This is a genomic window from Maricaulis sp., assembly GCF_048268525.1.
Taxonomy (GTDB): Bacteria; Pseudomonadota; Alphaproteobacteria; order Caulobacterales; family Maricaulaceae; genus Maricaulis.
Genome location: NZ_JBLWVH010000010.1, coordinates 1 through 91,870 on the forward strand (window position 1 = coordinate 1; position 91,870 = coordinate 91,870).

The window sequence follows — 91,870 nt, forward strand, 5'->3', positions numbered from 1 at the left end:
CTTTCGCGCTGACGCTCGATCCGGCGCAGCTCGCGTTCGGACCGTGCGATTTCCCGCATGGCCTCATTGGCCTGTATCGCGTCGCGGCGGGCGTCTTCAATGATCCGGCGACGTTCTTCGCTGACCGCTTCGCGCCGGCTTTCGCGCTGACGCTCGATCCGGCGCAGCTCGCGTTCGGACCGTGCGATTTCCCGCATGGCCTCATTGGCAGCGGACCGGATCGCATCGCGGTCGAGTTCGGTCGCATGCAGCTGAAGTGCGGCACCGATCTCCGACAGGATTTCGATACGGGCATTCTCCAGCGCCTGCAGCTCGACCATCCGCTCGACCCGTTCCGGGCCGGTCAAGCGAAGCGCATACTCCATCTGGATGTCACCGTGCGCGTGCTCCGGCTGGCTGTCGCAGCCGGGCAGGGCAATGATATCGCCCAGCTCGGTATCTGAATCGCCGCAGGCACCGGCCAGAGTGGATTTGTCCAGGCCGGCGGGGTCGCGAATCTCGGCACCCGAGAAATTGGCGCCGGCCAGGATCGCGCCGGTGAAATCGACATCGTGCAGGTCGGCATTGCGGAAATTGGCGCCAGTCAGGTCAGCGTCCTGGAAATTGACATCGCGGCCATTCACCTCGGCGAAATTGGCCCGGCGCAGCTCGGCGCTGCGGAAATTGGTATCGTTCAACTCGGCCCGCAGGAAGTTGACCTGACGCAAGCGGGCGTCGGCGAACAGCGTGTCATTCAGGGACGAGCCGATGAAGGTCACGAACACCATTTGCGAACCGGTGAAATCGGTCTCGGACAGGTCGGCGGACGAAAAATTGACCCGTTCGATGACCGAATTGGACAATGTCGCGCCGGACAGGTCGGCCCGCGAAAACGTGACCCCGGTCAGCCGCGCATTGACCATGATGGTGTTGTTGAAGTCGGTGTCATTGAACCGGCTCTCGATCATCGACACCGATGGCAGTTCCGAGCGGGCGAAATCGGTACCTTCGAAATTGGCACCGATGAAGACGGCATTGGCCATGTTCTTGTCGGAAAAGTCGCAGCCTTCGCATTCGCCGCCAATCGCCAGACCACGACGCGGATGGTCGTCACCCCCGGCGAGGGCGGGCGATGCCACCATGGCCAAGAGCGCGGCAGCAGAGGCGAATGTCATCAAACTGTTCCGCATGTCCCCACGGATAGGCCACAGACCCCGGCAAAGCGACTTAAATCACGGTAACCCGTCAGCATATCCTATGAGGTGCCAGTCGGGCTGACCAGCGCGCAAGGCGGCGGACTATTGGCAGTCAGGGAGACTCAACCCGGCAGGCAGGCTTGTCGTGCGATCGCCACATGCGGTGGAAAGCTGGGTCTGTGTGAGACCGCGCGCCCCGGCCAGCTCAGCCCCCGAGAGCGTCGCGCCGGTCAGGTTCGCGCCGGTCAGGTCGGCGCTGCCGAAGTGGGCGCCCACCAGATTGGCGCGGCTGAGATCGGCATTGCGAAAACTGGCGCCGGTGAAACGGCCACCAAAGAGGTTGGCGACTGACAGGTTGGCGTCGCTGAAATTGGCGCGGTTCATCGTGACCAGGGCCAGATTGGCCTGTCTCAACCGGGCGCCGGAAACGTCGATCCCGGGCAGGTCCAGATAGGCGAGCTCGGCTTGGAACAGGTTGCACCCGGGGCAGGACTGACCTGCCTGAACCCGCGCAATCTGGCCGGCGTCCTGGGCAAGGGCCAGTCCGGATGTGGCAAGCAGGGCGGTCAGAACAAGTACAAGCCGTACCATTGTGGAGCACTCCAAGCGTTGATGCACCTTGTGCTGCAAGGCCTGCGCCGCTGCGCCCAGGGGAGCCTCAGGCGCCGGTCCAGCTGCAGGCGTCGCAGGTCTGTTCACCGTTTTCATCCTGCACCACGGTGAAATGCCCGCATTCGGGACAGGGCGCACCGGAATAGACCGAGATGTCACGCGAGGCCGGTCGGCTGATGCCCTGGTCCTCAATCTCGTAATGGCCGGACGTGGCGTCACCGCCTGTTGCGGCTTTCTTGGGGGCGTTGGCGAACATCAGGATATTGTCTGGTACCTGACCGCGGGAGAAGCCGCGGGAAATGAATTTTGCGGCATCTTCCTGCGCCAGTTTTTCTTCCTCGACGCCGCGTCCCAGACCGCCGGGATCGGCCTTGTCCGGTGAGATTTCGGCGAGGTCATCGCGGCCCAGATAGGAGACGCCCAGTTCGCGGAACAGATAATCCAGGATCGAGGTCGCATGCTGGATCGAGTCATTGCCCTGCACGGCACCGGCGGGTTCGAAGCGAGTGTAGACGAAGGCGTCGACGAACTCCTCCAGCGGCACGCCGTATTGCAGGCCGATGGAAATGGCGATAGCGAAATTGTTCATCAATGACCGGAAGGCGGCGCCCTCCTTGTGCATATCGATGAAGATCTCACCCAGCTCACCATCATCGAATTCACCGGTGTGCAGGTAGACCTTGTGCCCGCCAACGGTCGCTTTCTGGATATAGCCCTTTCGGCGATCCGGCAATTTGCGGCGGCTGGCCGGCTTCTCGATCACACGCTCGACCGTGCGTTCGACGATCCGTTCGGCGGCGGGTGCTTCGGCGGCGTAGTCGCCCTTGTCGAAGTCTATGGAGGGTAGCATGTCGAACAGACCTGAAGCGGTCCGGCGGACCGACAAGTCGCGAAGGCCCAGCTCTCCTCCGAGATCAATCAGGGCTGCGACATCATCGATGGTGGCCTCACCGTCGAGGGCCAGCTCAACGGCGCAGCACCCTTCGATCTGGGCCTCTATGGCGGCCGCCATCATCATCCGGTCCTGTTGGGACGGGGGGGCAAACACCGCGCGGATGGCGGCCGGCAGATCCGGAGCCTGGGACAGGTCACCGGTGCCATGGGCGTGGGCATCGGCCGCCCGGATATCCTCTTCGGTGTAGCCAATGGCGCCGCAGAGGGCATTGCCGTGCCGCTCGATAACATCACTGGTCAGGCCAAGCGCATCCCGGCAGGTGCGGTCGCCCAGCGTCCAGCGATTGAGGGCATGGCGGACAGAGGCGCCTTCGGCGATCGAATCTTCCAACCGTTCAAGGGCGGCGGACGGAACGCCGCGTTCCATCAGGTCTTCGAGCGAAATCCCCGGCGCACCGCGCAAGGTGCCATGGCCGGCCGCGTGATCCTCGGCGCGTTCCACATCGGTCACGCTGCAACCGAGCGCGAGCAGGCCGGTCCGCGCGCAGTTCCGCAGTCGCTGACCGCCAGCCAGGCTGGCGTCCGAGGTGGTGGCAGACTGTACCGGTGCGGCACCGGCACTGTCGGCGTCCAGCAGGCCCGCGATGTCCGGGGCCGGAGCGCGGCAGGTGAGTGTCGGGCCGGGGCGGGCAAGGGCAGCCTTGGGCAAGAATGGTGAGGCGGCCTTGCCGACTCGTTCGGCGACCTGGGCAAAGCCGTCGGGCAGATCGTCAAGGACCGGCGGTTCGCCAAGTCCCGGAGCGGCAGCGCCGGTTTCCATGGCAATCTCGCGCAGGGTGCGGGTTGCCAGATGGGCGAGGGCGGCGGCTGTATGGCGGGCGCTTTCGCTGCCATAGGCCTGTCCGCTGGCCATCAACAAGGCGCCCAATCCGGTCAGGGCAATCGAGCCGGCGGAGCTGGCCCCCTTCGGCGCGCTCATGGTCAGGGCGATTGCCCAGTAGCGCAGGGTGTCGCACAGGATTTCGGCTTGGAACTCACCGGCCCCATCGAGGAAGGCCGGCAGGTTGATATGGATGGTCGGGCCGGACTCGGTCGGGCTGGCATTGAAGGCCAGCGACGGGGTTCCGAAGCTCCACACGGTGCGCGCGATGCCGGTCCGGAAATCGCGGGCCCTGACCGCACCGCCATCCTGTTCAAAGGTCCAGGCCTCATCATCGGCAACGGCCTTGCCAAAAGCCCGCGGGACGTGAAGCACAGCCGGCCGAGCTGGCACCGTGTCGGGGATCAGGGCGGACAGGGCGTCATCGTCGGTACCCTGGCGGGCCAGCGCCAGGGCGCGCTCGACGGCTTCTTCGGCGACGCCATCTTTCAGTGCCCGGCGCATGGCGCGGGCCAGTGCCGCATTGCGACGGGGATCGAAACAATCCTCGATGTCGCCGGAGCAGCGACGGACCGCTTCTCCGCTCGCTTCCAGACGGCCCCGGGTAACCCGGGCGCCCACGTCGAGAACCGATGCACGCAATGCCGTTTCGGCAACCCGTCGCAGCTGTTCGGGGGCCTGTTGCGAATTCACGCGAATTGTCAGCGGCACGGCTCGAGCGCTCGTGTCACTCGCCGTATCACCATAGGCCCAGTCAACTCCGCCATGGCGCATCAGGTCGGCGTCGGCGATCACCAGCCGACCCCTCAGGCTGGCGGCCAGCTCGTCCGCGAACAGGTCGGCGTCAGTGTCATCGGTGAAGGCGCCCTGGCGGGCGGCGGACCAGGCCAGCGAGCCGGCCAGGCGCCGCGTGACGGTGGGCAGGCCCGATTCGGGCGCGCGATCCTCACCGACAGCCGTGGACGGGGTCAGGGAGCCGACCGTCCGGGCGCCCTTGCGGATGTCGGTCATGGTCGGGCGGGGTGTGTCGAGAAGCTCGGCCAGTGCCTGAACTGCCGTCAGGCTCCAGTCTGCAGGGGTTGTCAGCTCGCGATCTGTGCCGGACAAGGCGCTGTCATCGGGGTCGAGAGCGGCCAGACGCCGGGTCTCCAATGAGCCACCAAGCGCGGTTTCGGCGATGAAATCGGCGATGCGACCAAAGACCTGCATGCGACATTCCTCCCTTGGCCCGAATCGCCTGTGGTGGCGCCCATTGTATCGCGTCGGAGGTTTGTCCTGAAACCCGCCGCGTTCAACACTGGACCCGCCCGCCGCGTAAGGGCATATAAGCCAAGCCTGCCTCGACCGACTCGGAGCCGCTGACAATGTTCGGACTGATCTCAAAAGTGTTTGTGTGGTGGAAAGACGCCACGCCGGGAACCTTCCTGACGCTGCGCATGCGCGGCGCCAAGCAGGTCGGCTCGGATGAGTATGGCAATCGCTATTTCGAGGAATCCGGCGTCACCGGTCCGGATGGCCAGGGCCAGAAGCGCCGCTGGGTCATCTACAAGGGGTATGCGGATGCCTCGCGCGTGCCGTCCGACTGGCATGGCTGGCTGCACCACACCTTTGACGAACTGCCGACTGATGCGCCGCTGAAGCGCCAGACCTGGGAAAAAGATCACCATCCCAATCTTACCGGCACGGTGCATGCCTATCGCCCGACCGGTTCGCTGGCTGTAGGTGACAGTCGCCAGTCGACAACGGGTGACTATCAGGCCTGGTCTCCGGACGAGGCATAATTCGCCTTTACCGCGTCACAATCCCGCGACAGGGTATGCATCATGAAAACCTGTGTTCTCGCTTCGATTGTCTCGCTTGTGCTGGCTGCGCCCGTCTGGGCCCAGGACGGCGCACAGTCTGAACCTGACGCTGCCGAATTGCTGCGGCGTGATGATCCGGACAACACCGTCACACGCGGTCCATTGTCCTCACAGCCAGGCAGTGTCGTGGTCCTGCGCGGCCTCGACAAGGTGACCGCCCGGACCCGCGATTTCGAGGTCGCTATCGGCGACACGGTCCAGTTCGGGGCGCTGTCGATTACAGCTCAATACTGCCGCAAGCGGCCGCCGGAAGAGACGCCGGAGACCTATGCCTTCCTGCAGATCAATGACCGTCGAACCGATGGCTTCGGTGTTGATGTTGAAGGCGAGCAGGTGTTCTCGGGCTGGATGTTCGCGTCGCGCCCGGCACAAAACCCGCTGGAACACCCGGTCTACGACGTCTGGGTGGTCGACTGCAGGGCTTGAGTGCCGGGTATCTCGTCCGGCAGTGCGTTGAAATCAGCTTCAAAAATCAGGGCATCAGCGAGGCGTTCGCGATAGTCGCTGCGTTCGATCGTGATTGCCCCGAACCGTTCCAGGTGTCCGGTCGTGAATTGCGTGTCCAGCAAGGTGTAGCCACCGGCCTTCAGGCGCGCGATCAAGTGGACGAGGGCGACCTTCGATGCGTCCCGGCGGACCGAGAACATGCTCTCGCCGAAAAAGGCGGCACCCAACGACACACCGTACAGCCCGCCGACCAGCTGTCCGTCTGACCAGCACTCCACCGAATGGGCGAAACCGGCCAGGTGCAGCTCGGAGTAGAGCCGGATGATGGAGTCGTTGATCCAGGTTTCTTCGCGATTTTCGGACGGCTCGGCGCACCGGGCGACGACGCCCGCGAAGTCATGGTCAATGGTCACCTGGAAAACGTCCTGCCGGACGGTTTTTCGGAGGCTCCGGGACACATGGAATCCGTCGAGCGGGATGATGCCGCGTTCGTCGGGGTCAAGCAGGTAGATGCGCGGATTGTCGCGGCCTTCCGCCATGGGGAAGACGCCGCGGGCGTAGCAGTTCAGCAATTCCTCGGCACCGAAGCCGCGCATGATCACTCCCGGACCTGTCGGCAGGGCAGATCAGCTCTCCCGGCTTGCCAACCAGTCTTCCAGCCAGCGGATGTGGTAATTGCCACTCACGAAATCCGGTTCCTCGAGCAGGTCGAGGAAGATCGGGATCGTGGTTTCGACACCGCCGACAACCATTTCTTCCAGCGACCGGCGCAGACGCAGAAGCGCTTCTTCGCGAGTGCGACCGTGCACGATCAGCTTGCCGATCAGACTGTCATAGTAAGGCGGGATGGAATAGCCGGCATAAAGGGCGGAATCGAGGCGTACGCCCAAGCCGCCCGGTGCGTGGAAATCGGTGACCAGACCCGGCGACGGCGCAAAGGTGCGCGCATTCTCGGCATTGATCCGGCATTCGATGGCCCAGCCTTCGAAGGTCACATCGGACTGTTTGATGTCGAGCTTCTGGCCGTCGGCGACGCGGATCTGTTCGCGCACCAGGTCGATGCCGGTGATCATCTCGGTGACCGGATGTTCCACCTGCAGGCGGGTATTCATTTCGATGAAGTAGAACTCGCCATTTTCCCACAGGAATTCGATCGTGCCGACGCCGCGATAGCCGATCGCCTCGATCGCCCTGCGGACAACATCACCGATCTTCTTGCGATCATCATCGTTGAGGGCCGGTGAGGGGGCTTCCTCGAGGATCTTCTGGTGGCGCCGCTGCAGCGAGCAGTCACGCTCGCCCAAATGGACCACATTGCCATGCGTATCGGCGAGGATCTGGATCTCGATATGGCGCGGGCGGCCGAGATATTTCTCGATATAGACCGTGCCGTCGCCAAAGGCTGCGAGGGCCTCGGTCGAGGCCGTGTCCATGGCCTCTTTCAGGTTATCGGCTGTCTCGGCCACTTTCATGCCGCGGCCACCGCCACCGGATGCCGCCTTGATCAGGACCGGATAGCCGATCTTCTCGGCGATCGGCACGGCGTCTTCATAGCTGTCGACGCCGCCTTCCGAGCCGGGGACGACCGGGATGCCGGCATCCATCACGGCCTGTTTGGCGGTGATCTTGTCGCCCATCATGCGGATATGGGCGGCCGTCGGCCCGATGAAGGCGAGGCCGTGTGCTTCGACGATCTCGGCGAAGCGGGCGTTCTCAGACAGGAAGCCATAACCCGGGTGAATCGCCTGGGCGCCGGTCACTTCGGCGGCCGTGATGATGGCTGGAATGTTGAGATAGGACTTGTTGGCCGGCGGCGGTCCGATGCACACGCTCTCGTCGGCGAGGCGGACATGCATGGCGTTGGCATCGGCCTCGGAGTGCACGGCCACGGTCCGGATGCCCATCTCGCGGCAGGCGCGATGGACGCGAAGGGCAATTTCGCCGCGATTGGCGATCAGGATCTTGTCGAACATGTCGTCGCTCGCCTTGCTGGTCGCGTCAGGACAGGACGAAGAGGGGTTCGCCGTATTCAACCGGCTGCCCGTCCTCGACAAGAATGGCGCTGACCGTGCCGGCTTTCTCGGCCGTGATCGGGTTGAAGGTCTTCATCGCCTCGACCAGCAGGATGGTATCACCCTTCTTCACCTGGTCGCCGACTGTCACAAAGTTGCCGGCATCCGGATTGGGACGCAGATAGGCCGTGCCCACCATTGGGGACTTGATCGCGTTCGGGTCATCGGCGGATGCCGCCGGAGCTGCTGCTGCAACAGGAGCCGCTGCGGGTGCCGCCGGTGCCGCCGGCGCTGCGGCGGGTGCCGCGACGCTGTGGACGACCGGTGCAGCTGTGATCTGACGGGCGATCTTGAGGCGCAGATCGCCCCGCTCGACTTCGATTTCCGACAGGTCGGTTTCCCGGAGGATGTCGGCGAGCTCGCGGACGAGTTTCGCGCTGATCGGGGAGCGGGGGCGGGAATCAGAACTCATGATGTAAGGCCTTTGGTTCCGTCAGTTGCCAAGAGAGGTGATGGCAGCGTTGATGCCCAGAAGATAGCTTTGCAGACCCAAACCGGTGATCGATCCGCGTGCCGCCAGGGCGATGTAGGAGTGGTGCCGAAATGCTTCGCGTGCTGCCGTCTGACTCAAATGTACTTCGATGACCGGAGGTTCTATCGCGCGAACCGCGTCGTGCAAAGCGACGGATGTATGCGTAAATGCAGCCGGGTTGAAAACAACTGCACAGGCGTTGACGTTTGCGTCATGCAGCCAGTCAATCAGTTCGCCTTCATGATTGGTCTGGCGAAAGACGATCTCATACCCCAAGTCCCGGGCATGCTTGGCGCAGGCCTGTTCGATTTCTTTCAGGCTCAACGTGCCGTAGACATCCGGCTCGCGCGTGCCGAGCAGGTTGAGGTTGGGGCCGTTGAGAATGTGAATCGGTTGGGTCATGGCCTTGCTTTTCAGCGGTTACGGGATTTACCACGGGTCTAACGAGGGACTCAGAGAAAGGCCAGCGAAGACCATGCTGCAGCTGACAGTCAATGGTGAAGGCCGCAAGGTCGAGCCCGATACCAGTGTGAGTGGCCTCGTCACCATACTCGGCCTGGATGGCCGCAAGATCGCCGTCGAGCGCAATCTGGCCATCGTGCCGCGCTCGCAATATGAGCAGACCGTGCTCGCCGATGGCGACCGGATCGAGATTGTCGCGTTTGTCGGAGGTGGATGAGATGGAAGATGCAGTCACGCTGGACACAGCCTTCGAGGACAAGCCGCTGGTCGTCGCCGGTCGCACCTTCACCTCGCGCCTGATCATCGGCACCGGCAAGTACAAGACCTATGCCCAGAATGCGCAGGCGCTTGAGGCTTCGGGCGCGGAGATGATTACCGTCGCTATCCGCCGGGTGAACCTGTCCAATCCGGACGAGCCGCGCCTGGTCGATTTCATCTCGCCCGAGGACTACACCTTCCTGCCCAACACGGCCGGATGTTTCACCGGCGAGGATGCCGTGCGCACGCTGCGCCTGGCCCGCGAGGCCGGCGGCTGGAACCTGGTCAAGCTGGAAGTCCTGTCCGACCCCAAACACCTCTATCCCGACATGGCCGAGACGCTGCGCGCCGCGGAGCTTCTGATCAAGGACGGGTTCGACGTGATGGTCTATTGCTCGGACGATCCGGTCTACGCCAAGAAGCTGGAAGAGATCGGCTGTTGCGCGATCATGCCGCTGGGCGCGCCGATCGGCTCGGGCCTGGGGATCCAGAACCCGGTCAATATCCGCCTCATTATCGAGCAGACCAAGGTGCCGGTCATCGTCGATGCCGGTGTCGGCACGGCGTCAGACGCCACGGTGGCGATGGAGCTGGGCTGTGACGGTGTGTTGATGAATACCGCCATCGCCGAGGCGAAAGACCCGATCCGCATGGCGCGGGCGATGCGCCATGCGGTCATTGCCGGTCGAGAAAGCTATCTCGCCGGGCGCATGCCCAAGAAACGCTATGCCGACCCGTCCAGCCCTCTGTCGGGGCTGATCTAGCCGCGCAGGGCTGCGGACAGTGCCTCGTTCAGGGCCATCTCGTTGGCGCCGGGCACGACCACACCATCGACAATGAAGAAGGGCGTACCGGTCACATTCAGGGCCCGTCCCAGCGAGCGGACCTGGTTGATGTGGGCGAGGATTTCCGGATCTTCCATGTCGGTCCGCATCTGCGCAACATCGACACCGGAGACGGCGGCGAGCTGGTCGATGCGCGTGCCCGGCAGCGGTCCTGACGAGCGGATGAGGGCCAAGTGAAAGGCCGAATAGACCTCTTCACCCTGGCGCAGGGCGGCGAGCGCGGCGCGCGAGGCTTCCACCGATTCTTCGCCGAGGATCGGGTATTCCTTGAACAGGATCTGGACCCGGTCGCCATATTCCTCGCGAACGCTTTCCACCCAGGAGGCGGCGACACGGCAATAGGAGCACTTGTAGTCCATGAATTCGACGATCACGACCTCGGCATCGTCCGGGCCGAGACGGGGGTCGCGCGGGTCATTATAGATCGCGGCCGCATTGGCCGAGACGGCGTCATAAACCGATTGCATTTCGCGGGCCCGGGCCCGGCGCTGCAGCTCGATCAGCGCTTCCTCGATGATTTCCGGATTCTCCAGGATGTACTCGCGGACCAGTTCGCGGACTTCGTCGCGCTCCGGTTCGGTCAGCTGAGCCGAAGCGGCCGGCTGCTGGCAGCCCATCAAGAACAGTACGGCGGCGAACGCCCCGGCAAATCGCATCAACATCGAAAACCCCTTGCATCGGTATCTCGCGATATCTAGCGGACCTGGTGGCGCGCGGCGAGCGTTTCGTGTGTAAAATCATTGTGTGACGCGACGAGCAGTTGGCGCATCTGGTGCAGTCACCGCTGGGCGCTCGCGGGGCCCTCCAGCGTCGGGTGACCGGTATTACTCGCTGTTGATGTCCTCAATCACGAGGATGCGTGCTTCGCCCACGGGATGGGCGACATGTTCCTCGCCATCGCCGATGGTCAACGCGTCGCCGGCCTCGAGCTGCATGGATTTTTCTTCGCCGTTCTCGCGATACCTCATCTCGACCCGGCCATCGAGCACCACGAAGACCTCGTCGCCGGTATTGCGGTGCCAGCGATAGGGGCTGTCGGTCCAGTGCAGGCTGACGCCGGTGGAGCCGAACAGGGCGAGGCGCTCGGCGCCCCAAGCCCGATTCGCGGTGAAGTCGCGGGCGCGGAGACGTTTCATCAGGCGATCTCGATCACGGCATCGACTTCAACAGCGGCGCCGAGAGGAAGGGCGGGACAGGAGACGGCCGATCGGGCGTGACGACCGGCATCGCCGAAGACTTCGACCATCAGGTCGGAGCAGCCATTGATCACTTGCGGGATCTCGGTGAAGCCCGGTACCGCTGCAACAAAGCCGCCCAGCTTCACCACGCGTTTGACGCGGTTCAGATCGCCGCCGCAGGCCTGTTTGAACTGGGCAATGAGATTGATCGCACACAGCCGGGCCGCTGCCTGGCCGTCTACCACGTCCATGCCCTGTCCGAGGGTGCCCTTGACCAGGCCATCGGCGCCGATCGACACCTGACCGGAAACGAAGACCTGGCTGCCGCTCTGGACGAAGGGCACATAGTTCGCGACCGGGGCGACCGGTTCCGGGAGGGTGATTCCAAGCTCGGCGAGGCGGGCGTCGATGTCAGACATGGCTGGCTCCAAAAGTCAGATTGCGGCGGGAGATTAGCGGCGTATCGCGCTCATGCAATCTGCTCGCTTGACTTGACGCGCGCGTCATCGGGCAGGGTGTTTGCATGATGACGATGATCCACGAGACAGAAATCCGATTCGACGCCCGCGACGGTTATTCCCTGAACGGCCGGATCATCACCCCGGAGGCGCCGCGTGCCGCCGTGCTGATATCGTCCGGGACCGGTTTTCCGATGGGGCTTTATCGCCGTATGGCCCTGGCTGGTGCCGAACTCGGTCTCGCCAGCCTTATCTATGACTATCGCGGCATTGGCGGATCGGCACCGCAGCAGTTGCGCGGCTTCAAGGCCGATATTGTCGACTGGGGGCGCCTCGACTTTTCCGCTGCGCTCGACCGCGCGGCGCAGCTGGCGCCGGGAAAACCACTCTACACGATTGGCCATTCGGTTGGCGGGCATCTTCTGGGCTTTGCGGATAATGCCCATCTGGCCAGCGCCCACGCTTTCATCACTGTCGGGACCGGGTATTGGGGTGCCCACGAGCTGTCTTATCGACCCTCGGCCCTGTTTTTCTGGCTGGTCTACGGGCCGGCCTGTCTGGCGCTGAGCGGGCATATACCGTCTGGCGGACTGTGGGGCGGCACGGCGCTGCCTCGCGATGTCTTCGTACAATGGCGTCAATGGGCGTCAAAGCCGGACTATTTCGGTGCCTGGCTTGATCAGCTGAAGCCGCACGCCTTCGATGACATCGCGGCGCCGATCCGCTCCTGGAGCTTCAGTGACGACCGGCTGTGCGCCCGGCGGTCGGCCGAGGACCTGCTCAGGCTCTACCCCAAGGCGCCGACCGAGCATTTGCGGCCGGATCCGTGCGACATAGGCGCCACTCGCGTGGCGCATCACGGGGCGTTCAAGAAGGAGGCAGCCGCATTCTGGCCGATGATCTTCAACTGGTTTGATCAGGTTTCGGCTTCGAGCCCGGTTTCGATTTCGAACTGAGGCCCCGCCCTTTCACCACCGCGTCGCTGCCAAACTTCTCCCGCGCCCTGTCCATGGCCCGTTCGGCGGTGGCGCGACGGATAGCCTGCGGGTCAAGCAAATCACCGGCATCGCCAACGGCGTCGCGCAGCCCCGAAAAACCGATACCGATCAGCCGGAAGCGTGTCCCGTCCAGTTCCGGCGCCAGCAATTGCTGGCCGACCCGGAACAAGGTGTCGGCCAGCTGGCTGGGTTCGTTGAGGGTGCGGCGGCGGGTTCGCGACCGGAAGTCGGACGTCTTCAACTTCAAGGTCACAACCTGCCCGGAAATCGCCTTGGCCTTCATCTGGTCTGCGACTTTCACGGACAGGTGCCAGAGGTGTTTTTCCAGAACCTCGCGGTCACTCAGGTCGGCGTTGAAGGTGGTCTCCGAGGACACGCTCTTGCGCTCGCGTTCCGGCGAGACCTGGCGTCGGTCCTCGCCGCGTGACAGGCGCGAGAGATGGTAACCCATATCGCCATAGCGACCGGCCATGCGCTTGTCGCCCTGGCGGCGGATGTCGGAGAGGGTGCGGATGCCGTCCCGTTCCAGCTTGGCGGCAAAGGCCGGACCGACGCCATAGATCGAACGCACCGGTCGCGGCGCCAGAAAGTCCAGCGCCTCGGCCTCGCCGATCACCGCAAACCCGTTGGGCTTGTCGAGATCGGAAGCGGTCTTGGCGAGGAATTTGTTGAAGGACAGCCCCACCGAGACGGTGATGCCGACCTCGACCTCGATCCGGCGCTGAAGCCGCAGCAGGGAGAGGGCGGGTGAGGCGCCGTGCAACCGGGCGGTGCCGGTGAGGTCGAGGAAAGCCTCGTCGATGGACAGGGGTTCCACCAGCGGTGTGATGTCCTTCATCATGTCGCGGATGCGGTATCCCTCGCGGGTGTATTTGCCGTGCTCCGGGCGGATCACCACCGCATCCGGACAGGCCTGCAAGGCCTTGAACATTGGCATCGCCGAGTGGACGCCATAAAGCCGGGCGACATAGCAGCAGGTCGACACCACGCCGCGTTGCTGGCCGCCAATGATGACCGGCTTGTCCTCGAGCGCCGGGTTGTCGCGTTTTTCGACGGCGGCGAAAAAGGCATCGCAATCGACATGAGCAATCGACAGCGTGTCCAGCTCGGCGTGGCGCAGCAGCTTGTGGCTGCCGCAGGTCGGGCAGGCGTCCGACCCGACCGGCAATGGCGCCAGACAGGCGCGGCAATAGCCGGGTTCGCCGGGATCGCTCACAACGGCACCCCGTCCTCATCCCAAAGCCAGGCAGCGCCGCGCACACCGGAGGCGTCGCCGTGATGGTGTCGGACGATGCGGGTGCGGCAGATGTCCGAGAACAGCCAGTCGGGAAGGGCGCTGGTTATCCGCTCGATCAACCCGTCGGCATTGGAGACACCTCCGCCGAGCACGATGACGTCCGGGTCGAGTATGTTGATGACGGCAGCGAGGCCGCGCGTCAGCCTATCCGCGTGCCGTTCGACGCTGTCCAGGGCCAGTGCGTTTCCGGTCGCGGCCTCCTCGAATATCTCGGCGGCGGTCATTTCCCGGTGGTGCTGGCGGGCATGGTCGGCTGCCAGGCCCGGCCCGGACAGCCATGTCTCCAGGCAGCCGGTCTTTCCGCACCAGCAGGCCGGCGGGTCCAGTTCGTCGTGTCGCGGCCAGGGCAGCGGCGTGTGGCCCCATTCGCCGGCGATTCCCTGGGCCCCGTCTATCAGGTGTCCGTTCACGACAACACCGCCGCCGACCCCGGTCCCGATGATGACGCCGAAGACTACAGACGCGCCGCGACCGGCTCCGTCACAGGCTTCTGACAGGGCGAAGCAGTTGGCATCGTTCGCTGTTCTGACCGGTCGCTCAAGCTTGGCCGACAGATCTTCCCGAAAGGGGCGTCCATTGAGCCAGGTCGAGTTGGCATTGCGCATGAGGCCGGTTTCCGGGCTTCTCGATCCCGGGTGTGCCAGACCGACCCTCGCGGTGCCGTGCTGCGCCTCCAGGGCCAGCACCAGACGCTCGATTTCGTTGATCGAACCGTCATAACTCCTCGGAGTCGGAACGCGGATACGACCCAGCTCGGTGCCCCCGGTTGCGAACAAGCGCGCTTCGATCTTGGTGCCGCCGAGGTCGATGCCGATCCGGTTCATCCTGTCATTCCCTTGATTTCGGACTATATTCGGGATGGCCCGCTTTTGTTCTTATCTTGTTCTGGATCGCTCGAAAAGTGGCCGGTGACTCATGGTTGGTTAAGGAAAGTCGGGTTAACTGCAGGTGGGGTTCAACAAGCACGATAAAATACGTGCAAACAACGGGAAGCGCGTCACCGACATGCTGCAGGTCATGCCGAAAAAGGTCCTGATTGTCGAAGATAACGAGCTGAACATGAAGCTGTTCAATGATCTGCTGGAGGCTCATGGCTATGAGACCCTGCAGACCAAGGACGGGTTCAAGGCGCTCGAAATGGCGCGTGAGCACACGCCCGATCTGATTCTCATGGATATACAGCTTCCGGAAGTGTCCGGTCTTGAGGTCACCAAATGGCTCAAGGACGATGATACCCTGGCAGCGATTCCGGTGGTCGCCGTGACGGCGTTCGCCATGAAGGGGGATGAGGAACGTATTCGTGAGGGCGGATGCGAAGCCTATCTTTCCAAGCCGATCACGGTTGCCACCTTCATCCAGACGGTTCGTCAGTTTCTCGACTAGGGGTGGTCGTCGATGAGTGCGCGAATTCTTGTCGTTGACGACCAAGCCGCCAACGTCAGGCTGCTTGAAGCCCGTCTCCAGGCTGAATATTTCGATGTTTGCACGGCGACCAACGGCGCCGATGCGCTCGTTGTGGCGAAGGCCGAGCAGCCCGACCTCATCCTGCTGGACGTCATGATGCCGGGCATGGACGGGTATGAAACCTGTTCCCGGATCAAGGATGATCCGGCCACCCGGCACATCCCTGTCGTGATGGTGACCGCGCTCGATCAGCGCGAGGACCGTATCCGCGGGCTGGAAGCCGGCGCCGATGATTTCCTGACCAAGCCGATCGATGATGTGGCCATGTTCGCCCGCGTCCGCAGCCTGTTGCGCCTCAAGGAGGTGCTCGACGAATTGCGCTTTCGCGAGTCCAATTCTGCAATGTCGGGCATCGCCGGTGATGTCCATGATGATGTCGATGTACCGGCCCGCGTGGTTGTCGTCAGCGCCGACCCGCGTGCGACCCGCCGCTTTGCTGCGGCGATGCCGTCGAAGGCTGAAATCGTCGAAGTCCATGATCCCGCCGAGGCAGTCGTCTCGGCTCGCAATAACGCGGACTTGCTGGTCGTCGACCTGACCTCGCCGGACTATGACGGGTTGCGTCTGTGCGCGCGGATCCGGTCCGACGCTGCGACGCGCCAGCTGCCGATCCTGGCTGTCGTCAGGCCGGCGGATGTCCAGCAGGCCGTGCGGGCGCTCGACCTCGGCGTGAATGACATTATCCAGCGGCCGGTCGACGCCGGCGAGCTGGCGGCGCGCTCTCGCACCCAGCTGCGCCGCAAACGCTATGCCGACCAGTTGCGGTCGCATCTCGATGAAGGCATGGAGATGGCGGTCACCGACGCGCTGACCGGCCTGCACAATCGTCGCTACATCTCGTCGCGTCTGCGTCAGGCGATGGACAGCGCCAGCAATGGCGGTGCGCCCGTTTCCCTGTTGCTTGCTGATATCGACCACTTCAAGCACATCAACGACACCTACGGGCATGATGCCGGTGACCGTGTCCTGCGCGATTTCTCATCGCGTTTGCTGACCGGCTTGCGGGCGCTAGATCTGGCGGCACGGTATGGCGGCGAAGAATTCGTCGTTGTCATGCCAGGGGCGGGGCTGGCCGAGGCGCGCATCGCGGCCGAACGCCTGCGCAGCAGTATTGATGGCGCGAGTTTTGATCTGCCGGATGGCACAGGCGTGCCGGTCACGGTCAGTATCGGCATCGCCCAAGCCCATCGCGGCGAGGCGCTGGACGCCCTGCTGCGGCGTGCTGACGAGGCGCTCTATGCGGCCAAGAATGCCGGCCGGAATCAAGTTCAGGCCGCGGACAACGCCGCGGCCTGACAAAACTTGATGGTCGAGCGGGGAAAACCGTTCGAACGGAAAATCCGTCCTACTTGATTTTCGCTTCCTTGAAATCGACGTGCTTGCGGGCAACCGGGTCGTACTTCTTGAGCACGAGCTTCTCGGTCATGGTGCGCGCATTTTTCTTCGTCACGTAGAAATAACCCGTACCAGCCGTGGAGTTCAGGCGGATCTTGATGGTTGTCGGCTTCGCCATGGCTCTAAATGTCCTGGTGCATAGTGTGTGCGCGCGATCGACCCCGTGCCGATGCGAGAGCGCGCGAACATACGCACGGCAGCGCCGGTGTCAACTGTCGCCGGCTGTTTGTGATGCACGCCGCCACACCAGTGCTGCATAGACCGCCGCGATGAGCGACATGACGATCATCAGACCGTGTGGTCCCACCATATCCATGGCTGTCCCAGATGTCGGCGGTCCGAAAAGCGAGCCGGCGCCGTAGGCGAATATGAAGGCCGCGTTGGCGGCGGCGACCCCGCCACCGGAGAAGCGCTCTCCGAGCAGGGCCAGGCCGACCGTGTAAAGCCCCGAGGCGACGCCGGCCTGGATGAAGAAGAGCAGCATCATTCCGGGCAGGTAGTCGCCCACAGCCCAGATCGCGAGCGGTGTGACCGCGGCCGTGGTGGCGATCCATTTCAGAGCCTCGCGGCGATCGGTCCGGTCAGCGATCCAGCCCAGCGGAATCTGGAAGGCGAGGGCGCCGGCCGCGGCGGCCATCGCCACCAGGGAGATGCCATGCTCATCGAGCAGGAGGCGGTCGCCATAAACCGGTGCCAGGGAGAAAAGGACGGTTTCCAGGGCGCCAAAAGCCAGGGCCGCCCCTATCGCCGCCGGCGCAGCCTTTGCGGCGCCCAGAATGGCGCGCGGCGCGGCTTCCTCCTTGTCCGGGGCCTGGGCGGCGGGGCCTTGCAGCAAAATAATGGGCAGCGCGCCGATCAGGAAAATCAATCCGCCGACATAGAAGCCGGCATTGTTGACCGCGCCCAGCTGTCCGAACAGGAAGGCGCCGATCCCGAAGCCGCCGGACAGGACCGTCCCGTAAATGCCAAGGATTGTGGCGCGGCGCAGCGGCGTGGCGATCTGGTTGATCCAGGTCTCCGACACCACAAAGATCACTGTCATGAAGCTACCCATGACAAAGCGAAGGATGAACCAGGCGGGAACATTGTCGAAGACGGGGAAGAGGGCGTGCAGCGTGCCGGCCAGAATGAGGCTGATCACGATCAGAACGCGTCCCGGCATCAGGGACAGCAGGCGTGGCACGATCGGGGCCATGACAAGCGTCGAGGCTGCCGCCGCGGCCCCGTTGAGACCGACAATCATACCCGATGAGGTCATGCCCTCCAGGCGCAGCGAGATCAGCGGCATGGAAAGCCCGAACACGATGCCACACACGGCGGCGCAGCAGATTGCGGCGATTAGCGAGCGGTTATTGGCGAAGCGTGGATCGGTGAGCGGGTTGGTCATGGCTCAGCTATAGCGCTGGCCGGTCCGGACGTCTTGTTCAGGCGGCAGGCGGGCCGCCTCGCGGTGGTCAGAGTGCTTCCACAACCATCTTGCCGCGCACGGCCCGCATGCAGCGCGGAGGCTCGGGAGCCGGCGGCTGGACGCGCTTGAGTTCATCCAGCACGAAATGGGTCACGAAGGGCAAGTCCAGCTGGCGGGCATCGGCCAGTGTGACCCATTGGACATCTTCCAGCTCGTCGCTCGGCTCAGGCGCCCGGTCGTCGAGCAGGGCCGAGGCGTCGGCGGTAAAGAACCAGGTATCGAAACGGCGGGTGCGGCCAGGCGGGGTGATGGCACGGGTGATCAGTTTGAGGGGGGCGAGATCCGGTGCGGCGCCGGCGTCGCGGAAGGGCCGCCAATTGGCGTGGCGGCTGGCCACGGGTGTTTGGCGGGCAATCAGAAGGCCGGTCTCTTCGGCGGTTTCACGGACTGCGGCTGCGGCTGCGGCTCGGGCGCGAGTGGCGGCCATGGTCCGTGACATCACATCCAGCACCCGCGCATCCAGATCCCGGGCCAGAGGGGCCGAGCTGTCGGCCCGGTCGACCCGGCCGCCGGGAAAGACGTATTTGTTGGGCATGAAGACATGCCTGGCCGAGCGCCGCCCCATCAGCACGTCAATCCGGTCGCCTTCGCGCCGGGTGAGGATCAGGGAGGCGGCGAGGCGCGGGCGCATCGGCCTGACATCCTTGCGGTGATGCTCGTCACTCACCGGCGTCGCCCCTTCTTCCACGGCTTGCCGGAGCGGCGACCGTTCGGCGGACCGCCGGATTTGGGACGCCGGCGACCGCTCGGTCGCTCGCCTTTTTCCGCCTCGGTCAGCATGTCCAGCAGCAATCCACCGGTGACCGGCTGGGCTTCGTCAATGCGCACCATGACCGGCATGCCGTGCCGGTAGCGCGACCCGGTCTGCAAGCCGACCAGCGCGTGAATTTTCTCGTCGTGTTCGAAACGCTCCTCGCCCAGCCGCGAGATCGGTACCAGACCGTCAGCGCCGGTCTCGTCAAGCTTCACGAAGCAGCCGAAACGGGTCACCCCGGTGATGCGGCCGGAAAATTCGGCGCCGATCTTGTCGGCCAGATAGGCGGCGATGAACCGGTCGACCGCATCGCGCTCGGCGGCCATGGCCCGTCGTTCGGCATGGGTGATTTCTTCCGCGATCACGGTCAGGCGACTGCGTTCTTCATCGCTCTGGCCGTCATCGCCCAGTCCCAGTGCCCGGATCAGGGCCCGGTGGACGGTCAGGTCGGCATAGCGACGGATGGGCGAGGTGAAATGGCCATAGCGCTGCAGGTTCAAGCCGAAATGCCCCCGGTTCTCGGTGTCATAAACCGCCTGTGACTGGCTGCGCAGAACCACCACATTGATGGTCTCGTAATGCTCGGAGCTTTTGGCCTGCTTGAGCAGCTGGTTGAAGCGACCGGTCTCGATCTTGTTGCCTTTCGCCCATTTCATGCCGACGGTTGGCAGGAAGTCGGACAGGGCGTCGATCTTCTCGCGCGAAGGCGGCTCGTGGACCCGATAGATCAACGGCGTGCGCTTTTGCTCAAGCGTTTCCGCGGCGCAGACATTGGCCTGAATCATGAACTCCTCGACCAGCTTGTGCGCGTCGAAGCGTTGACGGGTCTCCACGCCGATCACCTGGCCGTCCTCGCCGACGCGGACCCGGCGCTCTGGCGCGTCGATCTCCAGCGGCTCGCGGCGACCGCGTGCCTCGCGGGCGGCGAAATAGGCACCCCACAGGGGTTTGAGCACGTCGTCGAGCAGAGCATTGGCGGGACCGCCATCGCGGCCGTCAATAGCGTCCTGAGCTTGTGTATAGGACAGCTTGGCAGCCGAGCGCATCCAGCCACGTATGAAAGTGTGCGAGCGCTTGTTGCCGGACTTGTCGAGCACCATCCGCACCGCCAGGCAAGGACGGTCTTCCTTCTCGCGCAACGAGCACAGGTCATTGGACAGGCGTTCGGGCAGCATCGGCACGACCCGGTCGGGCAGGTAGACCGAATTGCCGCGCTTGAAGGCGCCGCGATCGAGCGCGCTGCCCGGCGTCACATAGGCCGCGACATCGGCAATGGCGACGATGACCTGCCAGCCGCCGGGGTTCTTGGGATCATCGTCAGGCGCGGCCCAAACGGCGTCGTCATGGTCCTTGGCGTCGTCAGGGTCGATGGTGATCAGCGGCAGGGCGCGCAGGTCCTCGCGATTGCCCTGTTTCGCTGTCGCGGCCTCGTCGGCTTCGCGCTGTTCGGCTTCGGAAAAGCCTTGGGGAACCCCATGCGAATAAAGCGCGATCAGGCTGCCGGCGCCGGGTGCGCTGGCATCGCCGACGACTTCCACAATCCGGGCCGTTTTCAGTCCATGGCGGCGATCCTTGGTGATCTCACACAGGACCAGATCACCATCGCGGGCCTTCTCGGCCTCGCCTTTCGCCGGGACCAGCTCATGACGTGACCGTCGGTCGACCGGCAGGAGGCGGAAGGGTCCCGATTGCGGCTTGCGCAACATGCACAGGAGCTTGTGCGCGCTCTGGCCGAGTTTCTTGATCAGCCGGGCCTCATAGCTGCCATCGTCTTGTCGGGCGAGGCGGACCAGCGCCTTGTCGCCGATTCCGATGGCGGGCGTACCCTTGCCGCCAGCCCCTTCACCGGGCGCCAGGCGGATCACGGGTGCCTGGCGGTCCGGACGGACCGGCTCGGCCAGAAGCTCGCCGTCATTGTCGCGACCAATCAGCTGGACGACGCAAACCGCTGGCAGGGCGCCGGGCAGGGAATAGGTCTTGCTGTTCGACCGGGTCAGTGTGCCGTCTTCGGTCAGTGCGGCGAGAGCGTCGTTGAGCGCCCGCTTGGCATCGCTGCCCTTCAGGGACATCGCCCGCGCCAGCTCGCGCTTTCCGAACTCGCCACCACCCTCGCGGACGGCATCAATGACCGCCTCGCGGGTCAGGCCGGCATCAAACTCAGTCTTGCCGGCCATCGGGTCTATTCCGCCTTGTCTTTGGCGGCGGCCGTCTTCTTGGCTGCGGGCTTCTTGGCTGCGGGCTTTTTGGCCGCTGGTTTCTTCGCGGCGGGTTTCTTGGCCGCGGCCTTCTTCTTGGCAGGGGCCTTTTTCTTGGCCGGGGCTTTCTTCTTGCCGCCCTTTGCTGCCTTCGCCTCGACCCATTCCATGGCCTGTTCCAGGGTCACGCTTTCCGGATCGGTATCCTTGGGCAGGGTGGCGTTGATCTTCTCGTATTTCACATAGGGACCATAGCGTCCGGACATGATGCGGACCGGCTTGCCATCATGCTCGCCCAGCTCCTTGAGCGCCGAGGCCGTGGCACCCCGGCGTCCGCCATTGGCCCGCTTGTCGGCGATCACCGAGACCGCGCGATTGAGGCCGATCTCGAAGACTTCCTCGACAGACGGGATGTTGGCGTAGGTCTTGTCGTGGTGAACATAGGGACCGTAGCGGCCGATATTGGCCGTGATTGGCTGGCCGTCATCGGGATGCTCGCCAACAGTCCGCGGCAGGTCGATCAGCTTGATCGCCTGTTCCTCGGTCAGGGTCGCCGCATCCCAGCCCTTAGGGATGGAGGAGCGTTTCGGCTTCTCTTCGCCATCGAGCTGCATCTGGAGATACCAGCCAAAGCGGCCATTCTTCAGCTCGACATCCTTGCCGGTTTCCGGATGCTGGACGATCACTCGATCACCCTGGGCATCATCCTCGCCGGGCGGGCTCATCTGGCGCGTGAAGGAGCAGTCCGGATGGTTCGAGCAGCCCAGGAAGGCGCCGAACTTGCCAAGGCGAAGGCTCAGCGTGCCTTCCTTGCACGAAGGACAGAGGCGGGGATCGGTGCCGTCGTCCTTTTCGGGGAAGATATGCGGCGCCAGGGCCTCGTTGAGGGCATCGAGCACATTGGTGATGCGCAGCTCGCCAATCTCGTCGATGGCAGCCCGGAAATCAGTCCAGAAATCGCGCAGCAACTGTTTCCAGTCGAGCTCACCGGCCGAGACCTTGTCGAGCTGGGTTTCGAGCGAGGCGGTGAAATCATACTCGACATAGCGGGCGAAGAAGTTTTCCAGGAAGGCGATGACCACCCGGCCCTTGTCGAAGGGGTGGAAGCGGTTCTTCTCCATCTGTACGTATTCGCGGTCGCGCAGCACCTGCAGCGTCGAGGCGTAGGTCGAGGGACGGCCGATGCCCAGCTCTTCCATGCGCTTGACGAGGGAAGCTTCGGTAAAGCGCGGTGGCGGCTGGGTGAAGTGCTGGTCGGCATGGGTCTTGGAGACTGTTGCCACAGCGCCCTGTGTCAGCTTGGGCAGCCGGTTCTCGCCTTCATCCTCTTCATCGTCGCGGCCTTCCTGGTAAAGGGCCAGGAAACCGTCAAAGAGCTGGACCGTGCCAACTGCGCGCAGCGCCGTCTGGCCATCCGCGCTGGCGATATCCACCGTCGTGCGCTCGAAGCGGGCGCTTTCCATCTGACTGGCAACAGCCCGGCGCCAGATCAGCTGGTAAAGGCGCGCCATGTCGGCATCCAGCGACAGTTTTTCAGGCAGGCGCGAGAAGCTGGTCGGGCGGATCGCTTCGTGCGCTTCCTGTGCGTTCTTGGCCTTGGAGGCATAGTGGCGGGGTGCGGACGGGACGTAGAGCGAGCCGTGCTCCTTGCCAATTACGTCGCGGGCCTGGCTGACGGCTTCGGGCACCATGGTGACGCCGTCGGTCCGCATATAGGTGATCAGGCCGGTGGTCTCGCCGCCGAGCGTGACACCCTCATAGAGTTTCTGCGCCGTCTGCATGGTGCGGGTGGCCGAGAAGCCCAGCTTGCGCGCGGCTTCCTGTTGCAGCGTCGAGGTGGTGAAGGGCGGCGGCGGATTGCGCTTGGCCGGCTTGGCCTCGACCCCGGTGATCGACAGGGTGGCGCTATTGACCGCTTCGACCGCCGCATTGGCGCTGGCGCGGTCCTTGATGGTCAGCTTTTGCAGCTTTTTGCCACCGAGCGTGACCAGCTTGGCCCGGAAGGAATCCGAGTTGGCGGTCAGGTCGGCATCAACGGTCCAGTATTCCTCGGAGCGGAATTTCTCGATTTCCAGTTCGCGATCACAGATCAGTCGAAGGGCGACCGATTGCACACGGCCGGCCGAGCGCGACCCGGGCAATTTGCGCCACAGCACCGGCGACAGGGTGAAACCGACCAGATAGTCGAGCGCCCGGCGCGCCAGGTAGGCGTTGACCAGCTCCATGTCGACGGCACGCGGATGCGCCATGGCTTCCAGGATGGCCGGCTTGGTGATGGCGTTGAAGGCCACACGCTGGACCGTCACGTCTTTCAGCACGCGGCGCTTTTGCAGCGCTTCCAGCAAGTGCCAGGAGATCGCTTCACCTTCGCGATCCGGGTCAGTCGCGAGGATCAGGCGGTCCGACTCGCGCACTGCGTCGGCAATCGCCTTCACGCGCTTGGCGGAAGCGGTATCGATCTCCCAGGCCATCTCGAAGTCTTCATCCGGTTTGACGGATCCATCCTTGGCGGGCAGGTCGCGGACATGGCCGAAACTCGCCAGAACCGTGTAGTCCGCACCGAGATACTTGTTGATGGTTTTGGCCTTGGCCGGGGATTCTACGACGACAACATTCATCGGTGCTTGGTTCCAGACATGTGGCAGGGACCGCCCAGCGGCGGCCAAGGCGCGCGAAAGTGTTCGAGCGGAAAGGTTGTGTCAACCGACCGGAGGATTCCAGTCCGACGCGCACATGTCAGGGAATTTCAGGCAATGTGACCGGGATCAGCGACCGGGAGCGACCGCGAAGCAGGGGTGATCGCGGGCCGCCAGATCGCGGCAGGCCAGGCGGGCGCTGTCCTCGGTCAGGTCTTCAAACCGGGCCCGCCACAGACGGTCACCGCTGATGGTGACGGCCCGGGCCGCCGGCTGGGCCGAGCCGAGAGCGCCGGAATAGATCGCCACTTCGGCGAGACGGTCGTGAGCCGCGTCTGCTGTATTGTAGGCGCCGACCTGGATTGCCCAGGCACCATGGATCAGGCTGGGCTCTGTTGCCGGCGACGAATGGGAGCGGTCAGCGCTGGCGGATGTGCGGGGCGCGGCATCGGCGCTCATTTCGTCTTCATCGGCCAGGACAATCTGAAGGGCGGGCGGTTGGCCCGCCGATCCCATCTCGACCGGCTCGTTGAGGTGCAACGCCGCGACATCGCGAGCGATCAGGTCCTGCTGCCGCACCGGGTTGATGCGCGGCGAGGAGAGGGCGGCGAACAGGCGGGTGTCCTGACGCTGTTCAAGGGTCGCGAAGGCGGCCTCGATCAATTCCTCGGCGTGGGCATCCCGTGCCGCGGCGCTCGGGCCGCCCATGATGACGGTGATCAATCGGTGATCATCGCGCTCGGCCGAAACAACAACATTGAACCCCGAGGCCCGAATATACCCAGTCTTCAGGCCGTCGACACCGCGCACCCGTCCCACCAGCGAATTGTGGTTACGATAGGTGCGGCCGTTATAGCGGAAGGTCTCTTCGTTGAAGTAGTCGAAATACTGGGGGAAATCGCGGTGCAGGGCGATCGCCAGGCGGGCCATGTCGCGAGCCGTGGTCGTCTGGCGGCTGTTGGGCAGGCCCGACGCATTGCGGAAAGTCGTATTGGTCAGGCCGATTTCGGCCGCGCGGGCGGTCATCAACTCGCCGAACCGGCTTTCGCCGCCACCGAGGCGTTCACCGACGGCCACCGCTACATCGTTTGCGCTCTTGACCACCAGCGCGCGAATGGCGTTTTCGGCGGTAATCGTCGAACCCGCGGCCAGTCCGAGCCTTGAGGGGCTGGCATTGGCTGCATTTGCCGAGACACGGATCGGGTCGTTGAGACCGATCTCGCCGGTCTCGAGCGCCTCGAAGAGCATGTAGAGCGTCATCATCTTGGTCAGTGAGGCCGGGAATCGTTCGGCCTCCGAGCGGCGCGAATGCAGGACCACACCAGAATTTTCTTCTACGACGAACGCGGCGTAGCGGGAATTGTTCGCGGACACAGGCGATGAGAGGCCGGCGAGGGCGAGGCTGCAGGACAGGATGACGAGGCGGGCTGACATGATCATGGAGCCAACCTGCCAATCGCGTATTGCCAGCGCGTTAAGGCCTGGGCGGCGTCATCAGATATGTTTTGTGCGGTGCACAATTTTTGGCTTGACCCGGGGGCCCGCGACTCGTATTTATATTGCGACTGCGAAGAGCGTTCGCAGCACGGATAGCAACCAGACTGTGACCCGATATGAGTGACGTCGTCAAAACTTCCACCGCCAAGCAGGCGGACGCTGCAAAAGCGACCGCCCCGTCCGCACCGAAACGCGCGCCGGGTAAAGCGAAGACGGTGAAAGCGACTGCCAAGGCGAGCCCGGCCAAACCGAAAGCGGCGTCCAAGCCGAAATCGGTGGTGGCCCGGAAGACCGCGCCGTCCAACCCTGCCCCCAAGGCTGCCAAGCCGGCTCAAAACGCCACATCGGCCGCCCGCATCACAAAGAGCTTTGCCATGAACGATACCATTGAGAGCATGACCGCCGCGAGCAATGACGCGCTCAAGGAAGGTTTCGAGAAAACGCTGAAATCGGTCACCGAGGCCAGCAACTTCCAGAAAGAGACCGTTGACGCCCTGATCGCTTCGGCGACGGTCGCCGGCAAGGGTTTCGAGACCGTCAATGCCAACGCCGTCACCTATGCCAAGTCGGCCATGGAAGACGGTGTTGCCGCGACCAAGAAATTCGCCTCGGCGAAGTCGGTCCAGGAAGTCTTCGAGATCCAGTCCGCGTTCACCAAGTCGGCGATGGACAATTACCTTGCCGAGATCAACAAGACCTCGGATCTCTTTTCTGACCTGCTCAAGAACTCCGTCAAGCCGCTGAACGATCGTGTTGCGGCCGCCATGGAACTCGCACAGGTCCAGCGCTGATTGTCGCGCTTCGACTGATTTTGAATTTTCCTCCCCGACTGGGCCCGGTGATCTGTCACCGGGCCCTTTTTTTGTCGGCGTCGCCCTGTTGCGGGCTGTGTTGCCTTGTCGGCGTGGCCTTGTCGGCCGTCTTGGGATGGCGGATGAAATACATCCGGCGTCCGGTGCGTTTCGGCGCCGGTTTTCCGGCTGCAGAGCGAAACGCTGGCGTCCTCCCCGACCGGGCCCGTTGTGGTCCGGCGGCTCCCGGCAAAAAGCAGGGAGCGTCTTTTTAGGCCTTCCACGGTGAAACGGGAAGCACGAAATTGCCTGGCGTGTTATTCTTGTTCCCGGACGGTGCTGCGGACCGTCCCTTTCCAAGTCCGGCGCAGATTCCTATCTGTGCTGATGAGTAGCGAAGTAATATTCGAGCACGTTTAAAATATGACCGAACGAAAACATGACGATACCGGCGTAGAAGAGGGCACAGGCCTCGCGACCAAGACCCGGCCAGCCACGAAGAAACCTTCGCTTTACCGTGTTTTGCTACTCAATGATGACTACACGCCCATGGAGTTCGTGGTCGAAGTTTTGGCCCGGATTTTCCGCAAGTCGCCCGAAGATGCAGCGCGAATCATGCTGCATGTTCATCAGAACGGTGTCGGGATGTGTGGCGTGTACACATATGAGGTTGCCGAAACAAAGGTAGCCCAGGTCATGGACGCCGCACGGCGGGCTCAACACCCGCTCCAGTGCACAATGGAAAAGGAATAGAGTGGTGCCCTCATTCTCTTCAGACTTGGAAGACAGCCTGCACCGCGCTCTGGGCTACGCCAATGAGCGTGGGCATGAATTTGCCACCCTGGAGCATCTCCTTCTTGCTCTGGTGGACGATCAGGACGGCGCCGCCGTCATGAAGGCCTGCGATGTCGATCTCGATGAACTTCGCGCAACCCTGACCGAATACGTGGACAACGAGCTTTCCGAACTGGTCGTCGACGACGATGAGGACGCCAAGCCGACAGCCGGCTTCCAGCGCGTCATCCAACGCGCCGTGATCCACGTCCAGAATGCCGGACGCGAAGAAGTGACCGGCGCCAATGTGCTGGTGGCCCTGTTCGCCGAGCGTGAGAGCCATGCGGCCTACTTCCTCGCCGAGCGCGACATGACCCGCTACGACGCGGTGAATTTCATCTCGCACGGGATCGGCCGCAAGCCGGGCGCGTCTGAAGAACGGGCCGTCCGCGGAACCGAACCGACCGAGGAGCCGCAGAAAGACGGTGATGCTTTGACCGCCTATACGGTCAATCTGAACGAGAAGGCCCGCAATGGCGGTGTCGACCCGTTGATCGGTCGCGATTCGGAAGTCGAGCGTTGCGTTCAGGTCCTGTGTCGCCGCCGCAAGAACAATCCGCTTCTGGTTGGAGATCCGGGCGTTGGCAAGACCGCCATCGCCGAAGGGATCGCGCGCAAGATCGTCGAGAACCAGGTTCCCGATGTTCTCGAAGGCGCTACCATTTATTCGCTGGATATGGGGTCTCTGCTGGCCGGAACCCGCTATCGCGGTGATTTCGAAGAGCGGGTGAAGCAGGTGGTCAAGGAACTCGAGGAAAAGGACAATGCCGTCCTCTTCATCGACGAGATTCACACCGTCATCGGTGCCGGCGCCACTTCGGGCGGTGCCATGGATGCGTCCAATCTGCTCAAGCCGGCACTTCAGTCGGGCAATCTGCGCTGCATGGGGTCGACGACCTACAAGGAATATCGCCAGCATTTCGAAAAGGATCGCGCCCTGGTTCGCCGGTTCCAGAAGATCGATGTTGCCGAGCCGTCCGTGCCCGACGCCATCAAGATCCTGCAGGGACTGAAATCCTATTTCGAGGACTTCCATGATGTTCGCTTCACCAATGACTCGCTGAAGTCGGCAGTCGAGCTGTCGGCCCGCTACATGGGCGACCGCAAACTGCCGGACAAGGCGATCGACGTGATCGATGAGGCGGGTGCCCAGATGCGCCTGCAGCCGGTGTCCAAACGCAAGAAGACAATCGGCGTGAAAGAGGTCGAGGGCATTGTTGCCACGATGGCCCGCATCCCGCCGAAATCGGTATCCAAGGATGACGAGCAGTCGCTGCGCAATCTGGAATCCGAACTGAAGCATGTTGTCTTCGGCCAGGATGATGCCATCGGCCAGTTGTCTACCGCGATCAAGCTGTCGCGTGCCGGTCTGCGTGAGCCGAACAAGCCGATCGGTTGCTATCTCTTCTCGGGCCCGACCGGTGTCGGCAAGACCGAGGTGACCAAGCAGTTGGCCGATACGCTGGGTGTCGAGCTGCAGCGTTTCGACATGTCGGAATACATGGAGCGTCATGCCGTCTCGCGTCTGATCGGCGCCCCTCCGGGCTATGTCGGTTTCGACCAGGGTGGCCTGCTCACCGACGGTATCGACCAGCATCCGCATTGTGTGCTGCTGCTGGACGAGATCGAGAAGGCCCATCCGGACCTGTTCAACATTCTCCTGCAGGTGATGGATAATGGCACGCTGACGGATACCAACGGCAAGAAGGTCGATTTCCGCAATGTCATCCTGGTGATGACGACCAATGCGGGGGCCTCCGACGCGCAGAAGGAAGCCATCGGCTTTGGCCGCGGCAAGAAGACGGACGAGGCGGACAAGGCTGTTGAACGCCTGTTCACGCCGGAGTTCCGCAATCGTCTCGATGCGGTCATTCCGTTCGCACCGCTGTCGCCGGACTCCATTGGTCGCGTGGTCGAGAAGTTCGTCCTGCAACTGGAAGCGCAACTCATCGATCGTGGCGTGACCTTCGAACTGACACCGGACGCCACGGCCTGGCTGGCCGAGCGGGGCTATGACAGCCGTTTCGGTGCCCGTCCGCTGGCCCGGGTCATCCAGGAGCACATCAAGAAGCCCCTGGCCGATCAGATCCTCTTTGGTGAGCTCAAGAAGGGTGGGCTTGTGAAGGTTGATGTCGATGCGGCTGACAGTGAGCGCCTTGATTTCCACGTCACGCCCGGTGACCGCCTGCTGCCGCGCAACGCCAAGAAGAAAGACAAGAAGGAAGAGGTCTGATCCTCACCTTGCTGTTCAACGAGAAACGGCGCCCTTCCGGGCGCCGTTTTTCGTTCCAGGTCCAAGTGAAGTGATCAGCGCGCTGTCGGCTGTGCCAGGCCGGTTTGTGGGGTCGGCTGTCCAACCATGCCGCTGCGGTAATCCCGCGGTGTCATACCGGTGCTCTCCTTGAACGCCCGGTTGAACGGACCGATCGAGGCGAATCCGCTTTCCAGCGCGATGGTGAGGATGCTGCCTGTGTCCTGCGGATGACCGCGCAACAATTCCTTTGCGTGATTGATCCGGTAGCGGTTGATGAAGCGATTGAAATTGCGCTCACCCAGTCCGGCGGTGATGGCGCGGCTGACCCGGTAGTCAGGTTCGCGCAATTGTCGGGCGAGGGAGGCAACCTTGATATCCGGATCCAGATAAAGGGCGTCGGATTCCACGCGCGTTCGGATCCATTTCCCCAATTCCCTATCGGCGCGCCGGTCCGTTTCCGACGACGCCACCGGCGACTGGCCGGGCACCTGGAGCGGATGCCGACCGCGCCAGATCACGCCAAATCCGGCGATCAGGAAAAGGGTCGCGGCACAGCCCGCTTGCAATAGCGCCATCAGACCTGGGTCGAAACGGGTTGAGTCGCCGTGATCCAGCAACATCACGCAAATCCCGACACCGATCCCGAAACTGCCAAGGTAGGCGACGCGCAGACGACGTTCCGCGACCGGGGCCGATTGCGACCAGCCACGCAGGCCCTCCCAAAATGCCAGAACCAGTACTGTGGAGGACAACATGGCCTGGAATCCGTATGCCGCTGCCGTAATCGCCTCCAAGCCCGCCGCACCAAAGATTTGCGCCGCTGAGACGGCATTCAGGAACTGGACCAGTATCGCGGGCAGGAAGATGCCGCTGACCACCAAGGCTTGCGGCCAACCAAGTCCGACATCGGTGCGGAACAGGCCGCGGGCGACCAGCCAGAGACAGCTGCAGCTGGCACATCCGGCGATGACAAGGAGAGGGGTGATCGCTGCGGGCGTGGATCCGAAAACATCCCGGATCATGACCGATGCCAGACCGCAGCAGAACATAGCCCAGACAATTTGCAATCCGCTGCGTTGCCGACGGGAGACCACGATCAGGATGGAGGCGATCGCCGCGATGCAAATGGCAAATTTGATGGCGTTGGCGACTTCGAGCATTGGCAGCGCGTCCTTGTCTTCTCGCGCCCCCGAGCGCAGCCCAAGGTGTCGCACATTCCGGGCCAGGATCAAGCTTTTCACGGGTGAGGGCATAAAAACTGGCCGATTTCCAAATCGGCAAGACGGCTGGCGTTCGAGCGTATTGGTTAGGGGCATGGCCTTGAGTGGCCGTCTTTTTCGAATGATTCCAAGGGTTAGATCATGTCCGACACCATTGCCGCTCCACCCCGGCGTCAACGTTTCACTCCGCAAACCCTGTTGGCCGGCAGCGGCGTACTCTGGTTCTCGATCGCCGCAGCCGGACAATGGTTGTTCGCTTACTACATCATCGGCGCCTACGTCCCGCGCACCGCGTCGGGCGAGTTCGAGCGCTGGAACGAGACCGGCCTGATTGAGGGCTATGCCCAGGGCGATCTGATCGGCAATCTCGGCTTTATCTCTCACGTCTTGCTGGCGGCTTTCGTCAGTGTGGCGGGCGTGATGCAGCTCCTGCCAATCATCCGGCGGCGCTTCCCGACATTCCACCGCTGGAACGGACGCGCCTATATGTCCGTTGCCGCTTTTCTGGCGGTCGGCGGCATCCTGCTGGTCTGGGTGCGTGGGACGCGCATGAACGATCTCGCCGCGATGGGGACCACGATTGACGGTCTGTTGATCCTGGTGACTGCCGGTTTCACGCTGCGCCATGCAATCGCGCGGCGGATCGACCAGCATCGCCGCTGGGCCATGCGCCTGTTCGTCGTCGTTAATGGCGTGTGGTTTGTCCGGGTCGGCTATATGGCCTGGGCGATCGCCAGTGGCGGGGCCGGCATGAGCCGAAGCTTGAATGGACCGGCCGACATCGCGATGCCCTACGCCGCCTTCCTGGTTCCGCTCGTTCTGCTCGAACTCTACATGCGGGCCCGAGACAGTCGGTCGTCCGGTTTCAAGCTGGCGGTGACTGTCGCCATCCTGCTTGGCGCGGGCGTCACTGCGCTTGGCCTGTTCGGAGCCTGGATGATGATGTGGTCACCGAATATCGGTTAACGTCGCAGGCGATTGATGTCGCCCGGCCCATGGACCGGGTGGCGTCGATTTTCTGTGCGAAGCAGCTGGATCGCTAGATGTATCAGCAGGGCGGCTGCTCCCAACAAGCTTATCCCGGCGGCGATGCGGCTGTCGGCGTCAAACCGGGAAACCAATGCCGCGACGAGGAGTGCATAGGCGACGTAGCCGACGCCGTGCCAACCCAATTCCCTCCAACCCGACCGGCGCCAACTCGTCCGGGTTGGCTGGGGGGTGGCGAGATGGCGCTCAATCGCGTCAGGCGTCATATCGAAGCTGGATGCCAGCGCCTTGAGGGCCTCCAACCCAGGTTTTCGGCCGCCTTCGATCCGCTGGATCGTACGTTCGCTCAGGTCGCATATCTGCGCCAATTCGGATTGGGACCACCCGCGTGAGAGTCGAAGTGTCTTGAGGCTCATTTCGTAATCCGGTCCTGAATTCGTGGGGTGATAATACCGCAGTTGGTCGGCCTGGACCACGACAGGAAGGCGACACCACCGGCCAGGCGGCATGATTTCGTGTATCCGGCGGATTGAAGCGGGCGGTGAAGTCACGCAGAACAGGGGGCTCGCGACCGGACCGACCTCATGCCCCAAACCACGCCCGATGACATTCTCCGCGCGACGTTCGGTTTCCCTGGCTTCCGACCCGGGCAATCGGACATTGTCGACCTCATTCTCGCCGGTCGCCCGACGTTGTGCGTAATGCCGACCGGGGCCGGTAAATCGATCTGTTACCAGCTTCCGGCGTTGATCCTGGACGGCATGACGATAGTGATCTCGCCGCTGACAGCCCTGATGGATGACCAGGTCGCCGCGCTACAGGCCAATGGTGTCGCGGCCGCTGCGATCCATTCCGGCCGTGATCGCGTCGACAATGTCGAGACCTGGCGGCAGGTACAGGCCGGCGATGTGAAACTGCTCTACCTGTCTCCGGAACGCCTCATGACGCCTCGCATGCTGGCAGCGCTGGACGCGCTGGACCCGGCCATGTTCGTCGTCGATGAAGCGCACTGTATTTCCAAATGGGGCGCGAGTTTCCGGCCGGAATATGAAGACCTGGCCCAGTTGCGCGCGCGCTTCCCGTCAGCCCGGCTGGCGGCTTTTACCGCAACCGCCGACGAAGCGACGCGCCGGGACATAGCTGGCAAGTTGTTTGGGGAGGGCGGCGAGATCGTGGTTCACGGTTTTGACCGTCCAAACCTCACACTCGGGGTCGCAGCCAAGGCATCCTGGAAATCCCAGCTCCTGGAGTTTCTCGACGGTCGGCGGTCTGAGTCCGGCATCGTCTATTGCCTGTCGCGCAAGTCGACCGAGGAGGTCGCCGGCCTGCTGCGCGAGGAAGGGCTCAACGCCCTGCCGTATCATGCCGGCCTGTCCCCGGAGACCCGGCGCGAGAACCAGGAGCGCTTCATGGCCGAGGAAGCGGTGGTGATGGTGGCGACAATCGCGTTCGGCATGGGAATCGACAAGCCGGACATCCGCTATGTTTTCCATCTCCACATGCCCGGTTCGATGGAGGCCTACTACCAGGAAATCGGCCGTGCGGGTCGCGATGGCCAGCCCGCCGAGACGATGATGCTGTTCGGTTTGGCGGACGCCCGCATGCGGCGCCAGTTCATCGACCAGGATGGCGAGGACGGCGAACACATCCGCCGCGAACACAAACGACTCGACAGCCTGCTGGCCTATTGTGAGGCGACCCGCTGTCGCCGTCTCTCTCTGTTGGCCTATTTTGGCGAGAGCGGTGGGCAGGCCTGCGGGAACTGTGACCTCTGTCTCGATCCGCCGGTCCTGGTTGATGGCAGTCTGGACGCGCAAAAGCTGTTCTCGGCGATCCTCAGGACGGGTCAGATGTTTGGGGCCGCTCACGTCATTGATGTTCTGCGTGGTGCCGACACCGAAAAGATCCGGGCAAGAGGTCATGACAATCTGCCCACGCATGGCGTGGGCGCTGACCGGCCCAAACATTTCTGGCAGGGACTGATCCGGCAGAGCGTGGCGGCTGGACTGATAGAGATTGATATCCAGGGGTTCGGGGCGCTCAAGCTCACGAATGACGCTCGCGCGGTGCTGAAGGGCGAGCAGACATTCCAGATCCGGGAGATCAGCACGAAGCCAGCCAAGCCGCAGCGCAAGCCGAGAGCGTCTGGCGTGGATCCGTCGACAGTGGATGCCACGCTGCTTGCCGCACTCAAGGCGAGGCGACGTGAGCTCGCGGCGGAGCGCAATGTGCCAGCCTATGTGGTTTTTTCCGATGCGACCCTGATCGACATGGCTCAGCTCCGCCCAACCAGTCTCGAGCTTATGGCGTCGGTCAATGGCGTCGGGCCGAAGAAACTCGAGACCTTCGGGCAGATATTCCTCGATGTTCTGGGCGAGCATGCCTGACAGATCCAGGTCTGTTCCAGATGGGTGACTCCCGACAAAAATCATGGAGAGATATCGGCGCGCGCCAGACCGGTGTCAGAGGTGTTGATGAACAATCGCGATACGCCATTTTACGTCCTGATCGGGCTGCTCTCGGTTCAGGTAGCCTATGGACTCTACTGGGCAGGATACGACGTTTCGGCGCGTCTCGGCCTGTGGGACAGTCCGGAACTGGCGATTGCCTTTGTTCAGAGCCTGACCTTGTTGCAGGAAGTCTTTTTCTTCTCGCATGTGGTCATGAATTGCGTGGCGCTGGCCTTGACGCTCGCCGGTCGGCACTGGGCCTTGCCGGTCTTTGTCGTTTCATTTGTGTTCGACCGGGCGGACTGGGTGATCATGGGCGGCAATAATGTGTTTTCGATCCTGGTCGACGTGGATACTTGGGCCCTGTTCTCCTTCACGCTGCAGGGCGCGATCATTGCCCTGCTGGTATATTTGCGTTTCGAGGGACGGCTGCGCTGAGCCGGGCTGTCAGGGCTGCGTGATCGCCGCGGCGATCCGCTTGGCCTGATCCTCGAGAACCGCCATGTCCGCCTGTCCGGTGCCATGGGCTCCCAACTCGACACCATCATGTCGCGGAATAATGTGGAAATGAACGTGGAAGACGGTCTGACCTGCTGGTGCGCCATTGAACTGGGTCAGGATAATTCCGTCAGGCGCCAGCGCTGATTTGACGGCATTGGCGATGCGTTTAACCCGCACGATGGCCGCCTGCAGGGCACCGTCGGTCATTTCCAACGCATTGCGGGCCGCCTCACGCGGAACAACCAGCACATGGCCGGGCGCTTGCGGGAATATGTCCATGAAAGCGAGAACATGTGCGTCCTCATAGACCTTCACGCAGGGCAGCTCCCCGCGCAGGATCTTGGCAAAGATATTGTCCGGGTCATAGTGGCCGTCGAGGCTCATGAGGTCGCTCCGCTGCTGGCAGTGTCGGAAACTGGGTAGCGCGATCCCGGTGAGTGCGTCCAGCTTGCAGCCATGGTTGGCGAGGGCTGTGTCAGCGGGATCAGGTCGACAGATCCTGGCGGAACGGGCCGTCGGCGGCTTGGGCGCGGATATCGGACTGTATGGCGGCGCGCTCGTGGTCGAGATATTCGCCTACCGCCCGGCGGAACCCTTCATCCAGGATGAAATGCGCCGAGCTGACCTCGGTTGGCGCATAGCCGCGCGCCAGCTTGTGCTCACCTTGTGCGCCGGCTTCCACCCTTGCCAGACTACGGTCGATCGCGGCGTCGATGGCCTGGTGGTAGCAGAGTTCGAAATGCAGGAAGGGGTGGTCATCCAGCTTGCCCCAATACCGGCCGTACAGGGCGTGGGAACCGATCATGTTCAGGGCGGCGGCTATATACCGTCCGTCTTTCTTGGCCATGATCAGCAGGACCCGGTCGGCCATGCGTTGATGGAGCAGATCGAAAAATGCTCGGTTCAGATAGGGATAGCCCCATTTCCGTGAGCCGGTTTCCTGGTAGCAGGCATAGAAGAAGTCCCAGTGTTCCGCGGTAAGTCGCCCCCCGCCGAGATGCTCGATTGTGATGTCGGCCCGGGCCGCAGCACGCTCTTTGCGCAAGGCCTTGCGTTTGCGCGAGGACAGGTCGGCCAGAAAATCGTCATAGCTTCCATAGTCCCGGTTCTGCCAGATATATTGGCGGTCCACGCGTGACAGAAGGCCGACGGATTTCAGCTCCGAAAGCGAGTTCGGATCCGGGAAGTTGATGTGCCAGCCGGAAACGCCCCATCGCCGCGCGATGTCGCAGGTCGCCTGAACGAGGGCAAGGCGCACGTCCGCTGTCGGGGCGAGGATGCGCCGGCCGGTGACGGGCGAGAAGGGAACAGCGGACAGGAGCTTCGGGTAATACCGGCCACCGGCGCGTTCAAAGGCCTCCGCCCAGGCATGGTCGAACACATATTCGCCCATCGAGTGAGACTTTGCGTAAAGCGGGACAGCCCCCAGAAGTCGGCCTTCCGAATCCCGGGCCAGCAGGTGGCGCGGCAGCCAGCCGGTCTCTTCTCCCACACATCCGCTTTGTTCCAGGGCTTGCAGAAAATCCCAGCTGACAAATGGGTCGTATTCGGCGCCGGGCGGGTTTGCCAAACGGTCCCAGTCGTCGCGCTCGACATCGTCGAGCGAGCCGACAGGCTGCACGGTCATGGCAGGCGATTGGTCGCCGTCATCCGCCGGAGGCGCCATCCTCGCGCCGGTCAGTTGCGCTGTTGCCGACGGATCTGACGCATCTCTGCTTCGGTGGGCAGCGATACCGACTCGATCTCTGTTGCCCGGACCCAGGCCGGAGTGCCGATCTCGAGTGATGTCCGAGCGCGCGATGCAAATTGATGGGCCCGCTGCCGGTTTCCGGCCGCATAGGACTGCTCCGCGATCGCCAGTTGGGCCAATGCCGTATCGCCATTGCGTTCATGGACAATCGACAGCTGGTACCAGGCAAAGCCGTTGTCGGGTTCGATATCCAGCGCGACCCGCAGGTTTTGTTCGGCCTCTTCGAGATGGTCCGGATCGTCGGTCGCGATCAGCGAGGTGGCCAGATTGACCCGCAGCAAGGGCGCTGTCGGCTCCAGCTCGACCGAGCGCCGATTGGGCACGATGGCTTGTTCTGCCCGTCCGCTCTCGAACAGCATCTGCGCGTGAAGCTCGTGGAAATACGGATTGTCCGGCTCCTCGGCCAACAGGCTGGCAATCTCCTCGAGGGCCCGATCCAGTCTGGCGTCATGATAGTAGGCGACGGCCCGGGCGTAGCGAGCGGGCAGGGACCGGTCGCTCTCCGGATAGCGGTAGAACACGAATTCCGGCTCGGCGAGGAAGCCATAGATCTTGCCCTGGATCCGTTGCAGTCGGGCGACTTCTTCCGGGCTGTCGAGCGTCTCGTAGAATGGAGAGCTGGTGGCGCCGCCGCGCAGGTTCGCGATGCGTTCGGACGATAGCGGGTGTGATCGGAAATAGGGGAAACGCCGGGCGTTCGACATGACTTCCTGGTATCGGAAGCGCTCGAAGAACTGCACCAGTCCTTGGGCAGACTGGCCGGTGGCTTCCATGAACTGCAAGCCGGCTTGGTCGGCAGATGCCTCCTGGGCACGGCTATAGGTCATGAAGGAGAGGGCGCCAAACTGCTGCGATGATGCGAGCAGGGCGCTTGCGGCACCGCCTTCGCCGGCCAGGGCCGCCAGGACGCCCAGGCCGAGGCTCACATACATCGGAGCCTGGGCAGCCGAGATGCCGTCATTGACGCGCGCCAGATGGGCACCGGAAATATGCCCGGTTTCATGGGCGATAACGCCCTTGAGCTGGTTGGGGGTGCCCGACTCCAGGATGATGCCGGTGTGCAGGAAAATGTTCTGACCGCCGGTCACAAAGGCGTTCAGGGATGGGTCGGCGACAATGTACATGTCGACATCGGCCGGTTGCAGGCCTGCGGCGGTGAGAATGGGGTCCGCATAATCGCGCAGCATGTGCTCGATCTCGGTATCCCGGATCAGGGACTGGCCGAAACCCGGTGCGTGTGTGGCCACAGCGAGAACGCAGGCTGCGGCGACGGTTTTCAGGATCGACATCCTGCCTCCACTGATCGGCCCCCGCTCGGCCCATGATAGCGACGTCACCCCAAGACGCCACCCGATAACACCAAGATGGGTTGCCCGGCTTGGCCGGGCAACCCTGTTCCTGGTCAGTTTCCGAACAACCCGGTCCGGTTCCACCATCCGCGGCGTTTCGGCTTGCCATCATCGTCGGCAGCGTCATCGGCCTTGTCGGCTTGGGTAGCACTCGGCTCGGCCTCGGATTCCGTCGGTTCAGCCTGCGGTTCAGCCTGTTGTTCCGCCTTTGGTTCCGGCGCGGGCGTTTCAGTCGGGGCTTCCTCCGCTACGACAGGCTCTTCAACCTTCTTGCGGCGTGTCCGACGCTTGGGCTTGGGGGCGTCTTCAGTCTCGGCATCCGCAGCTGGAGCCGCAGCCGCAGCCTCGGGCGCCGGATCGACAGCCTTCTTGCGCGGGCGGCGGGTCCGCTTCTTCGGCGTGTCCTCCGCCACTGCGTCGGCCGGGGCGGCCTCGACCGCAGGCTCGGTGCCGGTTTCCGAATCGGACGAAGTCGCGGCCACGTCGGTTGTCGCGGCCTTTGTCGAACGGCGCCGTGGCGCGCGTTTGCGCTTGGGGACTTCCTCGACCGCGTCCGCAGTCGGCTCGCTTTCGGACGATGCCTCGGTCGCTGACGTTTCCGCGTCGGCGGTGTCCGCGGCCGGTGCGTCTGAAGATGGTGCGTCTGCCGACGCTTCGCCGGCTACCGCGTTCTCGGCATTGGCCTCGCCTTCGGTCCGGCGACGGCCACGACCTCCGCGACGACCGCGACGGCGGCGACGGCGGGGTTGATCGTCATCGTCCTCACCAGACGCGTCCCGTCGGCTTTCGGACTGCTCGGCGTTGTCACCCTCGTCGCTGTCATCGCCCTCGACATTGACGACTTCCATGGCTGCCGCGGTGTCGTCGGATGACGGTTTGCGGCGGCGACGACGGCGACGACGGCGTCCACCGGAGGCCTCGCGGCTTTCCTGCTCGTCGTCAGTGCCCGTGTCGTCTTCCTCCGGAGCGTCCGGAATTTCGATCTCCTCGATCGATTCGACGGACAGCGGGGCCATGACGAGCTCTTCACCGGGCTCACGGTTTTCCAGTGCCTCGATGGAGAATTCAGGCGCCAGGATCGAATCGTCTGCGGTCACCGCAATGCTCATCGAGAAGCGTTGCTCGATCATCAGGAGATGATCACGCTTGTCATTCAGCAGGTAGATTGCGACGGCAGTTGGCACCGAAATGCGGATTCGCTTGGCGCGACCGCGTGTGCCTTCCTTTTCCAGGCCACGCAGGGCCACCAGGGCGCTCGATTCGGTCGAACGCAGATGGCCGCTGCCCTTACAGGTCGGGCAGGTCGTTGTGGAGCCCTCGAGCAGGCTCGACCGCCGCCGCTGACGGGAGATTTCCATCAGACCGAATTGCGAGATGCGGCCGACCTGGAGGCGGGCCCGGTCACGCTTGAGCATGTCCTTCATCTTCTTCTCGACGGCGCGATTATTCTTGTTCTCGTCCATGTCGATGAAGTCGATGACGATCAGGCCGGCCAGGTCACGCAGGCGCATCTGGCGCGCCGCTTCGGCGGCCGCTTCCAGATTGGTTTTCAGCGCGGTCGCCTCGATATTGCGCTCGCGGGTGGAGCGGCCCGAGTTGACGTCGATCGAGACCAGGGCCTCGGTCGGGTTGATCACCAGATAGCCGCCGGACTTCAGGGGGGCGACGTCCGAATAGATCGCCTCGAGCTGGGCTTCGCACTGGTGACGCAGATAAAGCGGTACGGCTTCCTTGTAATGCTGAACCTTCTTGGCATGGCTCGGCATCAGCATCTTCATGAAGGCTTTCGCCTCCTTGTAGGCCTCTTCGCCTTCCACCTGGACGGAATCGATTTCCTTGTCGTACAGGTCACGAATGACCCGTTTGACCAGATTGCCTTCCTCATAGATCAGCGACGGCGCGACCGAACTCAGGGTCAGCTCGCGGATATTCGTCCAAAGGCGCAGCAGGTAGTCGGCATCGCGCTTGATCTCGGTCTTGGTGCGCGAGGCTCCGGCTGTCCGGATGATCAGCCCGACGCCCTTGGGCAGTTCGAGCTCGGAGACCACCGATTTCAGGCGCTTGCGGTCAGAAGCGTTGGAAATCTTGCGGGAGATGCCACCGCCGCGGGGCGTGTTGGGCATCAGCACGCAATAACGGCCGGCCAGCGACAGATAGGTCGTCAGGGCCGCGCCCTTGTTGCCGCGCTCTTCCTTGGCCACCTGTACCAGCAGGATTTGCCGGCGCTTGATGACTTCCTGGATCTTGTACTTTCGGAACATCTGGCGACGGCGGCGGGCAGCCTGCTGGTCGCTGATGTCGTCGTCTTCACTATCATCGCCAATGGTTTCGGGCGTTTCAGATTCGCCGTCACCATCGTCGGAATCACCGTCGGCAGATGGCGCTGATTCGGACTTGGCCTCTTCGACCTCGTCGTCCTCATCATCGGCCGCCGAGGCTTCTTCCTCGGCCAAGGCCTGACGGTCCTCGAACGGGATCTGATAGTAGTCCGGATGGATTTCATTGAAGGCGAGGAAGCCATGGCGGTTGCCGCCATACTCCACGAACGCCGCTTGAAGCGATGGTTCGACCCGCGTTACTTTTGCGAGATATATGTTGCCGCGTATGGGGCGGCGGGCGGCCGCTTCAAAATCAAAATCCTCAACTTTCGAACCGTCGAGTACGACGACGCGGGTCTCCTCGGGATGACCAGCGTCGATCAGCATTTTCTTGGACATTAAAGTCGTCTCCTGCACCCGCGCACATTCGCCTGTTTCCTGCCAGAAGGCGGGACAGGGCGGAGAGTGGCGGCGGGGGCGAGATGGACGGGGTGCGGCCTGTTTTCAGTGCTCTGGGCATCAGGCGCTCCCCCGCGCATCGGCAGTTACCATTAGCGTCCCGCACCAATATGGGAGGACGCGGCGGTCGGGGCCCCGGAAAATTCTTCGGTCGGACCGGGGCGACGATTAGCGTGTTGGCAGATGCATATTGCTTTGCCGCTTCGCGCCTCGCAGACGCACTCGACCGGCAAATCCGATGGTGCGACGCCAAGGCGTTGGCAACATGCAACATTCGAATGCGGAAGAAAAGGCTTTCGCGCCGTGAGCGAAAACAACGGGAACTTTCTGCCGGGCATCAACCAAACGTCAAGTTCCATGCGTTAGCGTTACGCAAAAGCCGTGGACAGAACCGCGGCATGTGCGATGGTGTAGTGATGCGGGTTCAACAGTTATTTTTGGCTATGTCAGCCGGTCTGGCGCTCTGTGGCGCCGGCCTTGCGGATCAGGAGGTCCGGGACGTCCGCTTCGGTGTGGAGGTCGCGACGACCCGCGTGGTCATCGAGATGTCCGAGCCGACAGAGTTCCGCGCCTTCACGCTCGATGGCCTGTCTGATCGCCTGGTTGTCGATCTGCCGCAAGCGAGGTGGTCGGTCGCCAATCTTGTATCGGGTGAGGGTGTTGGTCACGGCCTCGTTGATGCATTCCGGTTCTTTGACAATTCGACGTCGAGTTCCCGCGTGGTGTTCGAGCTGGACCACCCCGCTGTCATCGTCAACCAATTCGCTCTCGACCCGGCATCGCCTGGCGGCAATCACCGCTTGGTGATCGATGTCGAGCGCACGAGCGTCGACAGTTTCCAGACGGCCTCCGGTTTCAACCATACGCGGGCCGAGTCCCTTGATTCGCTGATCGCCGAGCGCGTCGAGGCGGTTTACGTGCCGCCGCAGCGTGATCGCCGGGTGATCGTGATCGATCCGGGCCATGGCGGCCGCGACCCGGGCTCCATCGGCCGCAGTGGAACGCATGAAAGCCAGGTCAATCTGGAAGCCGCGCGTGAATTGCGCCGGCAGCTGGAAGCGACCGGTCGATATGAAGTCCTGATGACCCGTGATCGCGATATTTACCCGTCCTGGGAAGAGCGTGTCGGTGTCATGGAAGAGGCCCGGGCCGACCTGTTCCTGTCGATCCACGCGGACAGTTCGAGCAATGCCGATGTCCGGGGCGCGGCTGTCTATACCTTGAACGACCGGGCCGAGAACCGTGCCCGCGCCCGTGCCCGCGAAGATTCGAGCCATACCCAGCAGGCCGACGTGAACAATATCCTGGTCGAGCTGGAATTGCGCGAGAAGCGGAACCAGTCCTCGGCCTTCGCCGAAGTCCTGCTGGAGCATCTCGACGATGCTGGCCCGCTTCTGGCCAACCCGCACCGTCAGGCCAATCTGTTCGTCCTGCTCGATCCGCGCGTGCCGGCTGTCCTGCTGGAAATGGGTTTCGTGACCAACCGGACCGATGAGAACAATCTCAACTCCGCCTCGGCCCGTCGCCGTCAGATGGAAGCGGTGACGCGGGGCATCGACAGCTATTTCGCCCGTCGTGGTGATGATGGCGAGTTGTTGGACCAGACGGCGATTGCACTTCCGGCTCGCTGACTCCCTTTCAACTCGGTACAAGCGCGGCCATAATGCCGCCGTGTCGTCATGCTCAAACGACACCCTGACCAGCGGGTAGAGCGGCCAGAGGGCAAAATGAAACTCTTCACCTTGCGTAATGTGTTGCGGGCGGCCCTGTGGGGCGGTGTCGCAGCGGCCGTTCTGGCCGTCATCGGCTTTATCACCGTGGCGGTTTACGTCGTGCGTGTGACCGACGACCTGCCCGACTATCAGCAACTGGCCGAGTACGAGCCGCCAATCATGAGCCGGGTTCATGCCGGTGACGGTCTGCTGATCGCCGAATATGCACGCGAACATCGTGTCTTCGTGCCGATCGCCAATATCCCGCAGAATGTCGTCCATGCCTTCATCTCGGCCGAAGACAAGAATTTCTACGAGCATGGCGGGCTGGATTTCCGCGGCATCATTCGCGCGGGCCTGTCCAATATCTCCAATGTATTGCAGGGCCGCCGTCTGGAAGGCGCTTCCACGATCACCCAGCAGGTGGCCAAGAATTTCCTGCTGTCGAGCGAGCAACGCCTCGAGCGCAAGGTGCGCGAAATGGTGTTGTCACGCCGGATCGAGCGCGCTTTCACCAAGGACCAGATCCTCGAGCTTTATCTGAACGAAATTTACCTGGGGAATCGCGCTTATGGCGTTGCTGCAGCGGCGTTGAACTATTTCGGGCGCTCGCTTGACGAGCTCGAACTGCACGAGATCGCCTATCTCGCAGCCTTGCCCAAAGGCCCTGCCAACTATCATCCCGATCGCCATCATCAAGCCGCGCTGGAACGCCGCAACTGGGTGCTCTCGCGCATGGCCGATAATGGTTATGTCACCGAGGAAGCGGCTCGCGAAGCCATGGCGCGCCCGCTCGAGACCGTCGACCGGCTGTCCGGCGCCACTTATACGGCCGCCGAATATTTCGTCGAGAATGTCCGACGCGAGGTCTTCTCTCTCTATGGCGAGGACGAGCTTTATGATGGCGGGCTGTCGATCCGGACCACGCTCGACACCCGCATGCAACTGGCCGCCCGTAGCGCCCTGCGCAACGGCTTGGAAGCCTATGATCGCCGTCATGGATATCGCGGTGCCTTGGAATCCATCGAACTGGGCGAGGGGTGGATGGAACGCCTCGCCGCCGCCGAAATTCCGCGCGATCTCGATGAAGGTTGGCTGCAAGCTGTCGTCCTCGAGACAACGGGCAGCGATGCCCGGATCGGCCTGCTGAGCGGCGAAGAGGGCGTGATCCCGATGGCCGCGCTGGAATGGGCCCGCGAGAATCTGCCCGATGGCGAGATCGGGCCGCCGGTCTCACGTCCCGCCGAAGTCCTGACAGCGGGCGATGTGATCCTGGTGGAGAGCATCGCCGATCAGGAAGGCTTCGTTGAAGGCCAATATGGCCTGCGTCAGGTGCCCGCGATCAATGGTGGCATCATGGCGATGGACCCGCATACCGGCCGTGTGCTGGCGATGATGGGTGGCTATTCCTTCCAGCACAGCCAGTTCAACCGGGCGACCCAGGCCCGTCGTCAGCCCGGTTCGGCGTTCAAGCCTTTCGTCTACGCCTCGGCGCTGGACAATGGCTATACGCCGGCCAGCCTGATTCTGGATGCGCCTTTCATCGCCACCGGCGGCGCGGATGAGCGTTTTTACATGCCGTCCAACTATTCCGAACGCTATTACGGCATGTCGACATTGCGGCTCGGGCTGGAACTCTCGCGAAATGTGATGACGGTCCGGCTCGCCCAGGAAATGGGCATGGCGCCGGTTGTCGAGTATGGCACGCGCTTTGGCATTTATGACGAGTTGGAGCCGGTGCTTGCGATGTCGCTTGGCGCCGGTGAGACGACGCTGTACCGGCTGGTCTCGGCCTATGCCGCGATGGTCAATGGCGGACGGCGTGTCGAACCAACCATCATCGACCGGGTTCAGGACCGCAGCGGGTCGACGATTTTTGCCCACGAAGTCCTGCCTTGCGAAACCTGCGATGCCGAAGCCTGGGACCAGCAGGACGTCCTGGAACCGCTTTTCCCGGAAACCCGTGAAGAGGTGATCGATCCGGTGACCGCCTATCAGGTCGTGCACATGCTGGAAGGCGCTGTCCAGAGCGGTACCGGTACAGCCTTGCGGCCGCTGCCTTGGACCCTGGCCGGCAAGACCGGCACGACCAATGATTTCCGCGATGCCTGGTTCATGGGTTTCGGTCCCGACCTCGTCGTCGGTGTCTATGTCGGCTTTGATACGCCCTACCAGCTCGGGTCCGGCGAAGCCGGCGGCCGGGTTGCGGCGCCGATTGCGCGTGATTTCCTTGAAGTTGCACTGGAAGGCTATCCCGTCGCCCCTTTCCGCGTGCCGCCGGGTGTTCGCCTGGTGCCGATCCACCGGGTGACCGGTGAGCCGGGCGTGCTGGGTCAGTCCGGGGTGATCCTCGAAGCTTTCCGGCCCGGCACGGAGCCATCGCGCCAGACCGATGAGGAAGAAAGCGGGCTTAGCTTTGCACGGTCCTCGGTCAGTGATGACCCGCTCGCTTTTCTGCTGAATGAGCAGGAAGACGAGGAAGAAGAAGAGGACGATGAACTTGGCGGTCTCTACTGAGACATCCGGGGCTCGCCTGTATGGAGCGGCTTGTCTCAGCAGGCCGCTCTGATTATCTCCTTGTGACTGATCTCTTTGCCGAATCGCAGGATTGATTGCCCATGCGCGCAGACATCCAGACCCTGTCCGACGAAATCCAGCAGGCAGTTGGCCTGCTGAGGAGGCGTCTTTGACTGGGATACCGCCCAAAAACGCCTCGACGAGCTGAACGCCAAGTCGGAGGCTCCGGACTTCTGGAACGAGCCGCAGCAGGCCCAGGCCCTGATGCGTGAGCGCAACCGGCTGGAGGCGGCGATAAACACGGTCGTTGAGGCCGAGCAGGACCTCTCCGACAGTATCGAAATCATCGAACTGGCCGAGATGGAAGACGATTCCGACATGGTCGAGGAGGCCGTTGCCGGTCTGTCACGTCTCGCCGAACGCATGCGCCGGGCCCAGCTGGAGACGCTGCTCTCCGGAGAAGCGGACGGCAATGACGCTTTTGTCGAAATCCATTCGGGCGCCGGCGGTACCGAGAGCCAGGATTGGGCGGCCATGCTGGCGCGCATGTATACGCGCTGGGCCAATGCCCACGGCCACAAGGTCGAAGTGATGGAAGAGCAGGCCGGGGAAGAAGCCGGGCTCAAATCGACCACCATCCTGGTCAAGGGCGAAAACGCCTATGGCTGGCTGAAAACCGAGGCCGGCGTGCACCGGTTGGTACGAATATCACCGTTTGATTCCAGCGCCCGTCGTCACACCAGTTTCTCCTCGGTCGGCGTCTATCCGCAGATCGATGACGCGATTGATGTCGATATCGATGTCTCGAAGGTTCGCACTGACACCTATCGGGCCTCGGGGGCTGGCGGCCAGCACATCAACAAGACTGATTCCGCTGTCCGGTTGACCTATGACATGCCCGGAGAGGAAAAGCCGGTCGTCGTCCAGTGCCAGAATGACCGTTCGCAGCACAAGAACCGCTCTCGCGCGTGGGAGATGCTGCGAGCCCGGGTTTACGAGATCGAGCTGCAGCGCCGTGAGGCCGCGGCCCAGGCCGAAGCGGACAGCAAAAGCGAGATCGGGTGGGGCCACCAGATCCGTTCCTACGTCCTTCAGCCCTATCAGATGGTCAAGGACTTGAGGACCAACGTCGAAACCTCCAATACCGGCGGTGTTCTGGACGGTGATCTGGATGATTTCATGGCCGCTGCCCTGGCGGCGCGGGTTGGTGGCGAAGAGGACAAGGACTAGTCCTCATCGCTATCTGCGCGGCCTGCAGCCAGCAGGTCTGACATCGCATTTACGTATCGGGCAAATGCGGCGCGACCGGCTTTCGAGATGCGCACGCGGGTCAGCGGTTTTCGGCCAAGGAAGCTTTTCTCGATCGTCACGTATCCGGCGTCCTCGAGCTTGCGCAGGTGGACTGACAAATTTCCCTGTGTTGCCTCGAGCGCTGCCTTGAGCTCGTTGAAATCGGCGGCTTCAGCTTGGACGAGAAAAGTCATCACGCCCAATCGGAGGCGTCCGTGGATGACTTCGTCAATCTGGCCGATCGGGGGCGTGCTCATCGGCTGGGCTCAGTTTGCCGCACGCGCAAGGCGCAGGAGCACGAAGCCTGGCAATGCCATCAGCAGCAACAAGGCCAGGGCGACGACCAGATTGAACAGGGGCTGACCCATAGTGAGGCCCAGCGCCGCCGCGGCGGTAAACCAGCCCAATGCGACCAACCCGTACCACAGGCGTTTTTGCAGTCTCGCCGCGACAAACCAGGCCCCGCCCTGGATCGCGAATACGACCGGGACGTAGTAGAGCCAGAGCGAGAAGTCGTCCAAGCGGATAGCGTTGAAGCCGAACACAAACACCATGGCGAGGTTCATCAGTCCGGTCGCCTGGAAGGCCGCCTCATAGGCTTTTCGCGTTGTTGTCCCGGTGGGTTGATGCCTGTCATTCCACAAAACGATGATCAGAATGACCAGAAAGCCGCCCGTCCCCCCGATCGCCGCTGCAAGGTGCATCCAGCCGGGAACCGGAAAGAGGCCGCTGGCTCCCGCCCAATGAACAAGGGTCTGAGCGCCATACAAAAGCCCTGCGGCCATCAGCAGCTGACCGAAACCGGGTGACGGCCTCGGATCGCCTTCGGCGAGCGTTCGCAGGAAAGCCAGGTCGGCGCGGGCACTATCCAGATCATCAGACATTGCTGTTCCCTCGGGTTCGGGCTGGCACGCCAGACAAGTGGCGTGCCAGCAGTGTGGCGTGATTCAGGTCGTCGCGTCTGCGGGTAGGGCTGTTGCGGTCTTGCGGGACGGTCCGTGGCGTCGCCCGTTCAACCAGCCACCGACCCAGCTATTGCGCACCAGGAGCTGATAGCTTGCCAGCAAGACCGTGAATGTCACCGCCAGGATCAACGCGAATTTGACCAAGGCCGGCAATTCAAGGTCGGAGACCGCGACCTGGAGTGCCATGACCAGCGGCAGGTGAAGCAGATAGACCCAGTAGGACGCATCGGCGAGGTAACGCCAGACGCGGTTCTCCCTGGCGAAAACATGCAGGGCCGCGCCGGTCAGGCCAAAGCCCCAGGTCCAGACTGCCATGGCATAGGCGATTGCGACGGGGGCACGGTCCATCCCGGCCACGACGGGCATGAAATTCGGCGTCATCCCGACTTCCATGACCAACCAGCTGGTCAGCCCGATGGCGGCCAGAAGGTTGAGATGCCACATGTTTTTCCAGGCTTTCAGGACCAGGTCGCTGCGCCGATGGATGGCCCATCCGGCGGCGAACGCAGTGCCATAGGCGATCAATGCGCCGGTGTTGGGCAGGAAGCCGGTGTCAGGCGTCGGGATGCCAAACCAGCTCATCCACATGGGTGTCATGATGAACCACGCCGCCAGCGGAGCCGCCAGAACAAGAAGACCAAGCGGCGAACGCGCCAGAAGTCCGGTGAGGCGGTCGATCATGCGTCCGACATGATCCTGGCGGTCCACCAGTCCCATGACAGCGGAAATCGGTGTCGCGACGGCATAGAAGATCAACAACAGATACAGGAACCACAAATGGGTCAGCGGGAAGGTCGCCAGGGTGAGAGGCGGCGACTCGCCCTCTGGCATTTCTCCGCCATTGGCCTTGACCGCGCCCCAGATCAGCGCAGCCACAATGGCCGCGAAAACCGGGAGCCAGAAGGTCACCAGCGGGAGTGCGATACGTCGGCCCCGATCAGCGATGAATCCCGGCAGGCCGCGGCGTTGCAGGACAAGGCGCCCGAAATAGCCGGCAATCAGGAAGAACAGGGCCATCCGGAATATATGGGGGACATAGAAGGCAAGGCTGAAGGGCGCCGCGGCCTGGCTGTCCTGGATAATCCAGATGGGGATGCCCGGGATGAAGGACATCGAGGCGTGCAGGATAACGCCAAGGAAGAGCGCGATCGCTCTGACAGCATCAAGCGCGTGGATGCGGGGCGGTGAAAGGTTGGCCATGGAAAGCTCCGAATTGTGATTGGGAGCGGTATATCAAAAACAAGTTTAAAATACAAACTTGTTTTTGAACTCCCTCGGAACAGGGTGAAACAGGCCAGCCAGGATGACCGGGCAGGATCTGGTCCCGAAAAAAAAGGTGGGTGCGGCGTGGTAAGCGGCCAAAGAAAAAGCCGGCACCCATCGGGAACCGGCTTCTTTCACTTACATGTCGCGGAGCCTAGAAGCCCGACTTGGACGCCACTGGCGGCTCGAGCGATCCCAGCGGATCCTGATCCTTGGACGGCGCGGGCGGCTTGCTGTCGGCCTTGGCAGAGGGTTCTGACTTGACGCCATTGTCCTTGGCGGCCGGCTTCGTCGTGCTGGAACTGTCTTTCAGCGGGTCCGATGAATGGCGGCAATGGCCATCGAAGAATGCGCCGCTCTCGACGGAGAGAGCCGCATGGACAATATCGCCCTCGATGCGAGCGGTCGATGCGAGCTGCACCTGGCGGGCGCGAACACTGCCGGTCACCCGGCCGCGGATCACGACGGTTTCAGCTTGAACTTCGCCTGAAACGGTCGCGTCTTCACCAATGATCAGCGAGCCCGCACGCACATCACCATCGACCGTGCCATCCAGCTGGATTTCGCCGTCGGAAACGATGGTGCCGGTCAGAACCAGATCACCGGAGAGAATGGAGGGGGCTTTCGATTTCATGGCAGTCCTTTTCGGGGAGGCGCTGAACGCACCGGTCTCGGGAGACGAAGAGTCTTTGTTACCCTTGTTGAACATATTGGCCAGCTCTCAATAAACGCTCGGGATCGATTGCCGATCCGTTATACCAGACTTCATAGTGCAAGTGTGTGGCGGTACTGCGTCCTGTCGACCCCATGCCCCCGATACGCTGGCCGCGTTCGACAGTATCACCACGTCGCACGTCGATTTCATGGAGATGTGCATAGCGGGTCACAAACCCATAGCCATGGTCGACCTCCACAGTCCGACCATAACCGCCCCGCCAGCCGGCGTAAATGACACGGCCCGGTCCGGTTGCCTCGATCGGTGCTCGCCGATAGGCAGCGAAATCCATCCCGCGATGGGAGGTCGGTCGGCCGTTGAACGGATCGATCCGAACGCCGAAATCACTGGTGTGCCGATAGGTGTCGCCAACAGGCTCACCGAGAGGCCCGGCTTCGACAAAATCTTCCAGCTCTTCGACTTCCAACAGGCGCGACGCGATCCGCGCAATGCGGCTTGAAAACGCCTGGTCCAGATTGACGGATGAGGACGCGAAGGCGCCGGATTCGGAAATCGGGATGAACGGGCCGCCGGTCTCGGTCGTGTCGCGATTGTCGGCGATGACGGTTTCAAGGTCGAGACCGGTCAGGCGCAAGACGGCGCGCAGGTTCTGCAAGCGGGCTTCGGTGGCATCTTCAGCCTGGGCGAGAACACTGTCCTGTTCGCCCATCAGATAGGTGATCTGGTCTTCGGCTTCGCCTGACGCTGTTGCGGCGATCGCGATCAGCGGATCACGGGATTCCCGCGGCGTGGGGTCAGCCGGCGTCGCCGCCATCAGGATGCGCCCGTCAGCGAGTGCGGGAGAGGGCTCCATCTCCTGACCCGTCAGCTGCTCCGCGAATTCGACCAGCTGACGCAAGGTCTCGTGGCGCATCTGGAATTCGTAGGCCGTGCGATCAAACTCTTCCATCCGCGATTCCATCAGCGAAATGGCAGTCGCTTCCGTGGCCCGCGCTTCAGCGACCAGGCGATGGGATTCGACCCGTTCGAGCTCTATCTCGTGTTCCTTGGCGGCCATGGCCTGGCCATGGAAGGCCACCGAAACGGTCGAGTAACACAACCAGCCAGCCAGCACGGTCGCACCGAGCAGGGCCGAAATCTGTACCGTAGTGGAAATCGCAAAATAGCGGACCTGACCATCGGAACGATGGTAGATCTGCCGGTCTGGAAACCAGCGTTGAGCCGTTCCCCAAACAGCTTCTTTCACTCGTGTGAACATGCAGTACGCCGCTTTGTTCCGTTTGCCCCGGGCCCCAAGGCGTGCATGTGACACAAAATCAGCCCGAATATCAACAAGTCCGTTGCAAGAGATGCGCCGGACTAGGTGAGGGATTGGTAAAATTCCGGGAAAAGCTCGGCTGACGCACGCGCCTCGTCATTGAATGGCGGTTTCAAAGCGCCACCATAATGCTTGTGTACAAGGGATTTGAACCAATTCGCCGGATCTTTCCCCGCGCGAGCGGCCAGATGTCTGAACCAACGAACGCCTGCTGCGACATGTGCGATTTCTTCAGTGTAGATGACACGCAGGCAGTCGGCGCTATCGGTATCACCGACCGAGACAAGCCGGTCGATCATTCCGGGTGTCACGTCGAGGCCGCGGGCCTCGAGGACCATGGGCGCAATGGCGATGCGCGCGGCGAGTGATTCCCGGGTCGCGGTAGCGGCATCCCAGAGGCCGTCATGTGCCGGCATGTCGCCATAGGCGCCGCCCAACTTCGCCAATCGATCGGAAATGAGCCTGAAGTGTCGGGCTTCGTCATCGCCGACAGAAATCCAGTCGCTGACAAAGTCATGACGGCGTTCATCGGCAATTGCCTTGTCGGCGGCAAAACGGGCCACAAGGTCAAAAGCGAGGTCGACCGCGTTCAACTCGATATGGGCAACCGCATGCAGCAGGGCAATCCGGCCAGCGGGTCCGTTCAGGCGCCGCCTCGGAACATCGCCCGGCGCTACCAATTCAGGCCGGGTCGGTCGGGCCGGCCGATCCGCGACTGGCTTGGCGGTCTCCGGGATTGTGCATGCCCCGCCGCGCCAGAGCGCGGCGACCGCGTGGGCCTGTTTGGCCTTTTCATGCGGGTCGGCGGTTTCGAGCACCGCCCGGGCGAGCGCCGTTATGTCTGTGGTGTCAGCCAAGTGCGCGGACCGCTTCGAGTACTTCTTCGACATGCCCCTTGACCTTGACCTTGTGCCAGATGCGCACGAGGCGCCCCTCGCGATCAATCAGGAAGGTCGAGCGATCAATGCCCATGTACTCGCGTCCATACAGCTTCTTGAGGACCCAGGAGCCATAAGCCTCGATCACTTCGGCTTCGGGATCCGAAACCAAACTCACCTCAAGCCCATGTTTGGCCTTGAAATTGTCGTGTCTTTTGACGCTATCCTTCGACAGGCCGATGATGACAGCGCCAGCGTCGCGGAAAGCTGCGCTGGCGGCAGTGAAATCGAGCGCCTGCGTGGTACAGCCGGGAGTGTCGTCCTTCGGATAGAGATACAGGACGACGATCTGGCCACGCAGGTCCGCGAGGTCGATCGTGCCGCCGCCGTCGGCGGGCAATTTGAATGTCGGAGCAAGGTCGCCGGTTTTGAGTTCACTCATGTCATTTCCCCGTCTGGTTTCGCCTGCAAGGCCGTCAATGGCGAGTAATGTGCGGTTCCAGGTCGCTGCGTCCAGTGCGCCGACTGCGGGAAGGCAGGTCTGAATGCTGCGCAAGTCCGCCAAATGGACCCTGATCTATCTGCTGGAGGCCGTCGCGGCCCTGTTGGCGCTGACGATTTTCGCGATCGGCTTTGTGCTTTGGAGGTTGTCGTCAGGACCGGTGGAGCTGGAATTCCTGCGTGAGGATGCGCAGGCTATGCTGGCCACCGCCTTTGAGGGTGAAGTGGTTGCGCTCGGCTCGCTGCAGGCGCGCTTTGAACCGTCAACCCGTGCGATTGTGCTGGTCGCGACCGATGTCACGGTCGCCGAGGCCTCCGGCGAGGTTGTGACCCGGGCACCGCGAATCGAAGCGGGTCTCGCTGCCGATGCCCTGATCTTCGGGCGGATCGAACCGGTTGAATTGACCATTGATGGTGGCTCGGTGTCGATTGTGCGGCGCGCTGACGGGGCTGTGGGCGCCGGCCTGGGTGGTGTCGACCGGATATCTTCGACCGCCCGACTGCCCGAGCGGGGCGGCGATGACAGTGTATCCCTGTTCGAGATCCTGGCGTCGTCCGATGCTCCGGCTCAACTGGATCGCCTCCGGCATGTCCGGATTTCCAATGCGGCAGTGCGGGTCGTCGACGATGTGGCGGGCCTGGCCTGGTTCATTGATTCCGCAGGCGTGTCGCTGGACCGGGATGACGCGCGAATCCTGGCCGAAGTGGAGGGGCGACTGGCCACCCCATCCGGCTTTGCGCCGGTTGATCTGAGGCTTCGGGCCGGCACAGGGCTGGAGAGTTTGTTGCTCGAAATGAGCTTCAGCGATCTGTCGCCGGCGGGCATTCTGCCAGATACCGGCCCGGCCTCTGCCTTGAGGGCGCTCGACGCCCCGATCGCGCTCGATTTCGTGGTCGATGCGACCCGCGAGAACGGTATTCGCACGGCGTCACTACAGCTCGATATCGGGGCCGGCCAGATTCTGGTCGATGGCGAGACGCACGCATTCGAAGGGGCCAATCTCTATGCCAGTTTTGACCCGGTCGAGCGGGTCATGACCTTGCATGGCGGGCAGGCGAGGTCCGAGCTGTTCGCTGCATCGATCGAGGGTCGATTGACCGAAATCGGCAATTATGACGGGGCCCTGCCTAGAAGGGCGCGTTTCGAGTTGGCGCTTGGCCCGGGATTCGTCGATGTGGGGCCGGTTTTCGAGCGCGCGCCCGAATGGGGCCTGCTGGCGGCGTCGGGAGAAATCCGGCTGGACGAGCTGGCCCTGACCCTGGATCGACTGGATGTCGAGATCGACACCATCCGGGCCGAGCTGACCGGCGGGATTCAACTGGAACAGCGACCTGACGGTAGTTGGTTGCCCAATTTGCAGTTGGAGGGCCCGATTGCCGGCGACATCCAGCCCGAAACCGTTCTGGCCTACTGGCCGGTGGAGCTTGCCGATGGCGGCCGCGAGTGGGTCAGCGAGGGCATTCTGGGTGGGCGTTTCTACAATGCCCGGTTTTTCCTGGACCTGCCCGGAGCCGCGATTGAGGCCGGTGTGCTCGACAATGATCGCATGCAGTTGGGCTTCGATTTTGAAGACGCGCATGTGCGCTATATTTCGACCATGACCCCGGTGACGGCGGGCCGAGGCTCGGCGGTCCTGCATGGCAATTCATTCGAAGTAACGCTGGAGCACGGCTGGGTTGGAGACATCGAGCTCGTCGACGCTTTTGTCGATTTGCCCCGTCTGAACCCGAAAGGGGCGATGGCCCGGTATGGCGGATTGGCGCGCGGGTCGGCGTCTGACCTGTTGGCGCTGATCGATGAGGATCCACTCTTTCTGGTTTCGGATTATGGGCTGGACCCTGCCCTGGTGGGTGGCCAGGGCGAAATGCGGTTTGAAATCCATCGCGCCATGCTCACCGACGTCGAACCGGAGGACATTCCTTTCTTCATCACCGGGCGCTTCCATGAGGCCTCGCTCGACATTCCGGGTACCGACTATGCGTTGAGTGAGGGCGAGGTCGAGCTGGAGGCGAGCCAGGCAGGGCTTCAAGCTATCGGTACCGCGCAATTGTTCGACGCTCCCGTGCGGATCGACTGGCGCGAGAGCTTCGGCTTGCCGGACGATGAGCCGTCGACCCGTATCGGCCTGGAAACGGTGATCAACGCGCGGACCCTCGACCGCTTCAACATGCCGGTACGACGTTTTCTCGATGGGTCCATCCGTATCGCAGCTGAAGCGGTGTCCGATGGTCTCGACTTCCGCTCGGTCCAGATTGAAGCCGACCTACGAGACGCGCTTGTGGAAATTCCCGGGGATGTCTGGGCGAAAGAGGTTGGCGAACCGGGCATGGCGGCACTCAACCTGGCTGAGCGGGAAGGCGGCGGGTTCGACCTGGACTCGATCAGTCTCGAAGCCAGCGGAGTCGGTCTGCAGGCCACGGCCGGTCTGAGCGCTGCTGGAGCTCTCGAAGATATCGCTATCGAACGGCTGTTCGTGGACGGCTTGCTGGACCTGGCGGGAGAGATATCGCCATCGGTCGTACCCGGTGATCCACTTCGGGTTCGGCTGACCGGGCAATATGCGGATGTCAGCGCTTTCATACCGCAGCTCACGACGATCGGTGGAGAAGGCGGGATCACGCTGCCCCTGTCATTGCGAGCCGATATCGGTCGCCTGATCCTGTCCGAACAGAGCGTTCTCGATCATTTCAACCTGATCTGGCACAGCGAAGCTGCCGGCATTCGTGCGGTTTCGGTTTCGGGGAATGCCACCGACGGACCTTTTCAGGCATCGTTTGGCGCCAGTGAGGCCGGCGAACAGCGGGACTTCCACATCGAAGCGCAGTCGTTGCAACGCATCTCGGCCCTGTTGGGAATTGAAGGGTATGCGTTGGGCGGTCAGGTCTCCGTGCTTGGCAGCGCGCCGCCGCTCGGGACTGACGGCCCGCTCACCGCGCGTGTCGAAGTCCGGGATCTCACCCTGGTCCGGGTTCCGGTGCTGGCCAGGATCCTGGCCGCCGGCTCCTTCCAGGGGCTTGGCGCGTTGCTGAATGGCGAAGGGATCAGCTTTGACGCCGTCGATGCGGACATAGCCTATGAAGACGGGTTGTTGACCATTGGTGACGGCCGGGCCCAGGGCAGTGCATTGGGCGTGACGGCTGCGGGCACCGTCGATTTCGCTGGCAGTCAGGCCGCTATCGACGGGAATCTGGCACCGTCCTACGTGATCAACTCGATGTTGGGCGGTCTGCCGGTGATCGGCGAGGTTCTTGTTTCCCGCCCGGGTGAGGGCGTGATCGGCATCACCTATTCGGTTGAAGGCCCCTTCGACAGCCTGACGGTCTTCGCCAATCCGCTTTCTGCGCTGGCCCCGGGCGTGTTCCGACGGATGTTTGAAGGCACCGCTGCCGAGCGTGCGGCCCGGGAGCGGGCCACCGAGGAGTCGGATGCCACGGCCGGGACCGCGGTGCCCGCGGAGGGCGGGCCCGAGATTCCTGCGGACGAACCGTCTGGTCCCGGGCTCTCAGATGGTGATCAGGCCGATCCGGAGCCGGGCCATGCAGACGAAGCCCCTGATGACAATTGATCAGACGGGTTTGGCCAGGGCGTGCCGCTTCTTGCCGATCGACAGCTTGATTGTACCGTCAACGACGTGCTGCGCGCTCGCCTTCTCGAAAGGGTCAGTCAGGACCTGATCATTCACCTTGGCCGCACCCGCCTTGATGTGTCGGCGCATCTCGCCATTCGATGCGGCCAGCTCTGCGGCGACAAACAGGCTCATCAACGTGACCTCTCCTGTGTTGAGTTGTTCGAACTCGATGGTCGGGAGTGCCGCCCCACTGCCGCCCTGGGCGAAGGTCTGCCGTGCCGTGGCTTCGGCCGCGCTGGCTGCATCGGCGCCGTGAAGCAGGGTTGTTGCTTCATTGGCGAGGCGAATCTTGGCGTCGTTGATTTCCGCGCCTTCCAGGGCTTCCAGGCGAGAGATCTCATCGAGCGGGAGGTCCGTGAACAGGCGCAGGAACCGGCCGACATCCGCGTCTTCGGTGTTGCGCCAGAACTGCCAGTATTCGTAAGAGCTGCGCATGTCGGCATTGAGCCAGACTGCGCCATCGGCGGTCTTGCCCATTTTTGCACCTGATGACGTGGTGATCAGCGGCGTGGTGAAACCGTAGACTTCCTTCTGGTCGACGCGGCGACACAGCTCGACACCATTGATGATATTGCCCCACTGATCGCCACCGCCCAGCTGCAGGGTGCAGCCATAGCGCCGATTGAGCTCAAGGAAGTCGACCGCCTGCAGGAGCATGTAGTTGAACTCAAGGAAGGTCAGCGGCTGTTCGCGATCCAGGCGCAGCTTGACCGAGTCGAACGTCATCATCCGGTTGATCGTGAAATGCGGGCCGAATTTACGCAGGAATTCGATATAGCCGAATTCCGACAGCCACTCGTCATTGTTGACGAGGACGGCGTCAGTTGGTCCGTCGCCGATCTGAACCAGCGGCCGGAAGGCTTGCAGGATGCCGTTGATGTTGGCGTCGATCGCGTCGTCCGTGAGCATCGAGCGCGACTTGTCCTTGCCCGACGGGTCACCGATCTTGGTGGTGCCGCCGCCCATCAGGATGATCGGCTTGTGACCGGCCTGCTGGATCCGCCGCAGCATCATGATCTGTACGAGTGAGCCGACATGCAGGCTGGTCGCCGTCGCGTCAAAGCCGATATAGCCCGTCACCACGCCATCCATGGCGGCCTTGTCGAGGCCTTCAATATCGGTGGCCTGGTTGAGGTAGCCGCGTTCAACGAGATCGCGGACCAGCTGGGACTTGTAATCGCTCATGAAGATGTCTCCTGATAGGACGCTTCTAGGTCGACTGGCGCGCCGGGAAAAGAGGGGGCCTGCATGAAGCGGATCATAGGTTTGATGAGCGGCACTTCGCTCGATGGCATTGATGCAGCCTTGCTTGAGACGGATGGGGACGAAGTTCGTCGCTTTGGTCCTGGCGAAACGCAGCCCTATTCAGAGGATGATCGGGCCGTATTGCAGGATGCGGTGGATCGGTCGCTGACCTGGGGATTTGCGGGGGACAGGCCTGATTTCTCCGCTGCCGAGCGGGTGTTGACCTTGCGCCATGGCCTCGCAGTCCAGCGTGTTCTGGACGCGGCCGGCTTGGCTGCATCCGATATCGACCTGGTCGGCTTTCACGGCCAGACCGTGCTTCACAGGGCGCCAACCGATGGCCGCAACGGCCAGACCTTGCAGATCGGCGATGGGCAGGCGCTCGCCACTGCGACCGGCATTCCGGTTGTCCATGACTTTCGGTCCGCAGATATGGAAAGGGGCGGGCAGGGCGCGCCGCTGGCCACACTTTATCATGACGCATTGGCGCGCCAGTCTGGCCTCGACCGTCCGCTGGCCGTGCTTAATCTGGGCGGCGTCGCCAATGTCACCTGGCTGGCGCCCGATCCGGATCCCGTCGCCTTCGACACCGGACCGGCCAATGGCTTGATCGACGCCTGGTGCCATCGCATGATCGGACAGGCCTATGATCATGGTGGCGAGCTGGCGGCGCGTGGCAGGATCGATCAGGCCGCGCTCGATGTTTTGATGACGCATCCCTTCTTCGCGCTGAAACCACCGAAATCGCTCGACCGCTGGGATTTTACACTCGACCCGGTGCTTGACCTTGCCGCCGAAGACGGCGCCGCGACCCTCACAGCGTTCACGGCGCGCACTGTTGCCGACGCGATTGCGGCGCTGGGCCGTCCCGAACGTGTTCTGGTCACCGGTGGTGGCCGTCACAATCCGGTCTTGATGGCGGCGCTCGGTGAGGCGATCGGCCTCGAGCCGGAGCCGGTGGAAGCTGTGGGCTGGCGTGGAGACCTGTTGGAAGCCGAGGCATTTGCGTGGCTGGCCGCCCGAGTTGTGGCCGGTCTGCCGACAAGTCTGCCCTCAACGACTGGCGCCAGTGAGCCGGTCTGCGGCGGCCGGCGCGCCGACCCCTAGGGATCATTGAAAAAGCCCCGACCGATCGGTCGGGGCTTCGTTCAATCAAAGCACTGTCACGCTCAGCGCTTGCCGGTGATGGTGCGCTCGGAGCGCTCTTTCTCGACCAGGGGCAAACGGGACTCCAGATAAGTCTCGATATGGTTTTCCAGCACATCGAGATGTTCGGAGAACAGGTGGTTGGCATCCGGGACGACCTCGGTCGTGATCTCGATGCCTTTCTGGACGCGAACCTTCGACATCACCCGCTCAACATCATCCGGTGGCACGATCTTGTCGGCAGACCCGTGCACGATGATGCCCGATGCCGGGCAGGGTGCCAGGAAGGTGAAGTCGTACATGTTGGTCGGCGGGGCGACGGAAATGAAACCGGCGATCTCGGGGCGGCGCATCAGAAGCTGCATGCCGACCCAGGCGCCGAAGGAGTGACCGGCGACCCAGCAAAAGCGGGCGCCTTGGTTATAGCCCTGAACCCAGTCCAGAACCGTCGCCGCGTCAGAGAGCTCGCCAAGGCCCTGATCATAGCTGCCCTGGGAGCGCCCAACGCCGCGGAAATTGAACCGCAGAGTGGCAAATCCGCGCTTGCGGAATACGTCGTACATCATGTCGACGGACGGGTTTTCCATATGGCCGCCGCCGAGCGGATGCGCGTGCAGGATCAGGGCGATCGGTGCGGTTGGGTCTTCGCTCGGGCTGTAGCGCCCTTCAAGCCGGCCAGCCGGGCCGGGGATGATCACGTCAGGCATTCAATCTCGCCTTTTTGGGTCGTTGCGTCTGGGTCCCGAGAATATGCGGCATTTCGTCCGTTGCATGTGCACAGATGTGCGCCCATATTCTTGACTAATTCACTCGGATATTGGACGTGCGTCACTCGTATCGAGATCGGCTCCCCCTCCGGAAAGGCGGGTCTTAGCATGATCAGCCCGCTGGATGCGAGTGTTTAAGGAGGTAAACACATGAAGCTTAGCACTAAAGGCCGCTATGCCGTGATGGCAATGGCTGACCTGGCGGACGCCGCCGAGGCTGGCCCGGTTACCTTGAGCGACATTGCCTCTCGTCAGTCGATTTCATTGTCCTACCTCGAACAATTGTTCGCGAAGCTGCGCCGCGCCGACATCGTGTCGTCCGTGCGGGGGCCGGGCGGTGGTTACCGGCTCAGCCGAACGGCCAGCGAAATCCGGATTTCCGACATCATCCTGGCAGTGGACGAACCTTTGCGCGCCACGCGTTGTTCGGAGGCCAAGGGCTGCCTGAGCGACGGGCGACGTTGTATCACGCATGATCTGTGGGACGAGCTGGGTCGGCACATCTATCTCTACCTGTCGTCGGTAACGCTGGATGACGTGTTGGAGCGGCGCCTGTTCGGGTCTGCCAATGGCGCCACAGGGCGTCTCAAGCCGGCGGGCAGCAACGCCACCCACGCGGCGGAATAAACTTCATGCGGACCTATCTTGATCACAACGCGACCACACAGGTCCGGCCCAACGCGGTGGCGGCCATGACCGAGGTCATGGCGCGGGTGGGCAATCCGTCGTCCGTGCACGCTGACGGGCAGGGTGCCCTGGCGCGGGTCGAGCTTGCGCGGCGCGTAGTCGGCAAGGCGCTGCGCGCGCGGCCTGAAGATATCATTTTCACATCCGGTGGTACCGAAGCGTTGAACCTGGCGCTCCATGCCGCGATCAGCGCCGGCGGTGTCGACCGTATCATTGTCACCGCGCTGGAGCATGAAGCCGTTGCTGCGACGGCGCGGGCCAGTGGGCTTCCGGTGGAGACCTGGCCGGTCAATGCCGACGGTGTCGTCGAAATCAGCTGGCTCGCCGACCGTCTGGCCTCTTGCTCAGGTGATTATGGCCGTCCGGTTCTGGCGATGATGCTGGCGAGTAATGAGACCGGAACGATCCAGCCCGTGCAGGAGGCGGCGACCCTTGTGCGCGACGCCGGTGGGCTGACGGTGGTCGACGCGATACAGGCCGTCGGCAAGATTGACGTGGATTTTGCGGGCCTCGGGTGTGACTACCTCGCCGTCTCGGCGCACAAGTTTGGCGGCCCGCAGGGCGTTGGAGCCCTGCTCGCGGCGTGCAACGCGCCCATGGCCCGACATCATCATGGTGGTGGCCAGGAAAAGGGCCGCCGGGCCGGCACGCTCAATGTTGCAGGCATTGTCGGGCTGGCGACGGCGCTCGAGGAGGCCGTTTCATCGCTTGATGATTTTGCGTCTCTCGCAATCCAGCGCGACAAGATGGCGGTCGCAATCCGTGCGGTGGCACCGCAGATGATCGAGATCGGCGCCCGGGCGTCGCGTCTTCCCAATACGCTTGGAATGAGCTTGCCCGGTTGGCCCGGTGCGACCCAGGTGATGGCGCTTGATCTGGACGGTGTGGCGATCAGTGCCGGTTCGGCCTGCTCGTCCGGATCGTCCAAAGGGTCAAAGGTCGGAACCGCGCTCGGCCTGCCCGAAGACGCGTCACAGGGCTTCGTGCGTGTAAGCCTGGGTTGGAATTCAAAACCGGATGATGCAGACGCCTTCATCAAGGCGTGGACGGCGGCGTATGCGCGCGCCGCATTGCCATCAAAGCAAATGCCTGAAGAGGCGGTAGGATAACATGGCCGCAGTCAAGGAAACCATCGAAGACGTCCGCAATCTGGAAGCCGACAAGTACAAGTACGGCTTCACGACGGACATCGAACAGGATCTCGCCCCCAAGGGGCTGAATGAAGAGATCGTACGCCTCATCTCTGCCAAGAAGGGCGAGCCGGAGTGGATGCTGCAATGGCGCCTGGAGGCGCTCGAGCGCTTCAAGGCGATGCGGGAGCCTGAGTGGGCGAAGGTCAATTATCCCAAGATCGACTATCAGGACATCCACTACTATGCCGAGCCCAAGGACGGCGCCAAGTATGACAGCATTGACGATGTCCCCGAGGAAATCCTCGCCGACTTCGCCAAGCTGGGCATCTCGCTGAAAGAGCAGGAAGTCCTGCTAGGTGTCAAAGGTTCGGAAAATCGCGTTGCCGTTGATGCGGTGTTTGACTCGGTGTCGGTGGTCACGACCTTCAAGGCCGAGCTGGCCAAGGCCGGTGTGATCTTCTGCTCGATCTCCGAAGCCCTGCGCGAGCATCCCGATCTCGTGCGCAAGTATCTCGGCTCGGTCGTGCCGGCTTCGGACAATTTCTTTGCGACGTTGAACACCGCCGTCTTCTCGGACGGGTCCTTCGTCTATGTGCCGCCGGGCGTGCGCTGCCCGATGGAGTTGTCGACCTATTTCCGGATGAATGCGCAAGGCACCGGCCAGTTCGAACGCACGCTGATCATCGCTGACAAGGGCGCTTACGTGTCCTATCTGGAAGGCTGTACGGCGCCGATGCGCGACGAAAACCAGCTTCATGCCGCAGTGGTCGAACTGGTCGCACTGGACGATGCCGAGATCAAATATTCCACCGTCCAGAACTGGTGGCCGGGCGATGAGAACGGCAAGGGCGGGGTCTATAACTTCGTCACCAAGCGCGGCGATTGCCGGGGCAAGAATTCGAAGATTTCCTGGACCCAGGTCGAGACCGGCTCCGCCATCACCTGGAAGTACCCGTCCTGCATCCTGCGCGGTGAAAACTCGCGCGGTGAGTTCTACTCGATTGCGGTGACCAATGGTCATCAACAGGCCGATACCGGCACCAAGATGATCCATCTGGGCAAGGGGTCTACCAGCCGCATCATCTCCAAAGGCATTTCTGCCGGCCGCTCCGACCAGACCTATCGCGGCCTGGTCTCGGTCCATGCCAAGGCCGAGGGCGCCCGCAATTTCACCCAGTGCGACAGCTTGCTGATCGGTGATCAGTGCGGTGCTCACACCGTCCCCTATGTCGAGTGCAAGACGCCCAAGGCGGTCCTCGAGCACGAGGCCACGACGACCAAGCTGTCCGAAGATCAGCTCTTCTACGCCCGCCAGCGCGGGCTGGGCGAAGAAGCGGCGACGGCCCTGCTGGTCAATGGCTTCGTCCGTGATGTGTTGCAGCAATTGCCGATGGAATTTGCGGTCGAGGCGCAGGCGTTACTCAAGGTCTCGCTCGAGGGGAGTGTGGGCTAGTGAAGCGGCTTTTGCGCATCATTTGGCAAGGATTGCTTCCGGTTTGGGGGCTTTTGGTATTGTGCGCTTTGGCGGGCCAATGGCTGTACTTCGAAGTGCTCTGGCAGCCGGGTTTCCAATTTGAACGCCGGGCCGATGAGCTTGGACAGGTCATGTCGCCGTCCGGTTTGCTTTCGTTGCGGGCACGCACAGTCACAAACGGGATTGTCAGAGATGGCGAAACGAGCTGGTCGGATCCTGTGTCGGTCCTGACGCTTGTCGCAGACGATACAGAACATCCCGTCGCTTACATGTCCGTCGCGGCGAACGACGAATTATTGCCATTTGAGCAGGATGAACGGCTTGATGTCGCATGGCTGGATGAAGATCGAGCGATCGTGACGTATTGCGGTGTCCGGCTCGGTTCGATGATTAATGCGATCACTTTGAGGACTGACCCGGAGTCCATATCAAGTCCGGTTAGATTGAATGTCGAAATCGAGTTCAAACGCCGTGATGGCTGTGAGCAAGCTCCGCCGCCAGGCTTGATGTATCCCGGCAGGAGTGGCGACGCGATTTTGTTCGGGCAGACGGGTACCACTTCGACGGAAGAGGAGGAGCAACGCTAATGGTCCCTAACCCAGTCACCCATATAGACGACGCGCCGCTGGAAAACCTGGCCCATGGCGAGACCTTCTCCGCCGACCTGGCACGGCTTGGGCCGTTGATCGGCCTGCAGCAGCTGGGCTGCTGCCTGACCATCGTGCCGCCGGGCAAGACGGCCTTCCCCTATCACAATCACCACGCCATCGAGGAGGCGATCATCATCCTTGAAGGCGAGGGCACTTATCGTTTTGGCGAGGACCGTCACGCCGTGCGCGCCGGGCATGTCCTGGCGGCACCGACCGGTGGCCGCGACGTTGCGCATCAATTGCTCAATACCGGTGATGCCGATCTGAAATACATCTGCGTCTCGACGATGCAGCCGGTCGATGTGGTCGAGTATCCGGATTCGAACAAGGTTGGCGCCGTGCGCTGGTCCGAAGCCGATGGCGATGAACCGGCCTTCCGCCTACGGGCCTTCGCCGCCGAACCGGTCGATTACTGGGAAGGGGAAGACTGATATGAAACTCTACCGGAAACCCATGCTCGGCCTGTGCCTGGCCAGCCTGGTCGCGGCAACAGCCTGTGCCGATGGGGATGATGCGGGCGCTCGCGATATCGCCGTCCTGCCTGACTGTGGTGCGTTGGACTATGACGGTACACATGCGGACTGTCGGCTGGCGTTTGAGGATGACCGCCAGATGGTCTTCGACTTCACCGCCGATGCCGCAAGCGATGAGTGGGGCGAGCGGATCGAGTCCGTCGACATCACCCTTGCTGGCGCGGAAGGTCAGGTACTGCAAACCTTTGCGGACACGGCGGGTCGCAGCTTCGTCTATCCGTCGCTGGCAGATGTGGACGGCGATGGTGACGTCGATCTGCTGGTCCCCCAGGAAACCGGCAATGTGAACACGACCTCCCACGTCTGGCTGCAGGACGGCGCGCAATTTATCGCGGCGGGCAGCATTAACGGGGTCGGCATTGACCCCGTAGGCGGCGGTCTGATGGCGGTCCACGCCAGATCCAGCGCAGCCGAGTGGGAGACAACCTACTACATCGCCCGCGACAACCGATTGATTGGCCTTTTCAGCGTCTCCACCGACTTTTCCGACGATAGTTGTGCGGTCAATGACTGGGATGGCGGACTGGCCGAAGCCGGAATGACCCTCGACGACGCCACAGCGCGCTTTTGCGACGCCGACTGAACACACCTGACACGCGACAAGAAGATCGAGACCAAGATGCTGAAGATCAACGACCTCAAATGCAAAGTCGAAACCCAGGACGGTGAGGAGAAGGCGATCCTGAAAGGATTGTCGCTCGAAGTGCCGGCGGGCGAGGTCCATGCGATCATGGGGCCGAACGGCTCGGGCAAATCGACGCTGTCCTATGTGCTCACCGGTCGCGATGGCTATGAGGTCACCGGCGGGGAGATGCGCTTTGTCGGCGAGGATCTGGCCGAGCTGGCCCCGGAAGAGCGCGCCGCCCTGGGGCTCTACCTGTCCTTCCAGTATCCGGTTGAAATTCCCGGCGTTCCGACCATCACCTTCCTCAAGGAAGCCCTCAATGCCCAGCGCGCGACGCGCGGCGAGGAGGAGGTCTCGGCACCGGAATTCATGAAGCTGATCCGCGCGAAGGCCAAACAGCTCAACGTCTCCATGGACATGTTGAAACGGGCGGTGAATGTCGGCTTCTCCGGCGGTGAGAAGAAGCGGATGGAAATCCTCCAGGCGCTGGTGTTGGAACCCAAATTCCTGATCCTCGACGAGACCGATAGTGGCCTCGACATTGATGCCCTCAAGATCGTGTCCGACGGCGTCAACGCCCTGCGCTCGCCTGGGCGCGGCATGCTGGTGATCACGCACTATCAGCGCTTGCTCGACCACATCACGCCGGACGTGGTCCACGTCATGGCCAATGGTCGTATCGTCAAGTCCGGCGGCCCGGAACTGGCGCGCGAGCTGGAAGCCGAAGGCTATGACAAATATCTCGGGGAGGCGGCCTGAGGCATGACCGCAACGCTGACCCATACTCCGGCCGAACAGGCCCTGATCGACGCCCTCGATGGTGCCACAGGCTGGCGTGCGCAATTGCGCGAGGCCACCCGCAAGGATGGCCTGCCAACCCGTCGCCATGAATTGTGGAAATGGTCCGACCTGCGCCGCGCTGCCAATGACGTGACGACGGCGGGGACGCTCGAAGTTGCGGGCGCCGATGCCCTGGCGACCATTGCGGACGGTGATCGCATCGAACTGTCCGTCACGGCCTCGGGCGGCGCTTGTGCGGGTGAGGCCGAACTGGTCGTGCCTGCAGGCGTCAGGCTTGTCCTGATCGAGCGCCTCACCGGTGAGGCCGGGTCGCTGGGCAATTGGCATATGAGCATCCGGATCGAGGCCGGCGCACGGCTCGACCGCATCGTTGTTGCTGATCATCATGAGGCTGCGGTGTTTGTCGGGTCGGCTGAAATCACGCTGGCAGAGGGCGCTCATCTGAACCAGACCATGATCGATACCGGGGCGAAACTGTCTCGCAACGAGACCCATATCCATCATCCGGGGCAGGGCGCGACCGTCGATCTGGGTGGTGCCTATGTCCTCGCGGCGGGGCGTCACGCTGACAGTACGACAACTGTCCACCACGCTGGTCCCGGCTGCCAGACCAGGCAACTCGTCAAGGGCGCTGTCGCGTCGGGCGGGCACGGCGTCTTCCAGGGAAAATTCATTGTCGACCGTATCGCCCAGAAGACTGATGCGCGGATGACCCACCGCGCTCTGATGCTCGGCGAGAAGGCCGAGATCGATGCCAAGCCGGAACTGGAAATCTACGCCGATGACGTGCAATGCGCCCACGGCAACGCGCTCGGAACGCTGGATGAGACGGCCCTGTTTTACATGCGCCAGCGCGGCCTACCCGAAGCCAAGGCGCGCGCCCTGCTGATCGAGAGCTATCTTGCCGAGCCGCTCGACCAGGTCAGCGATGAAGCCTTGCGCGAGGACCTCAAGTCGATCCTGCGCCAGCGACTGGGAGCTGTGTCATGACCGCCCAGTCGACCATCACAGCGCCGCTGAACATCGAGGCCATCCGCGCGGAATTCCCGATCCTGCAGCGGGAAATCAATGGCTATCCGCTGCGCTATCTCGACAATGCGGCCTCGGCACAGAAGCCGGAATTCGTGATCGAGAGCATTGCCGGCGTCTACCGCGCATCCTACGCGAATGTGCATCGCGGCCTGCATACGCTGGCCAATGAGACGACCGAGGAGTTCGAGAAATCTCGCGAGGATGTGCGGCGTTTTCTCAACGCGTCGCGCAGTGAGGAGATCGTCTTCACCCGCGGCTCCACTGAAGCGATCAATCTGGTGGCCCACTCTTTCGGCCAGCTTCTGCAAGCCGGGGATGAGATCATCATCTCGCAGATGGAGCATCACTCCAATATCGTGCCCTGGCGCTTACTTGCTGATTCAAAAGGGTTGCTGCTGAGATGGGCACCGGTCACCGACAGTGGTGAGCTGGATTATCCACAACTGGCAGACATGGTTAATGAGCGGACGCGACTGATCGCCATCTCGCACATGTCGAATGTCACAGGCACGATCAACGACGCCGCACGGATCGTCGAAATCGCGAAATCCCGCGGCGTGCCGGTCCTGCTGGATGGGTCACAGTCCGCGGTGCATCTGCCCATTGATGTCCAGGCGCTGGATTGTGACTTTTTCGTCTTCACCGGTCACAAGCTCTATGGCCCGTCCGGTATCGGTGCGCTCTACGCGAAGGGTGATTGGCTGGACCGTTTGCCCCCTTACATGGGCGGCGGGGAGATGATTGCTGACGTCTACGAGGACCGGGTCACTTTCGCCGATGTGCCGCACAAGTTTGAGGCCGGGACACCGGCGATCGCCGATGCAATCGGACTGGGCGCAGCGATCCGTTGGGTCGAGCGGCATGACCGGATGGCGATACTCGAGCACGAGCGGGCTTTGCTGGATCGCGCCATGCAGGGGATCGCGGAGATCGACGGCCTGAGAGTGGTCGGTACAGCCCAGGACAAGGGCGCGATCATATCCTTCACCCTCGACGGCGCACACCCGCATGACGTGGCGCAGATCCTCGACAAGTACGGCGTGGCGGTGCGGGCCGGGCATCATTGTGCCCAACCGCTCATGCGGCGCATGGGCGTCAGCTCGACCGCACGCGCCAGTTTTGCCATCTACAACACCATTGAAGAGGCCGATGCGTTTGTCGACGCATTGAAAAAGGCCCGCGACTTCCTCATCTAGGTAGGACCATGACCGAACAAACCACCCGCGACGTGATTGATCTGTCCGCGCCCGCTGACGGGCAGGCGGCCAGTCCTGCTGTTCCGGCGGACGGGACCGGCGCGATCCCGGCCGACGAGCTGGCCCGCATCACCGACGCCGTCGTCGAAGCGCTCAAGACCGTCTATGATCCGGAAATCCCGGTTGATATTTACGAGCTCGGCCTGATCTACAAGGTCGACCTGGAAGACGACCGGACCCTCAAGGTCCAGATGTCACTGACCGCGCCGGGCTGTCCGGTGGCCGGGGAAATGCCCGGTTGGGTACAGGATGCCGTCGAAAAGGTGGATGGGGTCGACAAGGCCCTGGTCGATTTGACGTTCGAGCCGCCCTGGACGCCGGATCGGATGTCGGATGAAGCGCGTCTTGCGCTCAACATGTTCTAGGAGATTGATGTGGCTGTTCGTGAACGTCCCAAGGCTGTGAGCCTGACTGAAGCTGCGGCCGAGCGGGTCAAGGCGTTGATGGCCCAGCGTGGCGCCGGCTTCCTGCGCGTCGGCGTCAAGAATGGCGGCTGTGCCGGCATGGAATACGAGATGGCCTATGTCGACGCTCCGGCACCGCTCGACGAGCGTGTCGAGGACCAGGGCGTCGAGATCGTGCTGGAGTCGAAAGCGCTCCTGTTTCTGCTGGGTACCCAGATCGATTATGAAATTTCACCGCTTCATGCAAAATTCGTGTTCAACAACCCCAATCAGACCGACGCTTGTGGCTGTGGGGAAAGCGTGACGATTGTTCCTGTCAAGGAAGTCTGACCTGCCATGAAACTCATCATCTCGACAACATCTCCCTATTCCCGCAAATGCCGGGTCATGATCCGGGAACTCGGTCTTGGTAGCCGGATAGATGAAGTCGAATCCCATCCATTTGATGACGATCCGGAGCTGTTGAAGGCCAATCCGCTCGGCCGGGTACCATGCCTGGTTCTCGATGATGGTCAGGCCTATACCGAAAGTGCGCTGATTGCCGATTTCCTGTGTGAGCAGGCTGACCGGAACTGGCCGCGCGACTGGAATGACCGCCGCCTGGAAGCGCTTGGGAATGGTCTGCTTGACCTGACGGTCGCCCGTCGCGTCGAGATGGTACGGGATGAGGGCATTCAATCGGCCTATTGGATCGGTCGCCGTGAGCGCGGGATCATGCGCGCGGTGGACGAGTTGGAAACGGCCGTCGGTGCGCTTGATACCATTGAGGCCCAAGGGCCTCTCACAATGGCTGTCGCGCTGGCCTATATGGACTTTCGCTACCCGGAGAGCGATTGGCGGACAGGGCGCCCGCAGCTGGCGGGCCTGCTCGATGCGTGGCAGCAACGAACCAGTTTCGCGGTGACAGCCCCACCTTCGGATACCTGATACGAAAAGACCGCCCCGAAGAGCGGTCTTTCATTGCGTGGTAGGGCGTTGGGCTCAGGCAGCGCTGCGCGATGCACTACGGCTGTTGTCGACCGTGGTCCGATTGCGCCCTTCGGTCTTTGACCGGTAAAGATTGGTGTCGGATCTCTCGATCAATTCCTCGATCGATTCACCTTCATGGTAGGTGGCGATCCCGAGCGAAACGGTAATATTGCCCAGATCTTCGTTGGTAGATTTCCGGAGCAGCTTTTTCGACTCGACGGTCTTGCGGATCTTTTCGGCGACCTGTTCGGCGACATTCGGAGCTGTGTTCGGCATCACGATGCCAAATTCCTCGCCGCCATAGCGGGCAACAAGGTGAGACTCACCGGCGTGTCGGGTGAGGCAGCCGGCGACAAAACGGATGATCTGGTCACCCGTCTGATGGCCCCAGGTGTCGTTGAACCGCTTGAAGAAATCGATGTCGCAAAGAATCAGGCTCAGCGGCTGCTTCTTGGTGTCGGCGTCGCGGCGGGCGCGGCGCAGTGACTCGTCGAAGCGCTTGCGATTGGCGATGCCGGTGAGGGCATCGGTCATTGCTTCTTCGCGGACCTTCTCCAGGTGCGACCGCAATTGGGTCACTTCGTTGGAAGTGGCCTGCAGCCGGTCTTCAAGTGCTTGGCTGCGGCGCTGCATGCGGGCGGTCGCCGAAACAAGGCTCTCGACCAGTTTCTTCATGCCGGGGGCGTCCGGTGTTGCGGTCAGCTCGTGGCTCGCACCCTCGAGTGCTTTGCCGTAAGCCGCCGTATCACGTTCCGCAGCCTCGAGGGTTTCCTGGACGACGCCCAGCTCGCGACACATCGCACCACCACTCTCGAGGACCGCGTCCTGGATGGCTTTCCACTGGAAATACTGCTCAAAAAGCTCGTTATTGACCGACTCCGAGAAATCTCCACCGGCCTCGATATGGCCTTTGAGCGTCTCGCACAATTCCGGATTGGTATCGCTGGCGAAGCAGATCCAGACGGAATAGTTTTCCGGGGTCGGCGCTATGCCGAATTGATCCATGAGATCCAGCGCCTTGAGCGCGTACTCACGTCCTTCTTTGCCAAGCAATCGACCGTTCACCAGAAAGTCCTTTCCTGCAGGGACGAATGACTTCGCCCAGCGGTTGATCCTGAACCTAACCGGCAAACGGAAAGAAGAGGTAAAAATCAGTCATGTCATATGAGTTGAAATTCTACCCGATCCAATTCTGGGTCGAAACGCGCCCCTGACAGCCCTATCGATCTGCGTTCATGAAGCTTGGTACATGGTCGCCAAATCCGACGATAGACCGGTCATTGACCGGACCGCGATCCCGCTTTGACCCGCCACGACGGGACTGTTTCCGGTTGTCATTGCCGGAGTCACGAGACGGCGTGTTTGCTCGGGGCTTGTTGGCCGGTTTGGGATCGTCGGTTGTGACCGGTTGTGATAGCGCAGGTTCCGAAACGGGCGCGTTTTCCGGTTCTGTCTCGGCCGCGGCGGGCTTCGGCGTCGCTGTCGTATCCGCGTCATTCGTCTTGCGCGGCGTTCTGGGCTTTCTCGACCGGGTGCGGGTCGAGCGCGGCTTGGCCGGTTCGGTGTCACCGTCAGGCGCTGTCGCAGACTCCGACGCGGCATTGCTGCTTCCGTCCAGGACCAGCTCGGGAATGTCTTCCTTGATCAGCTTGAGGACCGCAGCGAGTGATTTCTCGTCGCCTGGCGCAAAAATCGTGACCGACTCGCCCGACTTGCCGGCTCGCCCAGTGCGACCAATACGGTGCACATAGTCATCGGCGTGATGGGGCATGTCGTAATTGAAGACGTGACTCACATCCGGAATGTCGAGACCGCGTGCGGCCACATCGCTGGCCACAAGGAAACGCAGCGTACCGGCCTTGAAGTCTGCGAGAGTCGCAGTCCGGGCTGACTGATCGAGGTCACCATGGATGGGCGCCGCCGAAAAGCCGTGGCGCTGGAGTGACCGGGCCACAACATCCACATCGCGTTTGCGATTGGAAAAGATGATGCCGTTCTTCACCCCGTCGCGCGACATCGCCTGGCGCAGCGCCAGGCGCTTGGCTTTGGCGGAGTTGTCAGTGAGGCGGATCATCAACTGGGTGATATTGGCGCCGGTTTGAGCCGGGCGGGACACTTCGACGCGTTCCGGGTCGCGCAGGAAGCGATCGACCAGACTCTGGATCTCTTTTGGCATGGTGGCCGAGAAGAAAAGGGTCTGGCGGCGCGGCGCCGGTGGCACCAGCGAGAAAATCTTCTCGAGGTCGGGGATGAAGCCCATGTCCAACATCCGGTCGGCCTCATCGACCACCAGCATCTGAACGCCGGTCATCAACAGTTTGCCACGGCCGAAATGATCGAGCAGGCGACCGGGAGTCGCGATCAGGACGTCGGCACCCTTGTTCAGGATTTCTTCCTGGGGACCAAAGGCCACGCCGCCGATCAGGAGTGCCATCGAAAGCTTCTGACCCTTGGAATAGGTCTCGAAATTTTCAGCACACTGGGCGGCCAGCTCGCGCGTTGGCGCAATGATCAGGGAGCGCGGCATGCGGGCCTTGGCGCGACCGCGCGACAGGCGCTCGATCAGCGGCAATGTAAAGGACGCGGTCTTGCCGGTACCGGTCTGGGCAATGCCAAGCACATCGCGCCCGGCAAGCGCCGCAGGAATGGCGCCGGCCTGGATCGGGGTCGGTTCGCTATAGCCAGCCTCGTGGATGGCTTCGAGTAGTTTTGGGCTCAGACCCAGTTCTGCGAACGTCATGGCATCCTTTGGCTTGACCTGAAATCAGGACGGGCGCGCCGTGGTGGCGCGGCCGCTTGGTGAGCGCAAAATACGGTGGCCCCGCTGCAAGTCAACGCAACAAGGCTGAACCGCTAACGCCGATAGGCGAATGGCGTCTCGTCCGTGATATTGATGTAACGGTCGCGAAGGCGCGACTGACGTGAATCCATCGGCGTCACTTCTCCATCGATGAGCACCGCGACGGGCGAACTCATCACTTCAAGCGGATCACCGTCCCAGACAACGACATCGCCGGCATAGCCAGTGGCCAGCGCGCCATACCGTTCACCGACACCGTAAATCTCGGCCGGGGTGAGCGTGATCGAGCGGAAGGCCTGATCCCACGCAACTCCGTTGGCAACCGCGTTCCCGGCATGTTGCGCGATCAGGCGGGCATTGTAGTACCCGTCTGATGTTTGCGTGGTGTAGGCAACGGTCACGCCCGCTGCGTGCAGGCGTTGGGCCCCATCCAGCGTGGCGGCAATCTCGTCGAAGGAGGCCGGGAGGTTGCGGAGCGGATCCAGCAGGACGGGAATTCCGGCCGCCGCCAGCTCATCAGCAACCATCCAGGCTTCGGCACCGCCCTCGATTATCAACTGAACCGGTGCGTTGTCGGCCTGGAATCGGATCGCACGGCGCAGGTCCGCTGCGCGATCGATGTTCAGGACGAGCGGCATGCGACCGCGAACTACCGGCAACAAGGCTTGCGCGTCAAAACGGTTGAGCGCGTCACCCTCGTGGTCGGCCGAGAAGCGTCCCGGGTAGCCGCGGGCATCATTGAAGGCCGCCTCCAGATAGGCCCAGGCCGCAGGCCTTGATCCGCCGGCAGTGGAGGCGCCGGACTGGCTCAGATCGGCGAAAACAAAGCTGCCGCTCTGGAAGAGTGAGTCGCCTTCGCCACCTGTTTCCACAAGTGCGCCCTGGCCAGCAAAGATATTGTGGCCAGTCGATGGGTAGATGGCGGCCCGGGTCACACCGCGCATGCGGGTGGAGGCAATGTGGGTCCCGGCCGGGTTGAAGCCGTCACTCACATCGAGCGCCACAGAGTAGGGCGAGTCATTGGCTCCGGAATCGGTCGTCGAACCTTCCAGGGCGACCTCGGTGAGGCCGATCTGGGTAAATGGTGCGAACAGGCCCGGCGTGATCCAACCGCCATCGGCGTCGATGATCTCGGTGCCGTCAGGGATGCTCACATCGGCGCCAACAGCGACAATATTGCCGTCACGGACCAGGACCGTGCCGTCGGCGATGACGCCTTGCTCGGTATTGGTGACCACGCGGCCATTGGTGACAGCGTAGGATTGGGCCAAGCCCGGCGCTGCACTGGCGAGAACCAGGGCGAGCGTTGGAAGGATGGTTTTCATCATTGGTCTCCTTCACCCGGCTGTCCGAGCATGAAGTCGCGGACCGGCTGCTGGTCTTCGTCGCGGCGATCGAAGCTCAAGGCTCCGTCGATCCAGACAAGGTCAGCCCGTGTATAAGTTGAATAGGGGTTGCCCGACCAAAGCACGACATCGGCGCGCAATCCGGCCTGCAGGCTGCCGGTCTGATCTGCGATGCCAAGGGCTTCGGCAGGATTGGATGACAGCCAGCGCCAGGCTTCGCCGTCGGAAATGTCGAGGCCGGCACGGCGACCATCGCCCAGGGCCTTGGCCACTTCCTGATTGAGCCGCTGGATACCCATATCGCTGTCGGAATGGATCATGGCGCAGGCCCCGTTGGCGTGGGTCATGGCCAGATTTTCACGGATGGCGTCATAGGCCTCCATCTTGAATCCGCCCCAGTCGGCCCAGACTGCCGCACAGGTGCCGCTTTCGGCCAGGAGGTCCGGAATCTTGTAGGCTTCAACGGCGTGATGGAAAGTCGTCACCTGATAGCCGAATTCCTGCGACAGATCGATGATCTGGGCCATCTGGTCGGCGCGGTAGCAATGCATCTGGATCAGGATTTCACCGTCGAGCACGCCCATCAGGGTTTCCAGCTCCAGATTGCGTGTCGGTGCGGAAACGTCGTCACCGGCTTCTGCAGCGTCCCAGTATTCCTGCCAGCTGTCGCGATACTCAGAGGCCTCGATCCAGGCTGTGCGGTAACCGGCCATATTGCCCATGTCCGTTGCCGGCGAGCGTCCGCGATTACCATAGACCCGTGACGGGTTTTCGCCGCAGGCCATCTTGAGCGTGTAGGGCGCCTCGGGGAATTTCATCTCCTGGACGGTGCGAGCGGATACATTGCGCAATGTCACGCCGCGGCCACCGAACAAGTTGGCGGAACCGGGCAGCACGTGCAGCGTGGTGACGCCGCCAGCGAGGGCCGCTTCGAAGCCGGGATCCTGTGGCCAGACGCTGTGCTCGACCCAGACTTCCGATGTCACGGGCTGGGTCGCTTCATTGCCATCGCTGTGGGCGCTGACGCTCGGCGAGGGGTAGGCACCGAGATGGGAGTGGATGTCGACCACGCCAGGCGTCACATAACGCCCGGTCGCGTCAACGACGGTGGCACCTTCCGGCGCCTCCAGACCGGTGCCGACGGCTACGATCCGACCATTCTCGATCAGCACATCACCGCCTTCGATCTCACCGCCCAGACCGTCAAACACCGTGCCGCCCTGGATCAGGGTGACGCCGCTGGGACGTGGCGTGTAGGTCGAGGGATAGGGATCGAGACTGTGTCGTACGATATCGGTATCTGACGAGGCAGCTTCGGGACCGTCGCTTTCGGTGCCCGAGCTGCACGCTGCCAGACCCAGAGCGGCTGTCGCCGCCAAGGTTGGCATCCATGCCTTGAAAGTCATAGTTGTTCCCCACATTGAGTCCGGCGTGACGGGGCCGGATGAGACAGTTGATTGAACGCTTTCCGGACCGGGCCGTCAAACCCTGATCGGTCGATCTCGAACAGGCGCATGGCGAGCCGGCCGGCCCGGCGTGGACGTGCGCGTCCACGCCGGGGTCAGCCTATTCTTCCTCGTAGTCGCCAAACGGGCGATCGATCAGCCCGCCAAAGAAGATGGCGTTCATGAAGGCGCGTTCCGTTCCGCGGAAAGTTGCGCGGAACGCCGGGTTGTCCGCAAACATGATCACCGTCCCGCGCCCATGGCGCTGGGCGATGATCGCAGGTGTCCCGGCGATTTCATCCTGGCGGCGCTGCGATGCGTAGCCCGACAACAGCGGTTCGTCGGTGTACTCCGCCACGACTGCGAACGGATTGCCCTCGGGCCGCTGCAGCGTGAAGCTGGTATTGCGATGCACCGGCAGGTCGCGGTCGGCATAGCCGAACCCGATCGGGTTGGAGGGGTCGAGATCGGTCTGGAAAATGGCGCCGCCGATGACGTGCTCTGCATCGTCCACGCCCATATCAGCGTAGTTGCGACGCTCGGTTGCCGTATCGCTGTCGTCCTCTTCGTCGTCATCCGCGGCTTCCATGCCGAGGAAGGCTGCTTGCGCCATCCGGGAGGCTTGTCGCATCGTTACCAGCACACCGCCATCCTCCCGGATCCACTGATTGACCCGCTCGGTGGTGCGGTCGGACAGGCTGGTATTGCCGCCGCCCACAATGATCAGGTGCGTGTAGCGGGACCAGTCCATGCCACCCAGCTCGTTCTTGCGTCGCAAGGTGACAGGCATCTGCATGCGGTGGTCCAGCTGATGCCAGATTTCGCCGGCGTCATAGCTGGCCAGGCCGTCGTCGAACAGGACCAGGATTTCGGGCCGTCGGACGGCCCGGAATCCGTTTCCATCGCCGAGGTCCGGCGAACCGGCAGCCGTCGACCCGGAGGTCACCGCGTGTACGGAAACGCCGTCTTCCCGGGCGATGGTCGAAACCATTTGGTGGATCGTGTCATTGTCGGCCTCCTGACCGATCAGCGGTACGAATACGGCACCCGGTCCAAAGGCCGTCGCACCCAGATGGGTCGCGATGGTGGTCGGTTCGGTCGCGACGCGAACGCGGATGTCGGCGTCCAGCAGGCGATAGAGACCGCGGGGTGCATAATAATCCGACCAGCGCAGTACATAGCCGTAATTTGATCGCGGAGGTGCGACCGCCGCGAGTGCGGCCGGCTCCGCTTCCGCGCCTACCAGATCCGCCGACCAGTTACGGCCAAGCGCGGCATAGTCGAGGTCGTAGGCGAGGGGCAAGGTCCAGCCGGACACGTCATAGAAGACGTTTTCCTCAAAGGATGTGACGCGGTCGAACAGTGACCGGATCATCGTGTATTGCGGCTGCGCCAGCGCGACTACGAAGCTGTCGTCGGCGGAATAGGTCCGGCCATTGCTGCGCACATCACGCGCAAGCCGGTTTACCCGGATGTCGTGGCGGTTGAGCAAGTCGACAAACATGTTGGCTCGGGCCGGGTCACCTTCGGCCGTAAATACGAATCCGCGATCACGGTCCCGTGCGGCTGCTTCCATAGAGTTGGCGAAAAACGCGCGCTGGTATGCTGAAATCTCGTTCCGTCCGGCCAGGCCCCCGGCGATGGTGGTCAGCGAGGTCCGGAAATGGGTGCGGACATTGTCGCCATGGCTGACCAGCCCGCGTTCGGCCTCGATCAGGCCACCACGAGCGGCACCGATTTCAAACAGGATGCCCAGTGACCCGTTCACCTGGGGATAGGTCGAACCCTTGCCGACATAGAAATTGTCGAAACCTTCCTCTGATGTGTAAAGGCGGGCTTCGCTGTCCAGGAAGCTGATGTGATGACGGGCGATGCCGAGGGTCAGCTCGCGGGCCTGTTCCGGAATGAGCGGATTGCGGCGCAGCGGTTCTCCAGGATGGAAATAGAAGGTGCTTTCCGTCCCCATTTCATGGAAATCGGCGGAAACCTGCGGCTTCCACTCGTGCCATTGTTCCAGCCATGCCTGCGACTCTGGCTGAGTCTGGAGCAACCACTGCCGGTTGAGGTCGAACCAGTAGTGATTGGTGCGGGCGGCGGTCCACAGATTATGCTGTTCGTGGTCAGGATCGGTCGTGCGGACATCACCGCCGAAGGTCTCGACATGATTGATGCGCCGCGAGTGTCCGTCCGGATTGAAAATGGCGGTGATCAGGATGACGCTGTTGTCGAGCGTTGCTTCGATTTCGTCGCCTTGCGCGGCCGCGAGGTGATAGAGCGTCGGAATCGAGGCGTCCATCCCCGCCGATTCGGCACCATGGACGCCGTAATTCAACCAGATTACTGCCGGCCCCTCGCTCGCCGGGGCGTCGGGAGAAAGGGAGGCGAGGTGAGCCGCCCTGATCTCGTCGATACGGGCATGGTTTTCTGGTGATGTGACGACAAAGAACAGGATCGGTCGGTGTTCATGGGTGTAGCCGATCGTCTCGATCGAAATGCGATCGGAACCGTTGGCAACCTGTGAGAGGTAGTCAACCAGCTGGTCGTGGCGGACTGGGCGGTCGCCCACGCCCCATCCAATCACCTCTTCCGGTGCTGGAACCGAGCTGTCGTATGTGACGCCTTCGACCTGGAAAAACTCAATCGGTTCGGCGCTTGCAGCCCCGACCAATCCGGCCGCGCCGGTGGCCATGAGCGCGCAGCTGGCCAGTCCTGAACGAATAGAGCGTCGCATCATCATCGGATTCCCCTCGTGATTCTGTCCATCATCTCAGGGGAGGAGGCTAGCGCGCTGGTTGTGCTTGTCCACTCGCCGGACAGTCCGGTAACGCAACTTTGGTGGCCCCGGGCCAGCCGGCCTAGAGGTCGAGGTCTTCGGTCACGAAGGTGGCATTGTCCTGGATGAACTTGAACCGCGCTTCCGGCTTCTTGCCCATCAGCGTCTCGACCAAGGCTTCCAGCGTTGGCATGTCATGCTCATCAATCACGACCCGGGCGAGGGTGCGAACGGCCGGATCCATCGTTGTCTGCTTGAGTTGCGATGGTGTCATCTCGCCCAGACCTTTGAAGCGGCCAACTTCGATCTTGCTGTTGGCCTTGAATTCGTCGCGGATGAGTTGCTCCCGGTGGGCATCGTCGCGGGCGTACAGCGTTCGGCTGCCCTGGGTGAGCCGGTAAAGGGGTGGTTGGGCCAGGAACAGGCGTCCGGAATGAATGAGCTCCGGCATCGAACGATAGAAGAAGGTGATGAGCAGCGCAGCGATATGGGCGCCATCGACATCGGCGTCGGTCATGATCACGACGCGTTCATAGCGCAGGTCTTCGAGCTTGAATTTGCTGCCGGTCAGGCAGCCCAACGCCAACAGAAGGTCACTGATTTCCTGGTTGGCCGAGATCTTGTCGGCCGTCGCCGAGGCCACATTGAGGATCTTGCCGCGCAGGGGCAGGATGGCCTGGGTCTGGCGTGAGCGGGCCTGTTTGGCCGACCCGCCGGCCGAGTCGCCCTCGACCAGAAAGAGCTCGGTTCCGTCGGCATCAGCCCGCGAGCAGTCCGCCAGTTTTCCAGGCAGACGAAGGCGTCGTGAGGCTGTCTGCCGTTTGACGTTCTTTTCCTTGCGTCGGCGCATGCGGTCATCGGCGCGTTCAATCGCGAATTCGACCAGCTTTGCGGCTTCCTTGGGCGAGCCGGCAAGCCAGTGATCGAACTGGTCGCGAACAGCCGTTTCAACCAGCTTGGTCGCTTCCGGTGTGGCCAGTCGTTCTTTCGTCTGGCCCTGGAATTCAGGGTCTCCGATGAAGACCGAGACCAGCGCACCCGCACCACCCAACACGTCTTCCGCCGTGATCTGGCTCGCCTTCTTGGCGTGGGTGTGTTCGGCATAGGCGCGCAGGCCCTTCGAGAGCGCCGCCCGAAGGCCTTGCTCGTGTGTGCCACCCTGAGGGGTGGGGACCGTGTTGCAGTAGGACTGGCAGAACCCGTCAGCATCGCCGCCATAGCCATTGCCTGACCAGGTGATTGCCCATTCCACCCCGCCCGCACCGTCTTCACGCTCGACCCGGCCGCTGAAGGACTCTGCCGTAATCAGCGCCCGCTTGTCCGCCAGCTCCGCCATCCGGTCGGCGAGCCCGCCCGGGAAGCAGAGAATGTCGTCGGCCGGAATATCGGTACCTTCCACCAGGCTGGGCGCGCAGCGCCACTGGATTTTCACGCCGCGACGCAGGAAAGCCTTCGAGCGGGCCATGGCGTAGATGCGGGCCGGCTTGACCGACATCTTGTCACCGAAAATCTGCGTGTCCGGCAGGAACCGGATTTTCGTGCCGCGCCGATTTGGTGCCGGCCCGACCTTGACCAGTGGGCCTTGCGGCAGACCGCGCGAATAGGACTGCGTCCAAAGGGTCTTCTCGCGGGCGACTTCGACGTCGAGTACTTCGGAGAGGGCGTTGACGACCGAGATGCCGACGCCGTGCAGTCCGCCGGAGGTCTTGTAGGCGCTGTCGGAAAACTTGCCGCCGGCGTGAAGTATGGTCAGCACGACTTCCAGGGCAGACTTGTCGGGATATTTCGGGTGGGGATCGACGGGAATGCCGCGACCATTGTCGGTGACAGTGATGTAGCCGTCCTCGTCCACGGCGACCTCGATCCGGTCAGCCCAACCGGCGACGGCCTCGTCCATGGAGTTGTCGAGGATCTCCGCGAACAGGTGATGATAGGCCCGCTCGTCCGTTCCGCCGATATACATCCCCGGGCGCCGGCGAACCGCTTCGAGGCCTTCAAGGACTTCGATATGGGCGGCCGAATAGCCGGGGGCCGGCGCCTTTGACGGCGTCGGCGCTGGTGCGCCTGCGAACAGGTCGGAATCGGAATTCTGGTTCGACATTAATCCACTTTGCACGAGTCGGCGGTCAGGAGGGAAGTCTACGCAGGGATTGTCGGATGATCAGCCTGTCTGTGCAGACCCGGGTGCTCAGGATGAGGATGATCCACAGAAAAATGCCCTGGCAGCGGGCTGCCAGGGCATTGATCGCAACGTGTCTGCCTGTGGTCTAGAAAACCATCCGCATCACAAGGCGTGCGGTGTGGCGGATGAAGTCGTCCCGGACATCGGCATCGTAATCGAAGGAGAATGTCGAGTAGCCGGAGCCGGCTGCGATACCGAAACCAAAAATGGCTCCCGTCCCAGGCATTGACTGTGAGCGCAGGGTGAAGGTGTCATCGAAGTCGACGAAACTCGCCATTGTTTCCGACTCACCACCGCCGAACTCATTGCGGAAGCCAACACGGACACTCGGCGACCACCAGCTGTTGGTGCTCTCGAAGCGGGCGCCCAAGGTTAGGAGGCTTGTACCAGAAAAGCTTGAGCTTTCCCGATCGCCGACCGCCAGGTCGACACCGGCACCGCCGCCTGTCTCCGTATAACCGCCTTCGCTCAAACGAAGATAGTCGACCGAGAGTGCCGGCCGGACATACCAGCGCTCACCGACCGCAAGGTCGCGTGAGATGCGGGCTGATGCTGAGGTGTGCCAGCCGGTCCAGTCCGCCGTCGGCGAGGCGTCAAATGCGCCGATCAGGACGCGGCGATTGTGCTCGAAACTGTCATAGCCAACAGCCGCGTAGGCATCGAAATCAAAACCGCTGACCCGGGCGCCTGCATAGGTGCCGACTTGTGCGGTCATGGCGCTCATGGGCTCGTCGACCCCATTGACCTCCGAGACTTCGCTTGCTGCGCCCACGACATTGAGTCCGACCGCGTAGAACGGGCCGACAGGGCGATCGAAACCGACCGCAACACCAATACCATGTCCACGGTATCCGGGACCGAAAGCGCTGCCGGCGCGGTCCGCAAAGTAACCGAATTCCTGGACCCAGAGGCCACCGGATTCTTCGGGACTGCGGCGGACGGCTTCAAGGCGGTTGGCGAGTGCGCCGATGGCGCTGTCATTCGCCGCCAGTGCGAACTGGATTGCGCTGGCGGAGTATTCCGGCAGCAACTGGTCATAGGCAGCGAAGAACTCTTCCTGCGTAAGCAGCGACGCAATTGCCTGACCCAGCTCGTCATTGGTCTGCCAGCCCTCAAGAGCGGCAGTGTAGGCTGCGCCCTGGTTGGCATTCATGCCTAGCTCTTCGGCGGTGCGCCGGCGAAGCGTGAGGATGAGGGCGTTGGCATTGTTGGGATCGAATTCGAGATTGGATTCGTAGAGCCAGGGGGCTTCGGTATCCTGAAGGATATCGAGACTTTCCTCGATCACCAGATTGTTCGCGGACACGACCACAAAAGTTGCGCCATCGCCAATCAGATTGGCCAGCGTGGCTGCAACGCGCGACCCGGACTGGAAGGTGATGTCACCCGAGGCGGTTATATTGGCAGCTGTACCGGCCTCGTCATCGACCTGGAAACGGATGACTGAACCGTCGCCGAAACGGGCGGTCGTGATGTTGGCGCTGGTAGTGGCGGCAAGGTCGAGCTGCGCGCCGTCCACCTCGATCGCGAGATTGCCGTCGGAATCACTGAGCGCGCCGGAAACACTGCCACCGGAAATCATCAGCTGATCCGCGCCGTCACCGAAAGAAAGATCGCCATCCACGATGCCGGACTCGACTTGCAGCAGGTCGTCGCCGGATCCGAACCGGATGTCCCCAAGCAATTCCTCGACATGGGTGTCCGCAGCGTCGGCCGCGCGGTATTGCCGAACGGTGGAGCCCACAGTGTTCGCCGACAGGTCAATCGCGACCAGATCGTCGACCTGGGGGTCGGTTCCAACCAGCGTGTTCAGGTGATAGGCGGCGATTTCACCCGTGTTCTCGATCGTCGTAAGCGTGTTCGAGACGTCGGTGATGGCAACGCCTCCGCCGCCATTCAGTGTCGTCACATCAATGACGCCGGAGTTGATCAGCATGGGCACATTGGCACCGGTATCGATGTAGATACCGCGGGCCAATGATCCTTCTTCATTGGATCGGATCCGGATGTCACCGGTGTTGGCAAAGGTCGGGATGATAGCTCCGGCGCCCAGTACAAAGCCGGTCGCCGTAGCCCGCCAGGCCGAGCCGTTGATGAAGCCGTCATTCAGGAGGCCACCGGAGAGGGTGACGCTATGACCGTCTGCGCCGCTGACTTCCATTGTAATCGTGTCGACAGCGTCAAGGTTTCCCTGGGCGGTTATGGTGCCGCGATTGACAAATGCGTAGCCAATCAATTCGGCGGCGACACTTTCGTCCACGTCTGCGGTGTCCGGATCATCCGGGATCGCTTCCAGAACGACTTCGCCGAGAACAATGTCGCCTGAGCTGGCATTGGCCAGGATATGGGCTGCTGGCGCCGAGCCGCGCACTGAGATGTTGGCCGACGGGGTCCCGGGACGATCCTCGGAAAAACCGCTGAAGAAAACTCCACCGGTCGCATTGCCGTTGATCAGAACAGCGGAGGTACTATCGGCAACGTCTTCTGCTTCGAGGCTGTCACGGATTTCTTCGGTCGGGCGACCGGAGAATCGGTAAGCCGTTGCGTTCACGGTAGCGCCGATGGTGATGGCACCTCCAATATCACTGGCAATCAGGATACCGCCGCTGTCTTCGCCCTGTACTTCCACACGCCCGTCAATATCCACATTGCCGGTAACGTCGCCGCGGATTTCCACGCCAAAACTGTTGTCACCGATCGCACGAACATTGCCGGCCAGGTCGATGTTCCCGGCCAGGCCGGTCAGCACACGCAGACCAGCGGAATCATTGCCAATGACGGTCATGGTGCTGCCGACAGATGCGATGATGTCCCCGGTAAATACGGCGTTGCCGTCGACAAGGATCGCGACCCGGTTTGAACCGACCGCGATCGGACCGTCGACGATGCCATCGGCGGGATCGTCGGTGTCGCCAGCGCGCGTCTCGGCCAGGACCTGGATCAACCCGGTATGGGTGATGGTCCCGGAATTGCCGCCGATCGCGTGAATACCGACACCACCGTCATCGTCACCTTCAATGATGATACTGCCGCTGTTGGTAACGTCATTGTCGCTGTCAATCGTCACCGCAGTCGCGCCAGGCACGAGTGTCACGCGACCACCAGTGGAAATGACGATGTTGTCGGCACCCCCGCCATCGCCTGCCGTGGACGTCACGAGCGGCGTGGTGATTTCGTCCGTGATTTCGCGATCTGCAAAAGCGGCAGGAGCTGTAACGGTCAGCGAAACAAGGGCGCTGGCGAACAAGAAACGGCGACGCATACGAACTCCTGACAGGACTTCCCAACAAAGGTTGGGTCGATTGGTGCACGATTTGTAGCGAATGCCCGGGCGCTCGTCGACCTTGTCAGGTGTTCTCGGGGCAAAAGAAAACGGCCGGGCAGAAGCCCGACCGTTCTTTTCAACCACAACTCGGTCAAAAGCTCTTGAATTAGCAGGAGTAATACATATCGAACTCGACAGGGTGCGGGTGCATTTCATACCGCAGCACCTCTTCCATCTTGAGGTCGATATAGGCGTCGATCTGGTCGTCATCCATGACACCGCCCTTCTTGAGGAAGGCCCTGTCGGTGTCGAGCGATTCCAGCGCCTCGCGGAGCGAGCGGCAGACCGTCGGAATGTCCTTGAGCTCTTCCGGCGGCAGGTCGTAGAGATCCTTGTCCATCGGATCACCCGGATCGATCCGGTTCTCGATGCCTTCGAGGCCGGCCATCAGCAGCGCGGCGAAGGTGAGGTACGGGTTGCCGGCCGGATCCGGGAAGCGGGTCTCCAGGCGTTTCGCATTTGGCGAACCGACCCATGGGATGCGGATCGAGGCCGACCGGTTGCGGGCCGAATAGGCAAGCAGAACCGGCGCTTCGAAGCCAGGCACGAGACGCTTGTAGGAGTTTGTCGAGGCATTCGCGAAGGCATTGATCGCACGGGCGTGTTTGATGACGCCGCCGATGTAGTGCAGGCAGGTTTCCGAGAGGTCGGCGTAGCGGTCGCCAGCGAACATCGGCTTGCCGTCCTTCCAGATCGACTGGTGGACATGCATGCCTGTGCCGTTGTCGTTCCAGACGGGCTTCGGCATGAAGGTCGCGGTCTTGCCATAGGCATGGGCGACCATGTGGACGGTGTATTTGTACAGCTGCAGGCGGTCGGCCATCGTCGTCATCGACGAGAATTTCATGCCGAGCTCGTGCTGGGCCGGTGCCACCTCGTGGTGGTGCTTTTCCGGATTGAGGCCCAGCTCTTCCATCACCGTCAGCATTTCGGTGCGCATGTCCTGGCCGCTGTCGACCGGATTGACCGGGAAATACCCGCCTTTCGGGCCCGGGCGGTGACCCATGTTGCCGCCTTCGAATTTCGATCCGGTGTTGTGCGGCATTTCCTCGCTGTCGAGCTTGTAGCCGGTGTCGTGCTGGCTCGTTGTGTAGCGGACGTCGTCGAAAACGAAGAATTCGGCTTCCGGCCCGAAATAGGCGGTGTCACCGATGCCGGTGGATTTCAGGAAGGCCTCGGCCTTCTTGGCCGTCGTGCGCGGATCCCGATTATAGGCTTCGCCGGTACCCGGTTCCAGAATGTCGGCAAAAAGGACGGCCGTCGGCTGCTGGTAGAAGGGATCCACTTCGCAATAGCTGGCATCCGGCTTGAGCACCATGTCGGACTCGTTGATCGCTTTCCAGCCGCCAATCGATGAGCCGTCGAACATCACCCCGTCCTCGAAGAAGTCCTCGTTGACTTCCGAACGGTCGAAGGTGACGTGCTGCAGCTTGCCGCGCGGGTCGGTAAAGCGCAGGTCGACATACTTGATGTCTTCGTCTTTGAGCTTCTTGAGAATTGCGTCTGACATGGGCCAGGCTCCAGATATTTGATCAGATTTGACTAGAGGGCATCGCGACCGGTTTCGCCGGTCCGGATGCGGATTACACTTTCAATCGGGCTGACAAAAATCTTGCCGTCGCCGATACGCCCGGTCTGGGCCGCGGTCTGGATGGCTTCAACCGCTGCCTCGACCCGGTCGGCCGGCAGGACCAGCTCGATTTTGATCTTGGGCAGGAAATCGACGACGTATTCGGCGCCGCGATAGAGTTCTGTATGCCCTTTTTGTCGACCGAAGCCCTTGGCTTCGATAACAGTCAGGCCTTGTACCCCGATTTCCTGCAGGGCCTCCTTCACGTCATCAAGCTTGAAGGGTTTTATGATCGCTTCGATTTTCTTCATCACGGACTCCATGATCTCGACGGGACGCTAGGCACGGCGCTGTCGGATACAAGCCGGAAATCGGACTCCTCGACAGCCGATCGGGGATTTGCCCAACAATCAGGCAGGGATGCTACACAATGGTGCGCAGTTGACGATGGAAATTCTGGCGACCGATGACACGGCTGTTTGCGATCGTTTGGCGGTCGACAGCGGTATTGAAATTCAACAGCTTATGGAAGCTGCCGGCGCGGCAGCGGCAGACGCGATTCGGACCCGCTGGGCACCGCGCCCGGTTTTGGTACTGGCCGGGCCCGGAAATAATGGTGGCGATGGTCTGGTTGCGGCACGTCTGTTGCGCGAGGCGGGTTGGCCGGTTCGGGTAGTGCTGTTCGCGGCGCGCAAAACTCTTGGCCCTGACGCCGAAATTGCATTGAGCCGATGGTCCGGACCGCTCGAGACTGCGGAACCTGTCGACCTGGACGCCGCTGGACCGGCTCCGGAACTGGTAATCGATGCGCTGTTCGGCGCGGGCCTGTCGAGACCGATTGCAGGGCTGCTCGCCGACTGGATCGCCAGCATAGGGGAACGCGGCGTTCCGGTGGTTTCTGTGGATATTCCCAGTGGACTGCACGGCGATGCCAGGCCTTTGGACGGGCCGCATCTGACGGCGGCTCTGACGGTGACATTTCATCGCAAAAAGCTGGTACACCTGATCGAACCCTTTGCCGGATCCTGCGGTGAAGTCATCTGTCGAGACATTGGAATTCCTGGCGGCTGGACTGATCTGGTTTCGCCGCTCGCGTACGAGGTTTTGGCGCCAGCCTGGCGAGCATGCATGGCTTCGTCAGGGGCTGACTTGCACAAGCATGCCCGGGGTCGGGTTGCCGTGTTCAGCGGCGGCAGTCAGTCGTCCGGCGCCGCGCGCCTGGCTGCCGCAGCTGCCTTGCGGGCGGGGGCGGGGGTGGTGACGCTTTGTGCGCCGCCATCCGCGTTGATGGTCAATGCCGCCCATCTGACCGCTGTGATGCTGGCGCGCTGTGGTGGGGCGGATGAGGTTTCCGACAGGCTGATGGGGTTGCGGGCCCAGGCCGCTGTCATGGGGCCGGCGATGGGCGTGGGCGAGCACAGTCGTGAACTCGTCCTGGCCGGCTTGGAAGCCGGGATTTCGCTGGTATTGGACGCGGATGCCCTGACCAGTTTCGAGGATGATCCCGACGCCCTGATAGGCCGGCTGCATGGACAGTGCGTGTTGACGCCGCATGCCGGTGAGTTCTCACGATTGTTCGGCACTGGCGAGGCGAACTGGAACAAGGTCGAGCAGGCCCAGGCCGCCGCTGACCGGTGCGGCTGTACCGTATTGTTGAAGGGACCGGCCACCGTGGTGGCATCGCCCGGCCAGACACCCTGGATCAATCGGCACGCCAGCCGTTGGCTCGCCACTGCGGGCAGTGGCGATGTGCTGGCCGGCATCATCGCGGCAGGACTTGCGGCGGGAATGGAGCCACACGAGGCCGCCGCCGGTGCCGCCTGGATCCATGGCGATGCCGCTTTGCGACTGGGCGCCGGCCTGACAGCAGAAGACTTGCCGGACGCCCTGCCTGACGTGTTGCAAGGCTTGCAAAGACGGCGGCGGCAGGCCGCGGTGCACAGCCATCTCCTGGCGCATGGAAGCTAGGCGTTTGAGGGACTTGGCACTGGCGCCGGAGCGGTACATGTTCGCAGATACACCTTTCCCGGGATAAATCATGGCTGAATCGACCTATCGCGCTGACACACAACTCGATGCGGATGCGCTCGCCTTCCACATGAAACCGACCCCTGGCAAACTGTCTGTGGCGGCAACCAAGCCAATGGCGACCCAGCGCGATCTGGCGCTGGCCTACAGTCCCGGTGTTGCGGCGCCGGTGCGGGCTATCGCGGCGGATCCGGACACGGTCTACGACTACACCTCCAAGGGAAACATGGTCGCGGTGGTGTCCAACGGGACAGCGATTCTCGGGCTCGGGAACCTCGGACCGGCGGCGTCGAAACCTGTCATGGAAGGCAAGGCAGTCCTGTTCAAACGCTTTGCTGACATCGATGCGGTCGATATCGAAGTGGATTATACCGACCCGGACAAGTTTATCGCCTGTGTGCGCGGGTTTGGCGACACGTTCGGCGGGATCAATCTGGAAGATATCAAGTCGCCGGAATGCTTCGAGATCGAGACGCGCTTGCGCGAAGAGCTCGACATTCCTGTGTTTCACGATGACCAGCACGGGACAGCCATCATCGCGGCCGCGGGCCTGATCAATGCCTGCGACCTGACGGGGCGGCGCATGGAGGACCTCAAGGTCGTTCTCTGTGGTGCCGGCGCGGCTGGACTGACGGTGCTGGAACTGATCGAGTCGATGGGCGTCAAATCCACCAACACGATCGTGGTCGATATCGACGGGGTTGTTTATGAAGGCCGGCCCGGTGGTCATGAACGCTTGAACCGGCACGCGATTGTCACCGACAAGCGGACCCTTGCGGACGCGGCAAAAGGCGCCGATGTCCTGCTCGGCCTGTCCGCTGCCGGTGTTTTCACCAAGGAAATCGTTGCCTCCCTGGCGCCCAACCCGATCATTTTCGCGATGGCGAATCCGACCCCGGAAATTACGCCGGAAGAGGTCAAGGAAGTTCGCGATGACGTGATCATGGCGACCGGTCGGTCCGATTACCCCAACCAGGTCAACAATGTCCTCGGCTTCCCTTACATTTTTCGGGGCGCCCTCGATGTTCGGGCCCGGACGATCAATGAAGAGATGAAGATCGCGGCGGCGAAAGCGCTTGCCGCGCTGGCCCGGGAAGATGTGCCCGACGAGGTGGCCCAAGCCTACAAGGTCGACCGGCTACAGTACGGGCCGGACTACATCATCCCGACCCCGTTCGATCCGCGACTGATTTCCTGGGTTCCGCCGTTTGTGGCCCAGGCAGCTATCGAGAGCGGCGTGGCGCGTCTGCCGCTTCACGACAATGAAGCCTACAGGCAGGTCCTGGCGCGCCGGCTGGACCCCACCGCCGCAATCCAGCAGCGGATATCCACGTCAATCCGGGCGGAGCAGAAGACCATCGTGTTCGCAGAGGGCGAGGAGCCGGCCGTGATCCGGGCCGCACACGCCTTCCAGGTCCAGGGTCTCGGCAAGGCTGTGTTGGTCGCCCGGGAAGACGTCGTGGCTGCCAACATGAAGGAATTGGGAATTCCGTCGGGTTCGCTCGAAGTCTGCAATGCGCGCCTGTCCGAGTACAATACGGACTATTCCGACTACCTGTACGAGCGCCTCCAGCGACAAGGTTATCTGCGGCGGGATGTGCAGCGGCGGGTGAACAATGACCGGAATGTCTTTTCAGCCTGCATGCTGAAAATGGGCCATGCCGACGGAATGGTCACAGGTGTGACGCGGCATTCGAACGTGGTGATGAACGAGGTTGAGCTGGTCCTGGATCCGATCGAGGGAAGTCGGCCTGTCGGGGTCACGATCGCGGTGACACGGGGACGAAGCCTCGTTATCGGCGATACGTCGGTGACCGAATTTCCGGATGCTTCGGCGCTTGCTGAAATCGCGGTCGTCACTGCCAATGCGGCCCGTCGTTTCGGGATCACCCCGCATCTCGCATTCCTGTCCTATTCCAGCTTTGGCAACCCTCCTGGTGAACGGACTGCCAAGATCCAGCAAGCGGTCGAAATTCTCGATTCCGAAGGCGCGGATTTCGAATATGAAGGCGAACTGGCCGCCGATGTCGCTCTCGATCCGGATCATCACAAACTCTACCCGTTCTCTCGCCTGACGCAGCCGGCCAATGTGCTGATCATGCCGGCTATTCACTCGGCCTCGATCGCGGTGCGACTGCTGAAAGCGGCGGGTGGGGCGACGGTGATCGGTCCGATGCTGGTGGGTCTGGAAAAGCCGGTCCAGATCGCGCGACTGGGAGCCAATGTGACCGACATCGTCAATCTGGCAGGGATCGCAGCTTACGATCTCAATCGGGTAACAGGCTGAATTTCATTATTTACTTCCGACCGGAACGGCGAATTAAGACCTTTGCCCCATAAGTCCTGAGATGGTTCAGGGCTCGAAATGGGGATCGGCATGAGGATTGTTTCACGGAATACACAGGGCGCGTGTGCAGCGATTCTGGCCGCGTTGACCGGGGCTTGCTGGGTCGGAGCGCCCGCCATGGCTGAAGGCGCGGGGTATCCCTTGGCAGGCCAGCATTGGACGCTCGAAACCCACTTCAATATCGGGGCATATTACGTCACCGGGTCGGTAGAGTTCGTTTTTGAAGAAAACGGATGCATCACCATGACATCCACGAGCACCGACACACCGCTCGATTTTGGCAGCTGCTCGTCGCAGTACGCGGTGACTGGTCTGGATGGCTCTCGGCCCACCGAGGCTGATCTGAGCTTCAGCTATGATTTTCCCTATCCGAGCTGGTATAGCGGCGGGATGGGCGGGACACCCTTCGAGCAGCCGGCCCGGGCATCCGGGAGCCCGTCATGTCTAGGAATGGAAATCCCCGAGGTCGGTGAGGAAATCCCCGGCTGTGCGATGCCCGATGTGACAGCCGATAGTGTGACTTTTACCCGGACGCAGTGATCAATCACTGAAACTCACAGCGAATTGACGTCACAAGGGTGCAGACGACCGCCCGGACCCCTATCTATGCTCCGGCGTGAGTGAAGAGGGGACAAGATGGCCGGACGTGCAGCCCATGACATGACGGAAGGTCCGGTATTCGGACACATCCTGCGCATGATCATGCCGATGAGCTTCGGCATCCTGGCGATGATGCTGGTCGGCATTGTCGATACTTATTGGGTCGGCACCCTCGGCACTGCCGAGCAAGCCGCCGTGCAGATGAGCTTCCCGGTCACCATGTTGGTGATGAGCGTGTCGATCGGCTTGGGGGCAGGGGCCGTTTCGGCTGTTTCGCGCGCGGCAGGGCGCAAGGATGGCAGTTCGACCATCGCCCGGATTTCCACCGATGCAATGACACTGGCCCTGATTTCCGTTGGTTCGGTGTCCCTGCTCGGTGTGATCTTCGTTGAACCGATTTTCGCCGGCCTTGGCGCCAGCGCAACCATGATGCCGCACGTCGTTGACTACATGACGGTCTGGTTCTCCGGAATCGTGTTGATTGTCGGCCCGATGGTCGCCGGCAATATCCTGCGAGCCCTGGGCAATGCGGTGATTCCGAGCCTGATGATGATCGCAGCCGCCGTGGTCAATCTGATCCTCGACCCGATTTTCATACTGGATGATGTCTTCGGCCTGTTTCCCGGGCTTGGCTGGGGGGTGTCCGGCGCGGCGCTCGCCACCGTCGCCTCAAATGCCATGACCTTCCTGATGGTGGCCTGGTACCTGGCGTTCAAGGAAAAGCTGATTGATTTCAAACCCGAGGACTTGGGCGAAGTCTGGCATCACTGGATGGATGTGGCCCGGGTCGGCCTGCCGGCCTGTCTGTCGAATATCTTCAACCCGCTGGCAATGACGGTCGCCATGTCCGGGCTCGCCATGGCGCGGTTCGGGGATGCGGCGGTCGGCGGTCTCGGTGTCGCCGGACGTATCGAGGCCTTCGCCATTGTGCCCCTGTTTGCCCTGTCGGCCTGTATCGGCGCTGTGACCGGTCAGAATGGTGGCGCGGACCGGCTCGACCGGGTTCGCGAGGCCTTCCGGTCCAGCTTCCTGTTTTGCATTGGGTGGAGCGTCTCGATCGCGGCCATCCTGTGGATCGCCGCACCTTGGCTGGCGGACCTGTTCCTGCCCAGTGAGGCGGGGCAGTCAACGGCCATTGCCTACTGGCGCATCGTCCCCGTGACCATAGCCGGTTATGGCATCACGATTGCCGCTTCTGCCGGTTTCAACGGGTTGGGCAGGCCGGCCCATGGCATGGTGATCACGGCTGGCCGGGCGCTGGGCCTGATGATCCCGGCGGTCATCATTGGCGCCTATTATCTAGACGCTCCGGTCGGGGTGATCTGGGGTGTCGCCTTTGCCAATGTTCTCGCCGGAGCCGCGACGGCGCTGTTCGTGCTGGTCCGGGCGCCGATGACCGCAAAGCACGGTCGTCAGCGCAAGCGTCGTGTGGACCCGCTGGCCGACCCGGCGGCAGCCCAGGATACGCCCTAGCGTCTGGTCAGAACCGCTCCCAATTCGGCTTTGTCGTTGAGTTGGGGGTGGGGCCAGACTCGTATCTCGCCATCATCGGGCCAGACCCAGCGCTCGGCAGGGAAAAGTATCCGCATGGCATCAAGCGAGCAGTCAAAGGGCGGACCGCCGCGCTCCGGTTTCTGCATGAAGAGCGCATAGAGTCTCCCGCCAGACCTCAGCCAGCGCGACAGGGCCTGTTCGTAACGCGTCCGCAAACGAGGGTGGATCGCGCACAGGAAGGTTTGTTCATAGACAAGGTCAAGCGGTTGATCCGGAGCCCAGTCCAGTACATCGCCGGTAACCAGGTCGGCGGACTGGTTTGCCTCACGAAGAACCTCTCGCTGCCAGGATATTGCGGTCGCTGACAGATCGGCACCTGTCACGGTCAGTCCGGCTTGAGCCAGCGCCAGGAGCTCCGGGGACCGCCCGCAGCCGGGAATCAGGACCCGCTCACCGGTCGCGAATGCGGCTTGATCGCGCCAGGCCTTGAAAGCGGGGTGCAGCCCGCCCCGCTCCCAGGGCGTGTCATCGTCGATGAATCGGGTTTCCCAGTCGAAGGCGGACCGGTTTTCGTCATGTGTCATGGCCGCAACTATCGGTGCCGATCGACGCCGCGTCTAGGCGGCCTTGTGCATGCGATAGAGGTCGACCATCGACAATGATTGCGATGGTGCGGGTGTCGCACGGTCGGCAACCACGGACTGCCCGGAAAAGAATCGGACGCCGCTTGCCATCGCGGCCTTGAGAACCAGCAGGTCGCGCACGTCGTGGAGATAGGTACCAGCCTTGAGCTCCGCGGCGGCTTTCACCATCTGGTTCAGGGCCCGGGCATCATGGTCCATCATGCCTTCGGAATTGGCATTGGTCGGCGGTGGGCAGGCACAGGAGAACAGGCTGACGCCCTTGCCGGCGTAATCGTCCAGCTCACACTCGCCAAACGGGATTTCAGCCATCAGGCCGACGCCTAGCGGTGCCAGTGCGGCCAAGGCTTCGGCCTGCAGGCGTGGCTGGTCGCTGAGTCCGTCAATACGGACCAGCAAGGATTTCCGCAATGGGACTGGCAGACGCTCGATGGCGCCTGTCAGAGCGGCGCGCTGGTCGCGATCCCTCCAGCTGTCGGCATGAAGGCCAACACGCAGGGTCATGCGTTTTTGCTTGCGGACCAGGGCCGTGATCATTTCGATAGCCGCGTTGATGGCGCACTGGTCCAGATCGAATTGCCGGGCGGTCGACATTCGCGTCGCGATGGCGCGTCTTCCCTCCAGGGCGCGACCGCCGATAACGACCTTGGCCAGGCAGGCATTCGCGGCCAGCAATTGTCGCTGCGCGTCCCACAGCGGGCGGTACTGCGCGATCACGCTTTCCTCTTCGCACTCCGAAACGGGTCGGGATCGGGGCAGGGGGATATTGTCCTCATCCGGCGCAGACCGGGGTGGCGGGGACGGTACGGGCGGCTTCGCAGGGGAGGCCGTCGAGGCGGCGAGTTGCGAAATCTCGCTGGCATTGACACGTGAAGCTTGCGTTTCGATCGCCATCGCCTTGGTTTCCGGACTGCCAAGGAAAAAGGCCATCAATGCGTTACCGAGTTCGGCCAGGAAGGCAGCTGGATCGTCAGGCGGGCTCGCGAACAGGACCAGAAACCCCTCCTCGCAGGGGATCACGGCGTCGTCGTCATGCAAACGCCTGGACAGGAATTGCTGCCCCGCCGTCATGATTTTCTTTCTCGCGGAAGGCCAGTTCTCCCCGGCTTGCTCGCGAACCGCATCCAGATTGAGCAATCGGAACTGGCCGGCATCAATGCGTTCGCCGCGAGCGAGGGCCCGGCGGATGAAGGATTTCAGGTCGGCAGTCATCTAGTCTCGATCAGCAATCGTCTCGGCAGCAGGCGTCCTGATCAAGGTGGCGTGCAATGCTTAAGGCTCAATTGACCACGCTGCGCGCAGCGGCCCCCCTCGGTCGGCAAGCACAAGAGGCGCTTGCGCAGCCTCCAAACCCACGCCATAACGCGCGCCCGACATGCGGATGTGGCGGAACTGGTAGACGCGCCAGATTTAGGTTCTGGTGCCGCGAGGCGTGGGGGTTCGAGTCCCTCCATCCGCACCATCCGGGGCTTGTGGGTCCCGGGTCGCAGTGCCGTCTGCGCGGCCTGGGCGTGCCGCACGAGCGCGTCGATATCCCACGGACTATGTGCTGCAATGTGCCCCAACCGCTCCACAGCGTTGCACGGTCCGAATCCCCGTGACATAACGCGCGCTCG

General features: G+C 62.4%; 78 protein-coding genes and 1 tRNA gene. 35 read left to right on the forward strand and 44 right to left on the reverse strand.

The window, feature by feature from the left end:
- The 3 genes from ACN0X9_RS06835 to ACN0X9_RS06845 form a co-directional block, all read right to left on the reverse strand.
- A partial coding sequence (locus ACN0X9_RS06835; RefSeq protein ID WP_417486867.1) for a pentapeptide repeat-containing protein occupies positions 1-1,154 on the reverse strand: 1,154 nt, incomplete at its 3' end.
- A gap of 123 nt (positions 1,155-1,277) precedes the next feature.
- Positions 1,278-1,766, reverse strand: coding sequence for a pentapeptide repeat-containing protein (locus tag ACN0X9_RS06840; RefSeq protein ID WP_417486868.1), 489 nt, complete (start codon positions 1,764-1,766; stop codon positions 1,278-1,280).
- 67 nt (positions 1,767-1,833) lie between these two features.
- On the reverse strand, positions 1,834-4,770 hold the full coding sequence (locus ACN0X9_RS06845) for a hypothetical protein (RefSeq protein WP_417486869.1): 2,937 nt from the start codon (positions 4,768-4,770) through the stop codon (positions 1,834-1,836).
- Positions 4,771-4,925: 155 nt separating this feature from the next.
- On the opposite strand from ACN0X9_RS06845, the gene ACN0X9_RS06850 reads away from it, so the two are divergent.
- Entirely contained in the window at positions 4,926-5,342 is a 417-nt protein-coding gene (locus ACN0X9_RS06850; protein WP_417486870.1) for an NADH:ubiquinone oxidoreductase subunit NDUFA12, read from the forward strand.
- Between the two features lie 42 nt (positions 5,343-5,384).
- Entirely contained in the window at positions 5,385-5,849 is a 465-nt protein-coding gene (locus ACN0X9_RS06855) for a DUF2155 domain-containing protein (RefSeq protein ID WP_417486871.1), read from the forward strand.
- Here ACN0X9_RS06855 and aat read toward each other — a convergent pair.
- From aat to aroQ, 4 genes are read right to left on the reverse strand one after another with little or no spacing between them, the layout of a single operon-like run.
- Positions 5,816-6,466 carry a leucyl/phenylalanyl-tRNA--protein transferase gene (gene aat / locus ACN0X9_RS06860; RefSeq protein ID WP_417486872.1) on the reverse strand — a complete coding sequence of 217 codons (651 nt, stop codon included), beginning with the start codon at positions 6,464-6,466 and terminating at the stop codon, positions 5,816-5,818. The genes ACN0X9_RS06855 and aat overlap by 34 nt on opposite strands.
- A gap of 30 nt (positions 6,467-6,496) precedes the next feature.
- Positions 6,497-7,843: an acetyl-CoA carboxylase biotin carboxylase subunit gene (accC, locus tag ACN0X9_RS06865; RefSeq protein ID WP_417486873.1), complete on the reverse strand. Its 1,347-nt coding sequence runs from the start codon at positions 7,841-7,843 to the stop codon at positions 6,497-6,499.
- 25 nt (positions 7,844-7,868) lie between these two features.
- Positions 7,869-8,354, reverse strand: coding sequence for an acetyl-CoA carboxylase biotin carboxyl carrier protein (gene accB, locus ACN0X9_RS06870; RefSeq protein ID WP_417486874.1), 486 nt, complete (start codon positions 8,352-8,354; stop codon positions 7,869-7,871).
- A 21-nt stretch (positions 8,355-8,375) separates the two neighbouring features.
- Positions 8,376-8,816, reverse strand: a complete 441-nt coding sequence (aroQ, locus tag ACN0X9_RS06875) for a type II 3-dehydroquinate dehydratase (RefSeq protein WP_417486875.1) — start codon at positions 8,814-8,816, stop codon at positions 8,376-8,378.
- A gap of 76 nt (positions 8,817-8,892) precedes the next feature.
- Between aroQ and thiS the strand changes: the two genes are divergently transcribed.
- The gene (thiS, locus tag ACN0X9_RS06880) at positions 8,893-9,093 is read left to right on the forward strand and encodes a sulfur carrier protein ThiS (RefSeq protein WP_417486940.1); all 201 of its coding nucleotides are present in this window, start codon (positions 8,893-8,895) and stop codon (positions 9,091-9,093) included.
- Between the two features lies 1 nt (position 9,094).
- Positions 9,095-9,898, forward strand: coding sequence for a thiazole synthase (locus ACN0X9_RS06885; protein ID WP_417486876.1), 804 nt, complete (start codon positions 9,095-9,097; stop codon positions 9,896-9,898).
- Here the strand turns inward: ACN0X9_RS06885 and ACN0X9_RS06890 are convergent.
- The 3 genes from ACN0X9_RS06890 to ACN0X9_RS06900 form a co-directional block, all read right to left on the reverse strand.
- Positions 9,895-10,641: a thioredoxin domain-containing protein gene (locus tag ACN0X9_RS06890; RefSeq protein WP_417486877.1), complete on the reverse strand. Its 747-nt coding sequence runs from the start codon at positions 10,639-10,641 to the stop codon at positions 9,895-9,897. The two genes, ACN0X9_RS06885 and ACN0X9_RS06890, sit on opposite strands and share 4 nt — an antisense overlap.
- Positions 10,642-10,803: 162 nt before the next feature.
- A complete protein-coding gene (locus tag ACN0X9_RS06895) occupies positions 10,804-11,115 on the reverse strand; it encodes a cupin domain-containing protein (RefSeq protein WP_417486878.1) in 312 nt (103 codons plus the stop codon).
- Positions 11,115-11,576 carry a RidA family protein gene (locus ACN0X9_RS06900; protein ID WP_417486879.1) on the reverse strand — a complete coding sequence of 154 codons (462 nt, stop codon included), beginning with the start codon at positions 11,574-11,576 and terminating at the stop codon, positions 11,115-11,117. Before ACN0X9_RS06900 ends, ACN0X9_RS06895 begins: the two co-directional genes overlap by 1 nt.
- A gap of 104 nt (positions 11,577-11,680) precedes the next feature.
- Between ACN0X9_RS06900 and ACN0X9_RS06905 the strand changes: the two genes are divergently transcribed.
- Positions 11,681-12,571: a serine aminopeptidase domain-containing protein gene (locus tag ACN0X9_RS06905; protein WP_417486880.1), complete on the forward strand. Its 891-nt coding sequence runs from the start codon at positions 11,681-11,683 to the stop codon at positions 12,569-12,571.
- On the opposite strand, the gene ACN0X9_RS06910 is transcribed toward ACN0X9_RS06905, so the two are convergent.
- Both ACN0X9_RS06910 and ACN0X9_RS06915 read right to left on the reverse strand, forming a co-directional pair.
- Positions 12,519-13,829 (reverse strand): DNA polymerase IV, encoded by a 1,311-nt coding sequence (locus ACN0X9_RS06910; RefSeq protein ID WP_417486881.1) that lies wholly within the window; start codon positions 13,827-13,829, stop codon positions 12,519-12,521. The two genes, ACN0X9_RS06905 and ACN0X9_RS06910, sit on opposite strands and share 53 nt — an antisense overlap.
- The gene (locus ACN0X9_RS06915) at positions 13,826-14,734 is read right to left on the reverse strand and encodes an ROK family protein (RefSeq protein WP_417486882.1); all 909 of its coding nucleotides are present in this window, start codon (positions 14,732-14,734) and stop codon (positions 13,826-13,828) included. The genes ACN0X9_RS06910 and ACN0X9_RS06915 overlap by 4 nt, the downstream gene beginning before the upstream one ends.
- A gap of 181 nt (positions 14,735-14,915) precedes the next feature.
- Between ACN0X9_RS06915 and ACN0X9_RS06920 the strand changes: the two genes are divergently transcribed.
- Together ACN0X9_RS06920 and ACN0X9_RS06925 are read left to right on the forward strand one after the other, a co-directional pair.
- Positions 14,916-15,293, forward strand: coding sequence for a response regulator (locus ACN0X9_RS06920; RefSeq protein ID WP_417486883.1), 378 nt, complete (start codon positions 14,916-14,918; stop codon positions 15,291-15,293).
- 12 nt (positions 15,294-15,305) lie between these two features.
- On the forward strand, positions 15,306-16,670 hold the full coding sequence (locus ACN0X9_RS06925) for a PleD family two-component system response regulator (RefSeq protein WP_417486884.1): 1,365 nt from the start codon (positions 15,306-15,308) through the stop codon (positions 16,668-16,670).
- Between the two features lie 49 nt (positions 16,671-16,719).
- On the opposite strand, the gene rpmG is transcribed toward ACN0X9_RS06925, so the two are convergent.
- The 6 genes from rpmG to ACN0X9_RS06955 form a co-directional block, all read right to left on the reverse strand.
- On the reverse strand, positions 16,720-16,887 hold the full coding sequence (rpmG, locus tag ACN0X9_RS06930) for a 50S ribosomal protein L33 (RefSeq protein WP_011643217.1): 168 nt from the start codon (positions 16,885-16,887) through the stop codon (positions 16,720-16,722).
- Between the two features lie 90 nt (positions 16,888-16,977).
- Complete coding sequence (locus ACN0X9_RS06935; RefSeq protein ID WP_417486885.1) at positions 16,978-18,156, reverse strand: MFS transporter; 1,179 nt, start codon at positions 18,154-18,156, stop codon at positions 16,978-16,980.
- 67 nt (positions 18,157-18,223) lie between these two features.
- A complete protein-coding gene (locus ACN0X9_RS06940) occupies positions 18,224-18,904 on the reverse strand; it encodes an NUDIX hydrolase (RefSeq protein WP_417486886.1) in 681 nt (226 codons plus the stop codon).
- Entirely contained in the window at positions 18,901-21,165 is a 2,265-nt protein-coding gene (gene rnr / locus ACN0X9_RS06945) for a ribonuclease R (protein ID WP_417486887.1), read from the reverse strand. The genes ACN0X9_RS06940 and rnr overlap by 4 nt, the downstream gene beginning before the upstream one ends.
- A 5-nt stretch (positions 21,166-21,170) precedes the next feature.
- Positions 21,171-23,804 (reverse strand): type I DNA topoisomerase, encoded by a 2,634-nt coding sequence (topA, locus tag ACN0X9_RS06950; RefSeq protein WP_417486888.1) that lies wholly within the window; start codon positions 23,802-23,804, stop codon positions 21,171-21,173.
- Positions 23,805-23,951: 147 nt separating this feature from the next.
- Positions 23,952-25,262, reverse strand: a complete 1,311-nt coding sequence (locus ACN0X9_RS06955; protein ID WP_417486889.1) for a D-alanyl-D-alanine carboxypeptidase — start codon at positions 25,260-25,262, stop codon at positions 23,952-23,954.
- 272 nt (positions 25,263-25,534) lie between these two features.
- Here ACN0X9_RS06955 and phaP point away from each other — a divergent pair, with 272 nt between their 5' ends.
- The 3 genes from phaP to clpA all read left to right on the forward strand — a co-directional run bounded on the left by phaP (position 25,535) and on the right by clpA (position 29,177).
- Entirely contained in the window at positions 25,535-26,110 is a 576-nt protein-coding gene (gene phaP, locus ACN0X9_RS06960; protein WP_417486890.1) for a TIGR01841 family phasin, read from the forward strand.
- A gap of 423 nt (positions 26,111-26,533) precedes the next feature.
- On the forward strand, positions 26,534-26,863 hold the full coding sequence (gene clpS / locus ACN0X9_RS06965) for an ATP-dependent Clp protease adapter ClpS (protein WP_011643224.1): 330 nt from the start codon (positions 26,534-26,536) through the stop codon (positions 26,861-26,863).
- Positions 26,864-26,867: 4 nt separating this feature from the next.
- Complete coding sequence (gene clpA / locus ACN0X9_RS06970; RefSeq protein WP_417486891.1) at positions 26,868-29,177, forward strand: ATP-dependent Clp protease ATP-binding subunit ClpA; 2,310 nt, start codon at positions 26,868-26,870, stop codon at positions 29,175-29,177.
- Between the two features lie 74 nt (positions 29,178-29,251).
- Here the strand turns inward: clpA and ACN0X9_RS06975 are convergent, their stop codons facing one another.
- A complete protein-coding gene (locus tag ACN0X9_RS06975) occupies positions 29,252-30,439 on the reverse strand; it encodes a helix-turn-helix domain-containing protein (protein WP_417486892.1) in 1,188 nt (395 codons plus the stop codon).
- Between the two features lie 120 nt (positions 30,440-30,559).
- Between ACN0X9_RS06975 and ACN0X9_RS06980 the strand changes: the two genes are divergently transcribed.
- Entirely contained in the window at positions 30,560-31,384 is an 825-nt protein-coding gene (locus ACN0X9_RS06980) for a DUF2306 domain-containing protein (protein WP_417486893.1), read from the forward strand.
- On the opposite strand, the gene ACN0X9_RS06985 is transcribed toward ACN0X9_RS06980, so the two are convergent.
- A complete protein-coding gene (locus ACN0X9_RS06985; protein WP_417486894.1) occupies positions 31,381-31,821 on the reverse strand; it encodes a helix-turn-helix transcriptional regulator in 441 nt (146 codons plus the stop codon). The genes ACN0X9_RS06980 and ACN0X9_RS06985 overlap by 4 nt on opposite strands.
- Positions 31,822-31,989: 168 nt before the next feature.
- Here ACN0X9_RS06985 and recQ point away from each other — a divergent pair, with 168 nt between their 5' ends.
- Together recQ and ACN0X9_RS06995 are read left to right on the forward strand one after the other, a co-directional pair.
- Positions 31,990-33,792 (forward strand): DNA helicase RecQ, encoded by a 1,803-nt coding sequence (gene recQ, locus ACN0X9_RS06990; RefSeq protein ID WP_417486895.1) that lies wholly within the window; start codon positions 31,990-31,992, stop codon positions 33,790-33,792.
- An 87-nt stretch (positions 33,793-33,879) separates the two neighbouring features.
- Complete coding sequence (locus tag ACN0X9_RS06995) at positions 33,880-34,293, forward strand: hypothetical protein (RefSeq protein WP_417486896.1); 414 nt, start codon at positions 33,880-33,882, stop codon at positions 34,291-34,293.
- A gap of 9 nt (positions 34,294-34,302) precedes the next feature.
- Here the strand turns inward: ACN0X9_RS06995 and ACN0X9_RS07000 are convergent, their stop codons facing one another.
- From ACN0X9_RS07000 to ACN0X9_RS07015, 4 genes are all read right to left on the reverse strand, one after another.
- Positions 34,303-34,740, reverse strand: coding sequence for an HIT family protein (locus ACN0X9_RS07000; protein ID WP_417486897.1), 438 nt, complete (start codon positions 34,738-34,740; stop codon positions 34,303-34,305).
- A 100-nt stretch (positions 34,741-34,840) separates the two neighbouring features.
- A complete protein-coding gene (locus tag ACN0X9_RS07005; RefSeq protein ID WP_417486898.1) occupies positions 34,841-35,983 on the reverse strand; it encodes a GNAT family N-acetyltransferase in 1,143 nt (380 codons plus the stop codon).
- Between the two features lie 50 nt (positions 35,984-36,033).
- A complete protein-coding gene (locus tag ACN0X9_RS07010) occupies positions 36,034-37,395 on the reverse strand; it encodes a M48 family metalloprotease (RefSeq protein ID WP_417486899.1) in 1,362 nt (453 codons plus the stop codon).
- 113 nt (positions 37,396-37,508) lie between these two features.
- Positions 37,509-40,172, reverse strand: coding sequence for an Rne/Rng family ribonuclease (locus tag ACN0X9_RS07015; RefSeq protein ID WP_417486900.1), 2,664 nt, complete (start codon positions 40,170-40,172; stop codon positions 37,509-37,511).
- A gap of 503 nt (positions 40,173-40,675) precedes the next feature.
- Here ACN0X9_RS07015 and ACN0X9_RS07020 point away from each other — a divergent pair.
- The 3 genes from ACN0X9_RS07020 to prfB all read left to right on the forward strand — a co-directional run bounded on the left by ACN0X9_RS07020 (position 40,676) and on the right by prfB (position 45,691).
- Complete coding sequence (locus tag ACN0X9_RS07020) at positions 40,676-41,863, forward strand: N-acetylmuramoyl-L-alanine amidase (protein WP_417486941.1); 1,188 nt, start codon at positions 40,676-40,678, stop codon at positions 41,861-41,863.
- Between the two features lie 96 nt (positions 41,864-41,959).
- Entirely contained in the window at positions 41,960-44,461 is a 2,502-nt protein-coding gene (locus ACN0X9_RS07025) for a penicillin-binding protein 1A (RefSeq protein ID WP_417486901.1), read from the forward strand.
- A gap of 101 nt (positions 44,462-44,562) precedes the next feature.
- A protein-coding gene (gene prfB / locus ACN0X9_RS07030) for a peptide chain release factor 2 (protein WP_417486902.1) occupies positions 44,563-45,691 on the forward strand; the annotation gives its coding sequence in 2 pieces (ribosomal slippage) (positions 44,563-44,631 and positions 44,633-45,691; 1,128 coding nt in all).
- On the opposite strand, the gene ACN0X9_RS07035 is transcribed toward prfB, so the two are convergent.
- From ACN0X9_RS07035 to ACN0X9_RS07065, 7 genes are all read right to left on the reverse strand, one after another.
- Positions 45,688-46,008, reverse strand: a complete 321-nt coding sequence (locus ACN0X9_RS07035; protein ID WP_417486903.1) for a winged helix-turn-helix domain-containing protein — start codon at positions 46,006-46,008, stop codon at positions 45,688-45,690. The genes prfB and ACN0X9_RS07035 overlap by 4 nt on opposite strands.
- 9 nt (positions 46,009-46,017) lie before the next feature.
- A complete protein-coding gene (locus tag ACN0X9_RS07040; RefSeq protein ID WP_417486904.1) occupies positions 46,018-46,635 on the reverse strand; it encodes a hypothetical protein in 618 nt (205 codons plus the stop codon).
- Positions 46,636-46,698: 63 nt separating this feature from the next.
- Positions 46,699-47,916 (reverse strand): acyltransferase family protein, encoded by a 1,218-nt coding sequence (locus tag ACN0X9_RS07045; protein WP_417486905.1) that lies wholly within the window; start codon positions 47,914-47,916, stop codon positions 46,699-46,701.
- 217 nt (positions 47,917-48,133) lie between these two features.
- Complete coding sequence (locus ACN0X9_RS07050; RefSeq protein ID WP_417486906.1) at positions 48,134-48,613, reverse strand: bactofilin family protein; 480 nt, start codon at positions 48,611-48,613, stop codon at positions 48,134-48,136.
- A 58-nt stretch (positions 48,614-48,671) separates the two neighbouring features.
- Positions 48,672-49,913, reverse strand: a complete 1,242-nt coding sequence (locus ACN0X9_RS07055) for a M23 family metallopeptidase (protein ID WP_417486907.1) — start codon at positions 49,911-49,913, stop codon at positions 48,672-48,674.
- Between the two features lie 101 nt (positions 49,914-50,014).
- On the reverse strand, positions 50,015-50,830 hold the full coding sequence (locus ACN0X9_RS07060; RefSeq protein WP_417486908.1) for a ferritin-like domain-containing protein: 816 nt from the start codon (positions 50,828-50,830) through the stop codon (positions 50,015-50,017).
- On the reverse strand, positions 50,823-51,293 hold the full coding sequence (locus ACN0X9_RS07065; RefSeq protein WP_417486909.1) for a peroxiredoxin: 471 nt from the start codon (positions 51,291-51,293) through the stop codon (positions 50,823-50,825). Before ACN0X9_RS07065 ends, ACN0X9_RS07060 begins: the two co-directional genes overlap by 8 nt.
- 103 nt (positions 51,294-51,396) lie before the next feature.
- Between ACN0X9_RS07065 and ACN0X9_RS07070 the strand changes: the two genes are divergently transcribed.
- Positions 51,397-54,918, forward strand: a complete 3,522-nt coding sequence (locus tag ACN0X9_RS07070; RefSeq protein WP_417486910.1) for an AsmA-like C-terminal region-containing protein — start codon at positions 51,397-51,399, stop codon at positions 54,916-54,918.
- On the opposite strand, the gene tyrS is transcribed toward ACN0X9_RS07070, so the two are convergent.
- Complete coding sequence (gene tyrS, locus ACN0X9_RS07075) at positions 54,919-56,166, reverse strand: tyrosine--tRNA ligase (protein WP_417486911.1); 1,248 nt, start codon at positions 56,164-56,166, stop codon at positions 54,919-54,921.
- A 63-nt stretch (positions 56,167-56,229) separates the two neighbouring features.
- Between tyrS and ACN0X9_RS07080 the strand changes: the two genes are divergently transcribed.
- Positions 56,230-57,333, forward strand: coding sequence for an anhydro-N-acetylmuramic acid kinase (locus tag ACN0X9_RS07080; RefSeq protein WP_417486912.1), 1,104 nt, complete (start codon positions 56,230-56,232; stop codon positions 57,331-57,333).
- Between the two features lie 62 nt (positions 57,334-57,395).
- On the opposite strand, the gene ACN0X9_RS07085 is transcribed toward ACN0X9_RS07080, so the two are convergent.
- Positions 57,396-58,079 carry an alpha/beta hydrolase gene (locus ACN0X9_RS07085; RefSeq protein ID WP_417486913.1) on the reverse strand — a complete coding sequence of 228 codons (684 nt, stop codon included), beginning with the start codon at positions 58,077-58,079 and terminating at the stop codon, positions 57,396-57,398.
- Between the two features lie 210 nt (positions 58,080-58,289).
- Here ACN0X9_RS07085 and ACN0X9_RS07090 point away from each other — a divergent pair, with 210 nt between their 5' ends.
- Genes ACN0X9_RS07090 through ACN0X9_RS07145 form a run of 12 tightly spaced genes read left to right on the forward strand, consistent with a single transcriptional unit; the run spans position 58,290 to position 67,661 of the window.
- On the forward strand, positions 58,290-58,766 hold the full coding sequence (locus ACN0X9_RS07090) for an Rrf2 family transcriptional regulator (RefSeq protein ID WP_417486914.1): 477 nt from the start codon (positions 58,290-58,292) through the stop codon (positions 58,764-58,766).
- Between the two features lie 5 nt (positions 58,767-58,771).
- Positions 58,772-59,935, forward strand: a complete 1,164-nt coding sequence (locus ACN0X9_RS07095) for a cysteine desulfurase family protein (RefSeq protein ID WP_417486915.1) — start codon at positions 58,772-58,774, stop codon at positions 59,933-59,935.
- A gap of 1 nt (position 59,936) precedes the next feature.
- Positions 59,937-61,412, forward strand: a complete 1,476-nt coding sequence (gene sufB / locus ACN0X9_RS07100) for a Fe-S cluster assembly protein SufB (protein ID WP_417486916.1) — start codon at positions 59,937-59,939, stop codon at positions 61,410-61,412.
- The gene (locus tag ACN0X9_RS07105; RefSeq protein ID WP_417486917.1) at positions 61,412-62,020 is read left to right on the forward strand and encodes a hypothetical protein; all 609 of its coding nucleotides are present in this window, start codon (positions 61,412-61,414) and stop codon (positions 62,018-62,020) included. Before sufB ends, ACN0X9_RS07105 begins: the two co-directional genes overlap by 1 nt.
- A complete protein-coding gene (locus tag ACN0X9_RS07110) occupies positions 62,020-62,514 on the forward strand; it encodes a cupin domain-containing protein (RefSeq protein WP_417486918.1) in 495 nt (164 codons plus the stop codon). Before ACN0X9_RS07105 ends, ACN0X9_RS07110 begins: the two co-directional genes overlap by 1 nt.
- Before the next feature lies 1 nt (position 62,515).
- A complete protein-coding gene (locus ACN0X9_RS07115; protein WP_417486919.1) occupies positions 62,516-63,199 on the forward strand; it encodes a hypothetical protein in 684 nt (227 codons plus the stop codon).
- Positions 63,200-63,235: 36 nt separating this feature from the next.
- Positions 63,236-64,000 carry a Fe-S cluster assembly ATPase SufC gene (gene sufC, locus ACN0X9_RS07120; RefSeq protein WP_417486920.1) on the forward strand — a complete coding sequence of 255 codons (765 nt, stop codon included), beginning with the start codon at positions 63,236-63,238 and terminating at the stop codon, positions 63,998-64,000.
- 3 nt (positions 64,001-64,003) lie between these two features.
- Complete coding sequence (gene sufD, locus ACN0X9_RS07125; protein WP_417486921.1) at positions 64,004-65,032, forward strand: Fe-S cluster assembly protein SufD; 1,029 nt, start codon at positions 64,004-64,006, stop codon at positions 65,030-65,032.
- A complete protein-coding gene (locus ACN0X9_RS07130) occupies positions 65,029-66,270 on the forward strand; it encodes a cysteine desulfurase (RefSeq protein WP_417486922.1) in 1,242 nt (413 codons plus the stop codon). The genes sufD and ACN0X9_RS07130 overlap by 4 nt, the downstream gene beginning before the upstream one ends.
- Before the next feature lie 8 nt (positions 66,271-66,278).
- Positions 66,279-66,695, forward strand: coding sequence for an SUF system Fe-S cluster assembly protein (locus ACN0X9_RS07135; RefSeq protein ID WP_417486923.1), 417 nt, complete (start codon positions 66,279-66,281; stop codon positions 66,693-66,695).
- A 9-nt stretch (positions 66,696-66,704) separates the two neighbouring features.
- Positions 66,705-67,064: a HesB/IscA family protein gene (locus ACN0X9_RS07140; protein WP_417486924.1), complete on the forward strand. Its 360-nt coding sequence runs from the start codon at positions 66,705-66,707 to the stop codon at positions 67,062-67,064.
- Between the two features lie 6 nt (positions 67,065-67,070).
- Complete coding sequence (locus tag ACN0X9_RS07145; RefSeq protein WP_417486925.1) at positions 67,071-67,661, forward strand: glutathione S-transferase N-terminal domain-containing protein; 591 nt, start codon at positions 67,071-67,073, stop codon at positions 67,659-67,661.
- Between the two features lie 54 nt (positions 67,662-67,715).
- On the opposite strand, the gene ACN0X9_RS07150 is transcribed toward ACN0X9_RS07145, so the two are convergent.
- The 9 genes from ACN0X9_RS07150 to ACN0X9_RS07190 all read right to left on the reverse strand — a co-directional run bounded on the left by ACN0X9_RS07150 (position 67,716) and on the right by ACN0X9_RS07190 (position 83,455).
- Positions 67,716-68,768 carry a GGDEF domain-containing protein gene (locus tag ACN0X9_RS07150; protein WP_417486926.1) on the reverse strand — a complete coding sequence of 351 codons (1,053 nt, stop codon included), beginning with the start codon at positions 68,766-68,768 and terminating at the stop codon, positions 67,716-67,718.
- A 154-nt stretch (positions 68,769-68,922) separates the two neighbouring features.
- Entirely contained in the window at positions 68,923-70,443 is a 1,521-nt protein-coding gene (locus ACN0X9_RS07155) for a DEAD/DEAH box helicase (RefSeq protein WP_417486927.1), read from the reverse strand.
- A 113-nt stretch (positions 70,444-70,556) separates the two neighbouring features.
- Complete coding sequence (locus ACN0X9_RS07160; protein ID WP_417486928.1) at positions 70,557-71,828, reverse strand: amidohydrolase family protein; 1,272 nt, start codon at positions 71,826-71,828, stop codon at positions 70,557-70,559.
- The gene (locus tag ACN0X9_RS07165) at positions 71,828-73,255 is read right to left on the reverse strand and encodes an amidohydrolase (protein WP_417486929.1); all 1,428 of its coding nucleotides are present in this window, start codon (positions 73,253-73,255) and stop codon (positions 71,828-71,830) included. Before ACN0X9_RS07165 ends, ACN0X9_RS07160 begins: the two co-directional genes overlap by 1 nt.
- 160 nt (positions 73,256-73,415) lie before the next feature.
- The gene (locus ACN0X9_RS07170; protein WP_417486930.1) at positions 73,416-76,031 is read right to left on the reverse strand and encodes a M14 family zinc carboxypeptidase; all 2,616 of its coding nucleotides are present in this window, start codon (positions 76,029-76,031) and stop codon (positions 73,416-73,418) included.
- A 118-nt stretch (positions 76,032-76,149) separates the two neighbouring features.
- Complete coding sequence (parE, locus tag ACN0X9_RS07175; RefSeq protein ID WP_417486931.1) at positions 76,150-78,168, reverse strand: DNA topoisomerase IV subunit B; 2,019 nt, start codon at positions 78,166-78,168, stop codon at positions 76,150-76,152.
- 166 nt (positions 78,169-78,334) lie between these two features.
- Positions 78,335-81,511, reverse strand: a complete 3,177-nt coding sequence (locus ACN0X9_RS07180) for an autotransporter domain-containing protein (protein ID WP_417486932.1) — start codon at positions 81,509-81,511, stop codon at positions 78,335-78,337.
- A gap of 169 nt (positions 81,512-81,680) precedes the next feature.
- Positions 81,681-83,084 (reverse strand): type I glutamate--ammonia ligase, encoded by a 1,404-nt coding sequence (gene glnA, locus ACN0X9_RS07185; protein ID WP_417486933.1) that lies wholly within the window; start codon positions 83,082-83,084, stop codon positions 81,681-81,683.
- A gap of 32 nt (positions 83,085-83,116) precedes the next feature.
- Positions 83,117-83,455, reverse strand: coding sequence for a P-II family nitrogen regulator (locus ACN0X9_RS07190; RefSeq protein ID WP_011643270.1), 339 nt, complete (start codon positions 83,453-83,455; stop codon positions 83,117-83,119).
- Between the two features lie 136 nt (positions 83,456-83,591).
- Here ACN0X9_RS07190 and ACN0X9_RS07195 point away from each other — a divergent pair, with 136 nt between their 5' ends.
- The 4 genes from ACN0X9_RS07195 (at position 83,592) to ACN0X9_RS07210 (ending at position 89,592) form a co-directional block, all read left to right on the forward strand.
- Entirely contained in the window at positions 83,592-85,112 is a 1,521-nt protein-coding gene (locus tag ACN0X9_RS07195; RefSeq protein WP_417486934.1) for an NAD(P)H-hydrate dehydratase, read from the forward strand.
- Between the two features lie 70 nt (positions 85,113-85,182).
- Complete coding sequence (locus tag ACN0X9_RS07200; protein ID WP_417486935.1) at positions 85,183-87,459, forward strand: NADP-dependent malic enzyme; 2,277 nt, start codon at positions 85,183-85,185, stop codon at positions 87,457-87,459.
- Positions 87,460-87,636: 177 nt separating this feature from the next.
- Complete coding sequence (locus ACN0X9_RS07205; RefSeq protein WP_417486936.1) at positions 87,637-88,059, forward strand: hypothetical protein; 423 nt, start codon at positions 87,637-87,639, stop codon at positions 88,057-88,059.
- Between the two features lie 96 nt (positions 88,060-88,155).
- Positions 88,156-89,592 (forward strand): MATE family efflux transporter, encoded by a 1,437-nt coding sequence (locus ACN0X9_RS07210; protein WP_417486937.1) that lies wholly within the window; start codon positions 88,156-88,158, stop codon positions 89,590-89,592.
- On the opposite strand, the gene ACN0X9_RS07215 is transcribed toward ACN0X9_RS07210, so the two are convergent.
- Both ACN0X9_RS07215 and ACN0X9_RS07220 read right to left on the reverse strand, forming a co-directional pair.
- On the reverse strand, positions 89,589-90,197 hold the full coding sequence (locus tag ACN0X9_RS07215; protein WP_417486938.1) for a methyltransferase domain-containing protein: 609 nt from the start codon (positions 90,195-90,197) through the stop codon (positions 89,589-89,591). The two genes, ACN0X9_RS07210 and ACN0X9_RS07215, sit on opposite strands and share 4 nt — an antisense overlap.
- Positions 90,198-90,230: 33 nt before the next feature.
- Positions 90,231-91,466 (reverse strand): hypothetical protein, encoded by a 1,236-nt coding sequence (locus tag ACN0X9_RS07220; RefSeq protein WP_417486939.1) that lies wholly within the window; start codon positions 91,464-91,466, stop codon positions 90,231-90,233.
- Between the two features lie 165 nt (positions 91,467-91,631).
- Between ACN0X9_RS07220 and ACN0X9_RS07225 the strand changes: the two genes are divergently transcribed.
- A tRNA-Leu gene (locus tag ACN0X9_RS07225) sits at positions 91,632-91,716 on the forward strand.
- Positions 91,717-91,870: the final 154 nt, after the last annotated feature.

What these genes read in the sequence shown, in the direction of transcription:
- ACN0X9_RS07155 (WP_417486927.1), bottom strand. Translation starts at nt 70,443, where the DNA reads ATGACGTTCGCAGAACTGGGTCTGAGCCCAAAACTACTCGAAGCCATC.
- aroQ (WP_417486875.1), bottom strand. Translation starts at nt 8,816, where the DNA reads ATGACCCAACCGATTCACATTCTCAACGGCCCCAACCTCAACCTGCTC.
- ACN0X9_RS07025 (WP_417486901.1), top strand. Translation starts at nt 41,960, where the DNA reads ATGAAACTCTTCACCTTGCGTAATGTGTTGCGGGCGGCCCTGTGGGGC.
- ACN0X9_RS07135 (WP_417486923.1), top strand. Translation starts at nt 66,279, where the DNA reads ATGACCGAACAAACCACCCGCGACGTGATTGATCTGTCCGCGCCCGCT.
- ACN0X9_RS07005 (WP_417486898.1), bottom strand. Translation starts at nt 35,983, where the DNA reads ATGACCGTGCAGCCTGTCGGCTCGCTCGACGATGTCGAGCGCGACGAC.
- ACN0X9_RS06855 (WP_417486871.1), top strand. Translation starts at nt 5,385, where the DNA reads ATGAAAACCTGTGTTCTCGCTTCGATTGTCTCGCTTGTGCTGGCTGCG.
- ACN0X9_RS07015 (WP_417486900.1), bottom strand. Translation starts at nt 40,172, where the DNA reads ATGTCCAAGAAAATGCTGATCGACGCTGGTCATCCCGAGGAGACCCGC.
- clpS (WP_011643224.1), top strand. Translation starts at nt 26,534, where the DNA reads ATGACCGAACGAAAACATGACGATACCGGCGTAGAAGAGGGCACAGGC.
- ACN0X9_RS07180 (WP_417486932.1), bottom strand. Translation starts at nt 81,511, where the DNA reads ATGCGTCGCCGTTTCTTGTTCGCCAGCGCCCTTGTTTCGCTGACCGTT.
- ACN0X9_RS06900 (WP_417486879.1), bottom strand. Translation starts at nt 11,576, where the DNA reads ATGTCTGACATCGACGCCCGCCTCGCCGAGCTTGGAATCACCCTCCCG.
- recQ (WP_417486895.1), top strand. Translation starts at nt 31,990, where the DNA reads ATGCCCCAAACCACGCCCGATGACATTCTCCGCGCGACGTTCGGTTTC.
- ACN0X9_RS07000 (WP_417486897.1), bottom strand. Translation starts at nt 34,740, where the DNA reads ATGAGCCTCGACGGCCACTATGACCCGGACAATATCTTTGCCAAGATC.
- ACN0X9_RS06905 (WP_417486880.1), top strand. Translation starts at nt 11,681, where the DNA reads ATGATGACGATGATCCACGAGACAGAAATCCGATTCGACGCCCGCGAC.
- rpmG (WP_011643217.1), bottom strand. Translation starts at nt 16,887, where the DNA reads ATGGCGAAGCCGACAACCATCAAGATCCGCCTGAACTCCACGGCTGGT.
- ACN0X9_RS07160 (WP_417486928.1), bottom strand. Translation starts at nt 71,828, where the DNA reads ATGAAAACCATCCTTCCAACGCTCGCCCTGGTTCTCGCCAGTGCAGCG.
- glnA (WP_417486933.1), bottom strand. Translation starts at nt 83,084, where the DNA reads ATGTCAGACGCAATTCTCAAGAAGCTCAAAGACGAAGACATCAAGTAT.
- ACN0X9_RS07200 (WP_417486935.1), top strand. Translation starts at nt 85,183, where the DNA reads ATGGCTGAATCGACCTATCGCGCTGACACACAACTCGATGCGGATGCG.
- ACN0X9_RS07220 (WP_417486939.1), bottom strand. Translation starts at nt 91,466, where the DNA reads ATGACTGCCGACCTGAAATCCTTCATCCGCCGGGCCCTCGCTCGCGGC.
- ACN0X9_RS07115 (WP_417486919.1), top strand. Translation starts at nt 62,516, where the DNA reads ATGAAACTCTACCGGAAACCCATGCTCGGCCTGTGCCTGGCCAGCCTG.
- sufB (WP_417486916.1), top strand. Translation starts at nt 59,937, where the DNA reads ATGGCCGCAGTCAAGGAAACCATCGAAGACGTCCGCAATCTGGAAGCC.
- sufD (WP_417486921.1), top strand. Translation starts at nt 64,004, where the DNA reads ATGACCGCAACGCTGACCCATACTCCGGCCGAACAGGCCCTGATCGAC.
- ACN0X9_RS07210 (WP_417486937.1), top strand. Translation starts at nt 88,156, where the DNA reads ATGGCCGGACGTGCAGCCCATGACATGACGGAAGGTCCGGTATTCGGA.
- ACN0X9_RS06850 (WP_417486870.1), top strand. Translation starts at nt 4,926, where the DNA reads ATGTTCGGACTGATCTCAAAAGTGTTTGTGTGGTGGAAAGACGCCACG.
- ACN0X9_RS06915 (WP_417486882.1), bottom strand. Translation starts at nt 14,734, where the DNA reads ATGAACCGGATCGGCATCGACCTCGGCGGCACCAAGATCGAAGCGCGC.
- ACN0X9_RS06920 (WP_417486883.1), top strand. Translation starts at nt 14,916, where the DNA reads ATGCTGCAGGTCATGCCGAAAAAGGTCCTGATTGTCGAAGATAACGAG.
- ACN0X9_RS07050 (WP_417486906.1), bottom strand. Translation starts at nt 48,613, where the DNA reads ATGAAATCGAAAGCCCCCTCCATTCTCTCCGGTGATCTGGTTCTGACC.
- ACN0X9_RS07035 (WP_417486903.1), bottom strand. Translation starts at nt 46,008, where the DNA reads ATGAGCACGCCCCCGATCGGCCAGATTGACGAAGTCATCCACGGACGC.
- ACN0X9_RS07195 (WP_417486934.1), top strand. Translation starts at nt 83,592, where the DNA reads ATGGAAATTCTGGCGACCGATGACACGGCTGTTTGCGATCGTTTGGCG.
- ACN0X9_RS07130 (WP_417486922.1), top strand. Translation starts at nt 65,029, where the DNA reads ATGACCGCCCAGTCGACCATCACAGCGCCGCTGAACATCGAGGCCATC.
- accB (WP_417486874.1), bottom strand. Translation starts at nt 8,354, where the DNA reads ATGAGTTCTGATTCCCGCCCCCGCTCCCCGATCAGCGCGAAACTCGTC.
- rnr (WP_417486887.1), bottom strand. Translation starts at nt 21,165, where the DNA reads ATGGCCGGCAAGACTGAGTTTGATGCCGGCCTGACCCGCGAGGCGGTC.
- ACN0X9_RS07095 (WP_417486915.1), top strand. Translation starts at nt 58,772, where the DNA reads ATGCGGACCTATCTTGATCACAACGCGACCACACAGGTCCGGCCCAAC.
- ACN0X9_RS07045 (WP_417486905.1), bottom strand. Translation starts at nt 47,916, where the DNA reads ATGGCCAACCTTTCACCGCCCCGCATCCACGCGCTTGATGCTGTCAGA.
- ACN0X9_RS07055 (WP_417486907.1), bottom strand. Translation starts at nt 49,913, where the DNA reads ATGTTCACACGAGTGAAAGAAGCTGTTTGGGGAACGGCTCAACGCTGG.
- ACN0X9_RS07205 (WP_417486936.1), top strand. Translation starts at nt 87,637, where the DNA reads ATGGCTGAAGGCGCGGGGTATCCCTTGGCAGGCCAGCATTGGACGCTC.
- ACN0X9_RS07085 (WP_417486913.1), bottom strand. Translation starts at nt 58,079, where the DNA reads ATGCCTGACGTGATCATCCCCGGCCCGGCTGGCCGGCTTGAAGGGCGC.
- topA (WP_417486888.1), bottom strand. Translation starts at nt 23,804, where the DNA reads ATGAATGTTGTCGTCGTAGAATCCCCGGCCAAGGCCAAAACCATCAAC.
- ACN0X9_RS07110 (WP_417486918.1), top strand. Translation starts at nt 62,020, where the DNA reads ATGGTCCCTAACCCAGTCACCCATATAGACGACGCGCCGCTGGAAAAC.
- sufC (WP_417486920.1), top strand. Translation starts at nt 63,236, where the DNA reads ATGCTGAAGATCAACGACCTCAAATGCAAAGTCGAAACCCAGGACGGT.
- accC (WP_417486873.1), bottom strand. Translation starts at nt 7,843, where the DNA reads ATGTTCGACAAGATCCTGATCGCCAATCGCGGCGAAATTGCCCTTCGC.
- ACN0X9_RS06890 (WP_417486877.1), bottom strand. Translation starts at nt 10,641, where the DNA reads ATGTTGATGCGATTTGCCGGGGCGTTCGCCGCCGTACTGTTCTTGATG.
- ACN0X9_RS06845 (WP_417486869.1), bottom strand. Translation starts at nt 4,770, where the DNA reads ATGCAGGTCTTTGGTCGCATCGCCGATTTCATCGCCGAAACCGCGCTT.
- ACN0X9_RS07040 (WP_417486904.1), bottom strand. Translation starts at nt 46,635, where the DNA reads ATGTCTGATGATCTGGATAGTGCCCGCGCCGACCTGGCTTTCCTGCGA.
- ACN0X9_RS06955 (WP_417486889.1), bottom strand. Translation starts at nt 25,262, where the DNA reads ATGATCATGTCAGCCCGCCTCGTCATCCTGTCCTGCAGCCTCGCCCTC.
- ACN0X9_RS06840 (WP_417486868.1), bottom strand. Translation starts at nt 1,766, where the DNA reads ATGGTACGGCTTGTACTTGTTCTGACCGCCCTGCTTGCCACATCCGGA.
- aat (WP_417486872.1), bottom strand. Translation starts at nt 6,466, where the DNA reads ATGCGCGGCTTCGGTGCCGAGGAATTGCTGAACTGCTACGCCCGCGGC.
- tyrS (WP_417486911.1), bottom strand. Translation starts at nt 56,166, where the DNA reads ATGAGCGATTACAAGTCCCAGCTGGTCCGCGATCTCGTTGAACGCGGC.
- ACN0X9_RS07165 (WP_417486929.1), bottom strand. Translation starts at nt 73,255, where the DNA reads ATGACTTTCAAGGCATGGATGCCAACCTTGGCGGCGACAGCCGCTCTG.
- ACN0X9_RS06980 (WP_417486893.1), top strand. Translation starts at nt 30,560, where the DNA reads ATGTCCGACACCATTGCCGCTCCACCCCGGCGTCAACGTTTCACTCCG.
- ACN0X9_RS07065 (WP_417486909.1), bottom strand. Translation starts at nt 51,293, where the DNA reads ATGAGTGAACTCAAAACCGGCGACCTTGCTCCGACATTCAAATTGCCC.
- ACN0X9_RS07170 (WP_417486930.1), bottom strand. Translation starts at nt 76,031, where the DNA reads ATGATGATGCGACGCTCTATTCGTTCAGGACTGGCCAGCTGCGCGCTC.
- ACN0X9_RS06895 (WP_417486878.1), bottom strand. Translation starts at nt 11,115, where the DNA reads ATGAAACGTCTCCGCGCCCGCGACTTCACCGCGAATCGGGCTTGGGGC.
- parE (WP_417486931.1), bottom strand. Translation starts at nt 78,168, where the DNA reads ATGTCGAACCAGAATTCCGATTCCGACCTGTTCGCAGGCGCACCAGCG.
- ACN0X9_RS06985 (WP_417486894.1), bottom strand. Translation starts at nt 31,821, where the DNA reads ATGAGCCTCAAGACACTTCGACTCTCACGCGGGTGGTCCCAATCCGAA.
- ACN0X9_RS07145 (WP_417486925.1), top strand. Translation starts at nt 67,071, where the DNA reads ATGAAACTCATCATCTCGACAACATCTCCCTATTCCCGCAAATGCCGG.
- ACN0X9_RS07080 (WP_417486912.1), top strand. Translation starts at nt 56,230, where the DNA reads ATGAAGCGGATCATAGGTTTGATGAGCGGCACTTCGCTCGATGGCATT.
- ACN0X9_RS06935 (WP_417486885.1), bottom strand. Translation starts at nt 18,156, where the DNA reads ATGACCAACCCGCTCACCGATCCACGCTTCGCCAATAACCGCTCGCTA.
- ACN0X9_RS07010 (WP_417486899.1), bottom strand. Translation starts at nt 37,395, where the DNA reads ATGTCGATCCTGAAAACCGTCGCCGCAGCCTGCGTTCTCGCTGTGGCC.
- ACN0X9_RS07070 (WP_417486910.1), top strand. Translation starts at nt 51,397, where the DNA reads ATGCTGCGCAAGTCCGCCAAATGGACCCTGATCTATCTGCTGGAGGCC.
- ACN0X9_RS07090 (WP_417486914.1), top strand. Translation starts at nt 58,290, where the DNA reads ATGAAGCTTAGCACTAAAGGCCGCTATGCCGTGATGGCAATGGCTGAC.
- ACN0X9_RS06885 (WP_417486876.1), top strand. Translation starts at nt 9,095, where the DNA reads ATGGAAGATGCAGTCACGCTGGACACAGCCTTCGAGGACAAGCCGCTG.
- ACN0X9_RS07190 (WP_011643270.1), bottom strand. Translation starts at nt 83,455, where the DNA reads ATGAAGAAAATCGAAGCGATCATAAAACCCTTCAAGCTTGATGACGTG.
- ACN0X9_RS06925 (WP_417486884.1), top strand. Translation starts at nt 15,306, where the DNA reads ATGAGTGCGCGAATTCTTGTCGTTGACGACCAAGCCGCCAACGTCAGG.
- ACN0X9_RS07020 (WP_417486941.1), top strand. Translation starts at nt 40,676, where the DNA reads ATGTCAGCCGGTCTGGCGCTCTGTGGCGCCGGCCTTGCGGATCAGGAG.
- ACN0X9_RS06995 (WP_417486896.1), top strand. Translation starts at nt 33,880, where the DNA reads ATGAACAATCGCGATACGCCATTTTACGTCCTGATCGGGCTGCTCTCG.
- ACN0X9_RS07215 (WP_417486938.1), bottom strand. Translation starts at nt 90,197, where the DNA reads ATGACACATGACGAAAACCGGTCCGCCTTCGACTGGGAAACCCGATTC.